At 60.9% G+C, this 111,316-nt stretch carries 113 protein-coding genes and 1 riboswitch; of the genes, 70 read left to right on the top strand and 43 right to left on the bottom strand.

Features of this window, described 5'->3' with window-relative positions; translation table 11 throughout:
- The first annotated feature begins 2 nt into the window (after positions 1-2).
- A complete protein-coding gene (locus J3364_RS17265; protein WP_349559483.1) occupies positions 3-671 on the top strand; it encodes a class I SAM-dependent methyltransferase in 669 nt (222 codons plus the stop codon).
- Positions 672-736: 65 nt separating this feature from the next.
- Here the strand turns inward: J3364_RS17265 and aroQ are convergent, their stop codons facing one another.
- The 4 genes from aroQ to J3364_RS17245 all read right to left on the bottom strand — a co-directional run bounded on the left by aroQ (position 737) and on the right by J3364_RS17245 (position 4,030).
- Entirely contained in the window at positions 737-1,177 is a 441-nt protein-coding gene (gene aroQ, locus J3364_RS17260; RefSeq protein WP_349559482.1) for a type II 3-dehydroquinate dehydratase, read from the bottom strand.
- A gap of 13 nt (positions 1,178-1,190) precedes the next feature.
- Positions 1,191-2,459 (bottom strand): TRAP transporter large permease, encoded by a 1,269-nt coding sequence (locus J3364_RS17255; protein ID WP_349559481.1) that lies wholly within the window; start codon positions 2,457-2,459, stop codon positions 1,191-1,193.
- Between the two features lie 4 nt (positions 2,460-2,463).
- Complete coding sequence (locus tag J3364_RS17250; RefSeq protein ID WP_349559480.1) at positions 2,464-2,934, bottom strand: TRAP transporter small permease; 471 nt, start codon at positions 2,932-2,934, stop codon at positions 2,464-2,466.
- A gap of 73 nt (positions 2,935-3,007) precedes the next feature.
- Positions 3,008-4,030 (bottom strand): DctP family TRAP transporter solute-binding subunit, encoded by a 1,023-nt coding sequence (locus J3364_RS17245; protein ID WP_349559479.1) that lies wholly within the window; start codon positions 4,028-4,030, stop codon positions 3,008-3,010.
- A 615-nt stretch (positions 4,031-4,645) separates the two neighbouring features.
- On the opposite strand from J3364_RS17245, the gene J3364_RS17240 reads away from it, so the two are divergent.
- A complete protein-coding gene (locus tag J3364_RS17240; protein ID WP_349559478.1) occupies positions 4,646-5,506 on the top strand; it encodes a shikimate dehydrogenase family protein in 861 nt (286 codons plus the stop codon).
- A gap of 99 nt (positions 5,507-5,605) precedes the next feature.
- On the top strand, positions 5,606-6,271 hold the full coding sequence (locus tag J3364_RS17235) for a GntR family transcriptional regulator (protein WP_349559477.1): 666 nt from the start codon (positions 5,606-5,608) through the stop codon (positions 6,269-6,271).
- Positions 6,272-6,283: 12 nt separating this feature from the next.
- Here J3364_RS17235 and J3364_RS17230 read toward each other — a convergent pair whose 3' ends face one another.
- The 6 genes from J3364_RS17230 to pcaQ all read right to left on the bottom strand — a co-directional run bounded on the left by J3364_RS17230 (position 6,284) and on the right by pcaQ (position 12,274).
- A complete protein-coding gene (locus tag J3364_RS17230) occupies positions 6,284-7,219 on the bottom strand; it encodes an AEC family transporter (protein WP_349559476.1) in 936 nt (311 codons plus the stop codon).
- Positions 7,220-7,295: 76 nt separating this feature from the next.
- Complete coding sequence (locus J3364_RS17225) at positions 7,296-8,636, bottom strand: lyase family protein (RefSeq protein ID WP_349559475.1); 1,341 nt, start codon at positions 8,634-8,636, stop codon at positions 7,296-7,298.
- Between the two features lie 117 nt (positions 8,637-8,753).
- On the bottom strand, positions 8,754-9,353 hold the full coding sequence (gene pcaG / locus J3364_RS17220; RefSeq protein WP_349559474.1) for a protocatechuate 3,4-dioxygenase subunit alpha: 600 nt from the start codon (positions 9,351-9,353) through the stop codon (positions 8,754-8,756).
- A 4-nt stretch (positions 9,354-9,357) separates the two neighbouring features.
- Positions 9,358-10,056, bottom strand: coding sequence for a protocatechuate 3,4-dioxygenase subunit beta (gene pcaH, locus J3364_RS17215; RefSeq protein WP_349559473.1), 699 nt, complete (start codon positions 10,054-10,056; stop codon positions 9,358-9,360).
- Positions 10,053-11,240: a bifunctional 3-oxoadipate enol-lactonase/4-carboxymuconolactone decarboxylase PcaDC gene (gene pcaDC, locus J3364_RS17210; protein ID WP_349559472.1), complete on the bottom strand. Its 1,188-nt coding sequence runs from the start codon at positions 11,238-11,240 to the stop codon at positions 10,053-10,055. The genes pcaH and pcaDC overlap by 4 nt, the downstream gene beginning before the upstream one ends.
- Before the next feature lie 116 nt (positions 11,241-11,356).
- Positions 11,357-12,274: a pca operon transcription factor PcaQ gene (gene pcaQ / locus J3364_RS17205; protein ID WP_349559471.1), complete on the bottom strand. Its 918-nt coding sequence runs from the start codon at positions 12,272-12,274 to the stop codon at positions 11,357-11,359.
- Positions 12,275-12,512: 238 nt separating this feature from the next.
- Here pcaQ and J3364_RS17200 point away from each other — a divergent pair, with 238 nt between their 5' ends.
- Entirely contained in the window at positions 12,513-14,360 is a 1,848-nt protein-coding gene (locus J3364_RS17200; RefSeq protein ID WP_349559470.1) for a bifunctional sugar phosphate isomerase/epimerase/4-hydroxyphenylpyruvate dioxygenase family protein, read from the top strand.
- A 12-nt stretch (positions 14,361-14,372) separates the two neighbouring features.
- Here J3364_RS17200 and J3364_RS17195 read toward each other — a convergent pair whose 3' ends face one another.
- On the bottom strand, positions 14,373-14,798 hold the full coding sequence (locus J3364_RS17195; RefSeq protein ID WP_123635283.1) for an SRPBCC family protein: 426 nt from the start codon (positions 14,796-14,798) through the stop codon (positions 14,373-14,375).
- A 92-nt stretch (positions 14,799-14,890) separates the two neighbouring features.
- Positions 14,891-15,766 (bottom strand): AraC family transcriptional regulator, encoded by an 876-nt coding sequence (locus J3364_RS17190; RefSeq protein WP_349559469.1) that lies wholly within the window; start codon positions 15,764-15,766, stop codon positions 14,891-14,893.
- Between the two features lie 174 nt (positions 15,767-15,940).
- Between J3364_RS17190 and J3364_RS17185 the strand changes: the two genes are divergently transcribed.
- The 9 genes from J3364_RS17185 (at position 15,941) to J3364_RS17145 (ending at position 25,122) form a co-directional block, all read left to right on the top strand.
- Positions 15,941-17,431: a CoA-acylating methylmalonate-semialdehyde dehydrogenase gene (locus J3364_RS17185; protein WP_349559468.1), complete on the top strand. Its 1,491-nt coding sequence runs from the start codon at positions 15,941-15,943 to the stop codon at positions 17,429-17,431.
- Between the two features lie 12 nt (positions 17,432-17,443).
- Positions 17,444-18,610, top strand: a complete 1,167-nt coding sequence (locus tag J3364_RS17180; RefSeq protein ID WP_349559467.1) for an acyl-CoA dehydrogenase family protein — start codon at positions 17,444-17,446, stop codon at positions 18,608-18,610.
- A gap of 13 nt (positions 18,611-18,623) precedes the next feature.
- Positions 18,624-19,403, top strand: coding sequence for an enoyl-CoA hydratase (locus tag J3364_RS17175; RefSeq protein ID WP_349559466.1), 780 nt, complete (start codon positions 18,624-18,626; stop codon positions 19,401-19,403).
- 14 nt (positions 19,404-19,417) lie between these two features.
- Complete coding sequence (locus J3364_RS17170; RefSeq protein WP_349559465.1) at positions 19,418-20,491, top strand: enoyl-CoA hydratase/isomerase family protein; 1,074 nt, start codon at positions 19,418-19,420, stop codon at positions 20,489-20,491.
- A gap of 180 nt (positions 20,492-20,671) precedes the next feature.
- On the top strand, positions 20,672-21,562 hold the full coding sequence (gene mmsB, locus J3364_RS17165) for a 3-hydroxyisobutyrate dehydrogenase (protein ID WP_349559464.1): 891 nt from the start codon (positions 20,672-20,674) through the stop codon (positions 21,560-21,562).
- A gap of 110 nt (positions 21,563-21,672) precedes the next feature.
- Positions 21,673-22,800 carry an AI-2E family transporter gene (locus J3364_RS17160; protein ID WP_349559463.1) on the top strand — a complete coding sequence of 376 codons (1,128 nt, stop codon included), beginning with the start codon at positions 21,673-21,675 and terminating at the stop codon, positions 22,798-22,800.
- Between the two features lie 292 nt (positions 22,801-23,092).
- A complete protein-coding gene (locus J3364_RS17155) occupies positions 23,093-24,151 on the top strand; it encodes a proline racemase family protein (RefSeq protein WP_349559462.1) in 1,059 nt (352 codons plus the stop codon).
- A 177-nt stretch (positions 24,152-24,328) separates the two neighbouring features.
- A complete protein-coding gene (gene cynS / locus J3364_RS17150) occupies positions 24,329-24,769 on the top strand; it encodes a cyanase (RefSeq protein WP_203142584.1) in 441 nt (146 codons plus the stop codon).
- 185 nt (positions 24,770-24,954) lie between these two features.
- Complete coding sequence (locus J3364_RS17145; RefSeq protein ID WP_349559461.1) at positions 24,955-25,122, top strand: hypothetical protein; 168 nt, start codon at positions 24,955-24,957, stop codon at positions 25,120-25,122.
- A 35-nt stretch (positions 25,123-25,157) separates the two neighbouring features.
- Here J3364_RS17145 and J3364_RS17140 read toward each other — a convergent pair whose 3' ends face one another.
- Together J3364_RS17140 and J3364_RS17135 are read right to left on the bottom strand one after the other, a co-directional pair.
- Positions 25,158-26,783, bottom strand: coding sequence for a methyl-accepting chemotaxis protein (locus tag J3364_RS17140; RefSeq protein WP_349559460.1), 1,626 nt, complete (start codon positions 26,781-26,783; stop codon positions 25,158-25,160).
- A 116-nt stretch (positions 26,784-26,899) separates the two neighbouring features.
- Positions 26,900-27,865, bottom strand: coding sequence for an alpha/beta fold hydrolase (locus J3364_RS17135; protein WP_349559458.1), 966 nt, complete (start codon positions 27,863-27,865; stop codon positions 26,900-26,902).
- Positions 27,866-27,996: 131 nt separating this feature from the next.
- Here J3364_RS17135 and J3364_RS17130 point away from each other — a divergent pair, with 131 nt between their 5' ends.
- Positions 27,997-28,404: a thiol-disulfide oxidoreductase DCC family protein gene (locus J3364_RS17130; RefSeq protein ID WP_349559457.1), complete on the top strand. Its 408-nt coding sequence runs from the start codon at positions 27,997-27,999 to the stop codon at positions 28,402-28,404.
- 7 nt (positions 28,405-28,411) lie between these two features.
- Here the strand turns inward: J3364_RS17130 and J3364_RS17125 are convergent, their stop codons facing one another.
- Together J3364_RS17125 and J3364_RS17120 are read right to left on the bottom strand one after the other, a co-directional pair.
- Positions 28,412-29,131, bottom strand: a complete 720-nt coding sequence (locus J3364_RS17125) for a 3'-5' exonuclease (protein WP_349559456.1) — start codon at positions 29,129-29,131, stop codon at positions 28,412-28,414.
- 14 nt (positions 29,132-29,145) lie between these two features.
- Positions 29,146-31,050: a putative nucleotidyltransferase substrate binding domain-containing protein gene (locus J3364_RS17120; protein WP_349559455.1), complete on the bottom strand. Its 1,905-nt coding sequence runs from the start codon at positions 31,048-31,050 to the stop codon at positions 29,146-29,148.
- A 104-nt stretch (positions 31,051-31,154) separates the two neighbouring features.
- On the opposite strand from J3364_RS17120, the gene J3364_RS17115 reads away from it, so the two are divergent.
- Positions 31,155-31,913 carry a pseudouridine synthase gene (locus tag J3364_RS17115; RefSeq protein ID WP_349559454.1) on the top strand — a complete coding sequence of 253 codons (759 nt, stop codon included), beginning with the start codon at positions 31,155-31,157 and terminating at the stop codon, positions 31,911-31,913.
- Between the two features lie 96 nt (positions 31,914-32,009).
- Here the strand turns inward: J3364_RS17115 and J3364_RS17110 are convergent, their stop codons facing one another.
- Complete coding sequence (locus J3364_RS17110) at positions 32,010-32,495, bottom strand: winged helix-turn-helix transcriptional regulator (RefSeq protein ID WP_349559453.1); 486 nt, start codon at positions 32,493-32,495, stop codon at positions 32,010-32,012.
- 129 nt (positions 32,496-32,624) lie between these two features.
- Here J3364_RS17110 and J3364_RS17105 point away from each other — a divergent pair, with 129 nt between their 5' ends.
- The 4 genes from J3364_RS17105 to J3364_RS17090 all read left to right on the top strand — a co-directional run bounded on the left by J3364_RS17105 (position 32,625) and on the right by J3364_RS17090 (position 35,340).
- The gene (locus J3364_RS17105; RefSeq protein ID WP_349559452.1) at positions 32,625-33,377 is read left to right on the top strand and encodes an SDR family oxidoreductase; all 753 of its coding nucleotides are present in this window, start codon (positions 32,625-32,627) and stop codon (positions 33,375-33,377) included.
- Between the two features lie 11 nt (positions 33,378-33,388).
- Positions 33,389-33,982 (top strand): 2-hydroxychromene-2-carboxylate isomerase, encoded by a 594-nt coding sequence (locus J3364_RS17100; RefSeq protein WP_349559451.1) that lies wholly within the window; start codon positions 33,389-33,391, stop codon positions 33,980-33,982.
- Between the two features lie 11 nt (positions 33,983-33,993).
- On the top strand, positions 33,994-34,818 hold the full coding sequence (locus J3364_RS17095) for an acyl-CoA thioesterase (RefSeq protein ID WP_349559450.1): 825 nt from the start codon (positions 33,994-33,996) through the stop codon (positions 34,816-34,818).
- Between the two features lie 99 nt (positions 34,819-34,917).
- On the top strand, positions 34,918-35,340 hold the full coding sequence (locus J3364_RS17090; protein WP_349559449.1) for a hypothetical protein: 423 nt from the start codon (positions 34,918-34,920) through the stop codon (positions 35,338-35,340).
- Here J3364_RS17090 and J3364_RS17085 read toward each other — a convergent pair.
- The 5 genes from J3364_RS17085 to J3364_RS17065 all read right to left on the bottom strand — a co-directional run bounded on the left by J3364_RS17085 (position 35,328) and on the right by J3364_RS17065 (position 40,371).
- The gene (locus J3364_RS17085) at positions 35,328-36,074 is read right to left on the bottom strand and encodes an amino acid ABC transporter ATP-binding protein (RefSeq protein ID WP_349559448.1); all 747 of its coding nucleotides are present in this window, start codon (positions 36,072-36,074) and stop codon (positions 35,328-35,330) included. The genes J3364_RS17090 and J3364_RS17085 overlap by 13 nt on opposite strands.
- Entirely contained in the window at positions 36,071-36,745 is a 675-nt protein-coding gene (locus J3364_RS17080) for an amino acid ABC transporter permease (RefSeq protein ID WP_123635260.1), read from the bottom strand. The genes J3364_RS17085 and J3364_RS17080 overlap by 4 nt, the downstream gene beginning before the upstream one ends.
- 14 nt (positions 36,746-36,759) lie before the next feature.
- A complete protein-coding gene (locus J3364_RS17075; RefSeq protein ID WP_349559447.1) occupies positions 36,760-37,518 on the bottom strand; it encodes an amino acid ABC transporter substrate-binding protein in 759 nt (252 codons plus the stop codon).
- A gap of 48 nt (positions 37,519-37,566) precedes the next feature.
- The gene (locus J3364_RS17070) at positions 37,567-38,163 is read right to left on the bottom strand and encodes a GNAT family N-acetyltransferase (protein ID WP_349559446.1); all 597 of its coding nucleotides are present in this window, start codon (positions 38,161-38,163) and stop codon (positions 37,567-37,569) included.
- A gap of 357 nt (positions 38,164-38,520) precedes the next feature.
- Positions 38,521-40,371 (bottom strand): putative bifunctional diguanylate cyclase/phosphodiesterase, encoded by a 1,851-nt coding sequence (locus J3364_RS17065; RefSeq protein WP_349559445.1) that lies wholly within the window; start codon positions 40,369-40,371, stop codon positions 38,521-38,523.
- Between the two features lie 169 nt (positions 40,372-40,540).
- Between J3364_RS17065 and J3364_RS17060 the strand changes: the two genes are divergently transcribed.
- A complete protein-coding gene (locus tag J3364_RS17060; protein ID WP_349559444.1) occupies positions 40,541-40,963 on the top strand; it encodes a secondary thiamine-phosphate synthase enzyme YjbQ in 423 nt (140 codons plus the stop codon).
- Between the two features lie 158 nt (positions 40,964-41,121).
- The gene (locus J3364_RS17055) at positions 41,122-42,984 is read left to right on the top strand and encodes a sensor domain-containing diguanylate cyclase (protein WP_349559443.1); all 1,863 of its coding nucleotides are present in this window, start codon (positions 41,122-41,124) and stop codon (positions 42,982-42,984) included.
- On the opposite strand, the gene J3364_RS17050 is transcribed toward J3364_RS17055, so the two are convergent.
- On the bottom strand, positions 42,970-44,403 hold the full coding sequence (locus tag J3364_RS17050; protein WP_349559442.1) for an amidase: 1,434 nt from the start codon (positions 44,401-44,403) through the stop codon (positions 42,970-42,972). The two genes, J3364_RS17055 and J3364_RS17050, sit on opposite strands and share 15 nt — an antisense overlap.
- A 170-nt stretch (positions 44,404-44,573) precedes the next feature.
- On the opposite strand from J3364_RS17050, the gene J3364_RS17045 reads away from it, so the two are divergent.
- From J3364_RS17045 to J3364_RS17030, 4 genes are all read left to right on the top strand, one after another.
- A complete protein-coding gene (locus J3364_RS17045; protein WP_349559441.1) occupies positions 44,574-45,179 on the top strand; it encodes a methyltransferase family protein in 606 nt (201 codons plus the stop codon).
- Positions 45,176-46,054 carry an Nmad3 family putative nucleotide modification protein gene (locus tag J3364_RS17040; protein ID WP_349559440.1) on the top strand — a complete coding sequence of 293 codons (879 nt, stop codon included), beginning with the start codon at positions 45,176-45,178 and terminating at the stop codon, positions 46,052-46,054. Before J3364_RS17045 ends, J3364_RS17040 begins: the two co-directional genes overlap by 4 nt.
- A gap of 61 nt (positions 46,055-46,115) precedes the next feature.
- Complete coding sequence (locus J3364_RS17035; RefSeq protein ID WP_349559439.1) at positions 46,116-46,838, top strand: AzlC family ABC transporter permease; 723 nt, start codon at positions 46,116-46,118, stop codon at positions 46,836-46,838.
- Positions 46,828-47,139 carry an AzlD family protein gene (locus J3364_RS17030; RefSeq protein WP_349559438.1) on the top strand — a complete coding sequence of 104 codons (312 nt, stop codon included), beginning with the start codon at positions 46,828-46,830 and terminating at the stop codon, positions 47,137-47,139. Before J3364_RS17035 ends, J3364_RS17030 begins: the two co-directional genes overlap by 11 nt.
- Before the next feature lie 20 nt (positions 47,140-47,159).
- Here J3364_RS17030 and djlA read toward each other — a convergent pair whose 3' ends face one another.
- Positions 47,160-47,939, bottom strand: coding sequence for a co-chaperone DjlA (gene djlA, locus J3364_RS17025; protein WP_349559437.1), 780 nt, complete (start codon positions 47,937-47,939; stop codon positions 47,160-47,162).
- Between the two features lie 171 nt (positions 47,940-48,110).
- Between djlA and J3364_RS17020 the strand changes: the two genes are divergently transcribed.
- Positions 48,111-48,566 carry a DUF4124 domain-containing protein gene (locus tag J3364_RS17020; protein ID WP_349559436.1) on the top strand — a complete coding sequence of 152 codons (456 nt, stop codon included), beginning with the start codon at positions 48,111-48,113 and terminating at the stop codon, positions 48,564-48,566.
- A 24-nt stretch (positions 48,567-48,590) separates the two neighbouring features.
- Here the strand turns inward: J3364_RS17020 and J3364_RS17015 are convergent, their stop codons facing one another.
- Positions 48,591-49,154 carry a gamma-glutamylcyclotransferase gene (locus J3364_RS17015; RefSeq protein ID WP_349559435.1) on the bottom strand — a complete coding sequence of 188 codons (564 nt, stop codon included), beginning with the start codon at positions 49,152-49,154 and terminating at the stop codon, positions 48,591-48,593.
- Between the two features lie 9 nt (positions 49,155-49,163).
- On the bottom strand, positions 49,164-50,057 hold the full coding sequence (locus tag J3364_RS17010) for a substrate-binding periplasmic protein (protein ID WP_349559434.1): 894 nt from the start codon (positions 50,055-50,057) through the stop codon (positions 49,164-49,166).
- Positions 50,058-50,268: 211 nt separating this feature from the next.
- Here J3364_RS17010 and J3364_RS17005 point away from each other — a divergent pair, with 211 nt between their 5' ends.
- Positions 50,269-50,448, top strand: coding sequence for a hypothetical protein (locus J3364_RS17005; RefSeq protein WP_349559433.1), 180 nt, complete (start codon positions 50,269-50,271; stop codon positions 50,446-50,448).
- A gap of 3 nt (positions 50,449-50,451) precedes the next feature.
- On the opposite strand, the gene J3364_RS17000 is transcribed toward J3364_RS17005, so the two are convergent.
- Entirely contained in the window at positions 50,452-53,307 is a 2,856-nt protein-coding gene (locus J3364_RS17000) for an HD domain-containing phosphohydrolase (protein ID WP_349559432.1), read from the bottom strand.
- A gap of 165 nt (positions 53,308-53,472) precedes the next feature.
- Here J3364_RS17000 and J3364_RS16995 point away from each other — a divergent pair, with 165 nt between their 5' ends.
- The 3 genes from J3364_RS16995 (at position 53,473) to J3364_RS16985 (ending at position 57,565) form a co-directional block, all read left to right on the top strand.
- Entirely contained in the window at positions 53,473-54,522 is a 1,050-nt protein-coding gene (locus tag J3364_RS16995) for an AraC family transcriptional regulator (RefSeq protein WP_349559431.1), read from the top strand.
- Between the two features lie 260 nt (positions 54,523-54,782).
- Positions 54,783-56,276: a parallel beta-helix domain-containing protein gene (locus J3364_RS16990; protein ID WP_349559430.1), complete on the top strand. Its 1,494-nt coding sequence runs from the start codon at positions 54,783-54,785 to the stop codon at positions 56,274-56,276.
- A 59-nt stretch (positions 56,277-56,335) separates the two neighbouring features.
- Positions 56,336-57,565, top strand: coding sequence for an SO2930 family diheme c-type cytochrome (locus J3364_RS16985; RefSeq protein ID WP_349559429.1), 1,230 nt, complete (start codon positions 56,336-56,338; stop codon positions 57,563-57,565).
- 34 nt (positions 57,566-57,599) lie between these two features.
- Here J3364_RS16985 and J3364_RS16980 read toward each other — a convergent pair whose 3' ends face one another.
- From J3364_RS16980 to J3364_RS16950, 7 genes are all read right to left on the bottom strand, one after another.
- Positions 57,600-58,463 (bottom strand): substrate-binding periplasmic protein, encoded by an 864-nt coding sequence (locus J3364_RS16980; protein WP_349559428.1) that lies wholly within the window; start codon positions 58,461-58,463, stop codon positions 57,600-57,602.
- Between the two features lie 219 nt (positions 58,464-58,682).
- Positions 58,683-62,273: an urea carboxylase gene (gene uca / locus J3364_RS16975; RefSeq protein ID WP_349559427.1), complete on the bottom strand. Its 3,591-nt coding sequence runs from the start codon at positions 62,271-62,273 to the stop codon at positions 58,683-58,685.
- Between the two features lie 95 nt (positions 62,274-62,368).
- The gene (locus tag J3364_RS16970; RefSeq protein ID WP_502882527.1) at positions 62,369-63,010 is read right to left on the bottom strand and encodes an urea amidolyase associated protein UAAP2; all 642 of its coding nucleotides are present in this window, start codon (positions 63,008-63,010) and stop codon (positions 62,369-62,371) included.
- Positions 63,011-63,022: 12 nt separating this feature from the next.
- A complete protein-coding gene (locus J3364_RS16965) occupies positions 63,023-63,763 on the bottom strand; it encodes an urea amidolyase associated protein UAAP1 (RefSeq protein WP_349559426.1) in 741 nt (246 codons plus the stop codon).
- A 21-nt stretch (positions 63,764-63,784) separates the two neighbouring features.
- A complete protein-coding gene (locus J3364_RS16960; protein WP_349559425.1) occupies positions 63,785-64,570 on the bottom strand; it encodes an ATP-binding cassette domain-containing protein in 786 nt (261 codons plus the stop codon).
- A gap of 11 nt (positions 64,571-64,581) precedes the next feature.
- A complete protein-coding gene (locus tag J3364_RS16955) occupies positions 64,582-65,400 on the bottom strand; it encodes an ABC transporter permease (protein ID WP_349559424.1) in 819 nt (272 codons plus the stop codon).
- 75 nt (positions 65,401-65,475) lie between these two features.
- The gene (locus J3364_RS16950) at positions 65,476-66,528 is read right to left on the bottom strand and encodes a putative urea ABC transporter substrate-binding protein (protein ID WP_349559423.1); all 1,053 of its coding nucleotides are present in this window, start codon (positions 66,526-66,528) and stop codon (positions 65,476-65,478) included.
- Between the two features lie 79 nt (positions 66,529-66,607).
- A riboswitch (guanidine-I (ykkC/yxkD leader) is annotated at positions 66,608-66,709 on the bottom strand.
- Positions 66,710-67,125: 416 nt separating this feature from the next.
- Between J3364_RS16950 and J3364_RS16945 the strand changes: the two genes are divergently transcribed.
- Entirely contained in the window at positions 67,126-68,877 is a 1,752-nt protein-coding gene (locus tag J3364_RS16945; protein WP_349559422.1) for an alkaline phosphatase D family protein, read from the top strand.
- A 24-nt stretch (positions 68,878-68,901) separates the two neighbouring features.
- On the opposite strand, the gene J3364_RS16940 is transcribed toward J3364_RS16945, so the two are convergent.
- Complete coding sequence (locus J3364_RS16940) at positions 68,902-69,324, bottom strand: DUF4399 domain-containing protein (RefSeq protein ID WP_349559421.1); 423 nt, start codon at positions 69,322-69,324, stop codon at positions 68,902-68,904.
- Between the two features lie 236 nt (positions 69,325-69,560).
- On the opposite strand from J3364_RS16940, the gene J3364_RS16935 reads away from it, so the two are divergent.
- Entirely contained in the window at positions 69,561-70,229 is a 669-nt protein-coding gene (locus J3364_RS16935; protein WP_349559420.1) for a glutathione S-transferase family protein, read from the top strand.
- 22 nt (positions 70,230-70,251) lie between these two features.
- On the opposite strand, the gene J3364_RS16930 is transcribed toward J3364_RS16935, so the two are convergent.
- Positions 70,252-71,256, bottom strand: a complete 1,005-nt coding sequence (locus J3364_RS16930) for a ChaN family lipoprotein (RefSeq protein ID WP_349559419.1) — start codon at positions 71,254-71,256, stop codon at positions 70,252-70,254.
- A gap of 197 nt (positions 71,257-71,453) precedes the next feature.
- On the opposite strand from J3364_RS16930, the gene J3364_RS16925 reads away from it, so the two are divergent.
- The 6 genes from J3364_RS16925 to J3364_RS16900 all read left to right on the top strand — a co-directional run bounded on the left by J3364_RS16925 (position 71,454) and on the right by J3364_RS16900 (position 75,882).
- The gene (locus J3364_RS16925) at positions 71,454-71,783 is read left to right on the top strand and encodes a TraR/DksA family transcriptional regulator (RefSeq protein ID WP_123635235.1); all 330 of its coding nucleotides are present in this window, start codon (positions 71,454-71,456) and stop codon (positions 71,781-71,783) included.
- Positions 71,784-71,879: 96 nt separating this feature from the next.
- Positions 71,880-72,809, top strand: coding sequence for a cation diffusion facilitator family transporter (locus J3364_RS16920; RefSeq protein WP_349559418.1), 930 nt, complete (start codon positions 71,880-71,882; stop codon positions 72,807-72,809).
- A gap of 83 nt (positions 72,810-72,892) precedes the next feature.
- Positions 72,893-73,417 carry a DUF4124 domain-containing protein gene (locus J3364_RS16915; RefSeq protein ID WP_349559417.1) on the top strand — a complete coding sequence of 175 codons (525 nt, stop codon included), beginning with the start codon at positions 72,893-72,895 and terminating at the stop codon, positions 73,415-73,417.
- A gap of 165 nt (positions 73,418-73,582) precedes the next feature.
- Complete coding sequence (locus J3364_RS16910) at positions 73,583-74,599, top strand: AraC family transcriptional regulator (RefSeq protein WP_349559416.1); 1,017 nt, start codon at positions 73,583-73,585, stop codon at positions 74,597-74,599.
- A gap of 93 nt (positions 74,600-74,692) precedes the next feature.
- Positions 74,693-75,271 (top strand): sterol desaturase family protein, encoded by a 579-nt coding sequence (locus J3364_RS16905; RefSeq protein WP_349559414.1) that lies wholly within the window; start codon positions 74,693-74,695, stop codon positions 75,269-75,271.
- 131 nt (positions 75,272-75,402) lie between these two features.
- Positions 75,403-75,882 (top strand): acyl-CoA thioesterase, encoded by a 480-nt coding sequence (locus J3364_RS16900; protein WP_123635232.1) that lies wholly within the window; start codon positions 75,403-75,405, stop codon positions 75,880-75,882.
- Positions 75,883-76,225: 343 nt separating this feature from the next.
- Here the strand turns inward: J3364_RS16900 and J3364_RS16895 are convergent, their stop codons facing one another.
- Positions 76,226-76,942 carry a PspA/IM30 family protein gene (locus tag J3364_RS16895; protein ID WP_349559413.1) on the bottom strand — a complete coding sequence of 239 codons (717 nt, stop codon included), beginning with the start codon at positions 76,940-76,942 and terminating at the stop codon, positions 76,226-76,228.
- 5 nt (positions 76,943-76,947) lie between these two features.
- Positions 76,948-77,217 carry a YiaA/YiaB family inner membrane protein gene (locus tag J3364_RS16890; RefSeq protein ID WP_123635230.1) on the bottom strand — a complete coding sequence of 90 codons (270 nt, stop codon included), beginning with the start codon at positions 77,215-77,217 and terminating at the stop codon, positions 76,948-76,950.
- Between the two features lie 350 nt (positions 77,218-77,567).
- On the opposite strand from J3364_RS16890, the gene J3364_RS16885 reads away from it, so the two are divergent.
- Both J3364_RS16885 and J3364_RS16880 read left to right on the top strand, forming a co-directional pair.
- Entirely contained in the window at positions 77,568-78,335 is a 768-nt protein-coding gene (locus tag J3364_RS16885) for a helix-turn-helix domain-containing protein (RefSeq protein ID WP_349559412.1), read from the top strand.
- 75 nt (positions 78,336-78,410) lie between these two features.
- Complete coding sequence (locus tag J3364_RS16880) at positions 78,411-78,815, top strand: lysozyme inhibitor LprI family protein (protein ID WP_349559411.1); 405 nt, start codon at positions 78,411-78,413, stop codon at positions 78,813-78,815.
- A 21-nt stretch (positions 78,816-78,836) separates the two neighbouring features.
- Here J3364_RS16880 and J3364_RS16875 read toward each other — a convergent pair whose 3' ends face one another.
- Complete coding sequence (locus tag J3364_RS16875; protein ID WP_349559410.1) at positions 78,837-79,955, bottom strand: hypothetical protein; 1,119 nt, start codon at positions 79,953-79,955, stop codon at positions 78,837-78,839.
- 229 nt (positions 79,956-80,184) lie between these two features.
- Here J3364_RS16875 and J3364_RS16870 point away from each other — a divergent pair, with 229 nt between their 5' ends.
- The 3 genes from J3364_RS16870 (at position 80,185) to J3364_RS16860 (ending at position 83,198) form a co-directional block, all read left to right on the top strand.
- The gene (locus J3364_RS16870; RefSeq protein WP_349559409.1) at positions 80,185-81,003 is read left to right on the top strand and encodes a hypothetical protein; all 819 of its coding nucleotides are present in this window, start codon (positions 80,185-80,187) and stop codon (positions 81,001-81,003) included.
- Between the two features lie 278 nt (positions 81,004-81,281).
- Positions 81,282-82,217, top strand: a complete 936-nt coding sequence (locus J3364_RS16865; protein ID WP_349559408.1) for a carbohydrate kinase family protein — start codon at positions 81,282-81,284, stop codon at positions 82,215-82,217.
- Positions 82,218-82,715: 498 nt separating this feature from the next.
- Positions 82,716-83,198: a BRCT domain-containing protein gene (locus J3364_RS16860; protein ID WP_349559407.1), complete on the top strand. Its 483-nt coding sequence runs from the start codon at positions 82,716-82,718 to the stop codon at positions 83,196-83,198.
- 129 nt (positions 83,199-83,327) lie between these two features.
- On the opposite strand, the gene J3364_RS16855 is transcribed toward J3364_RS16860, so the two are convergent.
- Positions 83,328-84,275 (bottom strand): IS5 family transposase, encoded by a 948-nt coding sequence (locus J3364_RS16855; protein WP_349559406.1) that lies wholly within the window; start codon positions 84,273-84,275, stop codon positions 83,328-83,330.
- A gap of 316 nt (positions 84,276-84,591) precedes the next feature.
- On the opposite strand from J3364_RS16855, the gene J3364_RS16850 reads away from it, so the two are divergent.
- From J3364_RS16850 to J3364_RS16840, 3 genes are all read left to right on the top strand, one after another.
- Positions 84,592-85,095 (top strand): hypothetical protein, encoded by a 504-nt coding sequence (locus J3364_RS16850; protein WP_349559405.1) that lies wholly within the window; start codon positions 84,592-84,594, stop codon positions 85,093-85,095.
- Between the two features lie 93 nt (positions 85,096-85,188).
- Positions 85,189-85,527, top strand: a complete 339-nt coding sequence (locus tag J3364_RS16845; protein WP_349559404.1) for a hypothetical protein — start codon at positions 85,189-85,191, stop codon at positions 85,525-85,527.
- Positions 85,528-86,131: 604 nt separating this feature from the next.
- Positions 86,132-86,752: a hypothetical protein gene (locus J3364_RS16840; protein WP_349559403.1), complete on the top strand. Its 621-nt coding sequence runs from the start codon at positions 86,132-86,134 to the stop codon at positions 86,750-86,752.
- A gap of 200 nt (positions 86,753-86,952) precedes the next feature.
- Here J3364_RS16840 and J3364_RS16835 read toward each other — a convergent pair whose 3' ends face one another.
- On the bottom strand, positions 86,953-87,282 hold the full coding sequence (locus J3364_RS16835) for a DUF3135 domain-containing protein (protein WP_349559402.1): 330 nt from the start codon (positions 87,280-87,282) through the stop codon (positions 86,953-86,955).
- A gap of 236 nt (positions 87,283-87,518) precedes the next feature.
- Between J3364_RS16835 and J3364_RS16830 the strand changes: the two genes are divergently transcribed.
- The 8 genes from J3364_RS16830 (at position 87,519) to J3364_RS16795 (ending at position 96,500) form a co-directional block, all read left to right on the top strand.
- Positions 87,519-88,748, top strand: a complete 1,230-nt coding sequence (locus J3364_RS16830) for an Aq_097 family APC-type transporter (RefSeq protein WP_349559401.1) — start codon at positions 87,519-87,521, stop codon at positions 88,746-88,748.
- Positions 88,749-88,928: 180 nt separating this feature from the next.
- Complete coding sequence (locus J3364_RS16825) at positions 88,929-90,962, top strand: T6SS phospholipase effector Tle1-like catalytic domain-containing protein (RefSeq protein WP_349559400.1); 2,034 nt, start codon at positions 88,929-88,931, stop codon at positions 90,960-90,962.
- Positions 90,959-91,564 (top strand): DUF2931 family protein, encoded by a 606-nt coding sequence (locus J3364_RS16820; protein ID WP_349559399.1) that lies wholly within the window; start codon positions 90,959-90,961, stop codon positions 91,562-91,564. Before J3364_RS16825 ends, J3364_RS16820 begins: the two co-directional genes overlap by 4 nt.
- Before the next feature lie 95 nt (positions 91,565-91,659).
- Positions 91,660-92,220: a VOC family protein gene (locus J3364_RS16815; RefSeq protein WP_349559398.1), complete on the top strand. Its 561-nt coding sequence runs from the start codon at positions 91,660-91,662 to the stop codon at positions 92,218-92,220.
- A 142-nt stretch (positions 92,221-92,362) separates the two neighbouring features.
- A complete protein-coding gene (locus J3364_RS16810; RefSeq protein ID WP_349559397.1) occupies positions 92,363-93,331 on the top strand; it encodes a hypothetical protein in 969 nt (322 codons plus the stop codon).
- Between the two features lie 12 nt (positions 93,332-93,343).
- Complete coding sequence (locus J3364_RS16805; RefSeq protein ID WP_349559395.1) at positions 93,344-93,739, top strand: VOC family protein; 396 nt, start codon at positions 93,344-93,346, stop codon at positions 93,737-93,739.
- Between the two features lie 324 nt (positions 93,740-94,063).
- Positions 94,064-94,927: an oxaloacetate decarboxylase gene (locus J3364_RS16800; RefSeq protein ID WP_349559394.1), complete on the top strand. Its 864-nt coding sequence runs from the start codon at positions 94,064-94,066 to the stop codon at positions 94,925-94,927.
- Between the two features lie 241 nt (positions 94,928-95,168).
- The gene (locus J3364_RS16795; RefSeq protein ID WP_349559393.1) at positions 95,169-96,500 is read left to right on the top strand and encodes a diguanylate cyclase domain-containing protein; all 1,332 of its coding nucleotides are present in this window, start codon (positions 95,169-95,171) and stop codon (positions 96,498-96,500) included.
- A gap of 34 nt (positions 96,501-96,534) precedes the next feature.
- Here J3364_RS16795 and J3364_RS16790 read toward each other — a convergent pair whose 3' ends face one another.
- The gene (locus J3364_RS16790; RefSeq protein ID WP_349559392.1) at positions 96,535-96,882 is read right to left on the bottom strand and encodes a hypothetical protein; all 348 of its coding nucleotides are present in this window, start codon (positions 96,880-96,882) and stop codon (positions 96,535-96,537) included.
- A 167-nt stretch (positions 96,883-97,049) separates the two neighbouring features.
- On the opposite strand from J3364_RS16790, the gene J3364_RS16785 reads away from it, so the two are divergent.
- A complete protein-coding gene (locus J3364_RS16785) occupies positions 97,050-97,961 on the top strand; it encodes an alpha/beta hydrolase fold domain-containing protein (RefSeq protein WP_349559391.1) in 912 nt (303 codons plus the stop codon).
- On the opposite strand, the gene J3364_RS16780 is transcribed toward J3364_RS16785, so the two are convergent.
- Complete coding sequence (locus J3364_RS16780; RefSeq protein WP_349559389.1) at positions 97,962-98,768, bottom strand: helix-turn-helix transcriptional regulator; 807 nt, start codon at positions 98,766-98,768, stop codon at positions 97,962-97,964.
- A 270-nt stretch (positions 98,769-99,038) separates the two neighbouring features.
- Here J3364_RS16780 and J3364_RS16775 point away from each other — a divergent pair, with 270 nt between their 5' ends.
- The 15 genes from J3364_RS16775 (at position 99,039) to J3364_RS16705 (ending at position 110,540) form a co-directional block, all read left to right on the top strand.
- A complete protein-coding gene (locus tag J3364_RS16775; protein WP_349559388.1) occupies positions 99,039-100,412 on the top strand; it encodes an APC family permease in 1,374 nt (457 codons plus the stop codon).
- 18 nt (positions 100,413-100,430) lie between these two features.
- Positions 100,431-101,306 (top strand): carbon-nitrogen hydrolase family protein, encoded by an 876-nt coding sequence (locus J3364_RS16770; protein WP_349559387.1) that lies wholly within the window; start codon positions 100,431-100,433, stop codon positions 101,304-101,306.
- 157 nt (positions 101,307-101,463) lie between these two features.
- On the top strand, positions 101,464-101,607 hold the full coding sequence (locus J3364_RS16765) for a DUF3096 domain-containing protein (RefSeq protein WP_123636685.1): 144 nt from the start codon (positions 101,464-101,466) through the stop codon (positions 101,605-101,607).
- Between the two features lie 501 nt (positions 101,608-102,108).
- Complete coding sequence (locus J3364_RS16760) at positions 102,109-103,239, top strand: fatty acid desaturase (RefSeq protein WP_349559386.1); 1,131 nt, start codon at positions 102,109-102,111, stop codon at positions 103,237-103,239.
- A 190-nt stretch (positions 103,240-103,429) separates the two neighbouring features.
- Positions 103,430-104,290, top strand: a complete 861-nt coding sequence (locus J3364_RS16755; protein ID WP_349559385.1) for a PhzF family phenazine biosynthesis protein — start codon at positions 103,430-103,432, stop codon at positions 104,288-104,290.
- 153 nt (positions 104,291-104,443) lie between these two features.
- Positions 104,444-105,079: a glutathione S-transferase family protein gene (locus J3364_RS16750; protein ID WP_349559384.1), complete on the top strand. Its 636-nt coding sequence runs from the start codon at positions 104,444-104,446 to the stop codon at positions 105,077-105,079.
- Between the two features lie 37 nt (positions 105,080-105,116).
- Positions 105,117-105,623 (top strand): Cif family virulence factor, encoded by a 507-nt coding sequence (locus J3364_RS16745; RefSeq protein ID WP_349559383.1) that lies wholly within the window; start codon positions 105,117-105,119, stop codon positions 105,621-105,623.
- A gap of 1 nt (position 105,624) precedes the next feature.
- A complete protein-coding gene (locus J3364_RS16740; protein WP_203142648.1) occupies positions 105,625-105,819 on the top strand; it encodes a hypothetical protein in 195 nt (64 codons plus the stop codon).
- A 242-nt stretch (positions 105,820-106,061) separates the two neighbouring features.
- Complete coding sequence (locus J3364_RS16735) at positions 106,062-106,886, top strand: hypothetical protein (protein ID WP_349559382.1); 825 nt, start codon at positions 106,062-106,064, stop codon at positions 106,884-106,886.
- 203 nt (positions 106,887-107,089) lie between these two features.
- On the top strand, positions 107,090-107,329 hold the full coding sequence (locus tag J3364_RS16730; protein WP_349559380.1) for a hypothetical protein: 240 nt from the start codon (positions 107,090-107,092) through the stop codon (positions 107,327-107,329).
- Positions 107,330-107,698: 369 nt separating this feature from the next.
- A complete protein-coding gene (locus J3364_RS16725) occupies positions 107,699-107,941 on the top strand; it encodes a hypothetical protein (RefSeq protein WP_123634355.1) in 243 nt (80 codons plus the stop codon).
- Positions 107,942-108,162: 221 nt separating this feature from the next.
- The gene (locus tag J3364_RS16720) at positions 108,163-108,348 is read left to right on the top strand and encodes a hypothetical protein (RefSeq protein WP_203142650.1); all 186 of its coding nucleotides are present in this window, start codon (positions 108,163-108,165) and stop codon (positions 108,346-108,348) included.
- A gap of 198 nt (positions 108,349-108,546) precedes the next feature.
- A complete protein-coding gene (locus J3364_RS16715; protein ID WP_349559379.1) occupies positions 108,547-108,858 on the top strand; it encodes a helix-turn-helix domain-containing protein in 312 nt (103 codons plus the stop codon).
- A 136-nt stretch (positions 108,859-108,994) separates the two neighbouring features.
- The gene (locus J3364_RS16710) at positions 108,995-109,672 is read left to right on the top strand and encodes a hypothetical protein (protein WP_349559378.1); all 678 of its coding nucleotides are present in this window, start codon (positions 108,995-108,997) and stop codon (positions 109,670-109,672) included.
- Between the two features lie 85 nt (positions 109,673-109,757).
- Complete coding sequence (locus J3364_RS16705; RefSeq protein ID WP_349559377.1) at positions 109,758-110,540, top strand: DUF4124 domain-containing protein; 783 nt, start codon at positions 109,758-109,760, stop codon at positions 110,538-110,540.
- The last annotated feature ends 776 nt before the right edge of the window (positions 110,541-111,316 follow it).

Here is a 111,316-nt window from a genome sequence, read left to right as displayed (position 1 = left end):
TCATGATGTCTGAAAAATGGATCGCACCTGCCCGGTGTTCCGTCTGCCACGGTGAGGACCTGAGTCTGCTGGAGGTGGTTGGCGAGGTGCCGTACTGGCGCTGTGGTCGCTGTGAAGCCACGCTGATGGCGCCGGAGCACTGGCTGGACCGGGATGCGGAGAAACGCGTCTACGACCTGCACGATAACAATCCCGAGGACGAAGGCTACCAGCGTTTTTTGACCAAACTGGCGGATCCGATCCTGACTCTCGCGCCGGACGAGGCCCACGGGCTGGATTTCGGCTGCGGTCCGGGCCCGGCGCTGGCAAGAATGCTGGCCGCCAAAGGCATGGAGGTGTCCCTCTACGATCCTTTCTACGCGCCGAATCCGGAAACGCTGGAGCGAACCTACGATTTCATCACCTGCACCGAAGTGGTCGAGCACCTGCAGGATCCGAACACCGTCTTCCGGCAGCTCGACAACCTGCTCAAGCCGGGCGGCTGGCTGGGCGTGATGACCTGCTTCCAGACCGACGACGCCCGCTTTGCCAACTGGCACTATCGGCGTGATCCGACCCATATCGTGTTCTACCGGGAGAGCACCCTGCGCTGGCTGGCCGAATCTCTGGGCTGGGAGCTGGAGGTACCGGCCAAGGACGTGGCGTTGTTCCGCAAGCCTGTGGCGGTATGAAGGAAGACTAAAAAGACCCGGTCGGCCCCATCGGAATGCGCGACCGGGCAGGGGAGGGAGGTCGTCTACCCGTCCAGTCTTTCGATGAGATAGTCCAGCGCGGCGCGGTAGCCGAGGGTGCCGAGGCCGGCGATGACGCCGTCAGCCCGCTGGGAAATGTAGGAGTGGTGGCGAAACGCTTCGCGCTGATGGACGTTGGACAGATGGACTTCCACCACCGGTCCATCGAACGTGTTCAGGGCATCGAGAATCGCCACGGACGTGTGGGTGTGCGCTGCCGGATTGATGATCAGGCCATCCGCTTTACCCCGGGCTGTGTGGATGCGGTCGATGATCGCGCCTTCATGATTGCTCTGGAAGAACCCGATTTCGACACCGAAGATGGTTCCCCGGTTTTCCAGCATCGCGCGGATGTCGGCCAGCGTTTCGTGGCCGTAGATCTCGGGCTGGCGCTGACCCAACAGGTTGAGGTTGGGCCCGTTCAGCACGTCAATCACTCTGCTCATGTCATCCTCTCGATCAGTAGCCGAACAGCCGTGGCAGGAAGGTCACGGTCTGCGGCACAAAGGTGATGATCGCCAGCACCACCAGCTCCACCAGGAACAGAGGCATAATGCGGCGGGAAATCGCGCCCATGCCGACATTGGCAATGGAGTTGGAGACGAACAGGCAGATACCCATTGGGGGTGTCACCAGGCCGATCATCAGATTGAAGATCACCACGATGCCGAAGTGGGTCGGGTCGATACCAAGGCTCATGGCGATCGGGTGCAGGATGGGCAGCAGCACCAGCATGGCCGCGATGCCTTCCAGGAATAGTCCCACCACCAGCAGAATCACGTTCACCAGCAGCAGGAAGATCCAGGGATCGGAAATCTGGTCCAGAACCATGGCACTCAGGCTTTGCGGTACGCGGGCAAAGGTGAGCAGCCAATTGGCGGCGGCCACTGCGCCGATGATGATCAGGATCACCGAAGAGTCCCGCATGGCCCGGACGAAAATGCCCGGCAGCTGTTTGATGTGGAGGCTGCGCATGACGAACATGCCGGCAATCAGCGCGTAGCCGGCGGCGAGGGCGGCCGCTTCGGTGGGCGTCACCACGCCGGTCAGGATCGAACCGACGATAAACACCGGCATGAACAGTGGAATCCAGGCTTCTCCCAGCGCCTTGAACCGCTCACGGGTCGTCTTTTTCGGGTGGACCGGTGCGTAGTGGCCGGCCCGGAAACGGACGTAGATCGACAGGCCGATGGCCAGCAGGATGCCCGGGGCCACCCCCGCCAGGAACAGGCCGGGTACGGAGGCGCCGGTGGTGATCAGGGCGTAGATGATCACCGGAATGCTGGGCGGAATCATCGGGCCGATCACAGACGAGGCGGCCGTCAGCGCTGCGGCGAAATCCCGCGGGTAGCCATCCTTCTCCATTTCCGGGATAAAGATGCGACCCAGGGCCGAGGTGTCGGCCACCGCGGAACCCGACAGGCCGGCAAAGATCACCGACGCCCAGATGTTCACCTGCGCCAGCCCGGCCTTCATGTGGCCGACCAGGGCGTTGGCGAACTTGATGATGCGGCCGGTAATGCCGCTCTCGTTCATCAGCTCGCCGGCCAGCACGAATAGCGGGATGGCGAGGATGGCGAAGGAGTCGAGCCCGGAGAACACGCGGGTGGCAATCAGGCTCATCGGATATGGCGTCTGGCTCAGGTAGCCGACGATCGACAGCAGGATCGCAAAGGCGATCGGCGCGCCAATGGCGAGCAGGACAATGAGGGTAATGAAGGCAACCATGTTGTTATTCGCTCTGCGGGCTGTTGGTTGGCAGGTACTCCGCCAGGCGGATCAGGGCGGCAATGGTCAGGCACAGGCCGCCGATCCACATGGCGGACTGGAAAGTCGCCATCGGCAGGCCGGTGGCCGGTGCCAATAGGTCGCCGCGGGTGGTGACCAGCCCGTAGCCGGCCCAGGTCAGCACTCCGCCACAGACCAGTGCGACCACATCGGACAGCACAGCGCAAACCTTGCGCAGCGGCTCGGACAGCAGGTTTTCGACCAGCTCGAACCTGATGTGCAGGCCCTCGAGGTAGCACAGGACGGTGCCGAACAGGGCGCCGTAGATCATGCCGTAGCGGGCGATTTCCTCACTCCACTGGAGCGGGGCATCAAACAGGTAACGCATCAGGCTGCTGACCAGGACCACGGCAAAGATCACGAACAGTGAGCCGCCGGTCAGCCAGGCCATGAGTTGCTTGAAAAGCCGTTTCATGAGTCTTGTTCCCCGAATTTGAGTCCCGAAACGAGCCGGCGATGAGAGCCGGTCCGCGGTGAACGGACAGCCGTTATTCAGCCGCAGTGGCTTGCTTGACGGCGTCCTGGACGCGGGTGATCCATTCAGGATCCAGCTCGCCTTTGAGCCAATGGATCACCGCCGGCTGAGCGGCCGCCTGGAATTTGGCCAGCTGCTCCTTGGTGGGCTTGGTGATGGTCATGCCCTTGTCGGCCAGTTCGGACAGGCCTTCAGCGGAATTCACCTGCTGGATGGCGCGCCCGACCATGCCGGCCGTGCGGGCCGCCGTGCGGACCAGGCGTTGGTCTTCGGGGGAGAGGTTCTCAAAGATGTCGTTGTTGATGACCAGGAAGTCCGTGCCGTAGACGTGCCCGTCCAGGGTCAGGTAATCCTGCATCTGGTAGAACTTCATGTTGTAGATGGTGCCGACCGGGTTCTCCTGACCGTCCACCACGCCGGTGGCCAGGGCAGAGGGCACTTCCGGCCAGGCGATCGGTGTTGGCTCGGCACCCAGGGCCTTTACCATTTCCACGAACAGCGGCGTGGTCATCACCCGAATCTTGAGACCGTTCAGATCCTTGGGCTCGGCCACCGGGCGTTTGGAGTTGGTGAAGTTACGGAAGCCGGTCTCGCCGTAAGCGAGGATACGCAGGCCGGTTTTCTTGAGGCAGTGGTCGCTCAGGGCTTTGCCGAAGGGACCGTCAAGGACGTCCCAGGCGACCGGCGCCGAGGGAAACAGGTAGGGAATATTGAGCACCTGGGCTTCCGGGCAGAGCTGGGTGAAGCTGCCTGATGCCATGACGATGCTGAGGACGCCGTCCTGCGCTGTCTGGAGCATGTCCATTTCGCCGCCCAACTGGCTGGCCGGATAGACGTTCACAGCGATGCGCCCGCCTGTTTGGCCTTCCACCATATCCTTGAAGACCTTGGCCGCGGCGCCTTTCTTGGAGGTGGTCCAGTCCTGGGGATCGACGTGGCCGAAAGACAGTTCGATGTCGGCGGCCAGGGACGGCAGGGTGAATGCCGACAGGGCGAGTCCCATCAGGACGCCCAGGGTTCTTGTCGTGAGTTTCATTGTTGACTCCATCCGGCGGCTGTCACCACCACTCCGGTTGATTGTTGTTTTGAGCCGACCACCGTCACCGGGTATGGACCGACGGCAGTCCGGACACTAGCAATGCCATTCAATCGAGTCAATTTAATGGGGTGAAGTAAAAAATACCCTATATTTTGACTCGGACGGACAAAGGCGCTGACCGACGCCGGCCCGTGCACTTCGACCGCGGCGCCGATCCGGAAGAGTCACTCCGAAACGACGCCTTTTTGCCACTGTGTACTATGGTTATTGGCATGGAAAATGAGGTTTTTACCTTTTGGTATATCGAATTAGGAATATAAAGCCGGTTTTACACCCTGATTTTCCGGCGCCCGATTGCCGCCGGAAATTTCGGTAATTGATTGAAATATAGACGCTTATAGGTTGAAGGGCGGACTATACGGGCGCCTTTTTTGAGTCATTTGAGTGGGTAAAAATAAAAGTATCCTATATTTTAAAAATCAATCTACGTATTGAGTTTTTCTGACGGCGGTGCGTAAGATCAAAACAGCACAGGGCGAACCCGGCGTTCGCCGTCCCTTATTTTGCAACCGGTCAGCCCGACGGCTGATCTCACTCTCCGGGAGTGTTGTTATGTTCAAGCTCGGGCTTATCGGCCTGTCCATCGCCCAGTCCCGCTCACCGGCGCTGCACGACATGCTGGGAGAGATCCACGGCCTGCCGGTGGTCTACCACCTGCGCGAACCCGCCGATGCGGGCGAGGCCGCATTGAGCGGGATGTTGCAGGCCCTGCGTGAGGAAGGCTACCGCGGTACGAATGTCACTTTTCCCTTCAAGCAGTTGGTGCTCGGACTGGCGGACGAGGTTCGGCCGTCAGCCGCGCGGGTTGGTTCGACCAACACGTTGGCGCTGGCAGACAGTCGCGTGGTCGCGCACAACACCGACTACACCGGCTTTATCCGCGGGTATCGGCGTCGCATTGGCGAGGCGCCTGCCGGTCAGGTCGTTTTGATCGGGGCCGGGGGCGTGGGTCGAGCCGTGGCGTTTGCCCTGTTTGAGGTGGGGGCCAGCGAATTGTTGATCACCGACCTGGACCCGGACAGCGCTGCATCGTTGGCGCAGTCCCTGACCGAGGCGGGATTCCCGGCCCGGGCCCTGGCCCGGGACGAGGTCGAGGCGGCGGTGCGCGGTGCCGATGGACTGGTGAACTGCACGCCGGTGGGGCATTACAAGACGCCGGGGTTACCGGTGCCGGCCGACTGGATGGGCGATCAACGCTGGGCCTTCGACGCCGTCTATACACCGCTGGACACCGAATTTCTGGTGCAGGCCCGTGCCCATGACCTGGCCATCGTGTCCGGATTCGACCTGTTTATTCATCAGGGCATCGATGCGTTCGAGATTTTTACCGGTATCGAGGTCCGTGATCCGTTGCCGGTTATCCGCCAGTTCCGCGAGCGCTTTGATATCCGCAGCGACCTGATCGGCGATTGAGGCAGACCGTCGGTCCAAGACGACCGGGGCGGGCATACAGTCGGCCAAGCATATTGTAATATTGAGCCGGTTCTATTCAGTCATTGCTATGGATGTGTCATGAACATTGCCGTTGACCGCAAACTGGTCGGTCGCACCGTCTATGAACGGTTGCGCAACGACATCGCGACGGGGCGCCTGGAGCCCGGTTACAAACTCAAGTTGAATGAGTTGCGTGACCGGTACGATGCCAGCGTCAACACATTGCGCGAGACGCTGATGCGGCTGGTGTCCGATGGGTTCGTGGCGTTCGAGGACCAGAAGGGGTTTCGGGTCAATCCGGTGTCCAAGCGCGACCTGGAAGAACTGGTGGATCTGCGAGTCATGCTGGAAACCCGTGGCCTGCGGCAATCCATGGCCAACCGCGACAATGCGATGGACTGGAAATCCGGCCTCGTCAGCGCCCATTACCGGCTGACCTGCATGGAAAAGCTGATGATGGAGGACGAAACCGCCCATGTGGACGAATGGGAGCAGACCGACCGCGCCTTCCACCGGGCGCTCGTCGCCAACTGCAACTCACGCCAGTTGATCCGCTACCACGCCTCGGTGATCGAACTGTTCATGCGCTACCAGGTGCTGGCGCTGGAGAAGCGACCTTTCCGTGGCCAGGCCAGCATCGACGACCACCAGGCGTTGCTCGACCTGATCATGAAGGACGACGAAGAGGGTGCCGTGGACTTGCTGACCCGTCATATTGTGGCGGGGCGTGAGTTGCCACTGTGACAGGGTGTCCTGCTAGAACAGCACGGCCAGGGCGATCGAAATACTGAAGAACGACAGCACCGTTCCCGCCAGCAGGATGCTGGAAGTCAGCCGGCGATAGCCGTAAAGGCTGCCGATAATCGGATACACGCTGGCCATGGGCATGGCCGCCAGCAGGATGGCCGCGGTCTGCAACTGCGGATCGAAGTCCGGCAACAGCCAGATCAGCAGCACCATCATCAACGGATGCAGCGTCAGTTTGCCCAGCGCCACCCCGCCAATTTCGCCGATATTCCCGCGCAGCGACGTGCCCACCAGTGACGCGCCCACGAAGAACAGGGCCACGGTCGCCGACGTGCGGCCCAGCATATCCAGACTGTCCTGCAGTACCTGGGGTACCTCGACGTTGGCCAGCGAGGCCAGGACCCCGGCCACGATCGCAATTACCAGCGGGTTGCGGATGACCCGGCCGGCCACCGGGCGGATGATGGCGCCCAGGGATTGGCTGTTGCCGCGACCCTGACTGAATTCCATCACGATCAGGGCCACCGGCAGGACGACCATATTCTCGATCATCAGGTTCATCGCAAAGGCGTTGGTGGGCGGGTCGTCGAAGGCCAGCAGCAACACCGGCAGCCCGACAAAGGCGCTGTTGGACATCGACATGCCCATGCCCTTGATGGCCCCCTGGCTCAGGCTATCCCCCTTGAGCATCTTGCTCAGTCCAATGCCGGCAACGAAGGCGAGCATCGATCCCAGACCGTAAACCAGCAGGTAATGCCGGTCGATGACCTCGCTGAAGGCCATTTGCGACACGGTACTGAAGATCAGTGCCGGCAGGGCGAAATAGATGACGAATCGACCCAGGCCGGCCACGGCTTCTGCGGGGAATAAGCGGGTCCGTACGGCAATGAATCCCAGTGCAATGATGATGAAAATCGGTGCCGTCGTAGAGAGGATGGAAAGCAAGCGCACTCCTTGCGCACACGGTGGCGCCATCCCGGTTATGACAGGTCGGCGTCAGGCGTGTGGAATGGTGGACGGATCAGGCCGCGGCCGTTTTGAGCCGGGCCTGTTCCAGAATATCAGTTAGCCAGCGACCGGTCGCGCCGCCTGCGACTAATTGCTGGGCCAGCTGGTCTGCGTCGATGTGCTCGCCGGTGCGGTCTTCGATCCGCTGCAGCAGGTGGCGGTCGCCCGAGAGGGCTTCCTCGGCGCACTGCTTGACCAGATCGGACGCCTTGTCCCGTCCCATCGAGCGGGCCAGTTCGAAGGTGGCGGCTTCGGCGTAGATGACGCCGTTGTAGGCGTCCAGGTTGGCGCGCATGCGCTGGTCATGAATCTCGATAAACCGGAGTCCGTCCAGAGCGTGACGAAGCGCAACGCTTGAAGCCATGAGCTGCTGTGGCAACTGGAACCACTCCTGGGTCCAGGCGCTGCCGCTGCGTTCGTGTTCCTGCAACAGGGTCTGGTGCATCTGGCCGACGGCGGCCGCACTGGTGCGGGCCATGGCCACGATGATTTCCGCGTCCACCGGATTGCACTTCTGCGGCATGGTGGAGGAGCCCCCGCCGTTGCTGAAGCGAATTTCACCCACTTCCGACTGGGCCAGCCAGAGCCAGTCCTGGGCCATCTTGCCGAGGCTTCCGGTTGTCAGGCCAAGCCAGCCGGACAGTTCCGCCAGGGTATCCCGTTGCGTGTGCCAGCAGGGTCCGGCAACCAGATCCAGACGCTTTGCCAGCCGCTCGTTGATGTCGGCGGCGCTGTCGCCCATGGCTGCCAGGGTGCCGACGGCGCCGCCCAGCTGCAGGCGGAGCAGGCGTGGACGCAGTTCGTCCAGGCGATCCAGTTGGTGCAGTAGCGGCGCCAGCCATTGGGCCACTTTCAGTCCGAAGCTCATAGGCACGGCCTGCTGGGTACGGGTTCGACCGGCGATCAGCGTGCCGCGATGCGTCTCCGCCAGGTCGGCCAGGCCGTTGATGACGGCAAGCAGGCGAGCCTGATGGTCGATCAGAATCTCGCGAATATTAAGGATCAGCGCCGTGTCGACGATGTCCTGGCTGGTGGCGCCAAAGTGGACCCAGCGGGCGTGCTCGGCGGGCAGGGCCTTCTTCAGCGCTTTGACCAGCGCCGGTACCGGCACCCCGGCCGAGGCAACGCCTTTCGCCAGCCTGGCCGGATCCGGTGTCAGGGCCGCCGCCGCAGCGACAATGGCGTCGGCGGCGTCCTGCGGGATCAACCCTGCTTCCGCCTGGGCCAGTGCCAGCTCCCCTTCGACGGTCAGCATGGCCCGGATTTGGGCGGCGTCTCCCAGATGCTGTGCGGTTTTGGCATCGGTGAGTAACTGGCCGTAGAGCTGGGAGTCGAAAGGCGATACCTGAAACATAGGGGCGTTGGCGTCCATCGCTGGTGATCGGGAAGGGCGGATGCCCGCTATCCCATGATAGCGGGTCCGACAGCCCCTGAAGAAATCCGTCGGGGGCTGCCGTGTTGCAAGCGGCGCTCAGAAATCGAAGAACACGGTTTCGTTGTCCCCCTGCATCCGGATATCGAAACGGTATTCGACGCCGGTGGCGGTGTCGTTGCGGGTCGCGATCAGGGTGTTGCGACGGTCCGCAGGTACCTTCTCCAGCACCGGGTCCGCGGCATTCGCCGTGGTTTCGTCACTGAAATACAGACGCGTGTAGGCGTGGTTCATGATTCCGCGACCGAACACGATGACGCTGATGAACGGCGCCACGCCGTCGCGGATCGCGCCGGGCTTGATGGTGTCGAAGCGGAAGCTGTTGTCTGGCGTGGTACCGGTGCCGAAACGGCCAAAGCCCTTGAAGGCCGGATCCAGCGGGCGCGCTTCCCGGGCGTCATTGGGGTGGTCGAAGCGTCCGGCGGCGTTGGCCTGCCAGATCTCGATCATGGCGTCGTCCACCACGTCGCCATGGCCGTCGAGCACACGGCCGACAACGCGGATACGCTCGCCCTGGGTCTGATCGGTCACCAGGCAGCCGTCGGCATACTGGGAATGCGGGTAGTGGTACTGCTGGGCCGTCAGGCCATAGGCGAAGTAGGGCCCCACAGTCTGGGAGGGTGTTTGCTTCATTACCATGGGATCAGGCCTCCACTGGCGTGGCGTTGACGCCACGCAGAACAATGTCGAAAACGTAGCCAAGGGCGTAATTCTCTTCCGTGACGTCGATGGAGAACTGGCTGACAAGGCGCTCACGGGATTGAGCCGGTACGGACTGGTAGATCGGGTCCAGGTCCAGCAGCGGATCGCCCGGGAAGTACATTTGGGTGACCAGACGGGTGGCGATGGTCGGCCCGAACAGGGAGAAGTGAATGTGGTTCGGACGCCAGGCGTTGGGATGGTTGCCCCAGGGGTAGGCACCGGGCTTGATGGTGATGAACCGGTACTCGCCGTTCTCGTCGGACAGGCAGCGGCCAGCACCGAGGAAGTTCGGATCCAGCGGCGCGTCGTGCTGATCTCGGATGTGAACGTAACGACCGGCCGCGTTGGCCTGCCACACTTCCACCAGCGTGTTGGGCACCGGATCGCCGTTCTCATCCAGCACCCGGCCGGTGACGATGATGCGCTCGCCTAGCGGCTCGCCGTTCACGCGGCCGTTGCGGGTCAGGTCGTTGTCCAGCGGGCCAAGCACCTCTTCACCGAAAGCTGGTCCGGTCAGTTCGGCCAGTTCCGGATCGATCTCCACCAGGTTGCGGGAGACACCGCGCAGGCGGGAGGACTTGTACTCGGGGCTGAGATAGCTGGGATGACTGGCCCAGTCACGTGGTGTGAATTTGCTCATTGTTCCGTCTCTCCATCAATAGCGACGCCGATGCTTTTGTAGGCGTCTTTGGCAATGCGGATGGCCGTATTGGAGGCCGGCACACCGGCATAGACACCGAGGTGCAGCAATGTCTCGCGTACTTCCTCCAGCGACGCGCCCGTCTGACGGGTTGCCCGGACGTGCATGGCCAGTTCGTCCTCATGGCCCAGGGCGGCCATCAGGGCAATGGTGATCAGGCTGCGGTCGCGCCGGCTCAGGGTCGGACGGCTCCAGACCGAGCCCCAGGCGCTTTCGGTGATGAAGCGCTGGAACGGCTCGTCAAACGACGTCTTGTTGGCTTCGGCCCGGTCCACATGGGCGTTGCCCAGCACGGAACGGCGCACGGTCATGCCCAGCTCGTAGCGGCTTGAGGCGGGAGTGTGCTGACTCAGGAAATCCACGATCAAATGGGCCAGCGCTTTCGGTTGTTCCACGCAGGGCAGATGACCGGCCCCCTCGATGACTTCGAAACGGCTGTCCGGAATCAGGTCTGCAAGGCTGCGGACCAGATCAGGCGGCGTTGAGCCGTCTTCCGAACCCACCACGCACAGGGTCGGCTGTTTGAGCTCGCGGGTACCGGCTTCCAGGTCGGTATCGCGGATGGCGGCACAGGTGCCCCCGTAGCCTTCTACCGGCGTGCGCACCAGCATGTTGCGCCACAGGGGCATGGTGCCACCCTGTTCGTCATGGAATTGAGCACCAAACCAACGCTCCAGAATGCCGTCGGCCATGCTTTCGAGACCCTGGTCGACAAGCGCGTCGATGCGGGTGTTCCACATGTCGGCCGTACCGATGCGATGGGCGGTGTCACACAGAATCAGGTTCTTCACCAGATCGGGCCGGCGTGCCGCCACGCCCTGGGCAATCTGGCCGCCGACAGACAGGCCGCACAGGTTCACCTGTGACAATTCCAGCGCGTCGAGCAGGCCGATCAGATCGTTGATGTGATCGTCCGGCTGGTAAGGCGCCGGCGGGCAAGACGAGAGTCCATGGCCCCGCTTGTCGTAGCGCAGGAAGCGGAACTGGTCGCGCAGGTAAGGCAGCAGCGGTTCCCAGACTCGCAGGTCGGTACCCAGCGAGTTCGAGAAGACGATCAGCGGCAGATGGGCCGGACCGTCCAGCTGGTAATGGAGCGTCTGTCCATTGACAGAAAGGATGTGCATGAATCAGGGCCTATCGTTTTTGGCGGCTTTGGCTCTACTCTTATGCAACACTTTTGATATGTAAAATGACCCTTTGTCGTTTTTGTATATTGAATTCGGCATGCGTTGGGTGCGGCTCAGTCGGTCTGCCGGGCGCAATCCCTGACCGCATTCATAAACAGCTGCAGGGCCGGTGTGGGTTGGGTGTCGGCGCGGGTGGTCAGGCCGACCTGGCCCAGGGTTTCCGTGGTTTCCAGCGGCAGCTCGGCAAAGTCGCCGATCTCAATTTCCCGCGCGACGACCCCCCGGGAAATGATCCAGACCGCATCGGTCTGACGGATGTATTCCTTGCCGAAAGCATCGGAGATGGTCTCGATGCGATCGGGCAGGGTGCCGATGCCGTGGGCAAGCAGGAAGCGCTCGACGGGGGCGGCGATGATGGAGTCCTTGGGCGGATAAAGGACGGTGTATTCGCTGATGGTCTTGAGATTCAGAGACGGGCTTTTCAGCAGCGGGTGACCCGGGCGGACCACAAACGTCACGCGTTCGGAATAAAGATGCTGGAAGGACAGGCCCGACATCAGGTCCGGCTCCGCCAGACGGCCGACGACCAGATCCAGTTCGCCGACGCGGAGCTGACTGAGCAGCAGGGTGTTGGGGCCGGCCACGAGTTTCAGCGTCACATCCAGCCCGCCCTGGCGGAAGCGCTTGACCGCCTGGGGCAGGACACTGGCGGCGACCGTCGGCAGCACGCCGATGATCAGCTGGGTTTTACCACCCTGCTGGGCCTGCAGGATACTGTTGGTGCCTTCCCGCAGGGCCGCCACGCTGGCGCCGGCGTAACGCAGGAACACCTCGCCGAACTGGGTCAGCTCCACGCCTTTCTTGCTGCGCTCCATCAGGCGCACGCCCAGCATCTCTTCCAGCTCCTTCAGCTTTTTCGACACGGCCGGCTGGGTCAGCGCGAGCACATCAGCGGCCCCGCCAACGCTGCCCTGGCGAGCCACTTCGAGAAAACACTGCAAGTGACGGTACTTGATACGGTTCTCAAGCATGGTGGTGATTCTCTAAAATATAGGATGTTTTTTATTTGTTTGGACGGATATTGATTTTCAACAAATAAAAGGCTGAATGTCACTATGGCATATCGAATTCGATATGTGCAGGACCAGTTAATTCATTTTTCAGGGTCTGGCATTGGCACTAGTGTGAGAGAAACGTCCGGTAGGTCGTCCGGATCAATCGGCGCTGGCGGGATCGGCTGGATCCACCGCAATCCATGGGGTCTGAATCATGAAAAAATCTCTGGCAACCGTTTCCATTTCCGGTTCCCTGGAAGACAAGCTGCGCGCGGCCGCGAAGGCGGGCTACGACGGCGTGGAGATTTTCGAGAACGATCTGACCCAGTACGACGGCACGCCGGCCGATGTGCGCGCCCTGGCTGCGGAGCTTGGGCTGGACATTCTGGCCTTGCAGCCCTTCCGCGATTTTGAGGCCATGCCCGAACCGTTCCGCTCGCAGAATTTTTACCGGGCCCGGCGCAAGTTTGAGTTGATGCACGAATTGGGCACGAAACGCCTGCTGATCTGCAGCAATGTCTCCCCCCATGTCATCGACGACCGGGACCGGGCCGCGGCCGACCTGGCCGAACTGGCCGAGATGGCCCGCCTCGAGGGTTTTTCTGTCGGGTACGAAGCCCTGGCGTGGGGCCGTCACGTGGCGGATTACGATGTGGCCTGGGACATCGTCAAGCGCGCCGACCATCCCAATCTGGGCATCATCCTGGACACCTTCCACATGTTCGCCCGGGGCAACACGCTGGATCTGCTGCGCGACGAGATTCCCGTCGACCGGATTGCGCTGGTGCAAGTGGCGGATGCCCCCAGCCTGCAGATGGACGTTTTGCACTACAGCCGCCATTTTCGCTGCTTCCCGGGGCAGGGCGACCTGCCGGTGACCGAGTTTGTGCAATGCCTGCGTGACAAGGGCTTCGACGATTACCTGTCCCACGAGATCTTCAACGACGAATTCCGTGCGTCATCGCCGCTGGAGAAAGCCGTCGATGGCATGCGCTCGCTGATCTGGCTTGAAGAGAAGACGGCGCCGGCGGCCGATACGCCGACGGTGCCGGAGATCACCGACGTGGAATTCATCGAATTCGCGGTGGCCGGTGACAGCGGCGAGGAGCTGATCCAGCTGCTGAAGACCCTCGGTTTCCGCGAGACCCATCGCCACCGCTCCAAACAGGTCAGCCTGATGCGCCAGGGGGATATCAACCTGGTGCTCAATCGCGAGCCGGCCAGTCAGGCCCACGAGCACTTCGAAAAGCACGGCGTTTCCGTCTGCGCCTTGGCCCTGGCAACCTCCGACCTGACGCAGATGCTGGCCCGCACCGAGCGCTATCGCAGCACCCGGTTCGCCAACCAGAGTGGCCCGGGCGAGCTGAACATCCCGGCGATTCGGGGCATTGGCGACAGCCTGGTGTACCTGGTGGAAAAGCGCGAGGGCGTGCGCTTCTTTGATGTGGACTTTCTCCAGGTGGGATCGACTGATACAGACGGGATTGGTCTGGAGAGTATCGACCACATCGGCCAGACCGTCTCCAACACTGACTTCCTGTCGGCGTCTTTCTTCTACAAATCGCTGTTTGGCTTCGACGTGGAGCCCAGCACCGACCTGCCGGATATCTACGGGCTGGTGGTCAGCCGCGTGGCCATGAGTCCCAACGGGCGGGTGCGGATTCCTATCAACATGTCCGCCGCCCGGGAGGCGTCGGCGCAACGGTTCCTCAGCAAGTCACGGGGATCCGGCGTGCAGCAGATCGCCTGCACCTGCGACGATATCTTTGCCGCGGCAGAAGCCATCGGCAGTGAGCACCTGCTGCCCATTCCGGACAACTACTACCGGGACCTGGATGCCCGCTTTGCGATCGATCCGGAGCAACTGGCGCGCATGCAGGCACTGAACATCCTCTACGATCGCAACGACGACGGGGAATTCTTCCACGCCTACACGCGGGAAGTGCACGGTGTGTTTTTTGAGGTGGTGCAGCGGAAGGGCGGTTATAACCGCTATGGCGAGGCCAATGCCCACATCCGCCTGGCTTCCCAGGCGCGGGAATACCGCCGGGAAGCCAACTGAAATAGGGCTGTTTTAAGCCAGTTTCGGCACCTTTTTCATGCCGCGCCGGATGGCCTGTTCCAGACCGGCGCTGATCACCTTGCCGCTGAAGGGGATGAAGTCGTCGAAGCGGATGGTGTAGTTCACCACGGTCTTACCGGCGACATCGGCAAAGCGGATGCGGCCCAGGTGGTTGCGGATCGGGCTCATGCTGGTCACGGTGTATTCGATCAGCGCGTCCTGCTCAAACGCGATCACCGTTTCCTCCAGGCCGAGCGGGCCGACACCGATGCGGCGGACGGAACCAACGCCATTGGGGTCGGCCTGGTTGCTGTCCTTGATGCGCTTGATCGGGGCGCCGAGCACGCCGCCCAGTCGCTTGTGGTCGGAGAACAGGGCAAAGACCTTGTCCTTCGGCAAATCGTATTGTTCCTGAATTTCAATGGTATAGCTGGCCATGTCTGGGTCCGTTCTTGTTGTCAGGTGGTCCAGACTATCAGTTTTTCCCGTCAACTGAAGAGGGCGGTCTGCTCCTGACCATCATTTGGCCCTCAATGCCGTCGGGTATGCCGGTAATCCCGCGGCGACACGCCCATCACCTTCTTGAACAGGCGCGAGAAATAGTAGCTGTCCTCGTAGCCCAGGCTGTCGCTGATCGACCGGAACGACAGGTCCGAGTTGTCCAGCAACTGGCAGGCCCTTTCCACCTTGAGGTGCAGGAAATGCTGGATGGGCGCGACGCCGGTCAGTGAGCGGTAGCGGGTCGCGAAGTGGGCCGGCGACAGGCCGGACAGTTCCGCCAGGTTTTCCAGGGTCAAACGCTCATCCAGGTGTTCCTTCATGAAGCCGTGCAGGCTGTCCAGGTCCAGCGGCTGGCGATGGGCCAGCGGTTCGGCACACAGCGGAACGGCGGTCAGCAACTGGCGTAACCGGTTGGCCGCGTGGATCAGCCCCGATGGGCGAAAGCCGGTTTGCTGGACCGATAGCAGACCGTTGAAATCCACCAGCAATCGCGGCTGTTGGCCCACGTGTCGAATCAGCGTTTGCCGGGAAAACCCCATGTGTTCGTTGAAGGCCCCGGCAAGGGATCCGGCGAAGTGGACCCAGTGCAGCGACCAGGGCTGGTCGGTGTCCGCGCTGTAGCGGTGGGCGGCGCCCTTGGGCAACAGCAGCAGGTCGCCGGCGTGGATATGGTGGCTTTCGCCTTCCACATTCAGGTGTGCCCGGCCGTCGGTGCAGTAGATCAGCAGGTGGTCGTCGTGATGCTGGCGATGCATGTGATGGCCCCGCGCCTGCCGGTAATGGCCGAAGGCCAGCGGATACAGGTCCCGGGTCAGCGGGTGGGTGTCGAGCATCTGCACCATGCGCGACGGCACCACGTAGCGGATGCTGTCCGATGGCAGCGGCCATTGTGACGTGCGGGTCATTCTCCGTCCTGATTGTTGTTGTGAGTGTTTTCGAAAAATAATCCATCACGAGCGAAATTTAGTCAATCTAATCATCTATTCCGCTGTGCTAGGATCATTTCAAAGTCGGTGCTGAAGCGGTGTGTGTCGCTTGAGTACCTCCTCCTTTCCGACAAGAACAACAGGGGAATCCATATGAAAAAAGTGCCACTTTTTATTGAAGGCGAGTTTTGCCAAAGCGCGACCAACGACTGGATTGAAGTCACCAATCCCGCCACCAACGAAGTGATTGCCCAGGTGCCCTGCGCTACCGAAGACGAGATGCAGCGTGCCATCGCCAACGCCGGCGAAGCCTTCAAGACCTGGAAGGAAACCCCGGTGTCCGAGCGGGCCCGTCTGATGATGCGTTACCAGGCCCTGCTGAAAGAGCACCACGACGAAATCGCCGAAATCCTGTCCCTGGAAACCGGCAAGACCTTCGAGGACGCCAAGGGCGACGTTTGGCGCGGCATCGAAGTCGTGGAGCACGCGGCCAACATCCCGTCCCTGATGATGGGCGAGACGGTCGAGAACGTGGCCCGCGAAATCGACACCTATTCCTACACCCAGCCGCTGGGCGTGTGTGCCGGCATCACCCCGTTCAACTTCCCGGCCATGATTCCGCTGTGGATGTTCCCGATGGCCATTGCTTCAGGCAACACGTTCATCCTGAAACCCTCCGAGCAGGATCCGCTGACCCCGACCCGTCTGGCGGAACTGTTCGTCGAAGCGGGTGCGCCCAAAGGCGTCCTGCAAGTCATCCACGGCGCCAAGCCGCAGGTAGACAAGCTGCTGACTGATCCGGCCATCAAGGCGGTGTCCTTCGTCGGTTCCGTTCCGGTCGGCCGATACATCTATGAGACCGGCACCAAGAACATGAAGCGCGTACAGAGCTTCGCCGGCGCCAAGAACCACATGGTGGTCCTGCCGGATGCGGACAAGGATCAGGTGATCAGTGCCCTGGTTGGGGCGTCTGTCGGTGCCGCCGGTCAGCGTTGCATGGCGATCTCCGTGGCCGTCTTCGTGGGCGAGGCCCAGGAGTGGATTCCGGAAGTGAAAGAGGCCCTGGCGAAAGTGCGTCCGGGGGCCTGGAACGACTCGGGCGCCAGCTACGGTCCGGTCATCAGTGCCAAGGCCAAGGATCGGATCGAACAGTTGATCGGTCGTGGCGAGGAAGAGGGCGCACGCCTGCTGCTGGACGGTCGCGGTTGCACCGTGGACGGTCTGCCGGACGGCAACTGGGTTGGCCCGACGCTGTTTGCCGGCGTGAAGCCGGAGATGGACATTTACAAGGAAGAGATTTTCGGCCCGGTCCTGAGCTGCATGGAAGTCGACAACCTGGGTGAGGCGATCGAACTGATCAACAACAGCCCCTACGGTAACGGCACTTCGATCTTCACCAACTCCGGTGGTGCGGCCCGTCGCTTCCAGCATGAAATTGAAGTGGGTCAGGTGGGGATCAACATTCCCATTCCGGTGCCCCTGCCGTTCTTCTCCTTCACCGGCTGGAAAGGCTCGTTCTACGGCGACCAGCACGCCTATGGCAAGCAGGCTGTGAAGTTCTACACCGAAACCAAGACCATCACGGCCCGCTGGTTCTCCAGCGACGCGGTGGCGGGACCGAACTTCTCCATCCGCATGCATTAAGGGTGGCCGGTTATGGATTTCGCGCTGAACGAAGACCAGCTGGCCTATCGTGATGCCGCCAAGGCTTTCGCCGAGAAGGCCATGGCGCCGCATGCGGCCGGTTGGGATATCGACCATACCTTCCCGCTGGAAGTGATCCGCGAGGCCGGGGAACTCGGCTTCTGCGGCCTCTACACGCCGGAAGACTGCGGCGGCATGGGGCTGTCACGGCTGGACACCTCGGTCATCGTCGAGGAACTGGCGGCGGCCTGTCCGTCCACGGCGGCCTACATCACCATCCACAACATGGCCACCTGGATGGTGGCCTGCTTCGGCAGCGAGACCGTGAAGCAGGACATCGCGCCGCGCATGGCCAGCGGTGAGTGGCTGGGCTCCTACTGTCTGACCGAACCCGGTGCCGGATCGGACGCCGCCAACCTGCAGACCAAGGCGGTCTCCGACGGCGACGGCTATCGCCTGACCGGCTCCAAGGTGTTCATCTCCGGGGCCGGTGCCACGCAAATGCTGGTGGTGATGGCCCGCACCGGCGCGCCGGACAGCGGCGCCAAAGGCATCTCCGCGTTCGTCGTCCCGGCGAACAGCGAGGGCATTCACTACGGCAAGTCGGAAGACAAGATGGGCTGGCACAGTCAGCCGACCCGCCAGGTCAGTTTCGACAATGTCTACGTGCCGTCGGAAAACCGGCTGGGCGAGGAAGGCGAGGGTTTCCGCTTCGCCATGAAAGGGCTGGATGGCGGTCGCCTGAACATCGCCACCTGCTCACTGGGCGGCGCCCAGGCGGCCTTGTCGCGTACCCGGGATTATATGCACGAACGTAGCCAGTTCGGCCGTCACCTGGCCGACTTCCAGGCGTTGCAGTTCAAGCTGGCGGACATGGCGACCGACCTGGTGGCGTCCCGGCAGATGGTGCGGCTGGCGGCCTGGAAGCTGGATCACGGCGATGCCGAGGCCACGCTGCACTGCGCCATGGCCAAGCGGTTCGCCACCGATGCCTGCTTCGAGGTCTGCAACCAGGCCTTGCAACTGCATGGGGGCTACGGCTACATCCGTGAATACCCACTGGAGCGTTACGTGCGCGACCTGCGGGTGCATCAGATCCTGGAAGGCACCAACGAAATCATGCGACTGATCGTCGCCCGCCGGGTGCTCGAGTCCGGCGTCGTCGAAGCGATTCAATAAGGAGAACACGGTAATGAGCGATCTGATCCAGCTCGAAAATCGCGGGCATGTAGCCATCCTGACCATCAACAACCCACCGGCCAACACCTGGACCGAAGAGTCCCTGGGTGCCCTGGCAGAGACGATTGAGGCCCTGAACGCCGACCGCAATATCTTTGCCCTGGTGGTGACCGGGCAGGGCGAGAAGTTCTTCTCCGCCGGCGCCGACCTGAAAACGTTTGCCGACGGTGACGAAGGCCGTGCCAACCGCATGGCCCAGGCATTCGGCCACGCCTTTGCGACCCTGAGCCGGTTCCGCGGCGTGTCGATTGCGGCGGTCAACGGCTACGCCATGGGCGGTGGTCTGGAATGCGCCATGGCCTGCGACATCCGAATCGCCGAAGAGCACGCCCAGATGGCCCTGCCGGAAGCGGGTGTTGGCCTGCTGCCCTGCGCCGGCGGCACCCAGAACCTGCCCTGGCTGGTGGGCGAGGGCTGGGCCAAGCGCATGATCCTGTGCGGTGAGCGTGTGAAGGCGGACAAGGCCCTGGACATCGGTCTGGTGGAAGAGGTGGTGCCCACCGGGCAGTCGCTGGAGAAGGCCATCGAGCTGGCGGAGATGGCGTGCAAACAGAGCCCGTCGTCCATCGCCCGCTGCAAGTCGCTGGTGATGAGTGCCCGTGACGGCCGGTCTCACGACGATGGCTGGCGCATGGAGCGCGAGCTGTTCGTGGAACTGTTCGCCACCGATGACCAACGTGAGGGCGTCAACGCCTTCCTGGAAAAACGCAAACCCGAATGGAAGAACCGGTAACGGTTGGAGTCAGCATGTCAGAACAAGCCATCCTCTTTGACGAGAAGGCGGCCGCCGGTGGCAAGCGCATCGGCGTAGCCACCCTGAATCAGCCCAAGGCGCTGAATTCCCTGTCCCTGCCCATGATCCGGGCGCTGGAAGACCGGCTCGACCAGTGGGCAAAGGACGACGGGATTGCCGCAGTCTGGCTGGAAGGCGCCGGCGACAAGGCATTCTGCGCGGGCGGTGACATCGTCGCCCTGTATCGCTCCATGACCGAAGGCGCGTCTGGCCCGGACGAGGGCGTTGAGTTCTTCACCGAAGAGTACGCACTCGATTATCAGATCCACACCTTCCCGAAGCCGGTCGTGGCCTGGGGCCATGGCTTCGTCATGGGCGGCGGTGTCGGCCTGCTGGCCGGGGCGTCGCATCGCGTCGTCACCGAGCAGTCGCGGGTGGCGATGCCGGAAGTGACCATCGGTCTCTACCCGGACGTCGGCGCCAGCTGGTTCCTGAACCATATGCCCGGTCACCTGGGCCTGTTCATCGGTCTGACTGGTGTCCACCTGAACGCGGCGGATGCCTGTTTTCTGGGGATGGCGGACCGGCGGATTGCCCACGATCACAAGAACGCCGTGCTGGACGCGCTGGTGCAGTCGGAGCAGCTGTCCGTGTCGGCGGAAACGGCGGTCAACAGCGTCCTCCGCACGTTCGAGCGGGAATCCGTCGCGGTCATGCCGACGTCCGCCGTGCGCGAGCGCCTGGACGCCATCAACACGATGATGGACGCGGACGATCTGGCCACGCAGGTGCAGCGCATCGCCGACTATGACGGCGACGATGTCTGGTTCCAGAAGGCCGCCAAAGTCGCCAGGACCGGCTCGCCCACCACCATGGCGATCCTGGACCGCCAGCTGCGGGAAACCCGGCTGGACGGCCTGAAGACGGTTTTCGACAAAGAGCTGAAGCTGTCGACCCGATGCCTCGAGAAGGGCGAGTTTGCCGAAGGCATCCGGGCGCTGCTGATCGATAAGGACAAGCAGCCCCGCTGGCGGTATCCGTCGCTGGAGAATATGGATCCGGCTTGGGTAGAGAGTTTTTTCGAGTAGATTTAATTGGATCATTGGGGATGGCCTCCCCCCTCTCCCCCGGCCCCTCTCCCTCGAGGGGAGAGGGGGGCTTTAAAGGCGATCTCGAGGAAGAGCTCCCTCTCCCCTTGCGGGAGAGGGTTGGGGAGAGGGGGATTAACCGCTGCTAACGACCGAACAAAAACAACAGGAGAACGAAACATGGCCAACATCACCTTTATCGGACTGGGCAACATGGGCGGCCCCATGGCCCACAACCTCATCAAGGCCGGTCACGCCGTGACGGTCTTTGACCTCTCCGCCGATGCGGTCAAGGCACTGGTGGACGACGGTGCCCGCACCGCTGATACCGTCCATGCTGCCGCCGAGGGCGCAGAAGTCCTGATCACCATGCTGCCGGCCGGTGAGCATGTGGAAGCGGTTTATCTCGGCGACGAAGGGCTGCTCAATACCCTGACGTCGTCCACACTGGTCATCGATTCCTCCACCATCGCGCCGGAAACCGCCCGGGGCGTGGCCGAGAAAGCGACCGAAAAGGGCATCGCCTTCCTGGATGCCCCGGTGTCCGGCGGTGTGGGCGGTGCCAAAGCCGGCACGCTGACTTTTATCTGCGGCGGCGAGGATACGGCCTTCGAGAAGGCCAAGCCGATCCTCGAGGGCATGGGCAAGAACATCTTCCACGCCGGCCCCCACGGCGCCGGTCAGGTGGCCAAGATCTGCAACAACATGCTGCTGGCGATCCTGATGAACGGCACCTGCGAGGCGCTGGCGCTGGGCGTGAAGAACGGCCTGGATCCGTCAGTCCTGTCCGAGATCATGCGCCAGAGTTCCGGCGGCAACTGGGCGTTGAACGTCTACAACCCTTGGCCGGGTGTGATGGAGGGCGTGCCAGCGTCCAATGACTATCAGGGCGGCTTCCTGGTGGACCTGATGAACAAGGATCTGGGCCTGGCGTTCGACAACGCCATCAAGAACAAGGCACCGATTCCCATGGGCTCGCTGGCGCGTAATATGTACGCGCTGCATGGCCAGCAGGGGAACGGTCGTCTGGACTTCTCCAGCATCCAGCGCTTCTACCGCGGCGAAGAATAGGTCCGCGAACATGACCACCGCGTCATCCGCATGGATTCGCGGTGGTCGACTCCGCTAGACTGTGGCGACAAAAACAGACGGCACCGCAGCCCACAAGGAGTTCCCCCTGCATGACCGACGAGTCCCGACAGTCCGGTTCCGATAACGAAGACAACGACGTCACACCCGACACGCGCACCCTGGCTGGACTGACCATCCCGAACAACCTGGCGACGCCCATCTACGGTCTGTTCACGCTCGGGATTCTCTACACGCTCTACGTTGCTCACCAGATCATCCTGCCGATTACACTGGCAATACTGGCCAGCCTGCTGATGGCGCCAGCGGTGCGGGGCGCCCGCAAGCGCTGGAGGGTACCTCGTGGCGTGACGGCCCTGGTACTGATCCTGGGGCTCTTGGCCGGTATGGCCGGCGTAGGCTGGGCGGTGTCGTCACCCATCATGGAATGGGTCGAGAAAGCCCCGGAAGGTATGTCGCGACTGCTGGTGGGCGGCAAGGGCATCACCGCAAGTCTGGAACGCGTTACCGAATCGGCCCGCAAGGTCGAGAAGAAGATGGATGAGCTGTCCAAGGGGGATGAGCCCACCAAGGTGGTGGTGCAGTCCAACTCCTGGCAGCAGACGATGTTCACCAAGTTGCGTAATGGCGCCACCGGCCTGGCGTTGGCGTTGGCCCTGAGCTACTTCCTGCTGGTCAGCGGCGACAACCTGATCCGCAATTTCGTGCGTCAGCTGCCGAGGGACGACCGACGTATGGTGCTGCGGGTGGTCCGGGATTCCCAGTCCCAGATTGCCCAGTACCTGATGGTGATCAGCGCGAGCAACCTGCTGGTCGGCGTTTTGACCGGTCTGATGTGCTGGGCCGTGGGCTTGCCGTCCCCAGTGGTCTGGGGGCTGATTGCGGGGCTGGCGCGTTTCGTCCCGTATCTCGGGGTCATCGGCACCGTTGGCCTGCTGGCGGTGATCTCGCTGACCACGCTGGACCAGTTGTGGATGATGATGATCGCGCCGGTGGGCTATCTGGCACTGACCTCGGTGGTTGGGTTTTTCCTGGAGCCCTATATCCATGGTTTCCGGATGTCGATCAATCCCGTGGTGATCTTCCTGTCGATTTTCTTCTGGGGCTGGCTGTGGGGCGCGATTGGTGTCGTGATGGCGGTACCGCTGATGACCGTCCTGCAGGTGGTGTTGAAGCAGATCCCCAGGCTGCGTCCGGTCTACCGCGTCATTGCCCGCTAGGACCCGGCCGGTATCGGTCGCCTGGCGACGGTTCCGGGCGGCTTTCCGATTCGGTCCGCCCGGCGTTTGATCCGTTAGGGCTGCCCCCCCCCCCCTATACCCACGGCTGGAAAATGACCTAACCTGACAGGTGAACCGTAAAGCGATGCTTGTGTCGCCATTCGAACACAACGAAGGGAGGGTGTGATGTCCCCAGCAGCCAGAAAATTCGTCCGATCCGTTCGAGTCGATGGATGGGACCAAATGTTACGTGGTGCAGGCGTCGGCCCGTCAAACCGTTTGGGGGTGACGTATGAAGGATGACCACAGCCCGCACCGGATGCGGTCCATCGGCCTGATCGATATGCAGTCAGGCGGCGATGTCAGCCGCATCATCACCTACGGGGTCGGGCAACTCCCCGGCGACTCGGTGCTCGAGAAAATGCGCTACATCCAGCAACACGGGGACGGATTCCGGCGCCTGTTGTTGTCTGAACCCTACGGCGATCCCTACATGTCCCTGGACCTGATCGTCGAACCGTCCAATCCCAAGGCCCAGGCGGGCTACATCATCATGGAGGCGATGGGGTATCCCCTGTATTCAGGCTCCAACACCATTTGCACCGCCACGGCCGTCCTGCAGAGCGGGATTATCCCGATGGAGGAGGGCGAGCAGTCGATCGTGCTGGAGTCACCGGCCGGCCTGGCGCACATCAAGGCCTACAATGAGAACGGCCGGGTCCAGTCGATCACCACCCAGGGCGAGCCGGCCTATGTGGAGGCCCGGGATCAGGTTGTCGATGTGCCGCATTACGGCCAGGTTCGCTACGACCTGGTCTGGAGTGGGGCTTATTTCGCGCTGGTGGACGCGGCCCATTTCGGTTTCAAGCTGACCGCGGATGAAATGCCGGCCTTGGCCGCTTTTGGTCATGCCCTGGTGACGGCGGCGCGACCGCAGGTCACCCAGCAGCATCCGGAGCTGGGCGAGGTCGGCCCCTTGCCGTTCGCCCATTTCATGGGCCCACTGGAGCCGGTGGGCAGCGAGGGTTATCGAACGCCGTCGGCGACCTATGTGCATCCCGGCGTGATTTGCCGCAGTCCCACCGGGACCGGGACGTCCGCACGACTGGCGCTGATGTACGACGCCGGCGACATCCACGAAGGTCAGTGGATCGAGACCGTCTCGCCACGGGGCAGCTCGTTTGTGGGCAAGGTACTGGGCGAGGCGACCGTCGCCGGGCACCGGGCCATGGACAGCGACATCACCGGCAGGGCCTGGACCCTGGCCCGCTCCGAAATCGTGGTGGATCTTGACGACCCATTGGTGGACAGCACGGATCTGGAAGACGTACTGGATACCTGGCCCGGCTGATCTCCCTGAACACCGGCGTCCCACCTGGGCCGCCGGTGCCTCCCGTTCTCTTTGCGTCTCCGTGGCGCATCAATTGCAACCTCTCCCTGGCACGACGACGGACCGGGCCTTTTCCGGGCGAACGCCTGCTTTTGAGGCACCACCGCAGTGCACACGACCAACAATGGGGAGAGTGTCATGAACAAAGAACTGATGACCGCCAGGATTCTGGATGCCAAGAACAGCAAGGGGATGACTTGGGAAGCCATCGCGGAGGCCGTCGGCCTGTCGCCGGTTTTCACAACGTCCGTCTGCTTCGGCGCCAACAGCATGACCGAAGACAAGGCCTCAGCGCTGTGTGAGGTGCTGGGACTCGACGGCGAGGTGGCCGCGGCGCTGCAGGATTGCCCGTACAAGAGTTGGGACTGGACGGTCCCCAAGGACCCGCTGATCTACCGTTTCTACGAAGTGACGGGTGTCTACGGCGATACGATGAAGGCACTGATCCATGAGAAATTCGGTGACGGCATCATGAGCGCCATCGACTTCACCCTGTCGGTAGACAAGGAGGAGAACCCGGCGGGCGACCGGGTTGTGGTTACCATGAACGGGAAGTTCCTGCCCTACAAGAAGTGGTGACTGCCGCCCCGGACTGATCGGCTTGGCCAAATTTTTCAGCTCGTGCCAGTCCGCGGAATGGTCTGCTAATCAGGATGCAAATCGGTATCAATAAATGCTATCGGAAAATGTTTTACAAATGAGAATAATTCTCATATTGTAATTGCTAATGGCATTGATCGATTTTGTCCAAAGAGGGGCTGACCATGCAGATGCTGTTAAGGAAGAACCGTCTGGTCGGGAATTCCGGGGCACCACTGGATAAAACCGCACCCCGCGACCGGGAACTGCTCGAGGGCCTCAAGGTGGCCGGTATCGCGCTGGGCGTGGCGCTCGTCGCCGGCCTGCTGTCGGCGACCGGCGGCGCATTTTGAAGTTGTCGCGGGCCCGGTAACGGGCCCGGCTGTTTTCAGGTGCGGATACGGCCGGCCAGTCGATTGGCTTCGCCGGCCATGCTCTCCAGTTCCGGGACGGTGGCCAGGTTGTTCTGGGCCGCCTTGCTCATGGCTTCTGAAATTTCAGCCACGCCGGCCACGTTCCGGTTGATATCCTCGCAGACACTGGTCTGCTCTTCCGCGGCGGTGGCCACCTGGGTGGTCGCATCGTTCACCTGGGTCATCCGCTGGCGGATATCCCCCAGGCTGGCCCTGACCGTCGAGACCGCTTCACTGCTTTGTTGACCGACCACCTCGCTGGCGCGCATGAATTCCATCGCATCGCGGGAGCCGGATTGAATCGTTCCGATGATGCGATCGATTTCTACCGTGGCGTCCTGTGTCTTGGAGGCGAGGGTACGCACCTCATCGGCCACCACTGCAAAGCCACGGCCCGCTTCGCCGGCCCGTGCCGCCTCAATGGCGGCGTTCAGCGCCAGCAGGTTGGTCTGGTCGGCAATCTCCCGAATCACTTCCATCACCTTGCCCACCTTCTGGCCATCATCGGCGAGCTTGGACACGGTGTCGCTGGAGCTGCGGATCTGGGCAACCAGCCGTTCCATGCTGTCGACGGCGGACTCGATCTGGTTGTCCGCATCATCGGTCTGCCGGGCCGTCTCATTGACTTCACTGGCGACGGTGGCCGCATGACGGGCCACATCCTGTGCCGTGGCGGACATTTCGTTCATGGCCGTCGCAATCTGGTCGATTCGCAGGTGGGCGTCCTCGGCACGGTCCGACACCATATTGGCGTTGGTGCGTATGGTATCCCGGGTGCCTTCCAGCTGGCCGGCATTGCGGCTGAGCTGGTGGCTGGTCTCGACCAGGAAACCGTGCAACTGTCGGGCCGCATCGGCCAGTTTGCCGAGCTCGTCCCGGCGCTCAAGGGTGGCAGCCTGGGTGGCGTCGCCATCACCCAGCCTTTGGATATTGCTGATCAGTTGCTGGGTGGGGCGGATAACGGCCCGCACCAGAACGATGACACAGCCCATCGTTCCCAACAGGATTGCCAGCAGGAGAACGGCACCGAGGGTATGGGCGCGACTGGAAACGTCCTGTTCCAGACGATTGAGGTCAGCCACGGCATCCGCCCGGATATCCATGGCGGCTTTCTCAATAAGCTGGCTGGGCTCGCGATCAATGCCGCGAACGGCGGCATCGCCGACTTTGTGATCAAAACCGGAGTCGACAAAGGCTTGAAAGCCTTTTTGGTAGGCCTGTCCCATTTGCTGATGCGCCGCCTGGAAACGGGTCAGGATATCCCGGGCCTTGTCATTGCGAAGGCGCGGTAGCAAATCCTTCAGCGCGGCCTGGACTTTGTCTTCCTGATCCTGGAACTGCTGCCAGTACTTCTTCCGATCGTCGGCCTTGTGGCCGCGCATCAACGTATTCTTCCACTCCTGCACCTGAGTTTTGAATTCACTCAGTATGTCCTGCACTTCCATGGCCTGGCCCAGATCCCGTGATCCCAGGGTGTAGAACTCATCCTTGACCTCCAGCGAATAGCTGAAGTAAAGCCCCGCAACGATGGCGATGACCAAGTTGGCGCCGATAATAATCGTCAGCACCCGATTCAGGATACTCCGGGTGTACCAGTGCATCAGTTAACCCTCAAACAAGACAATAAGGGTCGGATCGGTTGTTCCGACCCGACTGGCGCACAAGTCTATGAAAGAAAGATTACAGTTTTATTAAGATCCGTTTGTGGCGTGCCGTGTTACACCGTTTTCAGGACGGTGGCACTGTGGCGGGTTTGCGATGCCACGTTGTGGATCCGCAAGGAGGCCAGCGCTGAATCGGGGTCACCGACTTCAACGCCTTGTACAAACTCGTCGATGCTTTCAGCAAGTTCGTCCGGATGGCTCAACGGTGCCCAGTGTCCCGCGTCCATGTCCCGGCGATACAGGGCGGGGACCCACTCGCGCAGGTCTTCGAACAGCTGGGCGCCCACGTAGCGATCCTGTCTGGGGACGATCAACTGCACCGGGCAGCGCGCATAACGCACGCGGGGACTGAGCAGATGGGGCAGCATATTGGCCCGATACAGGCGAATGCCATCGCGGCCGTCGGCTGTCTGGTGGGGGTTGGGCGCGTCGTCGGCAATGCCCTCGCTGGCCTTCAGGTAGGCCGGCCAACGCTCTCCCAGTGTGGTTTCCCACAGCGTGGGCGCGACCCAGGGCAGTTGGAACGCGAAGATATACCAGGAGCTGCCCAGCTGTCGCAGAAGCTGGCCGACCCGGCCCGGTGTGGGGCGGGCCAGACGGGCGCGCATCCAGTGACCGACGTGGTCGAGGCAGGGACCGGACAGCGTGGTGAAGGACGCAATGCGGTGTTGCAGGGGGCGGCCGGTGACCGACTCCCAGCTCTGGATGGACCCCCAGTCGTGCGCGACCAGATGGAAACGGCGGTCGGGCAACAGGGCATCGACCACGGCTTCCAGATCCCGCGCCAGCAGGGACATGCGGTAATCCCGGGTCCGGGCGGGCCGGTCGGAAAGACCCGCTCCACGGACATCATAGGTGACGACATACCAGTTGGACGCGAGGCGTTCGGCTACCCCGTTCCAGACCTGCTGGTTGTCCGGGTAGCCGTGTACCAGAACGATAGCCGGCGCTTCGGGATTGCCCCGGGTGGTGGTGAAAAGCTGTACCCCGCAACCCTGAATGTGTTGTTGTGTGGCCATGGGTGACTCCTGCAGACGACGGGTTCGGATAAAGGACCACTCTAGCGCCCGCGCCATCGTTCTTGGTTGGCCGCAGGGGCCGCGTTGTTTACCGTCAGGGCCAAACCTTCACTGGCAAACCGGGAGGCAATATGGAACAGGCAAACCCCGTCATTCTGTTCGATGGAGTTTGTTTTTTCTGTCAGTTCTGGGGGCGGTTTGTGCTGCGCCACGACCGGGCCCGCCGCTTCCGGCTGGGAACCTTGCAGTCGGAGGCCGGGCAGGCGCTGTGCCGGGAAATGGAGGTGCCGTCGGAGGCGATGGATAGCGTGGTACTGATTGAGGGCCAACGTGCGTTTCGGCGCAGTGACGCGGTTCTGCGGATCCTGGCGGGGCTGCCGTGGCCCTGGCGTTGGCTGGCGGTGTTCCGCTGGGTGCCCCGGCCGTTGCGGGATGGCCTCTATGACTGGATCGGCCGGCACCGCTACCGCTGGTTCGGCCGTTATGAAACCTGCCCGGTTCCGGCTCCGGAAGACCGGAAGCGGTTCATTGATGGCTGAGCGGTTATTACTGCCAAAGCGCCTTTAGCGGCGTGTCTGGATCAAACCGGTACTGCAGCTGCGCCATCAGCAGTTCTGCCGTGGCGAGGGCGTCAGTCAGGGCGTGGTGGGGCGCGTAGTAGGGCAGCCCGTATCGGGTGCGGCTGTCGGCCAGGCGAATGGACTCCGGCTTGCGCCCGCGCAGCCGGTCCCAGAGGCTGGGTGGCTTCTGCCGGTGCCAGCGGGCTTCCAGTTCCATGGTGTCGATGACCGGGAATTCGATGCCTTCCTCCAGGCGCCAGCGCAGGGCGGCATCGAGGAATGACCGTTCGATGTGGCGAAAGTGGACTACCACAATGCGCCCGGCGAGCGCCTCCAGTAGTTCGTCCAGGATTTCCCGGAGATCCGGCGCCACCCGCACTTCCGAGTGGGTGATGCCGTGGAAGGTGACCGATTCGCGGTGCAGCGGAAGCACCGGGCGAACCACCCAATGGCGGGCATCACGGCAAAAAATCCGGTGCGTGTTGAACGGCACCAGGCCGATGCTGACGATGGAGTGTGTGTCGGCATCCAGACCGGTGGTTTCGAAGTCCAGGGCCACCATGGGCACATCCTGCATGGGCGTATCCCCTGCCGGCGCGCCAGCGGCGTAGTAACGCTGCAACGCCGGTGTGTGCGCCGTTGCCGCAAGCGTTTCGAAGCGGGTCGGCCAGTCCAGGGCCTGGGCGGCGGCTGTTGAACCGGGCATGGCTGCGGTCCCCATCAGTTGATCGATCCGCCGCCGCTGGCGTGATAACGGTGGCGCAGGAACTTCTGGGCATTGCTGATGACCTGAAAGGCTTCCTTCAGGTTGCGGCGTTCGAAGCGGGTCAGGTTTTCCGGCTCGATGTTGTTGTCCGGATCCCGGCCGGCCTCGATATCCAGGGCCTGATGGCGGATGCGGACAATGGCGATCAGCTCCAGCGCATCGCGCAGGTTGTTGGCCACGCCCTCGGCCAGCAGCTGGGTTTCTTCGATGGCATTGATTCGGTTGAAGGTATTCTGCGCCCGGGAGCCGCAGGCCAGTGCATGCACACGCACCAGATCCGACAGCGGCGCGGTACCGCGCCGCTTCAGGTTGATCGAGTTGTTGTGCTTGCCGTCGTTCTCCATTACGAAGTCACGGAAGAAGCCCAGCGGCGGTTTGCGATTCAGGGCAGCGTGGGCCAGGTAGGCCAGGAATCGCGGCGTACGCTGGGCCTTGGTGGCGATCAGGTCTTTCAGCACCTCGGCGAACTGGGTTTTCCCGGCAATGCCGTCCAGGTCGAAGAAAATAGCGCTGTTAAGCAGCGACTTGGCGTCGGGCTTCTCGATCCACTCGGTGAAGTATTCCTTCCAGACCCGCAGCGGCTGACGCCAGGCCTGATTGGTGGCCATGATGTCGCCGGTGCAATAGGTGTAGCCGCATTCTGCCAGGCCATCGCTGACAAACTTGGCCAGCGCCTTGAAGTACTCGTCGTGTTCTTCCGGGATGAAGCTGTCGTCCAGCACCAGGGCGTTGTCCTGGTCCGTCACGATCAGTTGTTCGTCCCGAGCCATGGAGCCCAGCGCCATGAAACAGTAGGGGATCGGCGGCGGTCCCAGTTGTTCTTCGGCCAATTCGAGCAGACGCTGGGAAATGGCCCGTCCGATACCCGCCATGGCACTGCCGATCATGTGCGAGTTGGCGTCCTCGTTGACCATGCGCACGAACGTCGCTGCCTTGTCCCGGCTCAGGCGTTTGAGACCTCGAACGTCCACCTGATGATGGATGTTGCTGACCAGGTAGAGCCCGCTCTGGGACTCATACTTGACGATGTCCGACAGCGCGACCACGCCCACCGGCTTGTTGCGATGCAGCACCGGCAAATGGTGTACGTTGCTGCGCAGCATGGTCAGCATGGCCTCGAAGACGTACTTGTCGGACCGGATATAAACCAGATCCGTGGACATGATCTCGCTGACCGGCGTGTCGTAGTCGAGCCCCTCGGCCAGGGCCCGGGTGCGGAGGTCGCGATCCGTGATGATGCCGGCGACCATCGGGTTGTCGCCGGGTTTCCATTCCTGATCCATCTGTTTGCCGGGATTCGTCAGGATCAGGGCCGAAACGCCTTCGTCAGTCATCAGTCGCGCGGCGTCCCGGATGGAGACGGTGGCCTCTGCGGAAACGGGCTTTCGGGTAATCAGCCGCCGGACCCGCGAGGTCATCAGCGGGTTGGCTTTCTCCTGCCTGGAGACAGCAGCGCGCAGGCGGCCCTGGTCTTCAATGTCGAAAAAGTCCGCAAAATGGTCGCCGGCTTCCCACAATTCCTGGAACAGGGCGTCCGGAATCAGGTAGATCAGTGTGTCTTCGATGGCCGTGGCCGGGTAGCGCACCTTTTTGTTCATCATCAGGCCAAGCTGGCCGAACAGGTCACCCTCACTGAGACGGTTGTAGAGTTCACCGTTGCGCCGGTAGACTTCCACCGCGCCGCTGCGGATGAAATAGAGGTCGCCGATGGGTTCGCCATAGGTCAGGATGGTCGAGCCCGCGCGGTAGTAGGCGACTTCCACCTGTGTTGCCAGACGGTCGATGGTGTCTTCCGGCAGGTCATCGAACGGGGCGAACCGTTTGATGTGATCTCTGATCTCGATCTGTTCGACTTCCATGAGGCATTCGATCCTGACGTTGCTGTAGCCATCATTCTGGCAGAGTTTTTGAAATGGACTCAAATCAGGGAGTCACCGCCCGGCGGACCGCCGGGCCTTCAGCCATGACCCAATCCAATCCCCTCAGTCTGGTGTACGAAGACGACGAGCTGCTGGCCGTGCACAAACCGGCCGGTCTGCTGGTCCACCGCAGCCCCATCGACAAGCGCGAGACCGAGTTTGCCCTGCAGTACGCCCGTGCCCTGAACGTGGGGCAACATGTCTACCCGGTCCACCGTCTGGACCGGCCGACGTCCGGCCTGCTGCTGTTCGCCAAGGATCCGGACGTGGCCCGTCTGCTGGGCGCGCAGATGATGGCCCACGAGATTTACAAAACCTACCTGGCCATTGCCCGGGGCTGGCCGGAAGAGCAGGGCACGGTGGATTACCCGCTCCGGGAGGAGCCGACGGATCGCCGTCTGAAGGGGCAAGCCACCGCAGTACAGGAGGCGATCACGGATTATGTGCGTCTCGGCGTCAGCGAAATTCCCTACCAGGTGGAGGGCTATCCCACCAGTCGCTACGCGCTGATGGCGCTGTATCCCCGCACCGGGCGACGCCATCAACTGCGCCGCCACATGAAACACATCAGCCATCCCATCATCGGCGACGCCAATCACGGCCGCGGACGGCACAACCGGTTTTTTGCCCAACACTTTGGCGAAACCCGGCTGTTCCTGGCCTCCGTCGGCATGAGCCTGACCCATCCGCTGACAGGTGAGTCCCTGGTGCTCAGCACCGCTCCGGAAGCCAGCTTTGCACGTGTTGCCACAGCCCTCGGCTGGGGAGCGCTGGTCACTGAACCCATGCCCCTGCCTCAGTAGCTGCGCCCGTGTAACGGCCTCCAGGCGACAGCACGTCATTGCCCGGGCTACCCGGACGGCTCTGGAACGCCGCGGTCAGGACGACATTGGCACCCGTCAGGACCGATCCGATCCCAAAAGCGGCGCCGTGTGCTGCCAGCCGTCCCCCGCCTCGACCCGAATATCCCGCGCCGTGACCGGCTCGCCGCATTCGGAGCAGACCATCTGCGGGTGCATGGCGTGACCGCACCCCTTGTGGATGTGCTTGACGGGTGCGCCCCGTTCGTCGGTCATGTGCTTGTCGCCCCAGTTCACCAGGGTCAGGATCACGGTGTGCAGGTCCAGGCCCTTCTCGGTGAGGCGGTACTCTTCACGGCGGGGGCGTTCCTGGTAGGGCGCCTTGTAGAGCACATCGTGTTCCACCAGCTTTTTCAGACGATCGGTCAGGACGTGACGAGTGATGCCCAGGCGGCGCTCGAAGGTCTCGAACCGGCGTACGCCAAGGAAGCAGTCCCTCAGGATCAGCAACGTCCAGCGATCGCCCACCACGGACAGGGTCCGGGCCAGTGAACAGGGCTGTTGATCCAATTCTTCCCAACGCATCCAGCAACATCCTTCGGTGATAGGTGCCTCCAGAATAGCTTGACAAGTTCTGTAATGGAACTGACTATTGATTGAGTTCCAAAAAAGAACCCACAAAAACCGACAACGAAGCCCCGGAGGCGAATCGCTATGGAACCGAACACTGGACAGGACAACCCGCGCCCTGAGGTCGCCGTGGTCATCGGCGCCGGCGATGCGACCGGCGGTGCCATCGCCAAACGCTTCGCCCGGGAGGGGCTGACGGTGGTCGCCACCCGCCGCCATCGCGACGCATTGGATCCGTTGCTGGAGGACATCCAGCAAGCCGGTGGAAAGGCCCATGGCTTTGGCTGCGATGCCCGTGACGAGACGGCTATGGTGGAGCTGTTCGATCGGATTGAGGCCGATATCGGCGACGTGGCGCTCGTTGTCTTCAACATCGGCGCCAATGTTCGCTATTCCATCACCGACACCAGCGCCCGGGTCTATCGCAAGGTCTGGGAAATGGCCGCGTTCGCCGGCTTCCTGGCCGGGCGGGAGGCGGCTCGCGTCATGCTGCCGCGACGCCGGGGAACCCTGATCTTCACGGGCGCTACGGCGTCCCTGCGGGGCAGTGCCGGCTTCTCGGCGTTTTCCGGGGCGAAATTCGCTTTGCGCGCCCTGGCCCAGAGCATGGCCCGGGAGTTGGGACCGCAGGGGATTCATGTGGCCCATACGGTCATCGACGGTGCCATCGACACGGACTTTATCCGCGACAACTTTCCCGAACGCTACGCACTGAAAGATCAGGACGGCATTCTCAACCCCGAGCACATCGCCGACCAGTACTGGCAATTGCACGGCCAGCCCCGGGACTGCTGGACCCACGAATTGGACCTGCGCCCCTGGATCGAAACCTTTTGAGGAACCTGACCATGAATCCCGTGATCGACGTGTACTTTGATGTAGGCAGTCCGGCCAGCTATCTCGCCTGGACCCAGTTGCCGGCCCTGGCGGACCGCTACCAGGCCCGTCTCAACTGGCGCCCCATGCTGCTGGGCGCTGTGTTCCAGGCTACCGGCAACCAGTCGCCGGTGATGATTCCGGCCAAGGGGCGCTATATGCACATGGACTTCCGGCGATTTGCTGACCGCTATGGCGTGCCGTTCAACTTTAACCCCCATTTCCCGATCAATACCCTGACCCTGATGCGCGGCGCGGTTGCTTTTCTCGACACGCCGCGGTTCGATGATTACCTGACCGCCGTGTTCAAAGCGATGTGGGTCGACCGGAAGAACATGACCGATCCCGACGTCGTGGCCGGTGTCTGGTCGGACGCGGGTTTTGATCCGAAGGCGGTGATGGATCAGTGCAACGCGGCGACCGTCAAGCAGCAGCTCAAGGCAATGACGGACGAGGCTATCGACAAGGGCGTCTTCGGGGCGCCGACGCTGTTTGTCGGAGACGAGATGTTTTTCGGGCAGGACCGGCTCTGGCAGGTCGAACAGCGGCTCCAGAACAACGCATAAAAGGATCATTCATGACTGAACAAGCCAATTCCCATGTTTTCGATCAATCCACCGCCCTGGAGCGGACCGGCGACGACCGCTGGCAGGGGCGTTTCCCGCCGGCGTACGCGAACATGGTCGGACCGTTTGGCGGCGTCATTGCCGCGACCCTGCTGAACGGCGTGCTCCAGCATCCCGACTGCCTGGGGGACCCGGTGTCCATGACCGTCAATTTTGCCGGCCCGATCGCGGACGATCATTTCGACGTGGTGACGCGTCCCTGCCGCACCAACCGCTCCACCCAGCACTGGATGATCGAGCTGACCCAGGGCGGCGAGACGGCCGTGACCGCCACGGTGCTGACCGGTGTGCGCCGGGACAGCTGGGAAGGCAGCGATGTCAGCATGCCCGATGACGTGCCGTCATTCGACGACGTGGAGCCGTTCGACGCCGGGCTCAGCCTGCCGTGGGTGGCGAATTATGACTTGCGCATCATCGACGGCGGTTTCGATCCCACCGGCAAGACCCTGGAACAGCCCCATGGCGCGTCTCGCCTCTGGGTGCGGGATAAACCGGCGCGGCCGCTGGATTTCACCTCGCTCATGGCGATCAGTGACTGCTTCTTCCCGCGGATCTTTATCCGGCGCCAGGAGCGAATGCCGGCGGGGACCGTCTCCCTGACCACCTATTTCCACGCCGATGGCGAGACGCTGGCCCAGCAGGGCGAGCAGCCCATCCTGGCCGAAGCCCGCGCCCAGCGTTACTTCAAGAGTTACTTCGACCAGAGCGCCGAACTCTGGGGCGCCAACGGGCAGTTGCTGGCCACCACCCATCAGATCGTCTATTACAAAGGGTAGTCTTGCGGGGAACTGGCGCAGCGGCAGATGATCAAAATGGCCGGAGGTAAGCGGCTTATGAGCAGCGTCCGGCGGAGAACAGGCTCAACTGGGCCGACGATGAGGATGACCGTCGCCCTGGCGGCGGGGCTGGCGCTGGCCGGGTGCCAGACCGCCGGGGTGCGTCCTTTCGACGGCGCGGTGGGTTATACGTTCGAGTACGAGTCCGGGGCATGGCGAGTCACCTACACCGACGCCATCACCCGGGACTGGCGGATTCTCGAGGACGGAGCGTTGGCGGCCTGCGCCCGGGAGACCGGCCGGGCCGTGGGTTCATTGCGACTGGTCGATGTCGGGCGGAATGAATTCTCCCGAAACGTGCCCGTATCCGTCTCCTATCCGGCCGGGGTGATCACCACGCCGATCGGCGGGAACGGTGGTGCGGTTGCGCGCCCGGAAACCCCGCAAACCTTCAACCAGACCGCCCAGATCACACGGCGGATGGCGTTTCGCCAGGTCACGGCCGTCTGTCAGACGGCCTGATCCGGCAGCACCTTGCGCAGGAAGTCCCGCGTTCGCGGATCCTGCGGGTTGGAGAAAAGCTCCGACGGCGGACCCTGTTCCACGATGCGACCGCCGTCCACGAAGATCACCCGGTCCGCCACGTCTTTCGCAAAACTCATCTCGTGGGTCACCACCACCATCGTCTGGTGCTCGCTGGCCAGTTGCTTCATCAGGCCCAGCACTTCCTCGACCCATTCCGGATCCAGTGACGAGGTGGGCTCGTCGAACAGGATGACCTCGGCGCCGGTGGCCATAGCCCGGCCGATTCCCACGCGCTGTTGCTGGCCGCCGGACAGGGACGCCGGGTAGGCCTCGGCCTTGTCGGCCAGACCGATGCGCTGGAGGATGTCCCGGGCTTTCTGGCGGGCTTTCTCTTTGGGCCATTTGTCCACCACGATCAGTCGCTCGGCAATGTTGTCCAGCGCGTTCTTGTTGGCGAACAGGGCGTAGTTCTGGAACACGAAGGCCGTGCGCCGGCGCAGGGCCAGGATGTCCTTGCGCGAGGTGGAGCAGGCGTCGACGGTCAGGTCGCCCACGGTGATCTCGCCGGCGGTCGGCTTTTCCAGGAAGTTGATGCAGCGCAGCAGGGTCGACTTGCCGGTGCCGGATGGACCGATCACCACCACAATCTCGCCCTTGGCGATGTCCAGGTCGATCCCGTCGAGCACGGTCTGTTTGCCGTATACCTTACGCAGTCCTTTGAGTTGGATCATCGGCTATAGGCCTTGTTCAGTCGGTGTTCCAGATAGCGTTGCAGCCAGGACAGCATTTCCACGATCACCCAGTAGATGATGGCGACGATGATGAACGCCTCGAAGTAGAGGAAACTGCCGGCAGCTTCTTTCTGGGTGGCGCCCATCAGTTCCGTCACGCCCAGGGTAAAGGCCAGCGAGGTCGCCTTGATCATGTCGATGAAGTAGTTCATCAGCGTCGGCACGGCAATGCGAGTCGCCTGCGGCAGGATGATGCGGCGCATCAGTTGGGCGTTGGTCATGCCGATCGACAGGGCCGCCTCGGTCTGGCTGCGGTCCACGCCGACGATCGCCGCGCGGATCGATTCCGCCATGTACGCCGAGAAGTGCATGGTCAGGCCCATGATGGTCGCTGTAATGCCGTTGATGGCGGTCAGCGAGCTGACCAGTTGGGGCAGGCCGTAGTAGAACAGGAACAGCTGCACCAGCAGCGGCGTGCCGCGAAAGAAGGATATGAACAGCATGGTGAACCGGTTCAGGACCGGCACCTTCAACACCCGGATGACCGCCAACAGGCAGGCAAGGATCAGCGCCAGCACCATGCCGGCGGCGGCCATCTCCAGGGTCAGGGGCAGATACTTCAGCAGTACCGGTATCAGCCCCAGCATGTAGTCGAAATCTAGAACATTCATTCAACCGTCCCGGTTCAGGGTGTGGTGATGTCGGTCCCGAACCAGGATTCGGAGATGGCTTTCAGGGTGCCGTCTTCCCGCAGTTTGGTGATGGCCTGGTCCACCTCGTCCCGCAGGGCTCGGCCATCCTCGGTATCACGGAACGGATAGGCGTTGCTGATGCTGGAGAAGGTCGGGCCGGCCAGGGCGAGCGGCAGCGGCTTGTCCTTGATGATCTGGCTGGCGCTGACCCGGTCCATCACGAAGGCGTCGACACGGCCCAGGGCGGTGTCCTGCTCCAGGTTGCTTTCGTAGGTGCGGATGTCGATCTGGTCCGAGTAGGGCAGGTCGCGCAGCAGGGCTTCGTAGTTGGAACCCAGGTTGACGGCCACGCTCTTGCCCTTCAGATCTTCCACACTGTGGATGCTGTCGTTGCCTTTCTTGACCACCACCTGTGCGCCGTCATAGACGTACGGCTGGGTGAAGACGTATTTCTGCTTGCGCTCGTCGGTGATGGTGATCTGGTTGGCGACCGTGTCGATGCGGCCGGATTCCAGCAGGCCGAACAGGCCGGAGAAAGCCGCCGTGCGGTACTCCACCTTGCGTCCCAGTTCCTTGCCGATGGCGTTCATGACGTCCACTTCAAAGCCCTGCAACTTGTCGTTTTCCACAAACGTGAAGGGGAAGTAGCGGCCGGACATGCCGACCCTCAGTGGATCCTTGTCCTGGGCAAAAGTCACGGGGCTGGCGATGAGCGCCACCGCGGCCAAAAGGCTCAGCAATACAGTTTTCATGGTGTTCTCCCTATTCCTTGTCGGCAGAAAAAGACGCGAACGTCAGATTTACGAGCCCTGGAGCGCTTTGTACCAGAATTGCATGGGCTTGTCGGTTGGCCCGGGGTCTCCGATATCCGTCCACGTATAGCGGGTTTCAAGGCCGGGTACGGGGTAATACCCACGCCGTTGCCAGAAAGCATCCAACGGTTCGTAATCCCGGGGCCTGGCCGGGTGGTCCTGTGGCCGGACAACGGCACAGAAAACGGCCTGGCGAAAACCGGCCTCGCGGGCATGCCGCTCGCGCTCATCGAAGAAAGCCACGCCCAGGCCTTGTCCCCGATAATCGCCGAGCAGGACGGATTCGCCATAGTAGAAAATATCGTCCGGATTCCAGCCGGCATCAACAAACGGCTGGCGGAAGGCATCGTCCTCATCGGCCATGGGGATGCCGGTGGAAGCGCCGACGATACGTTCGCCGTCACGGGCAATCACGCAAATCGAGCCAGCAGAGCGGGCATAGGTGCGCAGGTACTGGCGCTCGTAGTCGGCGTTGCCGTCGTAGAGGTAGGGAAAATCGCGGAAGACGGTCATGCGCAGGTCGGCCAGCGCGTCCAGGTGGTCCAGCAGGTCGGCGCCCTGCAGTGTCTCGAGTGTTACGGCCATTGGTCGGTCCCGTTCCATCCGGTTGAATCGGTGTCTAGTGCACTGTTTGGTTAATTCGCTAGCTTACTGCGAGCTTCTGAGGGCTTTGGGCAAGGCGCCGATCTGCAGGCATGGTGGTTCCATGTCAAAGAGCGGCAACGTAGAGCCAAAGCCCTCAGAAGCTCGCCCGAAGGGAGGCCCTGAGAATCAGGCTAGCGGCGTTGCGGCGGCTCGATGTGGAACCACCGGAGCGCCGGCCGCCAAACCTTCACCACCGCGTCTTGCTATCCAGATTCTCAGGGCCTCGGTAAGCTAGCGAATTAACCAAACAGTGCACTAGCCATGGATATGACAGCGCGTGCCCTGGGTTTCAACCCTTTAGAGCGCTGATCGCAGAGGATTTGAGTGAAGCGCCCGTAGTTGGTCAATGGGCACCGGCTTGCTGAACAGGTAGCCTTGCAGCAGTTCACAGCCCTGCTGCTGTAGCCACTGACGCTGGTCTTCCGTCTCCACCCCTTCCGCCACGACTTCCATACCGAGACCGCGGGCCAGACCCAGAATCGACAGGGTGATCGCGATGTCGTCGGCATCGTCGGGGATATCGCGGATGAAAGACCGGTCGATTTTCAGCCGTGAGAAGGGCAGGTGCTTGAGACGGGACAGGGAGGAGTAGCCGGTTCCGAAGTCGTCGATGGACAGCTTGGAGCCCAGCGCGACCAGCTCATTCAAGGTGGCCTGCATGCTCTTGGAGTCACCTTTGATGGCTTCCTCGGTGACCTCAAACTGCAGTTCACTGCCGGCAACACCGTACTGTTCCAGCATCTCCTGGACCTGCCGCGGCAGGCGATCGTCCATCACCTGTTCGGCCGCCAGGTTGATCGCCGTAATGGGCAACGGGTGACCGCGGCTGGCTGCTTGTTGTCGGTCCTGGCAAACGCGTCGCAGCACAACCTCCCCCAGATCCTGCATCAAGCCGGCGTTGCGGGCCACGTCGAGGAATTCGATGGGCGCCATCCAGCCCTGTTCGGGGTGGTGCCAGCGCACCAGGGCCTCGATGCTCACCATGTGGGCGTCGCCGGTGTTCACGATGGGCTGATAGAACACGTCCAGCGCGTTGTTCTGGATGGCCTGACGCAGCTCACCTTCCAGCACAAACCGGGACCGCGCGGTGGAATGGATTTCAGAACTGAAGGCCTGCATCCGCGCCCGACCGTTTTCCTTGGCGTGATACATGGCGGCTTCGGCACTGCGCAGCAACGACTCGGTATCGCCGCCGTCCTCGGGGTAACGGCAGACGCCGAGGCTGGCGGTCATGCGCAGGGTGCGGTCATCGATGACGAGTGGGTCGCTGATGCAATGCTGGATCTGGTGGATGACGTAATCGATGCGGTCGCTGTCCGTGTTGGTGCGGATGAGTACGGCAAATTCGTCGCCACCGACCCGGGCGACCTTGTCACGCCCGTTCAGGTAGAGGCTGCGCAGCCGATTGGCAATCTCGGCGATAACCCGGTTACCGCCGGCGGCCCCCATGCCGTCGTTAACACTTTTGAGCCGGTCGAGATCGATCCAGATCAGGGCGAATCCCTCACCGGCGCGCTGCCGCATTTTCTGGATCAGGTGCAGCACACGCTCGCGAAAGGACTGCAGATTGGGCAGGCCGGTCAGACTGTCAAAGTGGGTCACGTAGGCGAGTTGCTTCTGGGAGCGGATCCACGCTTCGTGGGTATTGATCAGGCTGATGGTGTCGGCGATGGCGGTAGCGAATGAGATTTCGGGCAGGGTCCAGGTTCGTCGTCGAAGGGATTCCAGGCAAATCACCCCGCTGAGCCGGCCACCGTCGAAGATCGGTGCATCCAGTAGGGAATGAATCCCCAGCGGTTCAAAGTAGGTTTCGTTGAACGCGGCTGTGCGCGGGTCATTGTGGGCCTCGCTGGCATCAATGACACGTGCGGTCCTGAGTGCCCGGAAGTAAGCGGGGTTGTCGCTTTCCACCAACGCGATCGGCTGGTAGTCGTGACCGCCTTCCAGCCGGTACAGGGCCTCGCTGTCAATGCGGTCGCCCGTTGCATTCATCTGCCAGATACTGACCCGGTCGACCTGTAACAGCTGGCCGGCAAGGTCGCTGAGTGAAGCCAGCTTCCGGCTGCGGTTGTCGCCGATGAAGTCCGGACTGTGGCTGAGCTTCAACAGCGCTTCGTGAAATTCAATGAATGTTTTATTCTGGGACATCAATGCGTTACCAGCACCAGATTCTAAAAGCGGGCGTTATGGAGCCCTTTACTGACACACCGGCCTACGGGGTTCACAATTGTCCTAATAATGGCAACGCCCTCGCAGTCTGTCCAACCGGGGCGCTCAAGTCTCAAGTGTAGCCGTTCACAATACGTCAGGAGGTTTTATGGGCTGGCACCAGACCACCATCACGCTCGACCCGAAGCCACGCGGCTTTCATCTCGTGACCCACGATGTGTTGGCGCAGCTGCCGGCGCTGTCGGATTGCCGCATCGGCCTGCTGCACCTGTTTATCCAGCACACCTCGGCGTCGCTGGCGGTCAACGAAAACGCCGATCCGGACGTTCGCGGCGACCTGGAACGGCATTTCAACGTGATGGTCCCGGAGAACGCGCCGCACTACGAGCACACGATGGAAGGGCCCGATGACATGCCGGCCCATATCAAAAGCGTGCTGATCGGACCCTCCCTGACCCTGCCGGTCCGCGATGGCCGACCGATGCTGGGTACCTGGCAGGGCATCTATCTGTGTGAGCATCGGGACCACGGCGGTGCGCGCCGGATCGTGGCGACCCTGCAGGGGGAGTAAAAGCGGCCTCAGGAGGCCCATTTTGCGTTTGGTTGACGTTTCTGTTGTCCAATAAAACAACTTATTACAAAAACAAGCTATTTCAGATTGCCAGCTGATCCATACTAAGTCTGTAATAAAGCGCGTCGATCGCATAACAAGAATGACACAGGCGGCCTATGGTTCGTTGGCTTTTACTGATTGCACTTCTCGTGACCGGGACCGCATCTGCGGATCCGCTGATCCTGTCGCCCTTTACCCAGAAGGAAGACCTGGCCTCGAATGTGAGTTACTGGGCCGAAGGCCAGGACGAGGTGTCCCTACAGCAGGTGCTGGCACTGAGCGATGCCGACTGGACCCGGAACACCGGCGAAGACATCAACCTGGGCTATCAGGACCGTGCTTACTGGTTCCGCCTGACCATTGAGAATCCGCAGTTGCAGCCGGTGGATAACCTGCTCGAGATTGGCTATCCGGTGCTCGATGATATCGAGATCTACCAGATCACCGATGGCGTGGTGGGCCAATCCTGGTCGTTGGGGGACAAGCAGCCGTTCTACGCCCGCCCCATCCACAACCGGAATTTCCTGGTGCCGGTGGAGGTGCCGTCGCAGGGGGAAACCACCCTGTATCTGCGCGTGCGCACCACCAGTTCGCTGCAGTTGCCGATGACCTTTTGGACCCAGGACGCCTTCTACGCTTCCGAGCAGCCGCGACTGCTCCTGGAGGGCATCTACTACGGCATCGTCATGGTGATGATCCTGTACAACCTGTTCGTGTTCCTGGCCGTGGGGGAGCGCAGCTTCCTCTACTACGTGGGCTACATCACCGCGATGCCGCTGTTCCTGGCCAGCCTGCACGGCATGGCCTTCCAGTATCTCTGGCCGGAAGCGACCTGGTGGAACGACCAGGCCATCATCTTCTTTCTAAATTTGACCGTCACCTTTGGCGGCATCTTTGCCATGCGCTTTCTGTCGGTGCTGCCCCGGATTCATCCGGTGCTGGCCTGGGCAACGATCATCGTGTCGGCGTTGTCAGCGTTGTTTGCCCTGGCGGCGCTGGTGGTGCCGTATCAGTACATGATCCACCCGACGATCATCCTGGCCGCGATCGGGTGCGCCGGCATGGTGGTGCTGGGCGTGGTTCGCTGGCTGAAGCACGACCCCGCCGCCCGATACTTCGGAGTGGCCTGGTTCTTCATGCTGTTTGGTGGCGTGGTGCTGGCGTTGAACAAGTTCACCGTGTTGCCGCAGAACGTGTTCACCGAAAACGCCACCCAGGTGGGATCGGCCCTGGGCGTGATCCTGCTGTCCATTGCCCTGGCGGACCGGCTGAACAAGGAGAAGAAGCGGACGTTCGCCGCCCAGGAAAAGCTCTACCGGGAAGAACGCAAGGCCCGTCTGGCCCAGGAGAAGAGCCTGCAGGTCCAGCAGGAAGCCAATGCGCTGTTGGAGGAGCGGGTCCAGGAGCGTACCCGGGATCTGGAAGACCTCAACGTGCGCCTGATGGAGCTCAGTGCCACCGACGCCTTAACCGGCCTCAAGAATCGCGGTCACTTCGATCGCGCGTTCCAGTCGGCCTGCGTCAAGGCGTATCGCTTTGGCCAGCCCCTGTCGCTGCTGGTGGTGGATATCGATCACTTCAAACAGTTCAATGACAAGTACGGCCACCTGGTCGGGGACGACTGTTTGCAGATGGTGACGCAGGGTATTCGCCAGTTCGTCACGCGTCCGCAGGATCTGGCGGCCCGTTATGGCGGTGAGGAGTTTGTGGTTCTACTGCCCGATACGCCGGAAGAGGGCGCGGTGCAGGTCGCCGAGAAGATTCGCAGGGACATCGCGTCCACCGATTTCCGGGTCTCGGACGAGATGTTGCGTCTGACGGTCAGCATCGGTGTCTGTACCCTGGTGCCGGAGCAGGCGGATGCCACCAAGCAACTCTTCACCCGCGCCGACGAAGCCCTCTACGAAGCCAAGGGCGCCGGTCGCAACCGGGTGTCGGTCTATCGGCCGGATGAGGCGACGGCACTAAGCCCGGTCTGACAATAAAGGCCAGGGGGCAATCGCTTCCAGTTCGAACGCCAACTCCAGCAGGTCACGCTCGCAACCGTGCCGGGCCGACAGATGCACGGCCACCGGCAGATTGTCGACCGTCTGGCCACCGGGCAGGCTGATGGCCGGCGCCCCTGTGGCGTTGGCCAGTGGTGTAAAGGCCACGTAGCGGCGCAGCCGGGCAAACAGTTCCTCGAAAGACAGTTCCGGGCTCAGGTAGCCCAGCTTCGGCGTGGTGTGGGCCAGCGCCGGAGACAGCACGACATCCACGCCCATCTTTTTCAACCCCTCCGCATACTGTATCTGGCTACGCTGCAGCCGCCAAAGCGCGCCTGGCGTGCGGTGCAGGTTACGGCGGAAACGATCGGCCAGACCCCGGGTCAGGCCGTCAACGCGTTGCGGGTCGAAATCCCGGTCCAGGATGCGATGGCCAAAGCGGGCCATCAGGAACGCCAGGCAGGACCAATAGTGCGCAAAGTCGTCGGCGAAGCGAGCGGCGACGGGGATATCGATCGGCATCACGGTATGGCCCTGCTCGGCCAGACGCCTGGCGGTCGTCTCGACCACGTTGCGGGTGGTGGCGTCGGTCGCGTCGCCGGTAATGGAATCCAGCACCAGACCAACCCGCAACCGCCGTTTGCCCGGGCCCAGCACCTCGCCGATGGGCGGTAACCGTTTATTCAGGTGATAGCGTTCCGCGCCGGCCAGGAAGTGGGCTGTGTCCCGCACACTGCGGGTGACCACGCCTTCGCCGATGATATTGATCGGCAGGGACCGCGCCGCCTCGCTATCGACCAGCCGACCGCGCGTCGGCTTGAGCCCCACCAGTCCGCAACAGGCCGCCGGAATACGAATCGAACCGCCGCCGTCGTTGGCGTGGGCAATGGGCACCACGCCGGCTGCCACCATCGCGGCCGACCCACCGCTGGAGGCGCCGCAGGAATAGGCCGGGTTCCAGGGGTTGCGGGTGGCGTCGGCATGGGCCGGCTCGGTAGACGCGTTGAAGCCGAACTCCGGCAGGGTGCTCTTGCCGATACTGATCAGGCCCTGGGCCAGGTACTGTGCCGCAAAGGCGTTGGTGTGCGTCGCCGGTTTGGGCGGCACGGCCAGGGAGCCGTGTCCGGTGGGCAACCCTTTGACATCCGTGTTGTCCTTGATCAGGGTTGGCACCCCGGCAAAAACGCCATCACCGGGATGAGCGGCCTGTCGCAGGGCGTTCTCGTAGTCGGGGTTTGCGATGCCGTGCAGCCGCGTTGCCATGGCGCGTGCCCGCTGGATCGATGCGCTCACGGCGTCGCGCGCACTGATCTCGCCTTGTCGGATCAGACGGGCGAGGGCGGTGGCATCGTGGCGCCCGAGGGCGTCGTCGGTGAAGGCATGGATTGGCACGGGGCGTTCGTAGGCGGTCATGGCTGGTCCGGTGATCGAGTGTTTTCTGAACTCTAGCCGATCCCGGAACGTGACTGAATGTCCTATCAGGAAACATGTGGCGTCATTCCGGTTTCAGGCGGCCGCGTTTCTCGCTAAGCTCTTATTCTTTCAGTTCAAAGCATGCGTCGTCAGTGGGAGAAAAGTCCGGGATGAGTTCGGTTGAGTTGCTGGTGAAACACTTCCTGGGAATCTATTTCCTCATGATCGGCCTGCACTACACGAGCCGCAGTTTGGGGCTGTTCGAACGCATGCGGTTCTCCCACATCCACTACGGTGCCCGGGGCAGTCACACCTGGTGGCACCGGCATATCTTCAACCTCTTTCGTGCCAGTATCCTGGCCATCTGCGTGGCGCGCATTGTGGTCGATATCGATCCCTGGCTCGGTGTGTTCCCGATGCTCTACCAGCCGGCTATCCTCGCCGCCGGGGCGATCCTGCTGCTGGCCTCTTTCTCGTTGATCGATTACGTGCAGGCGTACATGCACGAAGACTGGCGCTCGGGCATCGACAGCCAGCACCGGGGGCACCTGATTACCAGCGGTCCTTTCCGCCGCTCGCGCAATCCGCTGTTCATGGCCATCATCCTGGGCCAACTGGGTTTCTTCCTTGCGTTGCCCAGTGTGTTCTCACTGGTTTGCCTGATCGTGGGCGTGGTCGTGATCATCCGCCAGGCGAGGGCCGAGGAAGACGCGCTGGCCCGTCTCTACGGTGATGCCTACCGGGAATACCAGGCCCGGGTACCGCGTTGGTTATGATCCCGCGGCGCATTGTATTCAGCCGCAAGGGTTTCGATTCCAGTTCCGGCGGTTGTCCCAGTCCCATCCTGCCTGACGGGCGGCTGCTGTCGTTGCCGATTCCGGATGCACGCTCGACCGTGTCTTTCGGCGATATCCTCCTTCACGGGCAGTCCCTGGGCGACACCGTCGGCCCGTTGACCCGGCAACGCCTGTCGGCCACCAGTGGCGCGCATATCGACCCGGATCTCAACGCCGAAGCATTGCCTCGCCAGGCCGGCTGGCGGCCGATTTTCGGGCAGAGTGGGGCGGCACAGGGCCATCTCAAGAATCAGGGCGTGGCGGAAGGCGACCTGTTTGTTTTCTTCGGCCTGTTTCGACCGGTGATTGAAACGGCCAACGGCTGGCGCTTCGATCCCGCCGAACCGGCCCGGCACGTGATCTGGGGATGGCTGCAGATCGGTGCGATCCAGCCCGTGGACGCACTGGAGGCCGGCGACATGGCTTGGGCGCGCTACCATCCGCATTTCCGCTGGCAGGACGATCCGAGCAATACCCTCTATCTGGCGTCGGATCACCTGTCGCTGGGTGACCACCCGCCGACGCTGCCCGGAGCGGGATGGTTTGAGCGGCACCGGGCCTCGTTGCAGCTGACGGATCGCCGGGCTAGCCGGCCGGGCGTCTGGGCGTTGCCGCGCTGGTTCTATCCCCGTGACGGGCACGTGCCCCTGACGTACCACGCCAAACCCGAACGCTGGCAGCGGGAAACCCACCGGGTGGTGCTGCAGGCTGTCGCCCGCGGACAGGAATTTGTGTTGAAGGCTGCCGATTATCCCGAGGCGCTACCCTGGATTCGCTGCATCATTCATTCGAATGCCGGCGTCCCCTGCGACTGATACGGCGCGCCTTCGGCAAGTACCTATACGTTCTCGAGACGGGTTTCATTAGCTTGCTTTGATGAATAATTCATCCTCTTCAGCGGTTTATCGCCTTGATCCGGCCCGGGTGCGCGGGGAATTCCTGCGGCTGCTGCCGATATCCCTGTTCGTCATTGCTTTTGGCACGGCGTTTGGTCTGGCCGCTGTGCAGAAGGGTATCCTGCCGCTGGAAGCGACGTTCATGAGCGTGCTGGTGTTCGCTGGCGCCTCCCAGTTTGCGGCCCTGGAACTTTGGGGCGATCAGGTGGCCCTGCTGCCGTTGATGGCCATTACCTTTGCCATCAACTCCCGGCATATCCTGATGGGCGCCTCCCTCTACCCGATGTTGCGGGATATGAAGACGTCACAGCGGTACGGACTGCTGCTGGTACTGACCGATGCCAACTGGGCGATCGCCGCACAGGATTACCAGAACGGCCGACGTAACCTGGAGGTGATTCTGGGTGGCGGCATCGTACTTTGGCTGGCCTGGTTGATCGGGACGTTGCTGGGTGTCTACTTTGGCGGGCTGTTGGCGCATCCGGAGAAGTTTGGGCTGGACATGGTGCTGGGCTGTTTCCTGCTGGCCATGGCCCTGGGCGGGCGCAAGAACCCGCGGGTCCTGCTGGCCTGGATCGTGGCCGCGGCGGCGGCCATGGCCGCGTACTGGTGGTTGCCGCCGCATACCCATGTCGTGGTGGGGGCACTGGCTGGCGGTGTGGTGGGCTTCTTCTGGCTGGAGCGCAAGACCGATGAGCATTGAAACATCGCCGCTGGGCGTGCTGGCCATTATTGCCGTCATGGCGCTGGTCACCCTGGCAACCCGCTGGGGCGGGCCGTTTTTGATGTCCTACGTGACCATCAATCCCCGCATCGAGAGCTTCATCAACACCATGGCCAGTTCCGTGCTGATCGCCATCCTCACCCCGATGGCGATCACCGGCGATCTTGGGGCCCGGGTGGCGTTGGGAACGACAGGCCTAATGATGCTCGTCCTGCACAAGCCGCTGCCGTCGATTGCCGCGGGGATTGCGGCGGCGGCAGCGGCCCGTTACGTCTTCTGAATCGACGGTGACCGGAGGGATCAGGCCGCCCGGGCTGACTTGACCACGTCGTAGGCGTTGCTGATTTCCCGGGTCTTCTCTTCGGCCATTTCCCGCATGCTTTCGGGTAGACCGCGTCCGGCCAGCTTATCCGGATGGTTTTCGCTCATCAGCTTGCGGTAGGCGCGTTTGACCTCGGCATCGCTGGATTCCTCGGAAACCCCGAGAACCTTGTAGGCATCGGCCAGCTTCTGGCCGCTGGTCGGTCCGGCGCCCGCTGATCCGCCAGCGCCGCTGTAGGCACCACGCATCATGGCTTCAAGCTGATCGATTTGCGATTCCGGCAGGCCCAACTTGCGGGCGATGCGCAACAGCATCTCGTGTTCGGCCGGGTGAATGGCGCCGTCGGCCGCCACGGCGGAGACTTGTACCTGGAGGAACATCTGCAACAGTGCCCGGTTGCCGCGGGTGACGCGCAGCAACTGCTCCAGTTCCGCATCCAGGTCGAAGTCCGCTTCCTTGCCGCGCCGGAACGCCGCCTTGGCCGTTTCGCGCTGCTGACCGGAGAGGTGCAGGCGGTTGAACAACGTTTCCGCCACCTGGATTTCATCCTCGGTGACCACGCCGTCGGCCTTGCACATGGCGCCCATAACGGCAAACGTGCTCTCCAGGAACTGGGACTGGATATTGAAAATGCCGGAACGCAACTTGCTGCGCAGGGCGTTGATGAGGAAGTAGCCGACAGCGGCACCAATGATCAGGCCCGGCAAGCGGCCAATCTGGTAGCCGATCAGGGCCCCGAAGAAGATTGCGAAAAACATGCACTGAATCCTATCGTGTTTTTTGCCATGCCGGGAGTTACGATACGTTTATCTGCAGGCAGATGCAGGTGTTGTTCAACGGCGATGCCGTATGAGGTCACACAGGGTCGGCTTTCCGGTCTGGAATGGCTTTATATTGGCACCGTGTAGCGAATTTCAAGGATGATGAACATGCGCAAGCTCATGACCCTGGCCACACTGGCGCTGGCTGCGATGCCGTTGCAGGCCGAAGTGTACCAGTGGACAGACGCCCAGGGGCAGGTCCATTTTGGCGACCGGCCGCCCGCCAACGCCCAGGCCCGCGAAAAACAGATTCAGTCGCCACAGCCTCTCAATGGCGAAGGTGAAGACAACGCCACCCGCCTCGAGGAACTGGACGAGTTCTTCCAGCGTCGGCAGCAGGAACGGCAGGCAGAAGAGCAGGCGGCCGCCAAGCGTGAAGCCGCCCGGGAAAAACGCGATGCGGCCTGTCGCAAGATGCTCGCCGAACTCAATCACATGAAGTCCATCACCCGCTTCTACCGCCTCAACGATCAGGGGGAAACGGTTTTCCTGAGCGATGAGGAAGGCGATCGCATGCGCAAGAAATACCGGCGAACCTACGAAGAGCGCTGCGGCGACCGTTAAGTAGCGCGCCGTGACGGGCCCCCTTTAGTCCGGGTTCCGCAGGTAGTGCTCGATGCCAAACACGTGGGCGTCCTCGTCCGCCAGTTCCCGCAGGGAATCGGCCAGGCGCAGCAGGTATTCGTCGTTGGGGCCGCTGGGCCCATGGGCGTCGGCGATCTGGCGGGCGATGTCGCGTTCGTGGGCCGGGCCGAGGAACGCCGTGTTTTCCGGTGTGGCAATGTACACCAGACCTTCCACCTGCTCACCGCTATCGAACGTCAGCGGCGTCGTGAAGCGCAGGTAGCCGTTCTTTTCCCGCACATCCAGGTGATCGAACACCTCGGGTGAGATCCGGTAGGCCATGCCCCGGCAGGTCACGCCCGGCTGCTCGATCAGGGTGACGACCCGACCCGGCGACTCCACGGTGCCGCGATGGTCGTGGGAGCCCTGCCAGAAACGCCGCGCCCAGCCCTCGATCGACGCAGGGCGGCGTTCGAGGTAGGGGAAATCGGCTTTGAAAATCAGCGAGCCGTAACCGAACAACCAGACGGATTCGCGACCGTCGAAGCGGTGTCGCTGGCGATTGATCTCAATGGTATTGGCGGACATGGCGTGACGTCAGTTCTGGAATTCAGAGTCCACTATATCATGCCGTTCAGGGGTGGCTGGTTGTCCGGCGGTCTGGATGTTGAAACGGCAATGGCGGGCGATTTCTGCGGTCTTCTGGTTCAGGGGCCGGGGTAGTGGTTGCACCGGTTGCAGCTGGCTGACGATGCCGTTGGCGCGCAGTTGGCGAAGGCCGTCATTGAAGGCGGCCATACGGCCCCGGTTGCCGGGGAGGGAACGCGTCAGCAGCAGGTGCAGGTAAGCGGCGTGGACCACGCGGGGATGATAGGTAATCTGTCGGGCTTCCTCTGGCGTGAACTCGTTTTTCAGCATTTGCAGTCCGACGCGGACATCAATGGGGAACAGGTCGATGCGACCGGCCAGCAGCTTACGGAAATTCAGCGCATCGGAGGTGGTCGTGTCGGTTTCGATCCAACCCTGATCCCGGGCCTGCTGGATGACGTCGCCGTAGGCGTAGTCCTGGGTGAGCCCCACCCGCAGGCCGCGCAGGTCATCGGCGTGCTGCCAGTCGAAGGTGCGATCGGCCCGGTGGAAGAACACGTACCGGATGGGGGTGATCGGGGCGCTGTAATAGAAACTGGCGGCCCGGTCGGGCGAACAGGACCAGGCTGCGGTGCCGTCCCAGTGGCCGTCCCGGGCGAGCCGGTAGGATCGGGACCAGGGGAAGAATCCCCATTCGACGTCAATGCCTTCCAGCGCAAAGGCGCGGCGGATGATATCGCTGACGAATCCGTGCGGCGGTTGTTCTGACAGGTACGGAAGCCAGTTGCCGTTGGTCAGGCGGACGGTTTCGGCGCTGCCTGCAGCACTCCACAGCAGGATCAGAAGGGCTACCGTGCCGCACAGATTTTGGCTGACATGTGATCGCAAATCCGGGCGAAACATGACGTATGTCGCTTCCTTGCCGTAATGTGTCTGCGGTCGTCCACCACGGGCGGCGCAGGTCCGCCAGAACGATAACAGCTCTCCGCAGGGGCGGCATCCTTCAGCGTACAACCGTTACATCATTTAACTATTCTATAAAGGTCAGTCTGGCATCTTCCCGCTTTCGATACGCCGGAGTATGCTCAGAAATGGGCAACCTGAGTGAGCAGCCATGGGCGACGTTATTCCGTTCCGAAAACCTGCGGGTAAAGTGACCCGTAAAGGCCTTTGCCAGCATGACATCCATAAATGGGTGGTGTGTAAAGGCAAACAGTTCGATGTGAAATCGGGCAAGCTGATCACGATCTACCGCTGCGAGCGCTGCGGCAAGCAGAAAGTGAAAGGGCACTGATTATCACGCCTGTTCCCCGACCAGGTAGCGGTCGATATCCACCTCGTCGATCTGCTGCGGGGCGAGGAAGCGCCGGGCGTAATCCAGATACACGCCCGAGCGCAGGAACAGGTTGAACACGTCCGGATCCACGTGCCCTTCGAGTGCCATTCGGTGCAGGATATCGAGGGATTGGGTCAGGGTTTTTCCTTCCTTGTAGGGACGGTCGACCGCCGTCAGCGCCTCGAAGATATCGGCAATGCTCATCGCTTTTTCCGGGATGCTCAACGCTTCTCCGGTCAGGCGACGGGGATAACCGGTGCCGTCCATTTTTTCGTGATGGGTGCCGGCGAACCGGGGCACCTGGGCCAGGCGGTCGGGCAGCGGCAGGGCGTCCAGCATGATGATGGTCTGCACGATGTGCTCGTTGATCTTGAAACGTTCCTCCGGCGTCAGGGTGCCGCGTCGGATGGACAGGTTGTAGCGCTCGCCATAGTCGTAGGCCACATCCGGCAGGACCATATCGAAGCCCCAGCGATTACGCGGGTCGTCCTGAGTCACTGGAGGCCGGCGTCCCGCTGCCCAGGGCAGCTGATGTTCCGGCTTGTCGTCCAGCAGTTTCTCCTCCACCGGCAGCTCGGGCTCGGGGCGTCCTTCGAAGCGCAGCGCCTCATCATGGGACAGTCCCAGGCGATCACTGAAATGCCGCTGCCAGAGCCGGTCGCCGATGTCGTCGAGCCGCGCGATGTCGGCATCGGCCATGAACTCGCCGCCCTGGTTGCACTGGGCGATGAAGGCAAACTCCTCCTGCAACGCGGCCTGTGTGGCGTCCCGCTGCCTGCGAGCCTCGGCTTCGTCCGCGCCGGCGATGCGTGCATCGAGATAGCGGATCTCGGCGTCCCGATGCAGCACTTCGAAGCGGGTACGAATTTCGTGGATGCGGTTGTAGATGGTTTCCAGCTTGGTGGCCTTGTCCACCACGTTTTCGGGACTGGTGATCTTGCCGCAGTCGTGGAGCCAGGCGCCGATGTGGAATTCGTACCGCTCCCGCTCGTTCATGCTGAAATCGGCGAAGGGCGGTTCCCGGGAGCGCTCGGCCTGGTCCACCAGCATCTTGGCCAGCTGCGGCACCCGCTCACAATGGCCGCTGGTGTAAGGGGATTTGGCGTCGATGGCATCGGCGATCAGGCGGATGACACCTTCGATCAGGCTCTGCTGGCTTTCGATCAGTTGGCGGGTCTCGATGGCCACGGCGGCGGAGCCGGCGATTTCGTGGACGAAGCGGATCAGGTGATCGTCCATGGCCTCAAAATGCACGTCGTCCAGGTCAATCATCAGTACGCCGACCAGTGCCTGCTCCCGATTTCGCAGCACTGCATAGACCGCGTGGTCGGTGACCGTATGGCGTAGAGTGCGGATGATGTCGTGATCCGACTGTTCGGGCTGGATGTTGTCGATGCGCTGCAGCTCGCTCGGGCCCACGGCGGCCGCTATCTCCAGTTCATGGGTCGGCTCCCGGTACAGGAAAATGCGGCCGTGCTTCTCGTTCAGGATGCTGATCAGCTCGTTCAGGATGCCGTTCAACAGGCTCGACAGATCCCGTGCCCGGTTCAGTGTCAATGAGATGGACTGGAAGCTGCGGATGGTGCCCGACATGTCGGTCAGGGCAGAACCCAGCTTGTGGGCCTCGTGAATGCGGGAGCCGCTGCTGATCGGCGTATCGAAATGGAATCGGGACAGCGCTTCGACCTCGCCGGCCAGGCGCTTTAACGGACGACCCAGCTGGCGGCCCAGCAGGGCACCCAGCACCAGCAATACCAGAACGATAATGAGGGCAATGAACAGCTGATCCCGCACCAGCTGCCAGACGTCGGCCATCAACTCGTCGGCGGGGATGGCGATCAGCATGCGCAGCCCCGAGGTGTGGATCGACCGCAAGTCCGCCGAAATTCCGAACCACTCGCTACCCTGGCTGGTGAACTGGCGGGCCTGCGTGCTGACCGGCATCGACTCGACCTGATCCAGGGCGGGCACCGACAGGTCGCTGAGCCGGGCCAGGTCCGGTGCGTCTGCACTGCCGACAACCATGCGATCCTGATCGGGATAGGCCACCACCTGCCCCTTATGGTCGACGATGGCAATTTCGGTGTGCGGCGTGAGCTTGAGGTCTTCGAGCTGGTGGCTGAGCGCTGAGACGGTGACATCGATGCCGACCACCGCATCGCCGTTGGACGCCGCCTGGGCCAGGGTCATGCCGATGGCGTGGGTGGTGTAGAACACGTAGGGCCGGGTCAGGGTCATGCCGTCCGTGGCCAGGGCCCGCTGATACCAGCCCCGGGTGCGGGGATCGTAGTCCTGGTCCGGGTTGGGGCGCTGGTCCAGCAGGCGCAGGTGCTCGTTGTAGTAACGAAGATCCGCCTGACGCTGACCGCCGGCGTCCACGGACACCGTCTGCAGGATGTACCGGGTGGTTTTCGGCAGGTCCACCGGCAGGCTGCCATGATCGTTCGGCACCCGCCGAAGCAGGAAGAAATCGCCGTCCGGGTAGCCTACATAGACGGCATCCACGATGGCATTGACCCGCAGCACATCGGCCAGGACCGACAGTCGCCCCAGTCGCTCCTCCAGTGTGCGCTCCGCGGTCAGCGAGCTGTCCCGCAACACCAGCAGGGCTGTCATCGGCGGCGTGGTGATGGCGTGAATCCGGTCGTTGACCGCATGGACCAGTTCTTCGGCCGAATCCGACGTCGCCGCGAGCTTGGCGGACTCCATTCCCCGGTGCGCCTGGAAGATCAGCGTCGCGGTCAACACCAGCATGCCCAGTGTCACCACGAGTGAGATCAGCAGCGCCAGGGAAAAACGCCTGGGGGTGCGTGTCATCTGTCAGATCCTTCTGAAACCGGCTACGGAAGTGGGTCTCTCTGCTTAAGGGTAGCCGGTGGGAGTGACATTGCGAGGCGACACCGTTTCAAATCGGGATTAAGATAAGGCCTGAACGGCTGTTCATAACTTAACGCTGACAACAACGATACAAAGGCGATTTCCGTGCATCTGCTGACCGGCTTCGGCCTTGGCTGCCTTTCTCTGCTGTGTGTAATCCTCGTTCGCGACTTCCGGCATTCCCGGATGGGGCGCGTGTTCCTGATGATCGTGCTGACCTCGTTTGCCTTCCTGATCGACCCGCTGATGCCGCGCGGCTGGCACTGGCTCACGTCCGACCTGCAGACGGCGTTGCCGGGTCTGTTCTGGCTGCTCTGCGAAACGACGTTTGCCCGGCGCCCGCGACTGGTCAGCCCCTGGTCGGCGATGGCGCTGTATACGTTTCTGGCGCCGGCCATTGCCCGGCCGTTCGTGACACCGGACGCGCCGATGGGGCCGGCGGTATTCTTTGGCTGGACGCTGGGGCGCTATCTGGAGTACGTCATCGTGTTGCGGGGGTTCTGGCATGTCGTGTCCCACTGGCGCGACGATCTGGTGGAAGCCCGCCGACGGGCACGGCTGTTGGTCCTGCTGGTGGTGGGCGGTGCCGTGGGTTGGGCTGCGGTATCCATGAATACCGGGCTTTCCAGCGAGCTGACGCCGGGACTGGTCACCGGTGTGGCAGCGTTCCTGACCGCCGTCTGCCTGATCCACGGACGCCAGGGTGTACTGGAAGTGGCCAGCGGAGAGACCGAGCCAACAACGCCTGTGTCGATTGAGGCCGTGCCGGCAAAGCCGGAGGATCCGGAGCAGGACGCCGACGCCACCGTTCTGGCCCAAACCATGGCCGCCGGCTATTACTGCACCGAGCGGCTGACGTTGGCGATGCTGTCGGCCGAGGCGGGTATCCCCGAATATCGGCTGCGGCGAGTGATCAACCGCACGCTCGGCTATCGCAATTTCAACGATTACATCAATCAGCTACGGATCGCGGAGGCCGCCAGCCGCTTGCGGGATGAACCGGACACCCCGGTGCTCAATATTTCCCTCGATGTGGGTTACCGGACGCTGAGCTCCTTTAATCGGGCATTCCGGGAAATCCAGGGCGTGACCCCGACTGCCTATCGTCAGGGTGAGGCCGGCGACAGCCTCAACAACACGCTCGATCCCGCCTGAGTCATTCCTTTAATTCCAGGAATTGCACATCGATTTCCGACCCGCGCCTGGGCTGCTGTAGTCCTTGGCGCGCAAGCGATTTCAGGAATTGCACAGTCGCTCACGCGATCTGCACGCTGCTTCTGCTCGCTCACGATCCAGCCCGTTCCTTATGGTGATGCCATCCCGACCTTCCAAGTGACGGGATGGCGCGAACCGCCCGCCCGATAAAACGAGATAGGGGTCGGTTCCACGACGATAACAATAAGGAGTGGGTAACAATGACAGGACAACACTGGCTGAAGTCAGGGCTGGCTGCCGGCGCGCTGATGGCGACGATGGCGCTGACCGGCTGCGGAGGTGGCGGTGACGGCTCGGACGAGGGCTCCGACCAGGCTGTGGGCCCGCAGTTTCCCGCCGGCGCCAAGATGCTGGCCGCCGACAACCTGACCCAGGATGCGAAAGAGGCCTTTATCAACGCCCAATCCGGCGACGTGATCGTGTTCCCGGAAGGCCGCTTCAAGATTTCCGACAAATTGACCTTTGATGCGGATTCCGACGGCGACGGTGAGTCGGTCAAGAACATCACCATCATGGGTTACGGCAAGGGCAAGACCATCCTGGATTTCTCCGAAGCCACCGGCGGTGACGGGATCCTGGTCGAGAACGGCGTCGACATCACCATCAAGGACATCGGTGTTTACGAGGCGGCCAACAACGCGATCAAGCTGAAAGATACCAACGGGATCCACATCCAGTCGGTCGCCACCGTCTGGGAAGGCGTGCTGGACAAGGACAACGGCGCCTACGGCCTGTATCCGGTGGAGTGTGAGAACATCCTGATCGAAGATTCCTACGTACGCGGCGCGGCGGATGCCGGGGTCTACGTCGGCCAGTCGAAAAACATCGTGGTGCGGCGCAACACGGCCGAGGAAAATGTCGCCGGCATCGAGATCGAAAACTCCATGCACGCCGACGTCTATGACAACGTCGCCACCGGCAACACCGGCGGGATTCTGGTGTTCGACCTGCCGATCGGCAACGGCCATTACGGCTCCACCGTGCGGGTCTTCGATAACGACGTCAGCAACAACAACCAGGAAAACTTCGCCAACGCCAGCTCCAACCTGGCGGGCGTGCACATCGTCCCGCCAGGCACCGGCGTCATTGTGCTGTCGACCAACGATGTCGAGATTTACAACAACGACATCAGCGACCACAACACCACGTCGGTGGCGATCAGTTCGTTCTATCTCGCGGATGATTCGCTGACTTACAGCTCTTATCAAAACATCATTGATGACGGCTGGAACCCGGTTCCCCGCAATATCCACATTCACGACAACGCCATCAGCAGCTCAGGTGCCGCGCCTGAAGGCTCTCTGATTGAGGAAATCATTACCGGATACGTTGACAACTACAGCGTCTTCCCAGCGGTTCTTTACGACGGGCTTGGTGAACTGCTGGCGAATGCCGCTGCCGACTCCATGGCAACCGGCGCTCCGTTTTCGGCGGAAGACATGATCTGTGCAGAGAACAACAGTGATGTCAGCTTTGGCCAGGTGTATGGCACGAGTGCAACCGATCCGGACAACTTCGATGGATCGATGATGCCCAAGGCCAGGCTGCTTTTCGAAGCCAGCCAAAGCACGCTCCTCAACTGCGCAACGCCACTCGACCGTCTGACGGCGGCCACTGCCACGATCAATGGCGAAGCCTACGGCTGTGACTCGGGCGAGTCCGGCGATGCCAGCGCGGCGTCCTGCGCGCTCTGATCGTTCGCTAAGACAAGGCCCGTTCCCACGGCGGGACCGGGCCCCAGGAGTATGACGAAATGAAGCGTTTTAAATTCGATCTGAAACTGTTGGGGCTGGCGCTGTGTGTCTCTGGGATTGCGGCCTGTGGCGGCGGAGGAGGCGGAGGCAGTTCCGATGAGGGCCGTCAGGCCAGCACCAGCAAGGAGTCCGGAGTGTGCGGTGACACCGCCGGCGCCATCAACCAGGCGGCCCTCGAGGACGCCGACTGCAAATACTTGAGCAGCTACCGCCTGTTTGCGGATGCGTCCAACCCCACCGACAACCCGAACGGACGCGGCGTGATCTATGACCTGACCACGCCGCTGTTCTCGGACTACGCCAGCAAGTACCGGTTTGTCTTTGTCCCGGACGGCGAGGCGGCGGCCTACACCGAGCACGAAGTGTTCGACTTTCCTGTCGGCACGGTGCTGGTCAAGACGTTCTCGATGCCGGCGGATACTGCCTTCCGGGGCTACGATGCGGAAGCACAGGACGAGCGCCTGATCGAGACCCGACTGCTGATCCATCGGGAGAAAGGCTGGGTGGGCCTGCCTTACGTCTGGAACGACGATTTCTCGGATGCCGAGCTGCAGATTGCGGGGGGTGTGGTTCCGGTGACCACCGTCCATAACGGCGTCCAGCTGGACATCGACTACCGCGTCCCGGACAAGAACCAGTGCAAACAATGCCATCAGTACAAGGCTTCGGGCAGCGACGTGAGTGCCATCTCGCCCATCGGACCCAAAGCCCGGCTGCTGAACCGGTCGCTGGATTATGCGTCCGGGTCCGAGAACGAATTGTCGCACTGGATTTCGAAGGGCATCCTGACCGGGGTTCCCTCGGATCTGAACACAATCCAGACGGTCCCGTCCTACCACGACAGTGACGCCTCATTGCTGGCCGGCAAGTCGGATGCAGAACTGACCGAGCTGGCGACGGGCTATCTGGACATCAATTGCTCCCACTGCCACCGACCGGAAGGCAGCGCCAGCAACACCGGGCTGTATATGGAGTTCTGGCGGGACATCCAGGACGAACCGATCCATCGGGGGCTTTGCAAACAACCGACCACCTACGCGCTGAGCGGCTTGCCCTATGACATTGTCCCGGGTGACATAGAGAATTCGATACTGCGCTACCGAATGGCCTCAACGAAGCCCGGCGACATCATGCCCGAGCTGGGGCGGAGCGTTGTGCATGATGAAGGCCTGGCGCTGGTCTCGGCGTGGATCAAAAGTCTGGATACACCGACCTGTCCGTCGCCCTGATACGACAGGGTGTGTCAGGATCGCTTTGTTCGGGTTACTGGATGCCGCTCGTTTCGGTTGGGTTGACCGGTGCGGGTGTCGACGCCCGGACAAAGTCGCATTCGGCTGGGTCCGGGCCGTCGCCGTAAAGCGTGACGGGGTAGGGCAAGTCCTTGGCGGCCTCAGCCATGATGGCGTCCACCCGGCCCCGGGCGTTCAAACGTTGCAGTCCCAGATTGAACTGCTTCATCCGTTCCTCGTTGCCCGGGATCTGGCGCGACAGCATCAGGCGCAGCTGGGTGGCGTAGACAACGCGGGGATGCACCGCCAGTTGCTCGATGTCCTCCTGGCTGAACGTCTCAACCAGCAGCCGGCGACCGACGGCCACATCAATGGGAAACAGGTCGATGCGACCGGCCAGCAGTTTACGGAAGTTGATGACGTCGGACCGCGCCATGTCCGGTTCCAGGATGCCGTCGGCGATCGCCTGGTTGATGGTGTCACCGTAATAATAGTCCCGTGAAAGGCCGATGCGCAGGCCTCGCAGATCGTCGAGGGTCGTCCAGTCGATTGGCTTGTCACGGCGGTGAAAGAAGGCCAGCCTGACCGGGATGATGGGATCGCTGAAGTAAAAGAAGGGGGCCCGTTCGGGGGTGCAGGCCCAGGCGGCGGATCCATCCCAGAGCCCTTTTTGGGCCAGCCTGTAGGAACGCGCCCAGGGGAAAAATCCCCAGTGAACGGTCACGTTTTCCTCGGCGAACGCTTCATCGATGATGTGCCCGATAATGCCTCGTGACGGCGTATCCTCAAGATAGGGCGCCCACGTGCCGCTGGTCAGCTTTATAGTCGATGGGCTGGCAGCACCGCAGGTGGCCAGCGACATCAACGCCCATACCAGGGCAGTTTTCCGTAACAGCATACGGAATGGCAGCATCAACGACATAGGGTCGAACGTTTCAGTCGAACGTCCTTGTGTGAGTGGGGAAATCCCTGTCGCCTAAGCTATCAGGCGCCATTGAGTATGGCACCTTGTTTTGGGTGAATAATTGCATTGTTTAACGATTTGCAGGACGAATTTTAAAACCGTCCCGGAGCGATCCCCATGAGAGTGCGGGAGATTCCCGCACTCTCATGATACCTACGCCTCCAGCACCATCAGTGCCTGCCCGGCGTTGATCTGTTGTCCTTCGGCCCGTGCAATGGCCAGGACCGTGCCATCCGCCGGCGCGTGAATCTCGATCTCCATCTTCATGGATTCCAGAATCGCCAGCGTCTGGCCCTCGGTCACCGAATCGCCCTCGGCCACGCACAGCTTCCACAGACTGCCCGCTACCGGCGATTCCACCGGGGTGCCCTCCGGCAGGCCGTCGCTGTCGTGTTCCGCCAGATCCTGCTGGGACTCGAAGTGGATCTGGCCGCTGGCGACCCAGCGTTCCAGTTCTTCTTCGAAAGCCGCGTTTCGATCAGCCGTGAACGCGTCGATATCCGCGGCGTTCTCCTCGAGAAACGCCTGGTAGTCGTTGAGACTGAACGTGGTCTCCTCGACCTGGAACGGGTAGTCGCCCTTGGGGAAGTCCCGGCGGATCTGCACCAGTTCCTCGGCGCTGACCTCGTAGAAGCGGATCTGATCGAAGAAGCGCAGCAGGTAGGGCTGGGTGAAGGCCTCCGTGGTGCGGTATCGGTTCCACATCTGCATCGTCCGACCCACAAACTGGTAGCCGCCCGGGCCTTCCATCCCGTAAACGCAGAGGTAGGAACCGCCGATGCCGACGGAGTTTTCCGCGGTCCAGGTGCGGGCCGGGTTGTACTTGGTGGTCACCAGCCGGTGGCGGGGATCGTAGGGCGTGGCCACCGGTGCGCCCAGGTACACGTCTCCCAGACCCATCACCACGTAACTGGCCTCGAACAGGATGCGCTTGACCTCGTCGATACTCTCCAGCCCGTTGATCCGACGAATGAACTCGATGTTGCTCGGGCACCAGGGAGCGTCCTTGCGCACCGACTGCATGTACTTCTCGATTGCCAGCCGGCAGGCTTCGTCGTCCCAGGACAGGGGCAGGTGGACGATGCGGGACGGCACTTCCAGGTCTTTCTGCTGTTGCAGGTGTTCCTCTGCCGCTTCCAGTGTCGCCAGCAGCTTGGCCCGGGGCAGTAAGGCGGGATCGAAATGCACCTGCAGCGAACGGATGCCCGGCGTCAGCTCGAGGATACCGTCCAGCGCCTGGTCCTCCAGCCACAGCATCAGCGCGTGGGCACGGAAGCGCAGGCGCAGGTCCAGTTCCAGCGGGCCGTATTCGATCAGCAGGTAGCGGTCGCCGGCCGGGCGATACACCACGTCGACCCCCGCCTGCTCGGCATCGAGCCGCTTGAGGACCGGGGTTGCCGGTCGGTGATCGCTCACCTCTGTCGTCGCCGGCGCCAGGTTGTCGATGGCATGATCTTGCTCGACCGCCAACCGGTCGGCGTCATCCAGACTGACCGGTTGGAAGCGGATGCGGTCGCCCGCCTTGAGCTGACCCAGCTTCCACAGATCCGCCTTGATGGTGGTCACCGGGCACACGAAACCGCCCAGTGACGGCCCATCCGGCCCAAGGATCACTGGCATGTCCCCGGTGAAATCGACAGTGCCGATGGCGTAGGCATTATCGTGGATGTTGGACGGGTGCATGCCCGCTTCGCCCCCGTCCCGCCGCGCCCATTCCGGCTTGGGGCCGACCAGTCGGATGCCGGTTCGGCTGGAGTTGTAATGCACCTGCCAGTCGGTGGCGAAGAAGGTCCCGATGTCGTCTTCGGTGAAGAAGTCGGGGGCGCCGTGGGGGCCGTAGGTCACCCGGATGGTCCAGTGATCGCTCAGGGCCGGGCGGGCCGATTCGGGCAGGGCGCCGCCTGAAACGGTCTGGTCCGGCAGCAGGTGAAGCACGTCGCCGGTGCGCAGGGCCCGGCCGCCGTGGCCGCCGAACTGTCCCAGGGTAAAGGTGCTGCGTGAACCCAGGTACGGCTCGCACTGAATGCCACCGGCGATGGCCAGGTAGGCACGGGCACCCTGACCCTGCACCTTGCCCAGTTTGAGGATCTGGCCGGCGCTGACGGCCACCGGAACGAAACGCTCAACCGGCGCGCCGTCCAGTGTCGCCTGCATGTCGGCGCCGGTGAGCGCGATCTCGGTGCCGGTGTTGAAGCGCAGGGTCGGGCCGTTCAGGGTGAATTCGAGACCGGCCGCGGTGCTGTCATTACCCAGCAGCCGATTGCCCACCCGGAAGCTGAGGCTGTCGAAGGGGCCTGAGGGCGGCACGCCGACCGGCCAGTAGCCGGAGCGGCCCGGATAGTCCTGAATGGTGGTCATGGTACCGGCGGCCAGTACATCCAGCGTGGCCGGTTTGAACAGGAAGTCGTTAAGGTAGCGGGTGGTCATCAGGCCGTTGGTGAACGCGTCATCGGCCAGCACGTCACGGACATAGTCCCGGTTGGTCTCGATGCCTTCGATGACGGTCTCCGAGAGTGCCTGATCCAGCGCAGACAGCGCCTGATTGCGGTCCGCGGCGTGAACGATCACTTTCGCCAGCATCGGGTCGTAGAGCGGGGAGACTTCCAGACCGGCCTCGATCCAGTGGTCGATGCGGGTGGCGTGTCCGTCCGCGTCCGGGAAGCGCACGGTGGTGAGCAAACCGGCGCAGGGCTGGAAGTCCTTGTTGGCGTCTTCAGCATAGACACGCACCTGGATGGCATGGCCTTTTGGCGTCAATCCGCAGGCGAGTTCCGTCAGGTTTGTGAGCTCGCCAGCGGCCAGTTTGACCATCCATGCCACGAGGTCGACGCCGAAGACCTGCTCGGTCACGCCGTGTTCCACCTGTAAGCGGGTATTCACCTCCAGAAAGTAGAAGGCATTGGTGGCCTGGTCGACAATGAACTCCACGGTGCCCGCGTTGCGGTAATTCACCGAGGCCATCAGCCGCTCGGCGGTATCGTGCAGGGTCGCGCGCACGTCGTCCGGCAGGTTGGGGGCCGGGGTTTCCTCGATGACTTTCTGGTGGCGGCGCTGGGCGGAACAGTCCCGTTCGGCCAGGGCGATGGCCTGGCCCTCGCCGTCGCCGAAGATCTGCACTTCGATGTGGCGGGCCTTCTCGATGTATTTCTCCAGGAACACGCCGTCGTTGGCAAAGTTGTTGGCACTGAGCCGGCGCACGCTGTCCCAGGCTTTGGTCAGGGCCCCGGCATCGGCGCACACCTGCATACCGATGCCGCCCCCGCCGGCCGTGCTCTTGAGCATCACCGGGTAACCGATGCGGTCGGCTTCTGACAGGGCGTGATCGCAATCGCTCAGCAGGCCGGTGCCGGGGAGCAGGGGCACGTCGGCCGCTTCCGCCAGTTGGCGGGCGGTGTGCTTCAGGCCGAAGTCCCGCATCTGGTCCGGCGTGGGGCCGATAAAGGCGATGCCTTCGGCCTGGCAGCGTTCTACGAACTCCGGGTTCTCACTGAGGAACCCGTAGCCGGGATGCACGGCATCCACGCCTGCCTCACGCATGATGGCGAACAGTTTGTCCTGGTCCAGGTAGGTCTGGCTGGCGTTGCCGGTGCCCAGCGGGTAGGCCTCGTCGGCCTGGCGCACGTGCAGGGAATCGGCGTCCGCGTCGGCGTAGACGGCCACGCTGGTGAGATTCAGGGCCTTCAGGGTGCGGATGATGCGGGTGGCGATGGCCCCCCGGTTGGCAATCAATACCTTGTTGAACATGGTGGTGATCCTGAACGGGCGGGTCGTCCCGCCTGGATGTTCCTGCCGTCAGGGTCGTCCCTCACGGGGCTCGTCGGGAGCCGGGTCAGTGGTCGTCAGGCGGACCAGATGGCCACTTCGATCGGCGTCGGGTTGTAGCCGTTGCAGGGGTTGTTGAGCTGCGGGCAGTTGGAGATGAGCACCGTGACGTCCATTTTCGCTTCCAGCTCCACGTACTTCCCGGCACCTGAAATGCCGTCCTCGAAGGTCAGCCCGCCGCTGGCCGTAACTGGCACGTTCATGAAGAAGTTAATGTTGTGGGTGATGTCCTGTTTGGCCAGGCCAAATTCTTCATGGCGGTTGATGGCGAGCATCCAGCTGTCCCGGCAGGAGTGCATGCAGCGCTTGTCCAGCGCGTAGCGCACGGTGTTGCTCTCGCTGGCGCAGGCGCCGCCGAGGGTGTCGTGACGACCGCAGGTGTCGGCGACGATTTCCAGCAGCGGGTTGCCCCGGTTGGACATCAGCACGGTGCCGGCCGTCAGGTAGACGTTGCCCTGTTCGCGGGTGGTGTCCATGAAGCTGTAGCGTTCGGCCGGATCGTCGGCGTTGAAGAACAGCGTGTCCGCCGCCTGGTTGCCTTCCAGGTCCAGAATGCGGAACGTTTCGCCGGCCTTGATCCGGTGGATGAAGTAATCGCCCGCCGGCACCACCTGGCGGAAGTGGGTGTCGTCCATCTGGCGTTGGCTTTCTCGAATCATCAGACGGTCTCCTCAGGCGTTGTCCAGGCTCTGGATCGGGTCCAGGTAGTACAGTCGGGTGTTTTCCAGGGCGCGGCGGTTTTCCGGGCGGTGATTCAGGCAAATGTCGTCCGCCGTCATCGGCTCGCCGGTGAGGAACTCGACGCGCACCGGGTGCCGGGGGTAGTCGCTCGCTGGGTTGAGCGGGTGCGGGCAGGTGTGCAGCAGCACCAGCGTGTCCATGTCGAAGCGCAGGGTCACCTGGGCACCGGCTTCGGAGGCGGACGGGTCGTAGGCCAGGTTGCCGGCGTCGTCGGTGTACACCTTCGAGAACAGGTTCAGGTTGGCGGCCATGTCCCGCTCGGTCAGGCCGTACTTGGCCAGCTCGGTCAGGAAGCTGTGTTCGCCGCTGAGGAACCAGTCGTTGCGGTTGTCCTGGTAGCCGTGCTCGCCGTACTTTTTCAGGCAGCCGGCGTCGCTCAGGTTGCCGCAGACGGTCTCGTGCCAGCCAAAGCTGTCCTCAACGATGGAGGCCATGCTGCGGCCCATGTCCGAGTACAGGCAGTTGCCCCGGGTCAGCTTGAAGGTGTGCTGACCCTTGAGGGTGTCCGGCGCGTTGTAGCGCTCCAGCAGGTTCTCCGGGTTGTAGAACAGCAGGGCCACGTTGGCGCCGCCGTCCAGATCGGTGAGGCGCAGGCGGGTGCCGCGGCGCATGCGGAAGGACCAGTGATGGCCCCCCGGCAGCGTGGTGTCGTAGATCAGCGCGTTGCTCATCGTGTCTCTCCTCGTGCGTGATCAGTCGTTCAGGGCCCGGGCGGTGGAATCCACCCGGTCCGCAATCGAATCCAGTGTGTCGGCGTCGTCCCGACCCACCGGCAGGTCGTAGGTGATGCGGGCGCCATAGGCTCCCGGCGCCTGTGGGTCGAGGCGATCCTTGTCGAACACCCACAGTCGCGTGCCGAGGAAGAAGCCTTCCTCCAGGTCGTGGGTAATCATGAACACGGTCAGGTTCTGTTCCCGCCACAGCTTGAGCACCAGCTTGTGCATGTCCCGGCGGATGCCGGGGTCCAGGGCGCCGAAGGGCTCGTCCAGTAGCAGGATGCGGGGCTTCTTCATCAGCGCCTGGGCGATGGCCAGCCGCTGCTGCATGCCGCCGGACAGTTCGTGCGGGTACTTGTGCATGGCGTAGCCGAGGCCCACGTCCTCGAGCATCTGGCGGGCCTCGTTGCGCAGGGCCAGGCGCATCCGGCCAAAGGTGTGGCCCAGGAAACGGCTGGATTCCAGCTCGCCGGCCAGCATCACGTTGCGCTCGGCGGTCAGGTGGGGCAGCACGGAATAGCGCTGGAACACGATGCCCCGGGTCTCGTCCGGCTCGTCCGGAATCGGTTGGCCATCGAGCAAGAGCTCGCCGCGGGTCGGGGACTCAGTGCCCAGCAGGAGCTTCAGGAACGTGGTCTTGCCGCATCCGGAGGCGCCGACGATGGTGACGAACTCGCCCGTTTCCACCGTGGCGTTGAGGCGTTCGAGCACCACGTCGTCGCCGTATTCCTTCCAGAGGTTTTTCAGTTCAAGCGTTGCCATCGTTGTCCTCCTCAGGCGGTGCGGCCGTGGAACCAGGGGTAGCGCCAGGCGGAGTAGCGGCGCAGCACCAGGTCGATGACGAACGCCAGCAGCGTGATCCAGACCACGTAGGGCAGGATCACGTCCATGGCGAGATAACGCCGCACTAGGAAGATCCGGTAGCCCAGCCCGTCGGTGGCCGCGATGGCTTCGGCGGCGATCAGGAACAGCCACGCCGAGCCCAGCGACAGGCGCACGGCGGCGATCAGGCGGGGCATGATCTGCGGCCAGACCAGACGCACGATGATCTGCCAGGTGTTGGCGCCGAGCGTCTGCATCTTGATGATCTGCTCTTCCGGGATTTCCTCGGTGCGCTGTTGCAGGTCGCGGATCAGGAAGGGCGTGATGCCGATGAAGATCAGCATGACCTTGGCCAGCTCTTCCAGGCCGAAGGCGATAAACAGGATGGGTAACATCGCCATGGGCGGCACCAGCGATATCCCGGTGATCAACGGCGACAGGCCGGCCCGGAACAGGGGAATGGCCCCGTTGGCGATCCCGAATACCAGACCCACCAGCGCCGCCAGACCCACGCCGATGGCCAGGCGTTGCAGGCTGGCGGCAGTGTCGGTCCAGAGCAGGTAGTCACCGGTCCGCTTGCTGGGCTCGAAGGCCATCCGTTGCATGGCGTCGGCCATGGCGCTGGCCGATGGGAGCAGCTTGTCGTTGGGATTCTCTTCCAGTCGTGCGGTCGAGGCGGCGGTGTAGATCACCGCGATCAGCAGGAAGGGCAGCAATCCCAGCGCCCAGCGGCTCACGATGCCCGGATGTCGGTTGATCAGTTTCTTCATGGGACAGGTTCCGGCGTCGGGTTCATGACGGCCGGTCCCGAGGGACCGGCCGGTTTATCAACTCGCTTCCGGCGATCAGAGGTCGCCGTCGGCCGCCATCTTCATGTAGTCCGGTGTGAAGCGCAGTTGGGTGTTGCCGCTGTTGCCATAGGTGCCGGCCGGCGTTTCCACGCCGATGAACGTGGCATCCGGCGCGCCTTCACCCAGCAGGCCGTGCTCGAAGGAGAATTCCGCCACTTTCTGCATGGTGTCCTTCAGCTCCGAGCCGTTGACGAAGTCCACCGCCGTGGCCGGGTCATAGAACATGCGGGTGCTGTCCAACTGGCTGTCGTACCCGGCCAGGTCCGTGCCGGACGCGTCGGCCAGGGCCTTGCGGATCTTGATGGCCTCATCGCCGTCGCCCTGCATCTTGCTCATGATTTCGTACCAGGCGCCGGTCAGGGCCTTGCCCAGCTTGGGGTTCTCCTTGAGCACGTCGGTGTTCACCACCATCAGGTCGATGATCTCGCCCGGGATCCTGGACGAGTCGAACACCAGGTGGCTGTCCGGCATGGCCTTGATTTCGCTGAGCAGCGGGTTCCAGGTGGCGACCGCGGTGACGTCGTCGCTGGTGTAGGCGGAGACCATGTCCGCGTCGGAGGTGTTGACCACGGTGAGGTCACGTTCGGTCATGCCGACGGTTTCCAGGGCCCGGGCGAGCATGTAGTGGGAGACGGACAGCTCCACCAGGTTGACCTTCTGACCCTTGATGGCCTCGAGCGTGTCCTTGCCCTTGAGCACGATGCCGTCGTTGCCGTTGGAGAAATCGCCCACGATCAGGGCGGTGGAGTCGACGCCACCGGCGGCGGGGATGGTCAGCGCGTCCATGTTGGTCATGGAACAGGCGTCGTACTGGCCGGCGGTGTACTGGTTGATGGATTCGATGTAGTCGTTGATCTGCACGACATTGATGTCGATGCCGTACTTGTCCGCCCATTTGTCGATGATGCCGGAGTCCTCGGCATAGCCCCAGGGCATCCAGCCGACATAGATCGACCAGCAGACGTTGAAGGAGTCCTTGGCGAACGCCACGGGAGTGAACGCGAGAGAGAAGAGCAGGGTGATCGTTGTGTACAGCTTACGGGTCATCGTGACCTCCTTGGCAAGCGGGTGTCGAGTGATTCGTAAAGCAGCGAGAGGAATCAGATGGCGAGCGCGCCATTGATTGTCCTCCCGGGCTTTTGTCCCGCCGTGTAACCTTGCAAGAAGGTCGACCGCTCTCGGACCAGGCATCGGCTTGTGGCCGACCGGAACCCTAGCTGTCTATTGGTGTTGCGTCAGATTGTCGTGAATCGGGGACGCTGCCGCCTCCTACAATGGCGACTGGCCATTTGATTCCTCACACTCACGAGAGAGCAAAGTGAGTGCCAACCTCATCCAAATGCCCGCAGGCCGCCTTGCCCGTTGAGGTCAGCGGCTGGATTCCGGCTGGCCTGACGGTCATATATGCACTGGTTTGGTGCGTAAGTGGGCATCGTTGACCGTCCTGGTGCGGTGCCAACCTGTCAGGTTCAATGACTGACGCCGGATACGGCACTGTTTTTGCGGGGGACGGCTTGGGTATTCTTTGTGTTTTGCGAACTATGGCAGGAAGCGGTCGCCATCGGATTGTCATTCTTCGAGCGTAAGTTCGGCCTCGAATAAAAGACTTCACAATAAACAGACTCCACTACAAAAGGATTTGTCATGAAGCGTTTGACCCGTCGCGAGTTCCTGCGCGTTTCGGCCCTGAGTGCCGGCGCGGTTGCGGTATCCACTGGATTGTCGGGCTGCCTGTCCGGGTCCACCGAAGAGGATCGTGAACGCGCGATCAGTTTCAACCACGGCGTGGCCAGCGGCGACCCGCTGCAGGACCGCGTGATGCTCTGGACCCGCCTGACCCCGAACGATGGCAACACCAGTGCCATGTCCGTAGGCTGGGAAGTGGCCGAGGACGAGGACTTCAACCAACTGGTGCATTCCGGCACCACGACGACCACGGCAGACAACGACTTCACCGTGAAAGTGGACGTGCTGAACCTGTCTGCCGGCACCACCTATTTCTATCGTTTCAAGTCCAATGACGCCGGTACGTCGCCGGTGGGACAGACCAAAACCTTGCCGGAAGGCGTCGTCGACCAGGCGGCGTTTGCCGTCGTTTCCTGCGCCAACTACCCGGCGGGCTATTTCAACGTGTACGCGGAAATTGCCAAGGAAACCGATCTCGATGCGGTCCTTCACCTGGGCGACTTTATCTACGAGTACGGCGAGGGCCAGTACGGCACCGACGGAGCGGAAGCCATCGGCCGCGCGCTGCCCGACAGCAGCAACACGGAGACGATCACCCTGGACGAGTACCGGGCTCGCTACGCGCTTTACCGGGCCGACAGCGACTGCCAGGCCATGCATGCTCGCTGGCCGCTCATCGCGGTCTGGGACGACCACGAAGTGGCCAACGACGCCTGGGAGAACGGGGCCGAAAACCACCAGCCCTCCACGGAAGGTGACTACCAGGATCGTAAGATGCAGGCGCTCCAGGCCTATTTCGAGTGGATGCCGGTGCGCCCGGCCAGTGCGGATAACACCGAAACCATTTATCGCAGCTTTGAATTTGGCGACCTCGCCAGCCTCTACATGCTTGATACTCGTTTGATTGCCCGGGATGAGCAGCTGGACTACGACGACTATCTGGACGATGCAGGCAACATCAATGAAGCGAACTTTGAGGCTGATGTTACTGATCCGAACCGGGAGATGATTGGTTCGGAGCAATTCAATTGGTTGGATAATAAAGTGCAGTTGTCCAATGCGACTTGGCAGGTTCTGGGCCAGCAGGTTCTTATGGGGCGGATGATGTTTCCAGCCGAGTTGCTGGTAGCTTATGAAAGTGGGGATACCGCATCCATTATTACCGCCATCACAGAGTTGGTGGCAATCAAGGCGGCGATCGACAGCGGAGCGACGGTACCCGATGATGACCGGGCACGGGTGGAAAACACGTTGCCCTACAACCTCGACGCCTGGGACGGCTATTACTACGAGCGGGAGCAGGTGCTCAAGATCTTCAAAGAGGCCAACAAGAATCTGGTCGTCCTGGCGGGGGACACCCACAACGCCTGGGCCAACAACCTGCACCTGGACAACAGTAATGGCGGCACAGCTGTAGGCGTGGAGTTCGCGACGGCGTCTGTCAGCTCGCCAGGGCTGGAGACGTATCTGCAAGTGCCGTCGGACAGCATCGCCCAGGTCGAAGAAGCTTTGGTCACCCTGATCGACGACCTTGAATACAGCAACGCCAACCAGCGCGGCTACCTCAAACTCACCCTGACCCAGGACGAGGCCCGTTCCGACTGGCGCTTTGTCGACACGGTGAAAGCCGACAGCTACACCATCGATGCCGACAGCAACACGGCGTTCAAAACCACACCATCAAACCGGGTTCTCCAGCCCGTCAGTTGACGGACTGGATTGATGGGGCCAGCGTTACTCGGTCACCGTGATGGTGATCTTCTTCGAGACCACCGGTGGATCGAAGGGAATGTGATTCTGGTCGCCCATCAATAACTGGAGCGTGTGTTGGCCGGGTGAGAGGTCCAGTTGGGTTTCGGTCTGACCGCCGCCGAAGTGCTTGTGGTGGTCATCGGAGGGGATCGGCTGGCCTTTCGGAGGCAGGCCGCCCGCATCAATCAGCAGGTGGTGGTGGCCGGTGTCCGCCTTGTCGGTGCCCGCCGGCGCCACGCCCATGCCTGTCAGTCCGAACCGCACGGTGACGGGGGAGCTGACCGTCGCGCCATCCTCGGGCGTGATGAAATAGACCGATGCATCGTCGGGTGCCGGCGTTGCCTGGGCCAGTCCGGATGCCATCACCAGCGCGAATGCGGGTAACCACTTGGGTTGAACGCCCATTCTGCAATCTCCTTTTTGCTGAGGGTTCAACCCTCAGCATAGGAAGCCACCACGGAATTGAACATATCGATTTCCTGCACAGATCGAGCGCCCATCGGACGGCCGTCAAACGGCGACCGGAGGCCATGGGTTGAGACAGGGATCAATGCTATATTCAGACGACTCCAACAGCGGTCATGGATGGCGTTAGGCCTGTTGTCGGGGCTCACTCGGCAGATCAGAAACGGGAGGTCGTCATGCAACTGGTCATCGGCAACAAGAATTACTCATCCTGGTCCCTGCGACCCTGGCTCCTGATGTCGGCATTCGGTCTTGAATTTGAAGAGATCGAAGAGTCGCTCCAGCAGGATGGCCTGAAGGTTCGGCTCGGGCGTTATTCACCGACTTCCCGTGTGCCGGTCCTGATCGACGGCGGTCTGACCGTCTGGGATTCCCTGGCCATTTGCGAATACGTCTCCGAAGCTTACCTGGACGGTCGTGGCTGGCCGGCGGATTTGCGGGCCCGGGCCCATGCGCGGGCAATCTGTGCGGAAATGCATTCCGGCCTGTCGGCCCTGCGCACGGAAATGCCCATGAACTGCCGCGCCCGTCGCCTGATTGAACTGTCCGAAGCCGCCAAGGCAGATGTCGAGCGAGTGGATCGCATCTGGACCGATTGCACCACGCGTTACGGAGAGGACGGTCCCTGGCTGTTCGGTGACTTCTCCATCGCCGACTGCTTCTACGCGCCGGTGGCCTGGCGTTTCCTGACCTACGGCACGCCGCTGTCGGACGGGGCGCAACAGTATGCGGCGCGGCTACGCCATCACGAATCCATGGAACGCTGGCTGGCCGGCGCCCTGGCGGAAACCGAGATCGTTCCAGAGGACGAAGCCGGCAGCGATATCCCCGGCGCCCGGCTGTAACGCAGCGCGGATGGGCTCACGTTCAAGGGCATTCCATGTCCCGGGCGTCCGCGAACTGTTGGCGTATCGCGTCAATCATCCGGGATTGATCGACGTATTCCGGCGGCAGCGGGGCCTGCAGGTAGACGGCATCCCCGCCGCTCAGATCGTCGGCGTCGTAGGTGGGATGTGTCGGGTTACTCACCGTGACGGGTGTCAGCACCCGGATTTTGAGATCCGGATCCCGGGCCTGCAGCAACGCTACCGTGCCCAGCCGGTCCTCGCTGTGGAATACCCCCGTAACATGCAGCACCTGGGCGCCGGGATGGGCTTTCAGTGCCTGCAGGATGCGACTCGCCATGGTGTTGTCCCGCAGTAACTGCGCCTTGTAGCGGTTCTCCAACGGGTTGTCGCCACCGCTGCCACTGCCGTGGCCGCCCATGGCCGCGAAGAAACGCTCGCGATAATTCGGGTCGCTCAGGAAAGGCTGCTCCGGCAGCAGCGCCTGCAGGTCCGGATCCAGCCGGTCCAGCGCCGCCGGACCTTCCCGGCCCACGCAGCGAACGGCCAGCGTGGGCGCATTGGCGGCCACCACGGGCAGGCCCAGCTCCGCGGCGAAGGTCACCAGCGGCCGGTAGCCCGCCCGGTAGTTTTCCCACGCTTCGGCGTCCTCAACCATCTCCGCTTCGCCCAGCTTGCCGGCCAGGTATTGGTCCAGCTCCGGCTGGTGATCCACATTGAACGGCTCCAGCGACAACACCTGATCCGGATGCTCGGCGTAGAGGGCTGCCTGCATACGGGCCTCCAGCAGGTGCGCGCCGTTATGGCCGTGCAGCTCGCCAATCACCACCACGTCCGCATCCCGCCATTTGGCCGCCAACGCTTCCACGGTAATGGGCAGGCCCGTGTCACTGTCGATCACCGGCGTATTCAGGATGGAATGCATGGGAGGCAGGGAAGGCGGCGCGTCCGGCTCGGGCGTCCAGTTAGCACAACCGACAAGCAGAAGCGGGGCAAGGCCGCAGATCGGAAGCAGGCGATGGAACACGGGCAAACTCCTTGGCATGACGATGCGCACAGTGGGCACAAAACGGGGTCGGTTACCCGATGACTTTAGCGCAGTTCCAGCGACAGGCCGACTTGGGGGACAAAACGGCCGTCTTACGGTCTAACTATTGTCCTGCGTCAGTTAATACGTAAACGCCTATAGTTAGAGTACGGTTCTCGATTGAGCGAGGTACCCCTATGACCGATCGCACCGAATTCCTGACCGACCTGCGCCATGAACTCAAAGCGCGCATCGATAAGTATTCCGCCCACCAACACCGCGACGGTGGCCCCCTGGAAGCCGATTTCGCCGAGCAGGCCGTCCAGCGACAGAATGACGAAGTTGTCGACGGGCTGGATGTCGAGGCCCGTGAAGAATTGCGACAAGTGGAACGGGCGCTTCGTCGCATTGAAGAAGGTGAGGGCGACATCTGCGAATACTGCGGTGAGTTCATCAACCCCGAGCGAATCAAGATCCTGCCCCAGACCACCATTTGCGTGGAATGTGCCGAAGAACAGACGGGCTGAAGACAGGCCGCTGACTCCCGACGTGTGTGATGGCTTGACCCTGTAACCACTTCAGGGTTTTTAATGGCGTCAACTATAATCAAGGAGCCCGTTTCCATGTCTCACGCCCATCACCACCACGGCCACGCGCATCACGGTCATTCCCACGGGCACTCGCACGGAGTGGCCTACAACCGAGCGTTCGCCATCGGCATTCTGCTCAACGTGTTTTTCGTCGTGGTGGAAGCAGTGTACGGCGTACTGGCGGATTCCATGGCGTTGCTGGCGGATGCCGGGCACAACCTCAGTGATGTGCTGGGTCTGATCCTGGCCTGGGGCGCGGCCTGGCTGGCCCAACGAGAGGCCACCAAGTGGCGCACCTACGGACTGAAGAAAACCACCATCCTGGCGGCGCTGATCAACGCGCTGGTGCTGATGGTCGCCATCGGCGGCATCGCCTGGGAGTCCATCCGCCGCTTTTCCAATCCGCCGGAAGTGGCCGGCATGACCGTGATCGTCGTGGCGCTGATTGGTGTGGTGATCAACGCCGCGACCATGATGCTGTTCATGGCGGGTCAGAAAGAAGACCTGAACATCCGCGGTGCCTTCCTGCACATGGCGGCGGACGCCGGCGTGTCGCTGGGTGTTGCGGTGGCTGGCCTGGTGATCCTGTGGACCGGACAGACCTGGATTGACCCCGTCGTCAGTCTGGCCATCGTCGCCGTCATCCTGATCGGCACCTGGGGACTGCTCAAGGAATCCCTCAACCTCAGCCTGGACGCCGTACCCTCCGGGATCGACCCGGACGAGGTTCATGGCGTACTCAACGACCTGCCAGGGGTGGAAGGCGTCCACCACGTGCACATCTGGGCCATGAGCACCACCGAAAACGCGTTGACCGCCCATCTGGTCAAGCCGGACCCGGCCTCCGACGACGCCCTGCTGGAAACTCTGGAAGGCAAGCTGCGCCATGACTTCAACATCAACCACGTCACCATCCAGTGGGAGCGGGACAGCGACGCTTGTCCGGTGTCTCATCGCTGTTGACAGAGCCGGGTTGCTGATAGAACGGGTCCATGGTCTATAGTTCGGGATAACGGAATGGTTGTCCCGGCAAAAGGATGTTGGTCATGGGGTCCCGGAGATTCGTCGTCGCGATCGGTTTTTTATGCGCAATGCCTGGTCTGGTCAGTGCAGAGGTCTATCGCTGGGTGGATAAGGATGGCAACGTCCATTTCGGGGATCATATCCCGAAGGCCTACGAGGCGCAGGGCGAAACGCTTGATATCGATAGCGGTCATCCGTCGGCCAGCGAGCGGAAGTCGGCCGAGGCGATCGCCGAATCGGCTCGCGAGGCAGCCGACGCCGCGAGGGAATATCGGCACGAACAAGAGCAACGTGCCGAAGAAGCTGACGCAAAACCGGCTGAATTGAAGCCCCAACAAGCCGAGCCCCAGTCGCTCCCCGAATCGCCCGGTCCCGGCACCCGGCTGACCCATGAGCAACAGCAGGAACGCTATGAAGCCCAAATGAGACGCTACCGGGAAAGCCAGCGCTGCTTTGCCCCGTACAAGGTCGTGGGTGGAGGCACCAAGGGGGAGGCGTTCAAGCACTGCACGCCCGTGCCGCGGCCCAAATACCCCGGAGTGGATTAGTCCCGACGCCTGCCTACAACCACCGATCCCGTCCTGAGCCGGCCGACCGCTGCAGTGGCCGACTTGACCGGGGGGACCTCGTGGCGCAGTCATTCCCAACAGGACGCCGGGGCTCCCCGCTTCCTATACTGGCACCATCATTGAACGCCAGACCCCATCGCGCCCATGAGTCAGAACGAAGGCATCCCCCGCACCGACGCCGGCATCTTTCTGTGGATGACCTGGCAGGCCATGAAGAAGGCCGGTCTTGACTGCCAGGCCATCTTTGCCAGCGTCGGCATGCCCGACGCTCCACCAGATCGCAACCAGCGCCGCATCAATGCCCCGCAGCAGCAATTCTGGTCCACTGCAGAACAGGTGAGCGGCGACCCGGACATCGGCCTGCACATCGGTGATTTGATGCCGCCGTTCCGGGGGCAGGTGATGGAGTACCTGTTCCTCAGCAGCCCCACCTTCGGTGATGGTCTGCGTCGGGCGGTCCGTTACAACCGGCTTCTCACGGATGCGATCGAGCTGGCTTTCCGGATAGACGGCGACACAGCCGTTCTCCACAACCTCAATCATCCGGTGCGCCATTATCTGGAATGCGCGGTGGCCATCCAGTTGCGTTTCCTGGCACACGTCACCGATGGTGAATTCCAGCCCCGGGAGATCTGGCTGCCCCATACTGGCGGCGCATCGGCAGAAGAATACCAGCGGGTCTATGGTTGTCCGGTGCGGTTGGGGCAACCCGAGGGTGCCATCCTGTTTGATGCAGACCTTCTGAAACGCCCATCACCGGCGGCCGAACCGCAGTTGCTGGCCGTCCATGAGCAGCTGGCCCGACAACGGCTGGAGGATCTGGAACGGCGGGACCTGATCGCCCGCGTCGAGCGGGAGCTGGGCGACCTGCTGGAACGCGGCGAAGTGAGCCTGGAGGCGGTGGCGGAGCGCTTGAACCGGAATCCCCGCACCTTGAGGGCCGACCTGGCCCGGGGCGAGACCCACTTCAAGGCCGTGGTGGCCCGCTACCGGGAACGTCTGGCGCGACGCCTCCTGGCCCGCACCGACGAATCTATCGACCAGATCGTCTACCTTACCGGCTTTTCCGAACCGTCAGCCTTCACCCGGGCCTTCAAACGCTGGACCGGCGAGACGCCCACCGGCTACCGGCAACAGCGACGGGCCGACGACCGCGCTTGATCCGAGCGTCATCACCGTTCCGTTTACCGGTCAAAGGGAATGAACCACGCCCCGGCATACTGATCTCACCGCCATAAACAATGAGGTTGGCCCATGATCGGATTCCCCGTGGCCGTTGTATTTTCCAACGCCTTTGAGTGGTATGCCCACAGATACTGGCTGCACAAATACGCTCGCGAGCATCGCAATAGCCCGTTTTTTGCCCATATCCGGCATCACAAGCGGGTGCGTACCAACGACTTCGCGGACACCAGCTACACCGCGACCTTCCTGCAGAATGAGGACATCTACTTCGAGAAAAGCTCGCTTGTCGCCCTCTGTGCGGTGACGGGCGTTGTGGCGCCGGTCGCACCGTTCTTCACATTGGGCACCTGGTATTGCGCCTGGAATTACTATCGTCAGCACAGCCGCGCCCATCGCGATCCGGATTGGGCCCGGAAGCACCTGCCGTGGCACTACGACCACCACATGAACACGAACCAGGATGCTAACTGGTGTGTCACCCGACCGTGGTTCGACTACATCATGGGCACCCGGGTGAAGCCGGATCCGGCGGGCGGAGAGACCAATCCGCTGGGGCTTCGCCTGCCCGCAGTCGTCGAGCGGCCGGTCAACCGCCTGGCACGACGGCTGTTACCGCGCAGCTATGCGCGACTGGAGGTCATGGCCTGACCGTTCCGGCTCCATCCCCGAGTGGGGGAGTCAGGCTTTAGCTCTTGGTCTAAGTTGCCCGGTAAAAGCTCGTCATTCGGTCCGGAAGTTGAGACAGTAGTCTTCTAGTGAACACATTGAGTGGAGCCGGTATGCCGGGAACGGAACGACAGATCACATTGCGCTTTCTGGCTGAGCCCGGAGATCAGAATTTTGGCGGCAAGGTCCACGGCGGCGCCGTGATGCGCTGGATCGACCTCGCGGCTTATGCCTGTGCGGCCGGGTGGAGCGGCAAGTACTGCATCACCGCCTACGCCGGCGGGATCCGCTTCGTCAAACCGATCCTGGTAGGGCAACTGGTGGAGGTCGCCGCCAAGGTGATCATGACCGGCAACACCTCCATGCACATCGCCATGGAAGTGAGGGCCGGCTACCCGACCCGGGAAGAACGCAGCCTGACCACCCGCTGCACCGTCATCATGGTGGCGGTGGATGAAGAAGGAAATCCCACCCCGGTCCCGGAATGGGTGCCCAAGGAACCTCGCGATCTGAAGCTGCGGGATTCGGCCAAAAGGTTGATGGAGTTGCGCAAGCAGTTGAGCCAGGAAGAGGCGTATTTTCCCGAGCCCTGAGAGGGTGCGTGCGTTCTCTGGCAGCCTTGCAGGCTGCTCCGAAGCTAAAGCATCGGCTTCATTTTCAGTTAACCCGATCATGTAGCAGATGCATCGGAGGGAGTTGCAAAAGCTTTCGGGTAAAAGCCTCTCTCCCCTGGCGGGAGAGAGGTTTGGAGAGAGGGGGCGAGGCCAAAGCCTCACCGGACATGATCGCCTGCTTTTGAAGGGCGCCTGACGGCGCCTCCCCCTCTCCCCGGCCCTCTCCCTCGAGGGGAGAGGGAGTTTACGACGCCACTTTTGGATATACTGGGACTTTTGCAACGCTTTTTTCAGCTTCTGAGGCGCCGTCAGGCGCCCATATTTACTCGGGGCCGGAAGGCGACGCCGTGCGCGCCTCGCCACTCCGCAACCGCGCCAACACCGCTTTCGCATCATGCTTCCCGGTGCTGATCCCCGCACTCTCCAACTTGCGATCCAGATCCTGGCCTGCATCCTCCTCGGCCAACTCCCGCAAACTCTCATTCACATCCGCGTTCCGCGTCTGCTGTGATTTAATGCGGTCGGCGGAAGACGCCAGGTCACTCATCCGGCTGTTCAGTCCGGTGGTGTGACTGCCCAACTGCTTCAACACCTGCTCCGCGTTGCGGTTGGCTTTGGCCAGACTCAGCTCCCGTTTGTAGTGCTGCAGGCGTCGGGCCGCTGCGGAGAGTTGCTTGCGCAGAGTCTGCTCCTGCTGCGCCAGGTGTTGGGCTTGCTGGCGCTGTTCGGCCAGCGTGTTTTCATCTTCGGCGATGCGCTCGGCCAACTCGCCGGCTAACGCATCTTCGCCTTTATCGAGGGCTTCCCGCGCCTGATTCTCACGGCGGGTAATGGCGTCGGCCAGTTGCTCGTTGCTGCGGGCGAGTTGCTTGGATTCGGCCATCAGCCCGGCCAGTTCGCGCCGGGCGACAATCATGGCGTCTTCCGTCTCTCGAAGCTCCTGCGCCATGATGCGCAGGGCGTTGGCGTCTACCAGTCTCTCCGCCGGTTCGCAGGCGGAGGCGCGGAACAGTGTGCCGACTTTTCTCCAGATCATCATGATGATCACTCCCCGTATTCTTTCAGGATCTGCTGGGCCCGGGCCTCGGAGATCCGATTGTGGATGCGTTTGCCTTCGTGCTCGTCGCGCATGGTCTTGGACAGGGTGATGGTGGTGCTCACGAGGAACAGGGCGCAGATCGCCATGTAGCCTTTGACCAGCAGGTCGGTGGGGGTAAACACAATGCCCACCGCCGTGGCCACCAGGGCAATCGCGAACGATGCCTTCACAAAGAACAACCAGCCCGTCGAGTTGCTACTGAGTTCGTTATCCATACAGCCTCCGGTTCGTGCTTTCTTGTTGAATGCGGCGTGTGCCGCTGTTGGAGACACTGTGGTGGGATGGGGCGAGAGGGGCCAGAAAAAGCCAAAAAGTTGCACCGGGTTGGCTTATAGGTATCGTATAACGATACTATCGAGGCGGAGAAAGTACTCATGTCGTAGGTTGGGCTGACGCAGGAAGCCCAACAAGCATTGCCGTGTTTAACCGGCATGGAAGGGGTATCCGTACAGGACCGCGGGCGGGTCATCGTTGGGCTTCCTGCGTCAGCCCAACCCACGAACCACAGGCATGCGGGTATCTTTGAGCTGCCAACAACCACTCGCAATCCGGAGACCCAAACCCTATGGCCCAGACCACCGCCATCATCGACGCCCTCAAGAAAGTCCTGCGGGAGCACGGTCTCACTTATCAGCAGGTGGCCACCGAGCTGTCGTTGTCGGAAGCCAGTATCAAGCGCCTGTTTGCCGAGAAGCAGTTTTCCCTCAAGCGTCTTGACCAGATCTGCGCCCTGATGGGCATCGAGATCAGCGACCTGATGCGCCGCCTGGAGCCGGAGGCCCGGGTGGATGCGTTAACGACCGACCAGGAACAGCAACTGGTGTCGGATATCCCACTGCTCATCGTGGCGATCTGCGCGCTGAACCGGTGGCATTTCGAGCAGATCCTCGCGGCGTACGAACTCAGCGAGCACGACGTCATCAACCGTCTGGCCCAGCTGGACCGCATGGGGTTGATCGAGCTGCTGCCGGGTAATCGCATCAAGCCGCTGATCACCCACGATTTCCACTGGCAGAAGAACGGCCCGATCCAGCGTTTCTTTGAGGACCAGGTCCAGGGGGACTTCTTCCACTGCCGCTTTAACCGGCCCGGCGAGCTGCGGCTATTCCTCAACGGCATGCTGTCGCCCCGTTCGAACGACATCATGCAACAGAAGCTGCGTCGCCTGGCGCTGGACTTCCGCCACTGTCATCAGGAAGATTTATCGTTGCCTCTGGACGAGCGCTACGGCATGAGCCTGATGTTGGCGATTCGCCCCTGGGAGATTGGTGTGTTCCGCGACTATCGACGCCCCGATGCGGAAAAAGTTTACCCGGGACATGCCATTCGCTGATCCGCCCTTGCGATCCGGGGGGCATTTCATTTCCCATGGCGGGCTTGATGAACAGGCACTGAAAGGGAGGAAACCATGAGAGTTCTGATCACACTGCTGCTACTGGGGGCCTCCAGCCTTGCGCTGGCCGCCGGCGACGACTGCAAGAACCCGGTCTCCACGATGGACATCGAGCTGTGCAACGCCAAGGCGGTGGACCAGGCGGAAGGGGAGATGGACAAGTACCTCGAGGCCAGCCTGCAGCGCAACAAGGACGAAGAGTCCACGATCCGCCTGATCAACGAATCCCAGGAAGCCTGGGAAGGCTATCGCACCAAGCACTGCGACACCGTCTTCCACCGGTGGGGCGACGACACCATCCGGGTGCAAAAGCGCGGTGAGTGCAAGCTTCGCCTGACCAAGGCGCGCACCCATGAAATCTGGAGATCGTTCCTGACCGACGACGACAATACCTCGCCCGACCTGCCGGAGCCCAAGTAAAGGCCCCGGCAGGGTGCAAGCCTACTTCTGCACCCAGTCCGGCAGCGGCTTCTCGCGGAAGCCCTTGGGCACGTTGAAGACGCTGTCATGGACCTGCGCGATGCTGGCACTTTGCACGTCATAACGGTAGCTGAAGATCGGGGCGCCTTCGTCGGCGGCGAACTGGTCTTTCACCGCATCGCCCACCACGTTGCTGGCCATGTCCTTGAGCGCGCCCAGCGGATCGCTGGCACTGTCCGATGAGGCCGTTTGCGGCGCTGCTTCCTCGCAGGCATGGGCTTCCAGATACCAGTCCAGCTCAATACTCAGCGGGTAGCCCTGGATGGTGGCCAGTTTCCGGGTCACTTCGTTGTGCCATTGCTGGGTACTGCTGTCGGTATCGCCACTAAAGGCCGACACGGCGCGGAAGACGTCTTCCGGCAGGAACCGGGCCAGTGGATTGTGGTCCAGGTCGGCCTGCTCGACATAGGCATCCGTCGCCTTCTGGTGAATCGCCCAGATCTGCTTCATCTCGCCGGTGGGCGGGGTGGTCCAGAATTCGATCACCAGCTTGTTGGTGTTCTGCTGGCGGTTGTCGTCTTCGTAGATCAGGTCCCAGGTGGCCTGGTAGAGATGCGCCGGGTAACCGTGCAGCGTCTTGCTCTGGCCGGTATCCACCACATTGAATTCATGCTCGACCAGCTGCAGCGGGCAGGCTTCGGAGCCTTCCGGATCGTAGGTGTCTTCTCCCTTGTCCGCGCTCTCGTTGCTGGCGGCGTTGAGCATGTTGATTACGCTCGGGCACTGGCTGATGCCACACTCATAGTAAGTCTGGTTGTTGTAGTTGACCTTCATCGCGCGGTTCTGGTCCATGCGGAACATGTCGGCGGTGTGCAGGTCGTCCATCATCATCTTGGCCCACCAGGAATCCACCTTGGATTCGTTGTCGATGGTGCGCCGGTCCGCCCGGGTGTAGGCGGTTTCCGTGCCGTGGAAATTGGGCAGGATACTGCCTTCAATGCGGGACGTGGCATGGATGACGGCGGTGGTGTGGGTGGGGGTGTTGTCGACTTTGGGTGGCTGGTAACCGGAATCGGTGGATGCACAACCAGCGAGGGCGACGGCGGACATTGCCAGCAGCCCCAGACGGCGGGTCTTCATACCCTGAACTCCTTGTCGGGAAGGGAAGGTCCATTTCCGGACCGGAATAGGGCCGCAGCGGCCCGGTTGAGCTGATCATTCCACAGCCTGTGGTTGGTCGCAAAATGATCATGCCTTAGGTCATCTTGGCCCTGTGACGCGGTCTGTATGACAAGACGGCAAGCGAATCAGGGGGCGGATTGCGTTATCCTCCCGGCATCTTTCAACCGACCCGCTAACCGAGAGCGCAGTGACCCACATTCGCCCCCAAATCGCCGGCCTGCTCGTAGCCGCCACGTTGCTCATCACCGGCTGCAGCAAGCCCACCCCGGATTTCGATCTCCAACTCACGGATGCCCAACTCGAGCGGGTCGGGCAGCAGATCTTTCGCAATGAGTGCGCCGCGAAGGTCGAGTGCCTGGTGCACTGGAACGAAGGGGAGGCGTTTCCATCCCTGGGGATCGGGCACTTCATCTGGTACCCGGCGGATGTGGAAGGGCTGTTCGTGGAGAGCTTCCCGCAACTGGTCCAGTACATGGACGAGCAGGGCGTGACCCTGCCGGACTGGCTGGCGGAGGGCGACCCCGAAGACGCCCCCTGGCCAAACCGGAAGGCCTACCTGGCACAGCAGGACAGCGAGCGGGTCGAATCCCTGCGCCAGTTCCTCAACCGCACCCAGGATGTCCAGGCCGCCTTCATGTTCAAGCGGGCCCAGTCCGCGCTGGCGCGTGTGGTCGACGCCGCCCCGGAAGCCCGCCGTGGCACCATCAGCCAGCACATCAAGAACCTCAGTGCGACGCCGGGCGGTGCTTACGCGCTGATCGACTACGTCAACTTCAAGGGCGAAGGCCTGTCTCCATCCGAGCGCTACCAGGGGCAGGGTTGGGGCCTGTTGCAGGTGCTCGAACGCATGAGCCGCGTGGACGGCGACACGCCCCTCGACCAGTTCCGCAACGCAGCGGCCGAGGTGCTGACCCTGCGCGCGAAGAACGCGCCCAAAAAGATCGAACGGGAACGCTGGCTGCCCGGCTGGTTGAAGCGTCTGGATACCTACCACGAGTTCGATTGAGTCTCGTCGCGGCATTGGCCTGAACGACCCTTCAGGAAAGTCCCCGCCTTGTGCACGATCCTCCTGTACAGATTCCCGGTTTGCACCTTTTAAGCCCCTCGCCCCTGGCGGGAGAGGGGTTTGGGGAGAGGGGGCTGGAGCCCTACGTCATCCCCATCATCCCTCCATATCCCCCAACCCCTCCCAACGGTTAGACTTTCCTCCAACAGGATTCCCCATCCAACCGTGCCAACATCGCTTGAGCGTGGAAAAGGATTGCAGACAACAGGAGAACAATAATGATGAAGGTCATCGCCTTCGGTGAAGCCCTGATCGACATGCTGGCCCTGCCCGAAGCCGGCCAACGCAAGTTCCTCGAACAGCCTGGCGGCGCGCCCGCCAACGTCGCGGTCGGCGTCGCCAAGCTCGGTGGCAACGCGATGTTTGTGGGTCAGGTGGGCAAGGACATGTTCGGCGACCTGCTGGTGCGCTCAATGAGCGGTTACGGCGTGGATACCTCCGCCCTGCACCAGACGCCAGCCGCCATGACGGCGCTGGCCTTCGTCAGCCTCGACCCCGACGGCGAGCGCAGCTTTGCGTTTTACCGCAATCGCAGCGCCGACCTGCTGTATCGTGTGGAGTACCTGCCGGACACCGTGTTCGACAGCCCCGCCATCTTCCACTGCGGCTCCAACACCCTGACCGACGACGAAATCCTCAACACCACCCTCGACCTCATGCAACAGGCCCGTGAGGCCGGCTGCCTGGTGAGTTTCGACGTCAACTACCGCCACAACCTCTGGCCCAACGGCACCACCCCGGCCGAACCCATCTGGGACGCCATGGTCGCCTCCGACCTGGTCAAACTCAGCCGGGAAGAACTCGAAGCCCTTTACGGCGACGAGAAAACACTGGTCCAACAACTGCTGGACGCCGGCGTCAAACTCGTCCTCATCACCGACGGCGGCAATCCCCTCAACGCCTACTGGGCCGACGGCAATGCCCAGGTCGCCCCCATCGCCGCCGACATGATCGACAGCACCGCCGCCGGCGATGCTTTTGTTGCCGGCCTGTTGCATCAGATGGCTGCGCAGGGAATCGCCCGAGACAAGCTCGAAAATTGGGTGAACGACCAGAAGTTCGAAGAGGCGCTGACCTACGCCTGCCGCTGTGGGGCGGTGGCGGTATCCCGGTACGGGGCGTTTGATGCGTTGCCGACGGTAGAGGATCTTTGATCTGGATTATTAATCCCAGTCAGCTGAATGTGTAAAAAATTGTCACACATCATGAAAGCTCCCCGTCGGAACGCTACACTTTTCTGGCGGGGCTTTTTGTCCCTGTATTGATTTGGCGTTGGGATGTCGCCAATAGCGGAGCAATAAATCAGGGACGAAGATTGTGTACGGCTTTTCCATTTCTAAATCCGGCGTTCTGCCTCCTTTCCAGTCTGCTTACTGGTTAACCGGAATAACTCCGTCCGATACTTTGCCTACTCCCGGCGCAACGGCCGATTGCCGCAGCATTGCGGTAGGTTGGGCTGACGCAGGAAGCCCAACATCCCCATCCTCGCCAGGCCTCTTTCATCAACACCGGTCACGCCATAACCAATGGGTAACTCCTCACAGATTGAGAGTTCTCCTTTGTTGGGCCTCCTGCGTCAGCCCAAACCTACGATTCCCTGCCATTCGGACTCGATCAATTGAAGGCGAACTACGACACTAGGGGACAATAACATGGACATTTTTACGCGCTTTAACCGCAAGAACATCCAGGACCGACAGATCGATACTCTCATTGGTTTAAGTAAAGGCATAGCCGCCGACAGCGCTGTGAATCAGCAAGAAGCCGAGTTTCTGAGAGATTGGCTCATTCAGAACCGGCACAGCGACAACCCTTTGATCATTAACCTGCTTGAGAAAGTCAGCGGAATGCTGGAAGACAACGTGCTCGATTCTGACGAATCTTCCGAATTGTTGTCGATCCTGCGGCAGATTTCAGGTGAACCGTCGGAAATTGGGGAGCTGGCCAAGAGCAGCTCCTTGCCGATTAACGATCCCCTTCCATCTCTTGTGTTTGAAGGCAGTAAATTCCTGTTCACCGGTACCTGTGCCTTTGGAACCCGGAAGCAATGCCAGGCTGCGATTGAAGACTTGGGTGGTGTGAATGTCGGTGGCGTTACCAAATCATTGGATTATTTGGTGCTAGGGAAGGTCTGAATAACCGCCGATTTTCACCAGTATCGATTTGAGCCGGTCAAAACCCGGAAATTCAGACATCAATCTCCCGTTACTTGTATGTTTTTTGCCCATTCTCCGCCAGCTTGGCGGAAAACAGGCGCACTGGCCCTACGCCAGCACGTATTTTTCACCCATCAGCAAGTTGCTGAACGCTGCCAGTAAGTGCAGCCGGTTGGTATTTTTGGCCAGGCCGCGATAGCGGACCTTGCTGTAACCAAAGACCTGCTTGATGTACCGGAAGGGATGCTCCACCTTGGCGCGAACACTGGCTTTGATTCTCTCGGCTTTCAGTTTGTTGGCAGTCAGCTTCTTCCGGGTGCCGGGCCGTTTGGCGATGAACCAGGAGACGTTGTCACGGTACTTATGCTCGTCCCGCTTTTGAATCCCAAGATAGCCGGCATCACCAAAGACGCGTTGTTCTTCACCGTGCAGCAGCTTACCGGTAGGCACGATGTCGTGGACGTTGGCGGCGGTGGTCTCAATGCTGTGAATCAGCCCCAGCGTGTCGTCGACACCGATGTGCATTTTCATCCCGAAATGCCACTCGTTGCCCTTCTTGGTCTGGTGCATTTCCGGATCGCGCTTGCCCGTGCCGTTCTTGGTGGAGCTGGGTGCGGAGATAATGGTAGCGTCAACAATGCTGCCTTCACGCAGCATCAGGCCATTTTTTTCCAAGTGCTTGTTCACTTCCTTAAACAGGACCTTGCCAAGGCCGTGGCGCTCCAGGAAATGTCGGAAGTTGAGAATCGTGGTCTCGTCTGGCAGCCGGTCCGCAAGTCTCAGCCCGGCAAAGCGCCGCATGGATTCAATCTCGTACAAGGCATCTTCCATGGCCGGATCGCTCAGGTTATAGAACAACTGCATGCAGTGGACGCGGAGCATGGCAGACAGCGGATAGGGAGGCCGGCCGTTCTGGCCCTTGGGGTAATAGCGGGCTACCTTCTTCTCCAACTGCTTCCAGGGAATCAGCTGATCCATCCGTTCCAGAAAGATCTCGCGGCGAGTCTTGCGCTTCTTGTTCTGGTACTCGGCTTCGGAGAAGGTCATCTGATCCATGGTGGCAACGAATCCTACGCGGTTGACGATGGCCGTATTATCGCCGATTTCGGGGACTTATTCAGAGTCTCCCTAGGAACCTATGTCACCGATAGCTGGGCGCATGAGAGTTATGGCCGGAAGATTGAGAAGGCAGTTGATTATCGGAGCTCGGGTGTGCCGCTTGCGATTGTTAGTGAAGAGCATTGGTTGGTGCAGGCGGGTTTATAAAATAAATCTGTCCCCGTTTTCGTTATAGAAAATGGCTTTAGGGGAAGTGCCTGCGCTGGCGATTTAGTATGGCGAGGAGCCGGATTTTATATTTAAAGGAGTAGATGTGATAAGTATACAAAGGTTAATTTTAATGTTTGTTATGATGATAATTCCGGTAGTTTGCCATGGTCAGATTTTTAAATGTAAAGATCGATCGGGAAATATAAAATACCAGCAAGTTCAATGTTTGCCTGGGGAGGATTCTGATACCATGAAAATTCAAGTGAGAGAGGCCTCAGGAGCTAGTGAGCAAGAACTGCGTGAAGCCAATGAGCAATCACAACAGTCAGCTTTACAATCGCTAGAGAAATCGGAAGAAAAACCAATCGATATAGCTACCGCCAAAGAAAGAGTTAAGCTTATTCTTTTATTTCCTGAGTCAGCTAACTTTGGACCGTCGCGAATCATAAAGGGGCCTAATGGTAAGGTGGTGTGTGGTACCGTAGATGCCAAGACTTTAGGTGGCGGAGTTGAGAAGAATAAAATGTTTGCTGTTAGCAACACGAAGTTGTTAATTACGCCGGCACATTCCAGAGAGAAAATTGCCGAAATTGGATGTAAGAACTAATATATAAATAATTTGTGTTTTTGTGTTCTTTTAAATAGATTTTTTATAACTTGTTATATTTAAAAAGAAAACGACCAAGGTGCGAGGGAGTAGATGAAGGCTCTGTTATTAATCTTTTTGGGAATTTTAAGCGCCTCTGCTTATTCAGCGGATTTAACAATCAACACTCTAGAAGGAAAATGGAGGGTTATTCCGCAGAGTGATGAGGAGGCGAGTATGGGAGAAGACCACTGGGTTTTCAGGGAAGGGAAATTTCAAGTTTATTCTTCTGGTAAAAAGGTTGGAACGGCGGACCCATATAGGATAGAAGGCTCCAAAATAATCTATGGCGCCAAGCCATGGGAAGTAACGATTAAGGTGAAATCCTTCAGTAATGAAGAAATGAAAGTCAATACCAGTGGGATTGCACAGCAATTAGAAAAAGTGGAATAAATATAACGTACCTGAGTACGTCCAATACCTAGTCAATGACTTTGTCCGGCAGTACAGACACGATTACGATTGCCGTCGACGGATCACTCACAGGCAGTGACACAAGCGGCTGCGTATATAACGAACTTTTGACCATCCCCGATACGGAGTACAACGTCTTCGAAGTGTCGTTCAAAGCTTCGAATTACGGCAGTTCGGACGGCGAACTGCGTGATGGTCAATACAGTGGCTTGGGCGCTTATGACTCGAAAAAGGACGAAGTGCAGTTCCTGGGCTCCGAAGGTGAAGTGGCTGCTGCCTTCGTAGTAACGCGGACATAGGTTGGTTGGTCAGGACGCTTCGGAGAGGGCGTCCAGCTCATTGAATCCTAAAGACCCGAACTCGAAATATCAGCATGAGAACGCTGGAGCACCCGTCCGGGAGATTGTTCGGTAGGCGGGTGTCTCCTTCGTGTGTCTAAACAATCAAATTCAAAAGGGGGCGATTAAAGGGACTGAAAATATAAACCGATCGATCCGCAGAGCGCTGGAGCCGCCTGCACCATCGAATTCAAAACGAAGAATACTAAAAACGATTGCTGAAGTATTTATTAAGGAAGCGCTGTATGAAAAATGCATTTGCATTGGTAACCCTGGTGAGTCTGCTGACCGGTTGCGCCGGATTCCAATCGAATAACCTGCCCACACTGTCTGAATCCGATATGGATTTCGTGACGAAAGAAGACAAAATGGTGGTGTTTTCCAAGTTCGAGGTCGACACCAGCAGTGCGATTGTTGATAAGGACGTCGCCGCGTCCATTCAGAAGAAGAAGTTTGATGAGGCGCTGGTGAATACCGGTTGCTGTGAGGTGTCGGACGATTCATCTAAGGCGAATCTGATGCTGTCGGTCAAATCCATCGACCACAGCGACTCCGCGGCGCTTATTCCTGCATTCATCACGGGCTTGTCCCTGTATACCATTCCGTCCTGGGTCACGGAGACCCGGGATCTGGAGGTTCAGGTAAACGATAAAATGGGCAAAACAGAAACTTACCGCCTGAAGGACTCCTTCGTGCTGGTGCAATGGCTGCCCATGATATTCGCCTATCCGTTCAAGGGTGGTCCCCTGGCGAATAGTGAAGATCTGACTCAGAACGTTGTCAGACACTTGGTTGTGGATATGGAAAAGGATGATTTTCTGACCGTTCCACAAAAGACCACCAATATGGCGCAGTCCTCAGAGTAAACGGCTTTTTAATGGGCTGATTGGACACTGCCCGGCCGGGCGGCAATAGCGCTGGCCCGGCCAGGCGGTTGTGTGGAAAACCCAGAGGCAGTTCGGGTTCATTCTCAGGAGCGCCAAGCCTGATAAAATGTTGTTCCCGACACATCCGTGAAGCTCTGCATTGCGACCGATCCCCTCAATCACCCGGTCGCCTTCAATTCTCAATCCAATGACGACCGCCGCGGAAAGGGCAGGATGCGCGCGCTCTCCGTGGCTACCTGCGCATAGGGGGACTGCTGAAACATCAGGGCGTATTGCAGGCCGAGAAGCGAGTCGTACATCATGGCCTGGAGATCCAGTAAGGCGGCCATCGGACTCCGGGCGATGCGTCGCCTGGCGTCAATCACAAACTGAAGGCCCCGCAGCCGGCGGTGATTGCGCGTCGAACTTCGGCGAATGCAGTCGTCGATTAGCTTCGCGCGTAAGGCCTCAAAGCCTTCCGGGTCACGTTCAGCCAGATCCCTGAGCGCATCGAACGAGGGGATGTCCACAACGTTCCTCCTTTCCCGGATTCAAGTAATCAGCATGTCCTCTCGACGGTACTGAGCCTTTGAGCCAAACTCCGGGACTTCTCTATTTTTACCTGAAATAGCGATGGAAGGGCTACCGAATTGGTTAGGTCGGATGGATCGGCAAGTCGCGAATGACCTGTGATCAGTGATGCTTCGCGAAAACGGCATCGATTTTTTCTAATATAATCAACCATAGCCACCGCTGAGATGTATCCATGACGCCCACCAACTTCTCCTTCCTGGACGCCTTCCTGATCGTATTCTCGGTGGCCATCGCCTTCATCATGCTTCGCCGTAGTGTCCGTGATGCGCCTTTCTGGCGAGCCACCGTCACGCCACTGGCGTCCATCATTGGCAGCGGTTTCCTCGTCGTGGTGCCACTGCTGGCAGGCGTCACAGGGCCGTTATCCGTCTTTGCCATTATCGGGATTGTCCTTCTGTCCCTGTGGATCGGCGGCGCCGTGCGCTTCACCATCCTGCATAACGAACCGGTCGGCTCGTCGGCGAAGACCACCGCGCCGATGCTGGAACGCCTGTCCGATATCTCGCTGGCGTTTGCCTATGTGATCTCGATTACCTTCTACATCCGCCTGATGTGCGGTTTTGTTCTGACGGGCGTGGACGTCTACTCGCCGTTCAATGCCGATGTGCTGGCGACGGGCGTGCTGCTGTTCATCGGGCTCTATGGCTGGCGGCGAGGGCTACATGGGCTGGAACGGTTGGAGGAATACTCGGTCACCATCAAGCTGGCCATTATCGCCTCGTTGCTGGCGGGGCTGATCTACAACGACGGTAGCCATGGGTATGACCTGTCGGACCTGCCGTTGCCGGCAACCAGCGTGTGGGAAGCGCTCCGCCAGTTAGCCGGCATGCTGCTGATTGTGCAGGGATTCGAAACCTCGAAGTATCTGGCCTCCACCTACAAGGCGGCTCTGCGCAGCCGCTCCATGCTGTTTGCGCAGATTCTGGCAGGCGTGATCTATGTGGTGTTTGTCGCGTTGTCGATGCCGCTGATGGGGCAATTTGCCGGCGGCTCGCCGAACGAAACGGCCATCATCGACCTGTCCCGGGACATTACTTTGATCCTGCCGCTGATGCTGGTGGTGGCCGCCGCCATGAGTCAGTTCAGTGCGGCCATCGCCGATACCATCGGAGCCGGCGGCGTTGCCGAAGAAGAATCCCGGGGCCGCTTGCCCGCTCGGGTCAGTTATCTCGCCATCGCCATCTTCGCCGTGGCGCTGATCTGGAACAGCAACATCTTTGAAGTGGTTGCGCTCGCGTCCCGTGCCTTTGCGTTCTACTACATGCTGCAGGCCATATCCGCGGCGGTGCTGGCGGCCAAGGTGGCCAGTGGACGTCGGCGTCAGTTTCTGATGGTCTCGTACGGCGCCCAGGCGCTGGTGCTGTTCCTGATCGTGCTGTTTGCGATGCCGGTGGAAGGGTGAGTGAACAGGACTTTCCACCGGTCATAATCAAGGGGTGACCGACGTCATTGACTGCATTTGCACACGATTCCCGATTTTATTACCTTGCCGTGATTCCTGCCCGACCGCGGATCGGTTCACCAGTACAGGCAGGATTTCGCGCAACGGATTTGCGCTGACTCAGCACCCAAGGGAATGGACATGCAGATTAAACGCCCCCGGGATCTCGAACTCAGGGATCTCCTCCGTATTGAATCGCCAACGTTTGCCCCGAGCAATCTTCCACTCGACACCGGTATTGCCAGCCCCAGCCTGCACAGGGCGCTCGACTTGGCTGACGACTTCATCGGTAGCCCCTATCGATCTGACAGTGAGCGAATGGATCGACTCAAGGGTAAGTTGCGGGACGGCTCCCTGGTCCTGGTCAAAGGCACCACCGATACCCCGCCCTTCAGCCCATTAATCGCCTGGGAGGAAGATGGCGTTCTGCCGGGTCGTTGGAAAGTCGTGAAAGACGTCCACGGCCTGAACCTCGCTTCCTGGGTTGCCCGCATGAACGACTGGCAGATCACGCCGGAGCAGGTCGAACGCCTGGGACCCGGAAGCGTGGGGCACCTTTCAGCGGATTCATTCGACAGCGATCTCCGGGAGCAGCGGGCCGCCGAACGAGAGCGGGTTCAGCGGGACTCGCAGAAGAATCTTTCGTTGCCGGTGGGGGCGGCTGCGGGTGTAGCGCCTTTGGTGGCCCAAGCATCCAGTACGTCAAAGGAGGAGTCGGTTGAGAAAAAGCTGCATATTGAGGTGGGGATTTTTACTGATGGAACCCTAAATAATTCAAATAACATTGAACTATTTCACGAGCAGGTACAGGAAACTTGCCTATCACCTCACCGCAAAGGGGAGATTAGCGACGAGGAATGCCAGCATCGTCTTGCGCTGATGATGGGAACCAGCTACGCCAATGGCGAAACCAACGTTTCTAAATTATTCCGGCTCTATAACGAGAGCCGGGAAGACTCAGAAACTGTGAGTCTTCAACGCTTCCGTGTGTATAGCCCCGGTGTAGGCACCGAAACAGGTGAAGCGGACTCACTCTCCAGCTCAGTTTCGGGCCTTGGCGACTTCGGAATCATTAATCAACTTAGGGACGCATTTGATGAGGTCGCTGATTTGATATCAGGGCCAGCAGGCAGCAAGACTGTTAGTCGTTTAACTATTGATATCTTCGGGTTCAGCCGCGGTGCTGCTGCGGCCAGGCATGCGGCATCTGAAATTTCCAAAGGTTCAACAGGAATGTTGGGGGCAGCCTTTAAAACACACAAGGTAGACTGGCCCCAACAAGTACGCATTCGCTTTGTTGGCTTGTTCGATACGGTTGCCGGCATCGTTAATATCTCCAACGGAGACTGGTCTCCTGGCGATGAAAGAACGGCTCCCATAAACGTGTATCTTGACCACAACAAAGTTGAGAAAGCCGTTCAATTCTTCGCAGCAGACGAATGCAGGTCTGCCTTTTCGCTTGTGAGTTTGCGCAGTCCAAGCGGCCAGCTACCTGACAACTTTGTTGAAGTTGGTCTCCCTGGTGCTCATTCCGATGTAGGTGGTGGATATCACAAATACGAAATTGAAACGGTCCAATTAGCACGTACGCGGACGATATCAGATCACCGCGCAGAGTGGCCGCAGCAAACAATGGAGTGGGATAATCTGGTTGCCCTTAAAGAAGCCACCTTCAATCAACATTGGATGGGCGGCCAGTCTCTGGAGGATGCTTCCGCTGGCACGCCCTACCTTGACATAAGGCAATCCAAGCGAGCTGACCCGCCCCCCTATGGCCAAGTTGATCTCACGCTCGAAATGAAGAGAGCATTACGCGGCGAGTATGCCCATATCCCATTGAATCTAATGCATTCTGAAGCCATCAAGGATGGTGTGCCGTTCAGGGAAGTTGAACTATTGAAAGATGATGGTTCCGTGCCAGATGAGCTGTCTTCTATCCATGAAAAAATGTCAGATGCATTGGAGTCAGGCAGCCTTGATCTGGCTCTTTCCGAAGCAGACGAAGTGTTTCTGAAACAACGCTACATTCATCATTCAGACAACTTCAATACCATGGAATTCATGGTTGGCGGAATGCCATCCAAACTCGAAATTCCCTGGGATTTAGCCATGCCTTCGGTACCAGCAACGGATCGCCACCGTACAGTTCACCCCAACAAACAGGAACAAAAATGAACCTGTCATATAAGATGCTCATTGCATGCTTGCTATGCGTGCTCACTCTTGTTTCGGGGTGTGCCACGACCTCCGATCCGTCAAATCGCTATTATTTCTCACTCGCGGCACCTGAACATTACGACGTCATGGTTGAGCACTTGGAGTTCGAAAAGCCTGGGGTCCGGCACTGGCGTTGGCCGGCAGGCTATGTGTCTTGCTGCTGGAAGGGGCCTAATGGCCCCATGGGTTCAGGTGGGACAATGGAACCGCTCCCCAAATACATAGGCATTCAGTGGTTCTCTTTTGCAGAACAGAAATACTATCAGCGCCTGATCGCCCTCCCAGAAGACATTGCGGATAAGATGGCGAAACAGGCGAAATACACAACCAGCAAAGGTACATTCACAGGTCCTCGGGATAGGCTAGTCATCGGTCTTGCCCCCAAAGGAACCGTCGTCCTGTGGATCCAGAACCAAATCGGCAACGAGATTGAAGTCGCCCGAATGAAGGCGAACGAAATCGAGGGCGATCCCAACGATTATCGTGCGGCCACAAAGCGATACCTTGAAGAGAATGCCGACTACCTCAAGCAACATGGTGTCCCGACAACGGGCTGGTAGTCACCATATCTCTCGAAGTGGCAGGGTGACAGTGTAAACCGTATTGCCGGGTTGTCCGGTTTCCTTCGTCAGGCTGGATGAAATAGGACATCGACATGCGATTCAGAGGCGTCCACCACGTTGAATTTTCAGTACCGAACTACGAATCATCGGTCCGGTTCTACGACCGGATGTTCGGCTGGTTGGGCTACAAGAGTTTCTGGACGCTGAACGTCGGCTACACCTCGACCTATTACATGGCCCGTTTCCCGATGCCCCACAGCTACATCGGGATACAGCCGGCCGACGAGGACCGGACGCTGGATCACACAGCACACCAGGTGGGCATCCACCACATTGCCCTGTGGGCCCGCAGCCGGAAAGAGGTGTGGCAGTTTTATGAGGATTTTCTGATCCCAGAGGGCGTAGAGGTTACCGATCAGCCGACGGAATATCCCATCTATGCGCCGGGCTATGTCGCCGTGTTTTTCCTGGACCCCAATGGCATTCGCTGGGAGTTGGCGTTTACGCCCCGCATACCGACGCCAGGCAACGTGTTGAGAACGCTGAAGGCTGTCCGCGAGCTGCGTAAAGCGCACCCGGAATGGACCGAGCATCCGGCCAAGGCGATGATGCGGACGCTGCCATCCCGTACACATAGGAAAGACAACCGTTGAATCGGTGTCACAGGTGGGACTTCACCCACCTCAACCCCCAACCTTGAGAACCCGCCCACCCTCATCTTGAATAAAGCATTCCAACCCCGCGGCCAGGCCGCCTGACGGGCGCGATCGCGCGTCGCCAACAAGGACAGCAACGATGACCAGTCGATACGGATATTGGGCCCTGTGTGTATCCCTTTTTGCTTTCTCGCTCTCGGCCCAGGCCGCCGATGCTTTCAAGCCGGCGCCGGACGATGCCTGGCAGAAGATTTCCGACGCGCTGGGCATGCAGGTGGGCGGCGATGGCACGGTGTCGGCCAGTATCCAGGTGGTGTTCGATGCCAACTCGCCCTACGGCGCCAAGCTCTTCAAGCGCTGGGAAGCGACGGCGCCGGACACACCGGTGCGCTGGGTGCCGATTGCCTACCTGGGCAAGGACAGCGCTGGTCGGGCGATGGCGATTCTGGGAGCGAAGGACTCGACGGCCGCGTTGCGGGAAAACGCCGAGCATTACGACAATCAGGCGCACAAAGGCGGCTATCCGGTGCCTTCGGCGTTTGCCGACTTCCCGGCGAAATCCCTGCAGGAAGAGCTACGTCCATATTGGATCAACACCCTGGGCGGCTACACGCCGGTGACGGTGTTCAAAGCCGCGGACGGTCGAGTGCTCAAGGCGGATGGGCTGCTGAGTGAGGCCCAGATTCGGCAGATGGTGAGTCAGGCGGCGATTCAGCAACCGCCGGGCGAAGCATCAGACGGTCAATCCGACGCCGATGTGGCCGCGATGCAGAAGGCGCTGGGCGATGACGTCACCGAGCTGACCAACGTGACCGTGACGGCGGCCGCGGCCCAGCCCATGCCATCGGGCAAGACGGATTCGAACGGCGCCCAGTATCTGGCCTACATCGCGGAAAATGCACGGATCGGCGATGTTACGGTGAATCAGGCAATGCTGGGCACGGATCAGGTCATCCGCAACATGGTGTCGCTGATGGGGGATAACAACACGCCTTCACTGAAAGGACGATGCAAATCCGTATCCCTGCATCGGACGGGGCAGGGGACGGAGAGCCCGACGGTGGTGGCCTACGGCAAACACTGCACGTTTGAAACGGGCGAACAGTAGAGGGCAGCGTCGATGATCCCGACATCAGCGGTGTTGCGAGTCGCGCGGCCGACCGATCGGTTGCAGGCGATTACCGATATGTACGTGGCCGGGCTGGGCTTCCAGCTCTTGGGTTCGTTCCGTGACCACGACGGCTTCGACGGCGCAATCATCGGACATCCCGGGCACGCCTATCACCTGGAATTCACCCACCATCGGGGCACGACCGTGGGGCAGGCGCCCACGCGGGACAACCTGCTGGTGTTCTATGTGCCTGAGCGTTCGGCTTGGGAATCGAACTGCCAGCGGATGCTGGAGGCCGGCTTCGTGTCGGTCGACGCCTACAACCCGTATTGGGATGTGTCCGGCCGGACGTTTGAGGACATTGATGGCTATCGCGTCGTTCTGCAGAACCGCGCCTGGTCGTAGTGCTTTCTGCCCGGGCTCCGCCCATCGGTGATGCATTTGAGCCGCGGCCGCTGCGCTGCGATTGGCGTCGAATGTCGCCGGGATACGTACATCTCCCCATGTGGCTTGTGCTGCTCTCAAACCATTGTCGTGCTGCTCTGGCGCTGGCGTAGCGTTATCCTGACCGACCCGATATGCAGGGTTTTTCGACGCACTTCCGGGCACCGCAGGGAACGTTTCTTGCTGTCCGTTTCTCGCTGTCGCCGTGCCCCAGGTGTCTTTCACAGACGCTGCAAACGCCTATCGCCTCTCATTCGCTGTTGACCCTGACCAAGGAGTACATGAATGGCAACACCCTCCCAACACGATCTCCGCAAGGATTTCCGTGCGCTGCTGGAAAGCAACCAGTGCTATTACACCGCGTCGACGTTCGATCCCATGTCGGCCCGCATTGCCGAGGATCTGGGCTTTGAAGTCGGGATTCTCGGCGGCTCTGTGGCGTCACTTCAGGTATTGGCCGCGCCGGATTTTGCGCTCATCACCTTAAGTGAATTTACCGAGCAGGCGACGCGGATCGGGAGGGTGGCAAGATTGCCGATTATCGCGGACGCGGACCACGGCTACGGCAATGCGCTGAACGTGATTCGGACGATTACCGAACTGGAGCGGGCCGGTGTGGCCGCGCTGACCATCGAAGACACGCTGCTGCCGCCCAAGTACGGCCGCAAGTCCACCGACCTGGTGCCGGTCGAGGAAGCGGTCGGCAAGATCGAAGCCGCGCTGGAAGCCCGTATCGATCCGGCCATGGCGATCTTTGCGCGCACCAACGCGGCCCAGCTCAGCGTCGAAGAGACGATCGAGCGGGTGAAGGCCTATGAGGCAGCCGGTGCCGACGGTATCTGCATGGTGGGCATTCGCGATTTCACGCATCTGGAAGCGATCAGCCAGCACGTCGATGTACCGTTGATGCTGGTCACCTACGACAACCCCGAGCTGAACGATCGCGAACGCCTGGTGGACAACGGCGTGCGCATCGTCGTCAACGGCCACGCCGCTTATTTTGCGGCGATCAAGGCGACCTACGACTGCCTGCGTGAGCAGCGCGGCATTGCGGAGGGCACCCTGACGGCCAGTGAGTTGTCCACGCGCTACTCCACCGTCGACGAGAACGTCGAGTGGGCGCGTCGGTTCATGGACGTCCACGAGTAACATTCCGCATCCCGGCCGGAATTCTGCCGGGGAATGGAACCACGTTGGGGGGCGATTCCGGATCGGCCGGATCACTCCACCAATGAGGTTCCCGAAGGCCTGCCCGGTTCTGCCTGGACCGCGGTGCTGATGCCCACCAGCACGACCTTTTTCACCATTTTGCCTCGCGTGACTGCCGTTTCCGGCAAAGACAGATTATGCTGAACACTGAAGTATCGCTGTCAGGTTGTTGAAACGCCGCATGTCTGTTGATCTCGCATCGCTGTCGCCCAAGTTGGTCCACCTGCTGCTGGACCCGGTTTTCGTGGTTGATGAGGACGGCCTGATTGTCTTTGTCAGTGACGCCTGCGAGTCGTTGTTAGGGTACTCGCCGAAGGAGATGGTGGGCACGCCGATCGCCGGCTACGTTCATCCGGAGGACCGGGAGCGAACGTTGAACGCCGCCGGGCGCGTGATGGAGGGGCAGCCCCACATCGATTTCGAGAACCGCTACCTGCACAAGGATGGGCGTGCGGTGCACATCCTGTGGTCGGCGCGCTGGTACGAGGCCGAGCGGGTTCGAATCGCCGTTGCCCGGGACGTGACCTCGTTGCGCGAGGCCGACCAGAAGCGGGACATCCTGTACCGGGTGTCGCAGGCGGCGCATTCGGCTGAGGATGCCCGAAGCCTGTGTGAAGCGATTGACCACATCCTCAGTGATTTCCTCGCCACGGACCGTCTTTACGTCGCCCTGTACGACGATGATCAGGGCACCTCGTCCTATCCCCGCGCAAGCGGTGACGGCAGCGACTGGGTAGATATGCCGCTAGTGGAGGGTTCGGCGATCGTCGACGCGCTCGGCAGCGGTCAGGCCCTGTTGGCCACGCGGGATCAGTCTCGCCCCGGCGTCGGGCTGAATCGCATCGCACGGCCGGGTGACTGCGTCTGGCTGGGCGTGCCGGTGGTGTCCCGGGATCAGGTGTTCGGGATCGTGATTATCGAGAGCCAATCGCCCAAGGTGCACTATTCGACAGATGACCTCGACCTGCTGCAGTTCATCGCCACGCAGATGGCGGCGGTCATGGAGCGCAAGCAGGCGGAAGACAACCTGCGTTTCCTGGCCCATCACGATCCGCTGACCGGGTTGACCAATCGCACGCTGTTCTACGACCGGCTGGAAACGGCGTTGCGGATGACCCGTCGCTCCGGCGAAAAGCTGGCGTTGTTGTACCTGGACCTGAACGGGTTCAAGCAGATCAATGACAAAATGGGACACGAAGCGGGCGATCAGGTGTTGTGCGAGGTGGCCGGTCGCCTGATGGCCTGTACCCGCGAGTCGGACACGGTGGCACGCATGGGCGGTGACGAGTTCACCATTTTACTCACCGGCGTCCACGATGCCGCCTCCGTTGAGGCGCAGGTCGACAAGATTTGCGCGGCCATGGCGGCGCCAATGCGCCTGGGGGACGACACGGTGGCCATCTCCACCAGCATCGGCAGCGCCGTATTCCCCGGCGACGGCGACGATGCCGCTCAACTGCTGCGTGGCGCGGATGCCAGCATGTATGTGGTGAAACGGGCGTCCGCCGGATAAATCCGCCTACCGGGCACCGGCCTGTTTCCTGCCGTTACTGATCCGGAGCCAGCGGTTCGCTGGTTTCACAGCTGTAAGCGGTGATCGCCCCCTTCGACAACACCGTCGTACCTTCCTCCAGCCTCACATAGTGTGCTGTCGGCCCGTAGTCCGCCTGACATGCCCGGTCATAGAACGCGTTGACCTGCGCTTCCGGTTCCAGTGCCACCAGCGTGTAGCTGCCATCCGGATTCGGATCGAGAACCTGCACGGCCTCCATGGATTCGCCTGTCGGACTTTGAAGCGTCAGTGACTGGCGGATGGTGTTTGTACCGGGCGTCTGGCAGCCGGCCAGAGCCGCGGCTAATGCAATCGGGGGGATGCTGTGGCGGTGGTTTCTCATCCTGAGACTCCTGTGTGACTAGTGAAGGCAATGTAGCCCGTTTGCCGGCTGATGTCAGCGGCAACGCTTGGTTATGGTGATCTCACGCATCCATCACCCGCCAACGCCCGTAATTACAAGCTGACCGGGCACGGTTGCCGGTAGACGATCACGGACGCGGAGGATGAATGCGAGGAGTCATGATGTCCCTGTTGGGTGTTTTGCTGGGTGGTTGCGCGACACACCTGAACGCGCCGGACCAGACGGTGCCAGTGGCGGAGCTGAATTGGACAGTCGAGGAGGGCGTGGTTTTTACCCCCGCCGACTGGCCTGAGCCGCTGGTGGCCGATGTGTATCAGCCGCGGTCGGACGGGCGGCACCCGGCGGTCCTGATCGTCCACGGTGGCGGCTGGCAGGGGCGTTCCCGGGACGACATGGCAAGCACCGCCGAGAATTTGGCCGAAGCCGGGTTCGTGGTCATGAACGTGGCATACCGCTTCGCCCCGGACTATGAGTTTCCCGCCCAGCTTCACGATCTGCAGCAGGCCATGCATTGGCTCCATGACAACGCCGACCGGCTGTCCGTGGATACAGACAGGATTGCCGGCTGGGGATATTCGTCCGGTGCGCATCTGGTGAGTCTGCTGGCGCTGGTGGCCAGCCAGGGCGGTGATTTGGACAGGCCCTACGGTGGCCCGGACACGAAGCTGGCGGCCGTGGTGTCCGGCGGTACGCCCAGCGACCTGCGCAAGTTCGGATCGGGAAAGCTGGTGGAGCAGTTTCTCGGCGGCACTGTAAAACAGGTGCCGGATCGCTACGCCGCGGCTTCGCCGGTGACCCACATCACGTCGGATGCGCCGCCGTTCTTTCTGTATCACGGCACCTGGGACAGCCTGGTGCCCGTCGACCATGCTACCGACTTCCAGGCGGACCTGGCCGCGGCGGGTGTTCCCACCGAGATGCTGCTCCTGCGCTGGCGTGGGCACATCGCCACCTTCCTGACGGATCAGGCGGTGGAAGACGATGCCATCCAATTCCTCTATCGCACCCTTGATGTCCATGCGCGATTGGCCTGGGGCAATCCCCAGACCGATCCCTGATCAGGTTTCGTCGGTCAGCCTCGCGAACAGGGGCATGAGCAGGGCGAAGAGTTCCGCCTGCGAGGAGATCCCGCACTTGGCGTAGAGCTGGCGGCGGAACACCTTCACGGTCTGCGGGCTGACGTCCAGGTGCAGGCCGATCGACAGGGACGAATGCCCCCGCAATATGAACAGCGCCACCTCGGCCTGGCGGGGGCTCAGCCTGATGTCGTGCTGTCGCTTCAGCGCCTCCCGCAGCCGGTCGCCCAGCGGGGCCGGCGTGTGCGGACGGCTGTCGCCGGGTTCGAAATCCTGCCAGTGCTTTTCGGCCAGGGCGCTCAGGGTGTCTTCATGATCGTGCAGCGCCTGGATTTCCCGCTTGCTGAACGGCGCGCCGCTGGAACGGTCCCGGCCGAGACAGGCGGTGAGGGTGACCGTCTCGGAGACGGTGGCGAACACGGCCATCTCGTCGAGCAGGGTGGTCTGCTGGTAATAGGTCTTGTAGTACTGGGTGCGGCGGAAGTGGTCCGGGGCGATGTCCCGCAGCCGAATGATGCCGTGGGTGTCGCCCTTGCGATGCTGGTGATAGAACGGATCCAGCAGGTACGCGCTGCCCAGGTATTCGCTGTCCATGGGCTGGTAGACGATCGGGTCGGTGTATTCCCGGTACAGCACCGTAGGGCGCTTTTCGCCGTTGTAGGCAATGATGATCAGGTTGTCGAAGGTGCAATAGCAGCGCAGCAAGGCCGCGTAGGCGCCTGCAAAATCCGGGGTTCCCAGCGCCTGGATGGCGTGCGCCAGAGTACGATCCGTCTCTCTGTTTTTCACTGGCTCCCGCCTTCCAATACATACCACACTGGGGTTATATGCGCCCCCGCGTCGTCTCGTTACCGTTTAAAGACACTGTGATGACTACGTATTGCAGTCTAGCGGTGTCGCTGCTCAAGCCGCAATGCGCGGACTTGCGGTGGATTCATAACGAGAAAAGACGTGCCAGTGAAGCTCCCATTCAGCCGGTGCGTCATCTATAAAAAGGGCGCATGGACCAGATCGGCTCTCGGTCCAGTGGAGCGCCCAGACCGATTGTGGAGACGGGTTATGTCAGAAGACAGCATTAAACTGGAGAGAACCTTATCGCTACGGGCCGTGGTGTTGTTCGGCCTGGCGTATATGACGCCGCTGATTGTCCTCGGGACGTTCGGCGTGGTGGCCAGCACCACCAACGGATCGGTGCCGACTGCTTACATCATCACCACCATCGCCATGCTGTTCACGGCCTACAGCTACGGCATCATGTCCCGCGCCTTCCCGGTATCGGGCTCGGCCTACACCTACGTGCGCAAGACCATCGACTCGCGCGTCGGCTTCATGGTCGGCTGGGGCGTGCTGCTCGATTACTTCTTCCTGCCCATGGTGATCTGGCTGATCGGCGCGGCATACCTGCACGCGCGCTTCCCGGACGTGCCGAGCTGGGTGTTCCTGCTGGGCTTCATCGGCATCACCACGGTGCTGAACGTCTACGGCATCAAACTGGCGGCGAAGGTCAACTCGCTGCTGATGGCGTTCCAGGTGCTGGTGATCGTCTTTTTCGTGGTGCTGTCCTTGCGCCATGTGTTCGCCGAGGGCGGCACGGATGCCCTGTTCAGCCTGGCGCCGTTTATTAATGCGGATTCCAGCTTTACCACCATTGCTGCCGGCGCGGCGGTCGCGGCCTATTCGTTCCTGGGTTTCGATGCGGTGACCACGCTCACCGAGGAAACCATCAACCCACGCCGTAACATCCCCCGGGCGATCATCCTGACGGCGCTGATCGGTGGTGGCATCTACGTGCTGGTGGGCTACACCACACAGCTCGTGCATCCGGGTGCGGTGTTCAACGATGCGGATTCCGCCGCCTTCGAGATCGCCAAGACCATCGGCGCGGACCTGTTTGGCGCCATCTTCCTGGCCGGCATGGTGCTGGCGCAGTTCACCTCCGGCATCGCGGCCCAGGCCAGCGCCTCGCGTCTGCTGTTCGCTATGGGGCGTGACTCGGTGTTGCCGCGCAAGCTCTTCGGTGCGCTGCATCCGCGGTTCCACACGCCGGTGTTCAGCATCGTACTGACGGGGCTGATCGGCGTGGTGGCGCTGTTCCTGGATGTGCTGTCGGCAGCGTCCTTCATCAACTTCGGTGCCTTCATCGCTTTCACCATGGTCAACGTGTCGGTGATTGTCATGTACTTCCGGGACGCCCGGATGCGTGGTGAGTACAACGCCCTGAAAGGCATCGTCGTGCCCGCGATTGGCGCGGTGGTCAACCTGTGGCTGATGACCAAACTGGATATCCACGCCGTGGTGCTGGGACTGGTATGGCTGGCGATTGGCCTGGTTCACCTGGCCTACCTGACCCGCTTCTTCTCGCGTCAGCCGCCGGAAGTGGATTTCAGTGAGGACGACGCCGAGACCAACACCCACGCCGCTGAACCGGTCTAACGACGAGTGAGGAAAACCATGTCCCGATATCTGCCCCTCCTGCTGGCCCAGGCGCCGGCCCGCCGCCCGGGTGACGACCCCGGGCTGGAGGGCTTCGAGCACGAAGTCGCCACCTACCTGAGCGACTTCGGCCCGGACTTCACGCAAGCCCGCATGGTGGTCTATCCGGAGCTGCATTTATGCAGCGCCGAGGGCACGCCGGACGAGCGGACGGCCCAGTTGGAGGCGGCAGCCGAACCAATGTCCGGCCCGCGTATCCGACGGCTGGGCGAGATCGCCCGCAAGCTCGGCGTCTGGCTGCTGCCGGGTACGGTGTGCGAGCGCGGTGAAGACGGCCATCTGTACAACACCGCGCCGGTCTTCTCGCCGGACGGCGAGCTGGTAGCCGCCTACCGGAAATGTTTCCCTTGGCGGCCGTTCGAGCCGTACCGGCCGGGCAAGGCGTTTGTGGTGTTCGACGTGCCCGGCGTGGCCCGGGTCGGTTTGGCGGTGTGCTACGACATCTGGTTTCCCGAAGTGTCGCGCCAGCTGGCGTGGATGGGCGCCGAGGTGATCATCAACCAGGCCGCGACGACCACCTGCGACCGGGTTCAGGAGCAGATCCTGGTGCAGGCCAATGCGATCTTCAACCAGGTGTTTGTGGTCAGCGCCAACATGGCCGAGCCTGCCGGAATGGGGCAGAGTCTCATCGTGGATCCGGAAGGGCGCACGCGCACGGCCATGCCGGGGGCCTCGCCGGGCATCCTGACGGATGTCCTCAATCTCGGTGAAGTCGAGCGGGTGCGGCAGTTCGGCACGGCGGGACTGAACCGGATGTGGTCTCAATTCCGGGACGACGACCCGGTGATCGAGCTGCCGATGTACGAGGGGCGGCTGGACCCAAAGAAGTTCTGAGGCCGTTCCCTCCGGGCGCAGGCTGAACAAATGGCAAGGTGATCTTAATCCGGGGAACTGCCGGCGTTTGCTAGTGTTATCGAAGTAGACGACTTATCGCCTGACGCGACAGAGCTGTTGCGCAGCGGTTCCCATCACCTGCCAGAAGGAGTCCGGTATGACGATTCATCTTGAAGTGGCCCCGCTGATTACGCTGGGCGCGGGCCTGGCGATTCTGTTCTTCCCGCGGCTGCTCAACTACATCGTGGCGTTCTATCTCATCGCACTGGGTATTCTCGGTCTGCTTGGGCACGGCTTCTGACTGGCGGAGCTGCTGTCATCGTCTCGCGTGCACGTTGTATGAACATTTCGTGTCCGGGTGGGCCGGAAAGCGAGGCCCGCACGAATGACCCACTCACCGTAATGTCGGCGAACGGGTTGAGAAACGCTGGAATACCGTTCTGAAACCGCACGATATCCGAAGCAGTCGGCTAAGTCTGACTGCTTCCTCCCCGCCTTTTTGAAACAATTTGTTGCCTAAAACTCTTTGAGTTTCATATCTATTTCACAATTGAAGTGTTAGCTTGGCCTTTCCGCGCGACACTGGCGCCCGTTATAAGTGCCTGAAAAATGAATAATTAGAGGCAGGGTTCCGGTGTGTCGCGGACGGGGTAAGGCCGTTGCGTTCCTGCAAAAAATCAATCACACGGGACGTTCAAGACCTGTCTTATCACGGGCTGCCGGAGGAGGTGGTGGCCGGCACGCGTCTGCGCGGCGTGCCTTCGAAGGGAAATTTCAGGGGTACTTCAAGTTGTAAATCGTCATGACAAAAACAACGGCGTTGGCCGCCGAAAAGAAAGAGATTGTTGCGCGTTTTTCCACCAAAAGTAATGCCATCGCCGCCTTCCAACTGGCGTCCACCCTCATTCCTTACCTGGTTGCCTGGTATCTGGCCATTGCGAGCCTGACGGTGTCCCTGTGGCTGACGGCGGCCTGCACCGCCGCGATCTGCCTGTTGTTGCTGCGGGTGTTTGTCCTGATGCATGAATGCGGGCACAACTCGCTATTCGCCACACCCCGTTATAACAAGGTGGCCGGCTTTGTGCTGGGTGTCATCTGCGGCATGCCCCAGTATGTGTGGTCCCGCAATCACGCCTATCATCACGCCACCAACGGCAACTGGGACCTCTACCGCGGTCCGCTGGCCACGCTCTCGCTCGACGAGTTCAATGCGCTGTCTCCCCGACAGCAGACGCTTTATCGGGTCACCCGCCATATCGCGATGGCGCCGGTGGGCGGGTTCATGTACCTGATCTTCAACCCGCGTTTCACCTGGATCAAGGGCAGTCTGGCGCTGGCCAGCCACCTGCTGAAAGGCAAGTGGCGAGAGCCGCGTCGCTCCCTGCACAGCCTCGCGGCGGACTTCCAGACGCGTTACTGGAAGAACGGGAAAGAGTACCGCCACATCACCGGCAACAACCTGGTCCTGATCAGCCTCTGGGCCGGCATGAGCCTGGCAATCGGCCCGCTGGCCTTCTTCGCGATTTACCTGATCAGCCTGTCCCTGGCGGGTGCCGGCGGGATTATCCTGTTTACCGTTCAGCACAATTTTGAAGACGCCTGGGCCGCGGACGAACACCACTGGGATTACAACCGGGCGGCCGTCGAAGGCACCAGCTTCCTGGCGCTCCCCGGCTGGCTGAACTGGTTCACCGCCGACATCGCCTACCACCACATCCATCACCTCTCGGCATCGATTCCCAACTACCGGCTGGCGGAATGCCATCGCACTTACGCGCACCATTTCGCCGACGTCAAACGGATCTCCCTGCGCGACATCCCAGCGGCGCTGCGCAACAACCTGTGGGATGCCGACAACCACCGGATCACCTCCTACGCGGCTGTAAAAGCGCATAACGGACGCTGGAAACCCGTGCCGGAAACGTCCATCTGACACCTGCCACACCCGGGCCTTCTCCAATTCCCCGCCGCGAGGCCCCGAACTGACCGCCAGCGGTCAGTTCGGGGCGGTATCTTGGATGAGCTCTGCGCGAAATTCCCCTGATATCGGTTACACAGGCACGCCGTGGCAGGCCATACTTGTTAGATGGGCTCCCTGATTCCCTTCTGTGAGGCATCCGTTTATGAGTGACGGCTCGCTTTACCGCTACACCGCGTTCTCTCATAACCCCGAAGGCGGCAATCCTGCTGGCGTCTGGATCGGCGAGGACTTGCCAACCCCTGAAACCATGCAGCGGATCGCCGCCGACGTCGGTTTTTCGGAGACTGCCTTCATCGCACCGGCAACAGGAACGGATCGGATCGTGCGGTATTACAGCCCGGAGGCGGAAGTGTCTTTCTGCGGTCACGCGACGATCGCCGCCGGTGTCGTGCTGGGGGAACTGGAAGGCGAGGGCACTTATCAACTGGTGACCGTCGTCGGCAAGGTGCCGGTCGAGGTGCGTGCGCAGGACGGCCTGTTTGAAGCCGCCCTGACCTCGGTCGAGCCCAAATACGAGCCGGCGCCCAGCGAGCTTCTCAGTGATGCTCTGGACGCGCTCGGTTGGCAGTTGGGCGAGCTGGACGCATCACTGCCACCCGTGCGGGCCTACGCCGGAGCCTGGCACCTGGTGTTGGCCGTGCGTGATGAAAAGCGTCTGGCCACGCTGGATTATGATTTCGAACGGCTCAAGGCGCTGATGCTGAAGGACGGCCTCACCACGCTGCAGTTGATCTGGCGGGAGGCAGCCGATGTGTTCGTCTCCCGCAATCCGTTCCCAGTCGGCGGTGTGGTGGAGGATCCGGCCACCGGCGCCGCGGCCGCCGCCCTGGGCGGCTACCTTCGCAACGCGGGCATCGTACCGGTGCCCTACACCCTCCATATCCGCCAGGGCGAGGCAATGGGCCGCCCCAGCCGACTGACTGTACGTATTCCCGAGATGGGCGGCATTGTGGTGTCAGGCACGGCGGTGCCGATGGAGCGCGTTCAGGAAATCGATTGCTAGCTCGATTGTCAGGGAGCACCTTGGGCGAAGGCTTCGTCACTGGTCGGTCCCGGGTTTGTATGCTTTGATACTGGTTTGCGGCTCACGCGCACGAAGAGCCGTGGTGCGCCTTCCAATCCACGACACTGTCACACCGCAACAAGGAGCGTTGTTATGGCCCTTACTGAATCCCCCGACTGCGATCTGGTCTTCTACACCAACCCCATGTCCCGGGCCCGGATTGTCCGCTGGATGCTTGAAGAAACCGGCGTGCCTTACCGCCAGGAATTGCTGGAGTACGGCACAACCATGAAATCGCCCGAGTACCTGGCCATCAATCCGATGGGGAAGGTGCCGGCCATCGTTCACCAGGGGCAGATCGTGACCGAGTGTGCGGCGATTTGCGCCTACCTGGCCGAAGCATTTCCGGACGCCGGACTGGCGCCGCAGCCGTCGGAGCGGGCCGCCTATTATCGCTGGCTGTTTTTCGCCGCCGGACCGCTGGAGTCGGCGGTGATCAACCGGGTGCTGGGTGTGTCCATCAGTGATGAGCAACGACGCATGGTCGGCTATGGCGACTATGATCTGGCCGTCGACACCCTTGCGAAGGCACTTGCCGGGTCGTCGTACATCGCGGGTGAGCGGTTTACGGCGGCCGATGTGTACGTAGGCGCCCAGGTGATGTGGGGCATGCAGTTCGGGTCGCTGCCGAAGCGGCCGGAATTCGAGGCCTACGGCGCGCGTCTGGCCGACCGGCCGGCGCTGAAAACGGCCACGGCCATCGATGAAAAGCTGGGCGAGTCCGCCTGAGGCATCGCCGTTCCACCGGAATCATCGGAGAAGCGTCATGCTGAGAAGGGGATGTTGCATACTGGCCGTGATGGCATTGACGGCCTGCAGCGGCCAACCGACCGAATCCGCTACGTCGGGCAACGGCACGACGGGCGAACCGCCGTCCGGCGCGATGTCCGCGGCGCCGATCGACCGCAGTGTGAACGGCGCCATCAACGTCGTCCGGCGATACTACGCCGCGATAAACGCCGGCGATTACGACACCGCCTATGCCCAGTGGGGCGAATCCGGCCCACCGGGTCAGACCTACGACGATTTCGTGAGCGGCTTTGCGCAGACGGCCCGGGTGACGGTGGACGTCACGGGCACGGTGCGTCCCGAGGGCGCGGCCGGCTCCGTCTACGCCATGGTGCCGGTCAGCATCCACGCCCAGCGCACGGACGGCCGAACCCAGCAGTTTGACGGGCACTATGTGGTGCGCCGGGTCAACGACGTGCCCGGCGCCTCCCAGGCCCAATTGCACTGGCACCTGGACGGTGCGGACCTGCATGAGGTGCGATGACATGACACGCTTTGCGGCACTGGCCGCGATACTGGTACTGGCGTTATCCGGCTGCTCCAGCCGAGGTATGTACGAGTCCATCCAGAGCAGCGGCGAGCGGGAGTGTGGCACGCTGCCGCCGGAAGCCTATGAGCGTTGCATGGCCCGCTACGAGAAAAGCTATGACGAGTACGAGCGGGAGCGCGAATCGCTGTAGTGATCCCCGCGACGCCGATTACCTGCAATTGTTAACCGTACGCAATAAAACACGTCTCCCAAAGCCGCCGAACTTGCTCAAAACAAGGGGTTCCGGCGTTCAAGTGTAGGTCGTGGTAAAGGCTTTTTCTGATCACACAATGACCTACGGTGGCGGCCCATAATGACAAATCGATAAGCCGAATCCGGACCGTCTCTCGGGTATTCTGGGCGCCATTCAATCAGCGCTTGTGGACCCTTATCGTGAGACGTTTCCGTTCTCTATTCGCACTGCTATTGCTAACGGTTGCCCTGACCGTGTGTGGCGCCGCCCTGACCAAACCCGACGTGGAACTGAAGCTGTCTGACCAGCAGCTGTCCTGGATTGCCGGCAAAATCTACCAGAACGAATGCGCCGGCAAGGTGGATTGCCTGGTGCACTGGAGCGAGGGGGAGGATTTCCCGACCCTGGGCATCGGCCATTTCAAATGGTACCCGAAGGGCGTCGAAGCGCCCTACGCCGAGAGCTTTCCGGAACTGGTGCAGTACATGGCGTCAGAGTCCGTCGGCATGCCCGAATGGCTCGCCGATATGAACCCGATTGATGCGCCCTGGCCGGACCGGGAAACCTTCCTGCTGCATCAGCACGGCCCCCAGGTGGAATTCCTGCGCTGGTTCCTGGACGAGACCCGGCACATCCAGGCCCGCTTCATGTACGAGCGCACCCAGGATTCCCTGGACGAAATCCTCGATGCCACACCGAAGGCCGACCGGCCGGCCATGCGCGAGCGCATGGATGAGCTGCGCAGCACTCTGGGTGGCATCTACGCGCTGATCGACTACGTCAACTTCAAGGGAGAAGGGCTGTCCGATCGGGAGGCCTATCATGGCCAGGGCTGGGGCTTGCGGCAGGTGCTCCTGCGGATGGACGACATCGATCAGGGCACCGCGCTGGAACGTTTCCGCGTGGCCGCCGCCGACGTGCTCAAGCAGCGGGCCAACAACGCGCCTAACGCGGACGAGCGCAAGAAATGGCTGGCCGGCTGGTTAAACCGGGTGTCGACATACCGGGACTTGGGGCAGGTTTGAGGTCGGTCGGGACGTGTGCGCGTGATCGCGGAGCGTCTGTGGCTTCCCGATTTCCTCCCGGACATGTCGCCGAAAGCGGCCTGAATATTCATCCTCTGGTTTTATCGCTGATCCATCCGTAAGCTGTGGTCTGGTGCTGGACAGCACCGAGCTGAAAGACCACGGAGGGTACGGTTTTTCAGTCATCAACAACAAGGTGCCCCATGCAGAACGTACTGCAAGATCACGATTTTGTCAGGCTGGTCAGAGAAGAGATTACCCCGCAACACACGGTTTACCGCATCGAAGTCGAAGGTGAGGGCACACTGTACAGCTTCGACAGCCAGCACACCGCCGTACAATACCTCAACATGCTGTTGCATCCCCTGGACGTTCAACGGTCCCGCCGAGACCGGATCGTCTCCTCGGAACCCCTGCACGCCATGCCGCGGATCGTCGCATAGCCGGGCGCAGATTAGCCCGGCGCGATTCCCTTCTAACCCGTTTCCATTCAGGGTGCGATGGCGGGGCTGCTGTCATCAAACTGACTTTTGCCGGCACTACTCTGAAAACGTGCATTGGGGAAACCTACGTTGGATGAGACTCCATATTCTTCAGCCAGGCTAAGCCTGGCTTTTTTATGAATTAAAAATTTAAGGGGCGGTTATTCAGGGGCGGCATGCGAAAACACAGGCCTGATCCGGTGTGTGGTATCGCTGGAGTCGTGGCGACACAGTTTGTTACAGGTTGTCACCTATTTTCGCGAAACACGGAAAGGATTATTCTCAGCAATCGATTCGCCAGACGAAACATCTCAATGTCCGGAGGCAAAGATGATCGAACAGCATCTGCGCGAGTGCATCAGCATCCCCCATGGTTGCCATCTACGGCGCCTTCAGGAAGAACTCGATCCTGAACGAACGCCCTCCTGTCTCAAGGAAACCTTCCAGCTCCTGGACGAAGACGACAACCTCGTCACCAGCTATAAGGCGTGGCAGGTCGAGGACGACTTTTTCGGTTTCCTGCAGTACGACAGCGATAATTCACTGGTCGATCGCAAGACCATCATTCTCTAGTGTCCCGTGCCAACCCTCCGGCGTGGCGGCCCACCGCCGCGCCTGCTGCCTTTTTCTGACCAGAAAGACGGGCTTTCACACGGCTGTCATCTGACCGCGATTCAATACATCTGCTCTGGCGATCCTCCTGTTGGTCAGGGCGTGTTGCATTCGGTGCCGGATGGCACCTCACTGGACGGCCATGGACGGTACGGTTTTTTCAGTCAAAAAAAAGGTGCGCCATGCAGGACATACTGCAAGATCACACGTTCGTCAGACTCGTCAAAGAGCAGCTGTCACCGAAGCACACCATCTACCGGATCGAGCTGGACGGAGAGGGCACGCTCTACAGCTTCGACAGCCTCCATGCTGCTGCGCACTATATGGACATGTTGCTGCATCCGTTGCTGACCGAGCCGGCGGCCTGATGGGGCGTTTTGCTCATAGGGAAGGGGAACCGAGGCTGCGTAAACGTACAAAGCCTGTCAGAACAGGTGCTTGGTAAATCCGGAGAGTTCAAAAACAGGCAAAAAAGTACAGTGCGGTAGGCGATGGGGAAGTGGGTAATTTGCGCTTCATATAAAATTTTATATGATGCATGAGGCGCAAATTAGAAGAGGTGCATCATGGCTCTCAAATTCTATGACAGCCCGTTCCACGTCGCTCACGAGGCCGACGTTGCCAGCAAAATGGCCATGAAGATGGACCTATCGATCATGCTGACGAAGCTGATCGAAGAGAAAGGCTGGACCCAGGCACAGGCGGCTGAGAAGTTAAACGTCCACCAGTCACGGATTTCCGACCTGAAGAACGCCAAGCTCGACAAGTTCACCATCGACTCGATGTTCGACATGCTCGACGCGCTCGGTTTCCGTGCCACAACGACGGCGAGCTCGGCCCATGAAGCGTCCATTTTGATTAGCGACACTGCTTGGTAGCGTGACTTATCAAGGAAAGGGCTCGCGCCATCCTTTGAATCTTCACTCAGTTTTACATTTCCCCTCTCGCCGACCTCGGCAAAGTTTGTCTACTATCTAGTCATGTCCTACCCGCACCCAGTCAAAGGAGCTGACTGTGAGTTTCTGGAAAACTCTCATTGCCGTTGTCACTGGCAACCTCTTAACCGTCGCTATCGTTACTGGACTGGCGTTCACCTTTTTCACCCCTGCTGTCCGGTCTATTGAAACCGCCCTGGGTATCCAGCTCCCGACTGTCGATATTACGTTCGGCACCCCTTCGCAAGACCTGAACAATGCTGTTGTGACCCATACGGTCCGGCCGTCATACAGTCGACCCGTTAACCAGATACAGGCGCCTAGACAGGCTCAAAAACCACAGAGCGATCCTGAGGAAAATGCGGGAGCCATCCGTAGCTCAGCTCAGATGTGCCGGTTCTGGAATAAGGAATACGCCACGGATCGCACCAACAAGAATAAGAAGTTCCGGGAACAAGCCTGCAGTCGATATGAGCGCCTGAGCGGCCGATCACGCACGACACTCATTAGTTCCGCTTCTGTGCCAAGTACCCCGAACCGCCAAAGCGATCTGCTCGCCGCACGTCGAGCAGATGCCGCCAGGAAAAATAGGGAAGCTGAAGCTCTATCGCGCCGGTGCGAGCACATGAATCAGCGTTTGGACTACATTCAGGACAAACTGCGTGCAGGGTATACCGTTGGCGAGGGGAATAGATTAAGGGCAGAGCGAAGGAAACTAAGCCAGGAATATGCGTCGACTTGCCTTCGTGGACGATAGATAGATCTGTCCCTATTTTTGCGACGAAATGTGCCTTCGCTGATGACGAGGTGAAGGATTAAACCAAAGAACAAGGACTCTATTGATGTTTCCTGATGTACTAAGACATTCTCAAGTCAAAGCCAGTCTAGGAGCATTGGTAGGCTTGCTGAGAGTTTTTGTAGGGATGAGTTTTGCTTTCCTTTCAGCTACATCCATAGCAGGCGTGTACAAGTGTGAGGATTCGGCGGGGCAGATTGCATACCAGGCAACGCCTTGCGCAAATACTTCAAAGCAAAGCGAGATGGAAATAAGAGCTACTCGTCCAGATTACGCACAGAATGAAGCTCCGCGTCAAAATTCGTCTGGAACAGGTAGTCTAAAAAAGAGAGCTGAGCCCGAATACCCTTATGTTGGCTCTGGAGAGCCTCAAATAAACATCATTAATAAATACGGGGGCTGGGAACCAGTCAGTCTCTCCAAGGCGGAAGAAATGATCGCCCAATGGAAAAACATGTTGAAGCAAGCAACGGAGTGCGACGAGGAGCGAGAAAAACGGATCGATCAATGGGAGAAACGCAAACAAGAAAAAATCCAAGAGGCTATCGCCGAATGTAGGCGTAAAAGAAATTCCTATTGTGATACCAGAGATCCTGAAAAGATTCTCCGATTGTATACCTTACGAAACGACCCGCGGTTGGACGTGCCGAATAACCCCTTTGAGGCTAATAAAAGGATTGCTGAGGTAGAGTCAAGAAGGGAAATGGACGACAAGTTAACGCACATTGATATGTGTCCGGGGCAAGATAGCCGAGACGAGTGGCAGCGAAAAATAGAAAAATATGAAAAAGCAGTTGCAGAGGTGAAGCAAAAAGACTTTGTGCTGTAAATTTTGCCTATAAATTCGGCTTGCCGACAGCGAGGCTAATAGATTGAGGACAGTGAGGGCAGAGCGACGGGAATTAAGCCAAGAGTATGTGTCGACTTGCCTTAGAGGTCGATAAATAAATCTGTCCCTATTTTTTGTGGGAAGCGAAGAAAATGTGCGAGTACTGGGCGGCAGAGTTTCGGAAGGATAAGAGCACCAAGAGTGAAGCATATATGGATAATGCCTGTATGCGATGGCGTAGACTTTTGAAATTATCACCGTAAAAAGATTTACCCGCTTTACTTCGATATTTTGTAGAGGTTAGATCGTGCAAAAAATTAAGCCACTCTACTCAAAGACCAGAGTTAATAAGGCTGGTGATATTTTGAGGGCGGACTATATTTATATTGACGAATTATGGGGCGCGATGGATGTTTTGAGTAATTGGAGGGCTATACACTCATATCCGATAAATACTTTTCAAGCCACTCTTCGGGTAAAACTCTATACGATAGATCCTGACGCGATTGTTGCGCAAAGGCTCAAGCGTACGCCGTCAATAATTAGTAAGCTTCAGAAAAATCCAAGTATGAATTTGGCGAGAATGCAAGACATTGGTGGGCTTCGAGCTATCGTAAGGAACGTACATAAAGTTAGAAATCTTGAAGATAATTAGTCGCCCCTGCAAAAACGCCGTTTTCAGACAGCCAGCAATTTACCGGTCTCTGCCGATTCATCCGGCAACGCCGGGGTTGACCATAAAATAGCCAATATCAGGCGTAAATGCCGTCCGTTTT

Origin of the sequence: Marinobacter sp. NFXS9 (genome assembly GCF_040148665.1) — a bacterium.
In the GTDB taxonomy this organism is placed as follows: Bacteria; Pseudomonadota; Gammaproteobacteria; order Pseudomonadales; family Oleiphilaceae; genus Marinobacter_A; species Marinobacter_A mangrovi.
Note: the sequence above shows the minus strand (reverse complement) of the source record. Positions and strands in the feature narration are given on the sequence as shown.

Coding starts and splice junctions, on each gene's coding strand:
- J3364_RS16775 (WP_349559388.1), top strand. CDS start 99,039: ATGTCAGAAGACAGCATTAAACTGGAGAGAACCTTATCGCTACGGGCC.
- J3364_RS16795 (WP_349559393.1), top strand. CDS start 95,169: ATGTCTGTTGATCTCGCATCGCTGTCGCCCAAGTTGGTCCACCTGCTG.
- J3364_RS16865 (WP_349559408.1), top strand. CDS start 81,282: ATGATGAAGGTCATCGCCTTCGGTGAAGCCCTGATCGACATGCTGGCC.
- J3364_RS16705 (WP_349559377.1), top strand. CDS start 109,758: ATGTTTCCTGATGTACTAAGACATTCTCAAGTCAAAGCCAGTCTAGGA.
- pcaDC (WP_349559472.1), bottom strand. CDS start 11,240: ATGCACATCCTTTCTGTCAATGGACAGACGCTCCATTACCAGCTGGAC.
- J3364_RS16900 (WP_123635232.1), top strand. CDS start 75,403: ATGCCGGGAACGGAACGACAGATCACATTGCGCTTTCTGGCTGAGCCC.
- J3364_RS17110 (WP_349559453.1), bottom strand. CDS start 32,495: ATGCGTTGGGAAGAATTGGATCAACAGCCCTGTTCACTGGCCCGGACC.
- J3364_RS16955 (WP_349559424.1), bottom strand. CDS start 65,400: ATGAAGAAACTGATCAACCGACATCCGGGCATCGTGAGCCGCTGGGCG.
- J3364_RS16785 (WP_349559391.1), top strand. CDS start 97,050: ATGCGAGGAGTCATGATGTCCCTGTTGGGTGTTTTGCTGGGTGGTTGC.
- J3364_RS17055 (WP_349559443.1), top strand. CDS start 41,122: ATGGTTCGTTGGCTTTTACTGATTGCACTTCTCGTGACCGGGACCGCA.
- J3364_RS17175 (WP_349559466.1), top strand. CDS start 18,624: ATGAGCGATCTGATCCAGCTCGAAAATCGCGGGCATGTAGCCATCCTG.
- J3364_RS17135 (WP_349559458.1), bottom strand. CDS start 27,865: ATGGCCACACAACAACACATTCAGGGTTGCGGGGTACAGCTTTTCACC.
- aroQ (WP_349559482.1), bottom strand. CDS start 1,177: ATGAGCAGAGTGATTGACGTGCTGAACGGGCCCAACCTCAACCTGTTG.
- J3364_RS16770 (WP_349559387.1), top strand. CDS start 100,431: ATGTCCCGATATCTGCCCCTCCTGCTGGCCCAGGCGCCGGCCCGCCGC.
- J3364_RS16985 (WP_349559429.1), top strand. CDS start 56,336: ATGAAGCGTTTTAAATTCGATCTGAAACTGTTGGGGCTGGCGCTGTGT.
- cynS (WP_203142584.1), top strand. CDS start 24,329: ATGAACAAAGAACTGATGACCGCCAGGATTCTGGATGCCAAGAACAGC.
- J3364_RS17040 (WP_349559440.1), top strand. CDS start 45,176: ATGATCCCGCGGCGCATTGTATTCAGCCGCAAGGGTTTCGATTCCAGT.
- J3364_RS17015 (WP_349559435.1), bottom strand. CDS start 49,154: ATGTCCGCCAATACCATTGAGATCAATCGCCAGCGACACCGCTTCGAC.
- J3364_RS16895 (WP_349559413.1), bottom strand. CDS start 76,942: ATGATGATCTGGAGAAAAGTCGGCACACTGTTCCGCGCCTCCGCCTGC.
- J3364_RS16990 (WP_349559430.1), top strand. CDS start 54,783: ATGACAGGACAACACTGGCTGAAGTCAGGGCTGGCTGCCGGCGCGCTG.
- J3364_RS17125 (WP_349559456.1), bottom strand. CDS start 29,131: ATGCCCGGTTCAACAGCCGCCGCCCAGGCCCTGGACTGGCCGACCCGC.
- pcaG (WP_349559474.1), bottom strand. CDS start 9,353: ATGGTAATGAAGCAAACACCCTCCCAGACTGTGGGGCCCTACTTCGCC.
- J3364_RS17005 (WP_349559433.1), top strand. CDS start 50,269: ATGGGCGACGTTATTCCGTTCCGAAAACCTGCGGGTAAAGTGACCCGT.
- J3364_RS17115 (WP_349559454.1), top strand. CDS start 31,155: ATGACCCAATCCAATCCCCTCAGTCTGGTGTACGAAGACGACGAGCTG.
- J3364_RS17240 (WP_349559478.1), top strand. CDS start 4,646: ATGTTCAAGCTCGGGCTTATCGGCCTGTCCATCGCCCAGTCCCGCTCA.
- J3364_RS16925 (WP_123635235.1), top strand. CDS start 71,454: ATGACCGATCGCACCGAATTCCTGACCGACCTGCGCCATGAACTCAAA.
- J3364_RS17265 (WP_349559483.1), top strand. CDS start 3: ATGATGTCTGAAAAATGGATCGCACCTGCCCGGTGTTCCGTCTGCCAC.
- pcaQ (WP_349559471.1), bottom strand. CDS start 12,274: ATGCTTGAGAACCGTATCAAGTACCGTCACTTGCAGTGTTTTCTCGAA.
- J3364_RS16840 (WP_349559403.1), top strand. CDS start 86,132: ATGAAAAATGCATTTGCATTGGTAACCCTGGTGAGTCTGCTGACCGGT.
- J3364_RS16860 (WP_349559407.1), top strand. CDS start 82,716: ATGGACATTTTTACGCGCTTTAACCGCAAGAACATCCAGGACCGACAG.
- J3364_RS16905 (WP_349559414.1), top strand. CDS start 74,693: ATGATCGGATTCCCCGTGGCCGTTGTATTTTCCAACGCCTTTGAGTGG.
- J3364_RS16740 (WP_203142648.1), top strand. CDS start 105,625: ATGACACGCTTTGCGGCACTGGCCGCGATACTGGTACTGGCGTTATCC.
- J3364_RS16855 (WP_349559406.1), bottom strand. CDS start 84,275: ATGGATCAGATGACCTTCTCCGAAGCCGAGTACCAGAACAAGAAGCGC.
- J3364_RS16940 (WP_349559421.1), bottom strand. CDS start 69,324: ATGGGCGTTCAACCCAAGTGGTTACCCGCATTCGCGCTGGTGATGGCA.
- J3364_RS16720 (WP_203142650.1), top strand. CDS start 108,163: ATGCAGGACATACTGCAAGATCACACGTTCGTCAGACTCGTCAAAGAG.
- J3364_RS16830 (WP_349559401.1), top strand. CDS start 87,519: ATGACGCCCACCAACTTCTCCTTCCTGGACGCCTTCCTGATCGTATTC.
- J3364_RS17195 (WP_123635283.1), bottom strand. CDS start 14,798: ATGGCCAGCTATACCATTGAAATTCAGGAACAATACGATTTGCCGAAG.
- J3364_RS17065 (WP_349559445.1), bottom strand. CDS start 40,371: ATGTCCCAGAATAAAACATTCATTGAATTTCACGAAGCGCTGTTGAAG.
- J3364_RS16820 (WP_349559399.1), top strand. CDS start 90,959: ATGAACCTGTCATATAAGATGCTCATTGCATGCTTGCTATGCGTGCTC.
- uca (WP_349559427.1), bottom strand. CDS start 62,273: ATGTTCAACAAGGTATTGATTGCCAACCGGGGGGCCATCGCCACCCGC.
- J3364_RS17100 (WP_349559451.1), top strand. CDS start 33,389: ATGAATCCCGTGATCGACGTGTACTTTGATGTAGGCAGTCCGGCCAGC.
- J3364_RS17200 (WP_349559470.1), top strand. CDS start 12,513: ATGAAAAAATCTCTGGCAACCGTTTCCATTTCCGGTTCCCTGGAAGAC.
- J3364_RS16725 (WP_123634355.1), top strand. CDS start 107,699: ATGATCGAACAGCATCTGCGCGAGTGCATCAGCATCCCCCATGGTTGC.
- J3364_RS16945 (WP_349559422.1), top strand. CDS start 67,126: ATGAAGCGTTTGACCCGTCGCGAGTTCCTGCGCGTTTCGGCCCTGAGT.
- J3364_RS16885 (WP_349559412.1), top strand. CDS start 77,568: ATGGCCCAGACCACCGCCATCATCGACGCCCTCAAGAAAGTCCTGCGG.
- J3364_RS16920 (WP_349559418.1), top strand. CDS start 71,880: ATGTCTCACGCCCATCACCACCACGGCCACGCGCATCACGGTCATTCC.
- J3364_RS17080 (WP_123635260.1), bottom strand. CDS start 36,745: ATGAATGTTCTAGATTTCGACTACATGCTGGGGCTGATACCGGTACTG.
- J3364_RS16800 (WP_349559394.1), top strand. CDS start 94,064: ATGGCAACACCCTCCCAACACGATCTCCGCAAGGATTTCCGTGCGCTG.
- J3364_RS16910 (WP_349559416.1), top strand. CDS start 73,583: ATGAGTCAGAACGAAGGCATCCCCCGCACCGACGCCGGCATCTTTCTG.
- J3364_RS16960 (WP_349559425.1), bottom strand. CDS start 64,570: ATGGCAACGCTTGAACTGAAAAACCTCTGGAAGGAATACGGCGACGAC.
- J3364_RS17035 (WP_349559439.1), top strand. CDS start 46,116: ATGAATAATTCATCCTCTTCAGCGGTTTATCGCCTTGATCCGGCCCGG.
- J3364_RS17155 (WP_349559462.1), top strand. CDS start 23,093: ATGAAGGATGACCACAGCCCGCACCGGATGCGGTCCATCGGCCTGATC.
- J3364_RS17180 (WP_349559467.1), top strand. CDS start 17,444: ATGGATTTCGCGCTGAACGAAGACCAGCTGGCCTATCGTGATGCCGCC.
- J3364_RS16815 (WP_349559398.1), top strand. CDS start 91,660: ATGCGATTCAGAGGCGTCCACCACGTTGAATTTTCAGTACCGAACTAC.
- J3364_RS16970 (WP_502882527.1), bottom strand. CDS start 63,010: ATGATTCGAGAAAGCCAACGCCAGATGGACGACACCCACTTCCGCCAG.
- J3364_RS16825 (WP_349559400.1), top strand. CDS start 88,929: ATGCAGATTAAACGCCCCCGGGATCTCGAACTCAGGGATCTCCTCCGT.
- J3364_RS17120 (WP_349559455.1), bottom strand. CDS start 31,050: ATGGAAGTCGAACAGATCGAGATCAGAGATCACATCAAACGGTTCGCC.
- J3364_RS17225 (WP_349559475.1), bottom strand. CDS start 8,636: ATGTTTCAGGTATCGCCTTTCGACTCCCAGCTCTACGGCCAGTTACTC.
- mmsB (WP_349559464.1), top strand. CDS start 20,672: ATGGCCAACATCACCTTTATCGGACTGGGCAACATGGGCGGCCCCATG.
- J3364_RS16810 (WP_349559397.1), top strand. CDS start 92,363: ATGACCAGTCGATACGGATATTGGGCCCTGTGTGTATCCCTTTTTGCT.
- J3364_RS17250 (WP_349559480.1), bottom strand. CDS start 2,934: ATGAAACGGCTTTTCAAGCAACTCATGGCCTGGCTGACCGGCGGCTCA.
- J3364_RS16950 (WP_349559423.1), bottom strand. CDS start 66,528: ATGACCCGTAAGCTGTACACAACGATCACCCTGCTCTTCTCTCTCGCG.
- J3364_RS17160 (WP_349559463.1), top strand. CDS start 21,673: ATGACCGACGAGTCCCGACAGTCCGGTTCCGATAACGAAGACAACGAC.
- J3364_RS17010 (WP_349559434.1), bottom strand. CDS start 50,057: ATGTTTCGCCCGGATTTGCGATCACATGTCAGCCAAAATCTGTGCGGC.
- J3364_RS16745 (WP_349559383.1), top strand. CDS start 105,117: ATGCTGAGAAGGGGATGTTGCATACTGGCCGTGATGGCATTGACGGCC.
- pcaH (WP_349559473.1), bottom strand. CDS start 10,056: ATGAGCAAATTCACACCACGTGACTGGGCCAGTCATCCCAGCTATCTC.
- J3364_RS17060 (WP_349559444.1), top strand. CDS start 40,541: ATGGGCTGGCACCAGACCACCATCACGCTCGACCCGAAGCCACGCGGC.
- J3364_RS17170 (WP_349559465.1), top strand. CDS start 19,418: ATGTCAGAACAAGCCATCCTCTTTGACGAGAAGGCGGCCGCCGGTGGC.
- J3364_RS17145 (WP_349559461.1), top strand. CDS start 24,955: ATGCAGATGCTGTTAAGGAAGAACCGTCTGGTCGGGAATTCCGGGGCA.
- djlA (WP_349559437.1), bottom strand. CDS start 47,939: ATGTTTTTCGCAATCTTCTTCGGGGCCCTGATCGGCTACCAGATTGGC.
- J3364_RS16715 (WP_349559379.1), top strand. CDS start 108,547: ATGGCTCTCAAATTCTATGACAGCCCGTTCCACGTCGCTCACGAGGCC.
- J3364_RS17085 (WP_349559448.1), bottom strand. CDS start 36,074: ATGATCCAACTCAAAGGACTGCGTAAGGTATACGGCAAACAGACCGTG.
- J3364_RS16760 (WP_349559386.1), top strand. CDS start 102,109: ATGACAAAAACAACGGCGTTGGCCGCCGAAAAGAAAGAGATTGTTGCG.
- J3364_RS17090 (WP_349559449.1), top strand. CDS start 34,918: ATGAGGATGACCGTCGCCCTGGCGGCGGGGCTGGCGCTGGCCGGGTGC.
- J3364_RS16755 (WP_349559385.1), top strand. CDS start 103,430: ATGAGTGACGGCTCGCTTTACCGCTACACCGCGTTCTCTCATAACCCC.
- J3364_RS17235 (WP_349559477.1), top strand. CDS start 5,606: ATGAACATTGCCGTTGACCGCAAACTGGTCGGTCGCACCGTCTATGAA.
- J3364_RS16750 (WP_349559384.1), top strand. CDS start 104,444: ATGGCCCTTACTGAATCCCCCGACTGCGATCTGGTCTTCTACACCAAC.
- J3364_RS17030 (WP_349559438.1), top strand. CDS start 46,828: ATGAGCATTGAAACATCGCCGCTGGGCGTGCTGGCCATTATTGCCGTC.
- J3364_RS16915 (WP_349559417.1), top strand. CDS start 72,893: ATGGGGTCCCGGAGATTCGTCGTCGCGATCGGTTTTTTATGCGCAATG.
- J3364_RS16790 (WP_349559392.1), bottom strand. CDS start 96,882: ATGAGAAACCACCGCCACAGCATCCCCCCGATTGCATTAGCCGCGGCT.
- J3364_RS16965 (WP_349559426.1), bottom strand. CDS start 63,763: ATGAGCAACGCGCTGATCTACGACACCACGCTGCCGGGGGGCCATCAC.
- J3364_RS16980 (WP_349559428.1), bottom strand. CDS start 58,463: ATGCTGTTACGGAAAACTGCCCTGGTATGGGCGTTGATGTCGCTGGCC.
- J3364_RS16805 (WP_349559395.1), top strand. CDS start 93,344: ATGATCCCGACATCAGCGGTGTTGCGAGTCGCGCGGCCGACCGATCGG.
- J3364_RS17000 (WP_349559432.1), bottom strand. CDS start 53,307: ATGACACGCACCCCCAGGCGTTTTTCCCTGGCGCTGCTGATCTCACTC.
- J3364_RS17245 (WP_349559479.1), bottom strand. CDS start 4,030: ATGAAACTCACGACAAGAACCCTGGGCGTCCTGATGGGACTCGCCCTG.
- J3364_RS17255 (WP_349559481.1), bottom strand. CDS start 2,459: ATGGTTGCCTTCATTACCCTCATTGTCCTGCTCGCCATTGGCGCGCCG.
- J3364_RS17050 (WP_349559442.1), bottom strand. CDS start 44,403: ATGACCGCCTACGAACGCCCCGTGCCAATCCATGCCTTCACCGACGAC.
- J3364_RS17185 (WP_349559468.1), top strand. CDS start 15,941: ATGAAAAAAGTGCCACTTTTTATTGAAGGCGAGTTTTGCCAAAGCGCG.
- J3364_RS16890 (WP_123635230.1), bottom strand. CDS start 77,217: ATGGATAACGAACTCAGTAGCAACTCGACGGGCTGGTTGTTCTTTGTG.
- J3364_RS17070 (WP_349559446.1), bottom strand. CDS start 38,163: ATGGCCGTAACACTCGAGACACTGCAGGGCGCCGACCTGCTGGACCAC.
- J3364_RS17140 (WP_349559460.1), bottom strand. CDS start 26,783: ATGCACTGGTACACCCGGAGTATCCTGAATCGGGTGCTGACGATTATT.
- J3364_RS16765 (WP_123636685.1), top strand. CDS start 101,464: ATGACGATTCATCTTGAAGTGGCCCCGCTGATTACGCTGGGCGCGGGC.
- J3364_RS16935 (WP_349559420.1), top strand. CDS start 69,561: ATGCAACTGGTCATCGGCAACAAGAATTACTCATCCTGGTCCCTGCGA.
- J3364_RS16730 (WP_349559380.1), top strand. CDS start 107,090: ATGCAGAACGTACTGCAAGATCACGATTTTGTCAGGCTGGTCAGAGAA.
- J3364_RS17130 (WP_349559457.1), top strand. CDS start 27,997: ATGGAACAGGCAAACCCCGTCATTCTGTTCGATGGAGTTTGTTTTTTC.
- J3364_RS17190 (WP_349559469.1), bottom strand. CDS start 15,766: ATGACCCGCACGTCACAATGGCCGCTGCCATCGGACAGCATCCGCTAC.
- J3364_RS16845 (WP_349559404.1), top strand. CDS start 85,189: ATGAAGGCTCTGTTATTAATCTTTTTGGGAATTTTAAGCGCCTCTGCT.
- J3364_RS17075 (WP_349559447.1), bottom strand. CDS start 37,518: ATGAAAACTGTATTGCTGAGCCTTTTGGCCGCGGTGGCGCTCATCGCC.
- J3364_RS17095 (WP_349559450.1), top strand. CDS start 33,994: ATGACTGAACAAGCCAATTCCCATGTTTTCGATCAATCCACCGCCCTG.
- J3364_RS16880 (WP_349559411.1), top strand. CDS start 78,411: ATGAGAGTTCTGATCACACTGCTGCTACTGGGGGCCTCCAGCCTTGCG.
- J3364_RS17105 (WP_349559452.1), top strand. CDS start 32,625: ATGGAACCGAACACTGGACAGGACAACCCGCGCCCTGAGGTCGCCGTG.
- J3364_RS16875 (WP_349559410.1), bottom strand. CDS start 79,955: ATGAAGACCCGCCGTCTGGGGCTGCTGGCAATGTCCGCCGTCGCCCTC.
- J3364_RS17045 (WP_349559441.1), top strand. CDS start 44,574: ATGAGTTCGGTTGAGTTGCTGGTGAAACACTTCCTGGGAATCTATTTC.
- J3364_RS17020 (WP_349559436.1), top strand. CDS start 48,111: ATGCGCAAGCTCATGACCCTGGCCACACTGGCGCTGGCTGCGATGCCG.